Below are 115343 nucleotides of genomic sequence, written 5' to 3'. Positions count from 1 at the left end.
AATAGCGCAACTCAAAGCGCAAACCGGGCGCCTGGCACTGCAACCTGTGCATAAGGGCAGGGAAAATACAAAACGCGGTGAAGTCGGTAATGGCAATCTTCAAACACTCAGTACTACTGAAAGGTTCAAATTCAGGCTGCGGCGTCAATTCCTGATTAAGAAATTTTAGTGCCGAAGCAATGGAAGGCGCGAGCTGGGCAGCATAGACGCTGGGGCACATCCGGTGGCCTTCCCGGTAAAATAATGGATCATTGAGCGTGGCACGCAGTCGCGACAGCGCATGACTCAATGCCGATGTACTCATCGCCAGTTCATCGGCTGCTTTACGAACTGAACAGTGACGATAGATAGCGTCAAAAACAGGCAAAAGATTTAAATCAAGACGCCGCAAGGCGGGATGCATAATATTCATCGTTTAGTGATTTCATTGCACTTAATTCTTCGGACATTACCCCTTAAGCTTGGCGCTATCAATATCTGTCCATTATGAGATAACAGGAAAAGCAATGAGCTATACGATTCGTCCCGCCCGCCCGGAAGATGCAACGGCAATATTCAATATGATTTATGAGCTGGCTGTATATGAAAAAGCCCCACAGGAAGTGGTCACTACGCCAGATGAGATTCGGGAAACGCTCTTTGGTGAAGGCAGCAAAACTGAAGCGCTAATATGCGAGACGGAAGATAAAGCCGTAGGATATGCCGTTTTTTTTACCAGTTATTCCACATGGCTTGGGCGTAACGGTATTTACATGGAAGATTTATACATTTCTCCTGCGTTTCGCGGCAAAGGCGCAGGAAGGGCCCTGCTAAAAAGCATCGCTCAATGCGCCGTAAAAAGGCGGTGCGGTCGTCTTGAATGGAGCGTGCTGGACTGGAACCAGCCTGCCATCGATTTTTATCTGAGCATTGGTGCGGTGCCACAGTCTGAATGGATACGCTATCGTCTTGACGGTGAAGCGCTGTTGACGTTTGCCGGGTAAAAGCGCCTGGCGTCGCTTTTTCGCTATACCCGGTGCTTATCGACCATGCCGGAGATGCGCTTATGGTCATCCTGGCATGGATAGCTTTATCCATTTTATTAGTGTTACCATAGCTATAGACGCAAAGCATAAAGTCATACGGAAAAAGCTTTACGTACCAAAGTGTGTACCAATTTGGCGAGTGTTGGTCAGATGGCTACATCACTTAATGAATCAAATACTTTTTAAATCATATGTGATCTTGCGTGTGGGTCACCACTGTGAATAAGGATTTATAATGCCTGTTATTACGCTTCCTGATGGCAGCCAACGCCATTACGACCATGCTGTAAGCCCCATGGATGTTGCCCTGGATATCGGTCCGGGTCTCGCAAAAGCCTGTATTGCCGGCCGCGTGAACGGCGAGCTGGTCGACGCTAACGATATTATCGAACAGGACGCTCAGCTCGCGATCATTACCGCGAAAGATGAGGACGGTCTCGAAATCATTCGTCACTCCTGCGCGCACCTGCTGGGCCATGCTATCAAGCAACTGTGGCCGCATACCAAAATGGCGATTGGTCCGGTTATCGACAACGGCTTCTATTACGATGTCGATCTTGACCATACCCTGACTCAGGAAGATATCGACGCCCTCGAAAAGCGTATGCACGAGCTGGCGGAGACCAATTACGACGTCATTAAGAAAAAAGTGAGCTGGCAGGAAGCGCGCGAAACGTTTGTGAGCCGCGGTGAAAACTACAAAGTCGCTATTCTTGATGAAAATATTTCCCGGGACGATAAGCCGGGCCTTTATCATCACGAAGAATACGTGGATATGTGCCGCGGCCCGCACGTGCCGAACATGCGCTTCTGCCATCATTTCAAGCTGATGAAAACCGCAGGCGCTTACTGGCGCGGCGACAGCAGCAACAAAATGCTGCAGCGCATCTACGGTACGGCCTGGGCGGATAAAAAAGCGCTGAACGCCTACCTGCAGCGTCTGGAAGAGGCTGCGAAACGCGACCACCGTAAAATCGGCAAGCAGCTCGACCTGTATCATATGCAGGAAGAAGCGCCGGGTATGGTGTTCTGGCATAACGACGGCTGGACCATTTTCCGCGAGCTGGAAACGTTTGTTCGCTCCAAGCTGAAAGAGTACCAGTACCAGGAGGTCAAAGGTCCGTTCATGATGGACCGCGTGCTGTGGGAAAAAACCGGTCACTGGGATAATTACAAAGACGCGATGTTCACCACGTCTTCCGAGAACCGTGAGTACTGCATCAAGCCGATGAACTGCCCGGGCCACGTGCAAATCTTCAATCAGGGTCTAAAATCATACCGCGACCTGCCATTGCGTATGGCGGAGTTCGGTAGCTGCCACCGTAACGAGCCTTCGGGCGCGCTGCATGGCCTGATGCGCGTACGCGGCTTCACGCAGGATGACGCCCACATCTTCTGTACTGAAGAGCAGGTGCGCGACGAAGTGAACAGCTGTATTCGCATGGTTTATGACATGTACAGCACCTTCGGCTTTGAAAAAATCGTGGTGAAACTCTCCACTCGCCCGGAAAAACGCATCGGTACGGACGACATGTGGGACCGCGCGGAAGCCGACCTGGCGGTTGCGCTGGAAGAGAACAATATCCCGTTTGAGTATCAGCCGGGTGAGGGCGCGTTTTACGGCCCGAAAATTGAGTTTACGCTCTATGACTGCCTCGATCGCGCCTGGCAGTGTGGTACCGTTCAGCTCGATTTCTCCCTGCCGTCGCGCCTGAGCGCGTCTTACGTAGGGGAAAACAACGAGCGCCAGGTGCCGGTGATGATTCACCGCGCGATTCTGGGCTCGATGGAACGTTTTATCGGTATCCTGACCGAAGAGTTCGCCGGGTTCTTCCCGACATGGCTCGCACCGGTTCAGGTCGTGGTGATGAATATCACCGATTCGCAGTCTGAATACGTTAACGAATTGACCCGTAAACTACAAAATGCTGGCATTCGTGTAAAAGCAGACTTGAGAAACGAGAAGATTGGCTTTAAAATCCGCGAGCATACTTTACGTCGTGTCCCATACATGTTGGTTTGTGGCGACAAAGAGGTCGAAGCAGGCAAAGTGGCCGTTCGTACCCGCCGTGGTAAAGACCTCGGTAGCCTGGATGTCAACGACGTAATAGAAAAGCTGCAGCAAGAGATTCGCAGCCGCAGTCTTCAACAACTGGAGGAATAAGGTATTAAAGGCGGAAAACGAGTTCAAACGGCACGTCCGAATCGTATCAATGGCGAGATTCGCGCCCAGGAAGTTCGCTTAACAGGTCTGGAAGGTGAGCAACTGGGGATTGTGAGTCTGAGAGAAGCTATCGAAAAGGCTGAAGAAGCTGGAGTAGATTTAGTTGAAATCAGCCCTAACGCCGAGCCGCCAGTTTGTCGTATTATGGACTACGGCAAGTTCCTTTATGAAAAGAGTAAGTCTTCTAAGGAACAGAAGAAGAAGCAAAAAGTTATCCAGGTGAAGGAAATTAAATTCCGTCCTGGTACAGATGAAGGCGACTATCAGGTAAAACTCCGCAGCCTGATTCGCTTTCTCGAAGAAGGCGATAAGGCCAAGATCACGCTCCGCTTCCGCGGTCGTGAGATGGCCCACCAGCAAATCGGTATGGAAGTGCTTAACCGCGTGAAAGAAGATTTGCAAGAACTGGCAGTGGTCGAATCCTTCCCAACGAAGATCGAAGGCCGCCAGATGATCATGGTGCTCGCTCCTAAGAAGAAACAGTAAGGCCTTCAAGTAGCATTGTCTGTGGAGCCTTTGGGCTTCACAGATTTTGTTCGCCTACGTTTCGTTTAATTAACAATGCGAAGTGGATGTAATTAAGATGCCAAAAATTAAGACCGTACGCGGTGCTGCTAAGCGCTTCAAAAAAACCGGTAAAGGTGGTTTTAAGCACAAGCACGCTAACCTGCGTCATATTCTGACCAAAAAAGCGACCAAGCGTAAACGTCACCTGCGCCCGAAAGCCATGGTTTCCAAAGGCGATCTGGGTCTGGTAATCGCGTGCCTGCCGTACGCATAAGCCGTTTAACTTTTAACTTTTTTACAGAATAGAAACAGGAGAGCACTATGGCTCGCGTAAAACGTGGTGTGATTGCACGTGCACGTCATAAGAAAATTTTGAAACAAGCTAAAGGCTACTACGGTGCGCGTTCACGCGTATACCGCGTTGCCTTCCAGGCTGTTATCAAAGCAGGTCAGTACGCTTACCGTGACCGTCGTCAACGTAAGCGTCAGTTCCGTCAGCTGTGGATTGCACGTATCAACGCAGCAGCACGTCAGAACGGTATTTCTTACAGCAAATTCATCAACGGCCTGAAAAAAGCCTCTGTTGAAATCGACCGTAAGATCCTGGCTGACATCGCGGTATTCGACAAAGTGGCATTCACTGCCCTGGTTGAAAAAGCGAAAGCAGCTCTGGCGTAAGCCAGTTGAAAGAGGGAGCTTGTCTCCCTCTTTTAATTTCTGCCATATCAATCTGTTGACATTTTTACTGGTGGGCTTTTCAATAGTGAAATTCGCCATTAAGCCTCAGGGTAACGCAAGCATGAACGCTGCCATTTTCCGCTTCTTTTTTTACTTTAGCGCCTGAATCAGAGGGGCTTTGCGCGTAAGAAAAGAAACGGAAAATCGACGCCAGAAGCCTCCATCAGGAGGCTTTTTTTATATCTGCCGTTTATGGGTCTGTTTCAAGTGGCAGGCGACACAGCGCCCGGCCGGCTCCGGTAAGCGCCATGCGTGTCACCTGAAACAGAAGAATAACAAGACAGAGTTCAACAAACCGGCGCAAGCGCCGAATAACGAGGAAAACCATGCCACATCTCGCAGATCTGGTTGCCAGTGCAAAGGCGGCCATAACCAGCGCCCAGGATGTTGCCGCGTTAGATAACGTACGCGTCGAATATTTAGGGAAAAAAGGGCATCTGACCCTTCAGATGACCACCCTGCGCGAGCTGCCGCCAGAAGAGCGTCCGGCCGCGGGCGCCGTTATCAACGAAGCCAAAGAGCAGGTGCAGCAGGCACTGAACGCGCGTAAAAACGAACTCGAAAGCGCGGCGCTGAACGCCCGTCTGGCCGCGGAAACCATCGACGTTTCGCTCCCAGGCCGTCGCGTTGAGAATGGTGGTCTGCACCCGGTCACCCGCACCATCGACCGTATCGAAAACTTTTTCGGCGAGCTCGGTTTTACCGTGGCGACTGGCCCGGAAATCGAAGATGACTACCACAACTTCGACGCGCTGAATATTCCAGGTCATCACCCGGCGCGTGCCGACCATGACACCTTCTGGTTTGACGCGACGCGCCTGCTGCGCACCCAGACCTCCGGCGTGCAGATCCGCACCATGAAAAACCAGCAGCCGCCGATCCGCATCATCGCGCCGGGCCGTGTATATCGTAACGACTACGATCAGACCCACACCCCGATGTTCCACCAGATGGAAGGGCTGATTGTTGATAAAAACATCAGCTTCACCAATCTCAAAGGCACCCTGCACGACTTCCTGCGCAACTTCTTTGAAGAAGATCTGCAGATTCGTTTCCGTCCGTCTTACTTCCCCTTCACCGAGCCTTCCGCGGAAGTGGACGTGATGGGTAAAAACGGCAAATGGCTGGAAGTGCTGGGCTGTGGCATGGTGCATCCGAACGTCCTGCGTAACGTCGGCATCGACCCGGAAGTTTACTCCGGTTTCGCCTTCGGTATGGGCATGGAGCGTCTCACCATGCTGCGCTATGGCGTGACCGATCTGCGCGCTTTCTTCGAAAACGATCTGCGTTTCCTCAAACAGTTTAAATAAGGGCAGGACAAAACAATGAAATTTAGCGAACTGTGGTTACGCGAGTGGGTTAACCCGGCCCTTGACAGCGATGCGCTGGCGAATCAAATCACCATGGCGGGTCTTGAGGTTGACGGCGTTGAGCCGGTCGCAGGCGCGTTTCACGGTGTGGTTGTGGGCGAAGTCGTGGAGTGCGGTCAGCATCCGAACGCCGACAAACTGCGCGTCACCAAAGTGAACGTCGGCGGCGAGCGTCTCCTGGATATCGTCTGTGGCGCGCCGAACTGCCGCCAGGGCCTGAAAGTGGCGGTGGCGACCATTGGCGCGGTGCTGCCGGGCGATTTTAAAATCAAAGCGGCGAAACTGCGCGGCGAGCCGTCTGAAGGCATGCTGTGCTCCTTCTCCGAGCTCGGGATTTCCGACGATCATAACGGCATCATCGAACTGCCGGCAGATGCGCCGATCGGCACCGATATCCGCGAATATCTGAAGCTTGACGATAACACCATCGAAATCAGCGTTACTCCGAACCGCGCCGACTGCCTCGGCATTATCGGCGTGGCGCGCGATGTCGCGGTGCTGAATGCGCAGGCCCTGAGTGCGCCGGAAATCGCGCCAGTCGCCGCGACCATCAACGACACGCTGCCGATTCAGGTTGACGCCCCCGACGCCTGCCCGCGCTATCTGGGCCGCGTCGTGAAAGGCATTGACGTGACCGCGCCGACCCCGCTGTGGATGCGTGAAAAACTGCGTCGCTGCGGTATCCGCTCTATCGACGCCGTGGTTGACGTTACTAACTACGTACTGCTTGAGCTGGGTCAGCCGATGCACGCCTTTGATCTCGACCGTATAGATGGCGGCATCGTGGTGCGCATGGCGAAAGAGGGCGAGACGCTGACCCTGCTCGATGGCAACAACGCGACCCTGAACGCCGATACGCTGGTCATCGCGGACCATAACAAAGCGCTCGCGATGGGCGGTATTTTCGGCGGCGAACACTCTGGTGTGAACAGCGAAACCCGCAACGTGCTGCTGGAATGCGCGTTCTTCGCGCCGCTCGCCATCACTGGTCGCGCGCGCCGTCACGGCCTGCATACCGATGCCTCTCACCGCTACGAGCGCGGCGTTGACCCGCAACTGCAATTCCAGGCGATGGAACGCGCGACGCGTCTGCTGCTGGACATCTGCGGCGGCGAAGCCGGCCCGGTTATCGATGTGACCAGCGAGACGAATCTGCCGACGCGCGCCACCATCACGCTGCGTCGCAGCAAGCTTGATCGCCTGATCGGCCATCACATTGCGGATGCGCAGGTGACGGATATTCTGACGCGTCTGGGTTGCCAGGTGACCGAAGGGCAGGGCGAATGGCAGGCTGTCGCGCCATCATGGCGTTTTGACATCGCCATTGAAGAAGATCTGGTAGAAGAAGTCGCCCGCGTCTATGGCTACGACAACATCCCGAACGAGCCGGTACAGGCGTCGCTGGTGATGGGCGACCATCGCGAAGCGGATCTCTCGCTCAAGCGCGTGAAGACGCTGCTTAACGATCATGGCTATCAGGAAGTGATCACATACAGCTTCGTCGATCCGAAAGTCCAGCAGTTGCTGCATCCGGGCGAGGACGCGTTGATTTTGCCAAGCCCTATCTCCAGCGAAATGTCGGCGATGCGCCTCTCTCTCTGGACCGGCCTGCTCACCACGGCGGTTTATAACCAGAATCGTCAGCAGAGCCGCGTACGTATCTTTGAAGCGGGTCTGCGCTTTGTGCCTGATACGCAGGCAGACCTGGGCATCCGTCAGGATCTTATGCTGGCAGGCGCCCTGTGCGGCAACCGCTATGAAGAACACTGGGATCTGGCGAAAGGCGGCGTTGACTTCTACGATTTGAAGGGGACGCTGGAGTCGGTTCTGGAACTTACCGGTAAATTATCTGAAATTGAGTTCCGTGTGGAAGCCAATCCGGCCTTACATCCTGGTCAAAGTGCTGCCATTTATTTACAAGGCGAACGTATTGGTTTTATTGGCGTTGTCCATCCAGAGCTTGAGCGCAAGCTCGACCTGAATGGCCGCACCGTGGTGTTTGAGCTGCTCTGGAGCAAGGTTGCCGACCGTGTCGTACCGCTGGCGCAGGAGGTTTCCCGCTTCCCGGCGAACCGCCGCGACATCGCGGTTGTGGTGGCGGAAAACGTACCGGCAGCAGATATTTTGGCCGAATGTAAGAAAGTTGGCGCAAATCAGGTAGTTGGCGTAAACTTGTTTGACGTGTACCGCGGTAAGGGTGTTGCGGAGGGTTATAAGAGCCTTGCCATCAGCCTGATCCTTCAGGATACCGGCCGTACACTCGAAGAAGACGAGATTGCCGCTACTGTTGCGAAATGTGTAACGGCACTAAAAGAGCGATTCCAGGCATCATTGAGGGATTGAACCTATGGCGCTTACAAAAGCTGAAATGTCAGAATATCTGTTTGATAAGCTTGGGCTTAGCAAGCGGGATGCCAAAGAACTGGTAGAGCTGTTTTTCGAAGAGATCCGTCGCGCTCTGGAAAATGGCGAGCAGGTAAAACTCTCCGGTTTCGGTAATTTTGACCTGCGTGATAAGAACCAACGTCCCGGACGCAACCCGAAAACCGGTGAAGATATTCCCATTACGGCTCGCCGTGTGGTTACCTTCCGCCCGGGGCAGAAGTTGAAAAGTCGCGTAGAGAACGCTTCGCCGAAAGAAAGCTAATCTGACCTGACCAAAAAGGCCGCATCGCGCGGCCTTTTTTCTTTGCCCTGCGTAAAGAGAGCCGTAAAATCAAAGGCATGAAATCTCAACTGGCCTCACTTCCCCTCTGTATTCGCACCCAACGTCGCCGCGAAAAACGCGTGCTGGCGGCGCTTTCGCTTGCGCTCATGCTGGCAATCGTCGTCAGCCTCTGCGCGGGCGATCTGTGGCTCTGGCCGACCGCATGGGCTGGCGAGGCGGGAAAACTGTTCGTCTGGCAGATTCGCCTGCCGCGCACGCTCGCGGTGGTGCTGGTCGGCGCGGCGCTGGCGCTCTGCGGCGCTATGATGCAGGCGCTTTTTGAAAACCCTCTGGCAGAGCCAGGCCTGCTTGGCGTCTCAAACGGCGCGGGCGTTGGGCTGGTGGCGGCGGTAATGCTTGGCGGCGGCGCGCTGCCGGGCTGGGCGCTCGGGCTGTGCGCTATCGCAGGCGCGCTTCTTGCCACGCTGATACTACTGCATTTTGCCAGGCGTCATCTCTCCACCAGTCGATTACTGCTGGCGGGCGTCGCGCTCGGCATCGTCTGTAGCGCGCTGATGACCTGGGCGGTTTACTTTTCTACCAGTCTTGATCTGCGCCAGCTGATGTACTGGATGATGGGCGGCTTCGGTGGCGTCGACTGGCAGCAGGGCTGGCTGATGCTGGCGCTGCTGCCAGCGCTGGCGTGGGGCGGCCTGCAGGCGCATGCGCTCAACCGGCTGGCGCTCGGCGAAACCTCCGCGCGTCAGCTCGGCCTGCCGGTCTGGCTGTGGCGTAATCTGCTGGTTATCGCCACCGGCTGGCTTGCGGGCGTCAGCGTGGCGCTGGCGGGCGCTATTGGTTTTGTCGGTTTAGTGGTGCCGCATGTGCTGCGGCTGTGCGGCATCGCCGATCACCGGGCGCTGCTGCCCGCCGCGATGCTCGCAGGCGGCGGGGTGCTGCTGGTCGCCGATATTCTCGCGCGCCTGACGCTGAGCGCCGCGGAATTGCCGATAGGCGTGGTTACCGCCACCCTGGGCGCACCGGTATTTATCTGGCTATTATTAAGGGCTGGACGCTAGTTCCATAACACCATCCTTCTAAGGGGAAGCTATGCAACACGACATTCTGAATACCGAAGTGACCACCATTGACGGTGAAACCATTTCGCTTGAGCAGTACAGAGGTAAAGTGCTGCTTATCGTCAACGTGGCCTCGAAGTGCGGCCTGACGCCGCAATATGAGCAACTGGAAAATATCCACAAGGCGTGGGAGCCATCCGGTTTTCGCGTGCTTGGCTTCCCGTGCAACCAGTTCCTGGGCCAGGAGCCGGGCAGCGAAGACGAAATCAAAACCTTCTGCAGCACCACTTACGGGGTGACGTTCCCGATGTTCAGTAAAATCGACGTCAACGGCGAAAACCGTCATCCGCTGTACCAGAAGCTTATCGCCGCAGCGCCCAAAGCCGTCGCGCCGGAGCAGAGCGGTTTCTATGAGCGTATGGCGAGCAAAGGCCGCGCGCCGCTCTACCCGGACGATATTCTGTGGAATTTCGAGAAATTCCTCGTGGGTCGTGACGGGCACGTTATCCAGCGCTTCTCGCCGGATATGACGCCGGAAGATCCTATTGTGATGGAAGCGATTAAGCTGGCGCTGGCGAAATAATGCCGGCATTGCTGCAGCTGTGCGACGTCGCGGTGGGTACCCGTCTGGGGCCTGTCACCGCGACGCTTGAGGCAGGCGATATCGTCCATCTCGTCGGCCCCAACGGGGCAGGCAAAAGCACGCTACTGCATCGCATGGCGGGCCTGGCGGACGGCGGTGGCGATATTCTCTTCGACGGCAAACCGCTCGCGTCTTTCAGCGCTCCTGCGCTCGCCCGCAAGCGGGCGTATCTCGCCCAGCAGCAGACGCCGCCCTTCGCGATGCCGGTCTGGCACTACCTCACGCTGCACGGCGGTGCGCAGTGCGGCGCGGCGCTGGAAGCGGTCGCCCGGAGCCTGATGCTCGACGACAAGCTGACGCGTCCGGTCAATACGCTCTCCGGCGGCGAATGGCAGCGCGTACGCCTGGCCGCCGTGATCGTGCAAATTCACCCGCTTAATCACGCTGAGGGCAGGGTGCTTATCCTTGATGAGCCGATGAACAGTCTCGACGTTGCGCAGCAGGCGGCGTTAGACCGGCTGCTCGTTACGCTCTCCCGGGCAGGCATCGCGGTCGTGATGAGCAGTCACGATCTTAACCATACCCTGCGCCACGCACGCCGTGTCTGGCTGCTTTGCGAAGGAAAATTGCTGGCGCACGGGCCGCGTGACGAGGTCATGACGCCCGCAAGGCTCGGTGCGGCCTACGGGCTGCCGTTTCGCCGGTTACAGGTGGACGGCCACAGCCTGCTTATCGATACACTCTGAGCGCGGCCATCTTGCCAGCCGGCGCGCTGGCGGCTACATTAGCGAAAAATCATAAGGCCAGAGGATTTGCCTGAAAAATGCGGCTATGGATCTTTCTTGTTGCGACGCTGCTGCTGGCGGGATGTAGCTCCCACCGCGCGCCGCCGCCGAACGCACGACTTTCCGACTCCATCACCGTGATTGCCGAACTCAACGACCAGTTGAACCACTGGTACGGCACGCCTTACCGCTACGGCGGCATGAGCCGCGGCGGGGTAGACTGTTCCGGCTTCGTGATGATGACCTTCCGCGATCGCTTCTCGCTGATGCTACCGCGTGAAACGCGCCAGCAGGCGGAAATCGGCACAGAAATCGATAAAGACGATTTGCTGCCGGGCGATTTAGTCTTTTTCAAAACCGGATCGGGGCAGAACGGCCTGCACGTCGGGATCTACGACACTGACAACCAGTTTATCCACGCCTCCACCAGCCGCGGCGTCATGCGCTCATCGCTCGATAACGTCTACTGGCGCAAAAAATTCTGGCAGGCGCGTCGCATTTAGCGCTCACCCGCCGCGCCCGCGGCGGGTGTACCCTTCAACGCCCCGAGCGGGCTTTTTAGCCATTCTGCGAAGCCTTTCACGCCGGTCTGCACGGTTTCCCTTCTATAGTCTGTAGGCTTGAGCGCGCGCTCATAACCATGCGGGCAGAGATAACAGGGGGAAAGGCATGACCGAACGGACGATGAAAATAGCGATTATCGGCGGCGGCAGCAGCTACACGCCGGAGCTGGTGGAAGGGCTGATAGCCCGCAAAGAAACCATCGCGCTGCATGAGCTGGCGCTGGTGGATGTCGAAGCCGGGCGCGAAAAGGTGGAGATTATCGCGGGCCTGACGCGCCGGATGCTGGCGAAAAACGGATTGTCGCAGGTGTGTGTATCCGTTCATTTTACGCCGGATGAGGCGATCCGCGGCGCGAGTTTTGTGCTGACGCAGCTGCGCGTCGGTCAGTTGCCCGCCCGCGCCGCCGATGAACGCCTGGGTCTGAAATACGGACTGATTGGCCAGGAGACCACGGGCGTCGGCGGGTTCGCCAAGGCGCTGCGCACCATTCCTGTCATGCTCGATATCGCCCGTAAAGTGGAGACGCTCGCGCCGCAGGCGTGGATCATCAACTTCACCAACCCGGCGGCGATCGTCACCGAGGCGGTACAGCGCCACAGCAAGGCGAAAATTATCGGGTTGTGTAATGTGCCCGTCACCATGCATCACATGATAGCCGCCATGCTGGGCGAGCCGTCAGCCGAGGTGGCGCTGCGCTTTGCCGGGCTTAATCATATGGTGTGGGTGCATCAGGTGACGGTGCGCGGCGAAGACCGAACGCAAACGGTGCTCGATAAACTCTGTAACGGCGCGACCCTCACCATGAATAACATTCAGGAGGCGCCGTGGCCCGCGCCGCTGCTGCGCGCGCTTGGCGCTATTCCATGCCCGTATCACCGTTATTTCTACTTAAGCCGCCAGATGCTGGAAGAAGAAATCGACGCGGCGCGCGGTCGCGGCACTCGCGCGGAGCAGGTAATGGCGGTCGAGCGCGAACTGTTTGCGTGCTACCAGGATCCGCAGCTGGCGCACAAACCGGAGCAGCTCAGCTTTCGCGGCGGTGCCTTCTACTCTCAGGTGGCGCTGGAGCTTATCGATGCAATTCATAACCACTGTGGCGCGATGCTGGTCGTCAACACGGCTAACCGCGGCGCCATTCACGGCCTGCCGGATGACGCCGTGGTGGAGACCAACTGCGTGGTGGACGCGCAGGGCGCCCATCCGCTGGTGTTTGGCGCGCTGCCGCCCGCCATGCACGCCTTAACGACCCAGGTGAAAACCTATGAGCGGCTCACCATCAAGGCGGCGGTCGAAGGCGACCGCGCCAGCGGTCTGCTGGCGCTTATTACCAACCCGCTGGTGGGCGACGCGACGCTTGCGCAGGCGCTGCTGGACGAGGTGCTGGCGCTCAACCGCGACTACTTGCCGCAATTTCGGGAATAACCCCCCGGCGCGATAATCGCCACTCATGAAATGCGCAGCAAATTTGGCGCGTCAGTGACCACCGCGACTATCGCGCCGATTTTGTTCGTGCACGGTTAACCCACCTCCACTTTCCCATTAGCAAAATGCCCCGTTTTCACGCGTAAAAATTACCGGCTTGTGAGTGTCAGCCGTAAATATTAATGTCAAAAATGACGGGGCGCGATTCTGTAAAGGATCGACCCGGCACTGGTGCCAAATGAAATACCAGGATAAGCTCTTTCTGTAAGGAGTATTCTGAAATTGGCACCGAAACGGCTGGATAAATAGTTTAACAGAATCAATCAGGTTGCACGTGGTAGTAACTTAATCCAGTATAGCGGGCTCCTATTAATAACGCGCAGGGCAGACAATATGATTGTTTCGCTCGATACACGGTATCAGTCTCATCTGCTGTTCGCCCCGATCGCCCTTCCGTCAGGGGGGCTGCTGGGGATGGAAGTTATCGCCAATTTCACCAGCCTGAATGCGCAGGTGCGCTTCCCCACGGAATTCATTATCCCGCGAATTAATGCTGAAGAAAGATTAATGCTTTTTTACGAAAAAATAAGTTTGATCGAAAAATGGCGCGAGGCATTTATAAAAAACGCGCTGTTCGCGGTGGTAAAGATTGATCATAAGATAGCCAGCGCTATTTTATCCAGCCCGACATTACGGGCGCGTCTCGCGCAATTACCGTTTCTGGAATTAGGCATTAATGAGAATTTTCCTGAACTTAATAAAGGTAAAGAAAATAAAGCCATCTTTTCTTTATCTCGTTATTTTCCGTTAATGCTATGTAACTTCGGTGCCGGCGCCGCGACAGGACGTGCCATTTTCGACGGACTGTTCCGGCGCGTGGCGCTCGACAAAACCTTTGTCCAGAAACGGCGCGCAGGCGGCATGTTTGAGCCTTTTATGTACGCTATCGCCAACCAGGTCGGGCCCTGCTGCCAGACGCTGATCCTGCCCGGCGTCGATAACGACGAAGCGCTCCATGAGGCACGCAGCCTCGGCTTTAATGGCGTGCAGGGCGCGCTGTGGCCCGCTATGGATGGTGAAACGCTGGTCCTCACCCTTGCGATGACGCAATAACCTTAAACCTGCGCTGTGTTTAAGGCCTCCATAACGCACTACACTTAGTGCAGGAGGAGCCATGAGCCAAAATCCCCACTTTACCGCCACCTGGCGCGATGAACTGCCAGGTTTTTATACTGAACTCACCCCTACGCCGCTCAGTAACAGTCGCCTGCTGTGCCACAACGCACCGCTGGCGCAGGCGCTGGAACTCCCGGATACGCTGTTTGACTATGAGGGGCCGGCGGGCGTCTGGGGCGGCGAAACGCTGCTGCCCGGTATGGCGCCGCTGGCGCAGGTTTACAGCGGTCACCAGTTCGGCGTCTGGGCCGGTCAGCTCGGCGACGGTCGCGGCATCCTGCTCGGCGAGCAGCAGCTCAGCGATGGCCGCAAGGTTGACTGGCACCTGAAAGGCGCGGGGCTGACCCCGTACTCCCGCATGGGCGATGGCCGCGCGGTGCTGCGCTCCACGGTGCGCGAGTTTCTCGCCTCCGAAGCGATGCACGGGCTCGGTATTCCCACCACGCGCGCGCTCAGCATCGTCACCAGCGACACCCCGGTGCGGCGCGAAACCACCGAGCGCGGCGCGATGTTAATGCGCATTGCCGAAAGCCACGTACGCTTCGGGCATTTCGAGCATTTTTATTACCGTCGCGAGCCGGAACAGGTACGCGAACTCGCGCAATATGTTATCGCGCACCACTTTGCGCATCTGGCGCAGGAGGAAGACCGCTTCGCGCTCTGGTTTGGCGAAGTGGTGACGCGCACCGCAAAGCTGATGGCGAGCTGGCAGTGCGTCGGTTTCGCCCACGGGGTAATGAACACCGATAATATGTCGGTGCTCGGGCTGACGATGGACTACGGCCCGTACGGTTTTCTCGACGACTACAACCCGGGCTTTATCTGCAACCATACCGACTATCAGGGCCGTTACGCGTTCGACAACCAGCCGGGCGTCGGGTTGTGGAATCTGCAACGTCTGGCGCAGGCGCTCTCACCGATTATTCCGGCGGAGCGGCTTAACGCGCTGTTGGATGAATACCAGCCTGCGCTGCTGCGCGAGTGGGGCAAACAGATGCGCGCGAAACTCGGCTTCACCGTCGAGAAAGAGGGCGACAACGACTATCTGCGCGAGTTACTGACGCTGATGGCGCGCGAGGGGAGCGACTACACGCGCACCTTCAGAATGCTGAGCGTCACCGAGCAAGGGTCGACGGCCTCGCCGCTGCGCGATGAGTTTATCGATCGCGCGACGTTTGACGCCTGGTTTGCGCGTTATCGCGCGCGGTTGCAGGAAGAGGGCGTGGAAGATGACGCCCGCCAGCGGCTGATGAAATCCGTCAATCCGGCGCTGGTGCTGCGCAACTGGCTGGCTCAGCGTGCTATCGAGGCGGCGGAACGCGACGACGCGAGCGAACTCTCGCATCTGCTTGACGCGCTGCGTAACCCCTTCGCCGATCGCGACGATGACTACACGCATCGTCCGCCGGACTGGGGAAAACATCTCGAAGTGAGTTGTTCAAGCTAGGCGCATAAAAAAGGGAAACCCGTCGGTTTCCCTTTTTATTTCGCGTGGAAGGCTCCGCGCTCAGAGGCGGCTTTCAACCGCGTCGGCAAGGCGCTCCAGCAGGATTTCGCTCTCCTCCCAGCCGAGGCACGGGTCGGTAATCGACTGACCGTAAGTCAGCGGCGTGCCGGGGACAATTTTCTGGGTGCCTTCGGCGATAAAGCTCTCCACCATCACGCCCGCCACCTGTGTTGAGCCCGCGCGGATCTGCCGGCAGATATCGTCACAGACGTCGAGCTGACGCCGGTGCTGCTTCTGGCAATTACCGTGGCTGAAATCCACTACCAGCCGCTCCGGCAGGTTAAATTCGCGCAGCGCTTCGCAGGCATCGTTAATGGCCTGCGCGTCATAATTCGGCGTTTTGCCGCCGCGCATGATGATATGACCGTAGGGGTTGCCGCTGGTCTGGTAAATCGTCATCCGGCCATGTTTATCGGGTGAGAGGAACATATGGCTGGTGCGCGCCGCGCGGATGGCGTCCACCGCGATACGGGTGTTGCCGTCGGTGCCGTTTTTAAAGCCCACCGGGCAGGAGAGCGCCGAGGCCATTTCACGGTGGATCTGGCTCTCAGTCGTGCGCGCGCCGATGGCGCCCCAGCTGATGAGATCGGAAATATACTGCCCGACCACCATATCGAGAAACTCGGTAGCTGTCGGCACGCCCAGCGCGTTGACCTCCAGCAGCAGCCGGCGGGCCTGCTCAATACCGTGATTCACGCGGTAGCTGCCGTTAAGATCCGGATCGGAAATCAGCCCCTTCCAGCCGACCACCGTGCGCGGCTTTTCAAAATAGGTGCGCATGACGATTTCCAGCCGGGAATCATATTTTTCCCGCAACTGCGCCAGGCGGCCTGCGTAATCGACCGCCGCGCGGGTGTCGTGAATCGAGCAGGGCCCGATAACCACCAGCAGGCGCTGATCGTCGCCATTAAGAATTTTTTCAATACGGCGGCGGGCGTCAAGCACATGGCCTGCGACCGCCTCCGTGACGGGATAGCGCGCGGCAAGCTCAGCGGGTGTCACCAGGCTGTCGATACGTGCCGTACGAAGTTCATCGGTTTTAATCATGGGTGTCTCAGAATCTGTTGCTTCATCGGCATCAGCGCCGGAAGTGATGGGCATCACGATAAACCAATCTGCCCTGAATTCAAGGCTATTGACGGATTCATCAGGCCACGTAACGCCACCGTAACACAGATTGTTGCACCTTTGTACTAGTTTATCAGTACATGCGTCGGCTAAGACCCATGATGTCGAGAATTTTGGTCGCTATCTCTTCTACCGAATAGTTAGTGCTGTTGAGGTAGGGGATCTGGTGTTTACGATAAAGCGCTTCGACTTCAGCCACTTCCAGACGGCACTGGCGCATGGAGGCATACCGGCTGTTTTCACGCCGCTCCTCACGGATAGCCGCCAGCCGCTCAGGGTTAATCGTCAGGCCGAACAGCTTATGCTGGAAGGGGCGCAGCGCTGCGGGCAGGTTCAGGTTATCCATGTCGTCGGCAATAAAGGGGTAGTTGGCGGCCCGGATGCCGAACTGCATGGCGAGATAGAGGCTGGTGGGCGTTTTACCGCAGCGCGACACGCCAAGCAGGATCACCTGCGCCTGGTCGAGATTACGCATTGAGATGCCGTCGTCGTGGGCGAGCGTGTAATCGATCGCCGCGATGCGTGCGTCATATTTGGTGATATTGGCCGGGTTAAGGCCGTGGGTGCGGTGAGCGACCGGCGTCGGGTCGAGCCTTAACTCTTCCTGAAGCGGAGCGACCAGCGCCTGAACGATATCCTGGCAAAACCCCTGGCTTTGCAGAATGATGTCGCGCACTTGCGGCAGCACGATGGAGTAGAACACCAGCGGGCGCACGCCGGTCTGCTGGTAGATGGCGTCGATCTGCTCTTTTACCGCTCTGGCGCGGCTTTCATTTTCCACAAACGGCAGGGTAATGCTGTTGATGCTGACGGGAAATTGCGACATCACCGCATGGCCTAATACCTCAGCGGTAATCGCGGTGCCGTCGGAAATATAAAAAACCTGGCGATCAACAACACTATCCATGGTATCTGTCCTTAATTCAGGTTGAGTATCGTCTCAAGCATAAAATAATGCCCGAGCGTGAGGCATGGCATTTCTCTCATTTTTTGAAATGAAACGCTGTTTTTATTTCTGCCAGAAGACGCGTTTCATCTCATGAATATCACTGAAAATCATAGACCAAAAGAGTATCCCAGCCTAATCAATCAGTTACCAAATGCAGAATTTGTCTGAAAATTTGAAATTTTCAATTTGCTTGAACGATTCACCGTTTTTCCCGCCGCCTTTTCTATGCCAGGCTAAAACGGCTGTCAGGTGTTTCTTAATCCCGTTCATATATCATAAAAGGATTGCTTCGATGTCCAACAATGGCTCGTCATCGCTCATACTTTGGTATAACCAGCTCGGCATGAATGATGTAGACAGAGTTGGGGGCAAAAACGCCTCCCTCGGTGAAATGATTACTAACCTGTCCGGTATGGGCGTCTCTGTGCCAAACGGGTTTGCGACCACCGCCGAGGCGTTTAATCAGTTCCTCGAAAGCCGTGGCGTCAACCAGCGCATCTATGAACTGCTGGATAAAACCGATATCGACGACGTGACCGAACTGGCGAAAGCCGGCTCGCAGATCCGTCAGTGGATAGTCGACACCCCTTTCCAGCCGGAACTGGAGCAGGCTATTCGCGACGCCTACGCCCGGCTTTCCGCCGATGACGCCGAAGCCTCCTTTGCGGTGCGCTCCTCCGCCACCGCCGAAGATATGCCGGACGCCTCGTTCGCCGGTCAGCAGGAAACTTTCCTTAACGTGCAGGGTATCGACGCCGTCATGGTGGCGGTGAAGCACGTCTTCGCCTCGCTGTTTAACGACCGCGCCATCTCCTATCGCGTGCATCAGGGCTACGATCACCGCGGCGTGGCGCTCTCGGCGGGTGTGCAGCGCATGGTGCGCTCGGATCTCGCCGCCTCAGGCGTGATGTTCTCCATCGACACCGAATCGGGCTTCGATCAGGTGGTGTTTATCACCGCCGCGTATGGCCTTGGCGAAATGGTAGTGCAGGGCGCAGTCAACCCGGACGAATTCTATGTACATAAGCCGGGCCTGGCGGAAGGCCGTCCGGCGATTGTGCGCCGCACGATGGGCTCGAAAAAAATCCGCATGGTTTACGCCGACACGCAGGAGCACGGCAAACAGGTGCGCATCGAAGATGTGCCGCAGGCCGATCGGGACCAGTTCTGCATCACGCCGGACGAGGTGCAGGAGCTCGCTAAACAGGCGGTGCAGATTGAGAAACACTACGGCCGACCGATGGATATCGAGTGGGCTAAAGACGGCCATACCGGCAAACTCTTTATCGTGCAGGCGCGCCCGGAAACCGTGCGCTCGCGCGGCCAGGTGATGGAGCGCTACACGCTGCATTCGCAGGGCAAAGTGGTGGCCGAGGGTCGCGCTATCGGGCATCGCATCGGCGCGGGCACCGTGAAGGTTATCCACGACATCAGCGAAATGAACCGCATTCAGCCGGGTGATGTGCTGGTCACCGATATGACCGACCCGGACTGGGAACCTATTATGAAAAAAGCGGCGGCTATCGTGACTAACCGCGGCGGGCGCACCTGTCATGCGGCGATTATCGCCCGTGAACTGGGCATTCCGGCGGTTGTTGGTTGCGGCGACGCCACCGAGCGCATTAAAGACGACGAGAAAGTCACCGTCTCCTGCGCCGAAGGGGACACTGGCTACGTCTACGCCGATCTGCTGGATTTCAGCGTGAAAAGCTCAAGCGTAGACACCATGCCGGATCTGCCGCTGAAGGTGATGATGAACGTCGGCAACCCGGATCGCGCGTTTGACTTCGCCTGCCTGCCCAACGAGGGTGTCGGCCTGGCGCGTCTCGAATTTATCATTAACCGCATGATTGGCGTGCATCCGCGCGCGCTGCTGGAGTTCGACCAGCAGGAGCCGGCGCTACAAAACCAGATCCGCGAGATGATGAAAGGCTTCGACAACCCGGTTGAGTTTTATGTCGGGCGTCTCACCGAAGGCATCGCGACGCTCGGCGCGGCGTTCTGGCCAAAGCGCGTTATTGTGCGTCTGTCTGACTTTAAATCCAACGAATACGCAAATCTGGTGGGCGGCGAGCGTTATGAGCCGCATGAAGAGAACCCGATGCTGGGTTTCCGCGGTGCGGGGCGTTACGTGGCCGACAGCTTCCGCGACTGCTTCGCGCTGGAGTGCGAGGCGGTGAAACGCGTGCGTAACGACATGGGCCTCACTAACGTTGAAATCATGATCCCGTTCGTGCGCACCGTGGATCAGGCGAAAGCGGTGGTGGACGAGCTGGCGCGACAGGGCCTTAAGCGCGGTGAAAACGGGCTGAAAGTGATTATGATGTGCGAAATCCCGTCCAACGCGCTCCTGGCCGACCAGTTCCTTGAGCACTTTGACGGCTTCTCGATTGGCTCCAACGACATGACACAGCTGGCGCTCGGTCTCGACCGCGATTCTGGCGTCGTCTCGGAACTGTTCGACGAGCGCAACGAGGCCGTGAAAGCGCTGCTCTCCATGGCGATTCGCGCCGCGAAAAAGCAGGGCAAATATGTCGGCATCTGCGGTCAGGGGCCGTCAGATCACGAGGACTTCGCCGCCTGGTTAATGGAAGAAGGGATTGATTCGCTCTCGCTCAACCCGGATACCGTGGTGCAAACCTGGCTCAGCCTGGCTGAGCTTAAAAAATAAGTGCGATATATTTAAAAACCCGCCGGAAGGCGGGTTTTTTATTTTCAGCGGGTAATTTGCACCCCATCACAAATACGGGAAAAAGCAAAAAATCATAAACTGGCTGTGGATTTCTGCAATTGTTGGGGGGCGACGCGTTCACAATACTTAGGCCTGATATCGCACCCGTGGTTTGCGTGCGAGACAACACGCTTTCTAACGTTGATAAGGCCAATAATAATGAACCTCACCTCTGCTCTTACGACAAAAGATAAAATAGGATACGGCTTAGGCGATATGGCGAGCGCGCTGGTCTGGCAAACCGCGACGCTATTTCTCGCCTATTTTTATACGGATGTTTTCGGTCTGCCCGCAGCGATTATGGGCACCATGTTTTTACTGGTCAGGGCGGTGGACGCGTTTGTCGATCCCTGCATCGGCGCGCTGGTGGACCGCACCCGTACTCGCTATGGCCGTTTCCGCCCCTGGCTGCTCTGGTTCGCCATTCCTTTCGGCGTGAGCTGTCTTATTACTTTCTATGTGCCACAGGCTGGCGAAACCACGAAAATCGTTTACGCCTGCGTCACTTACAGCATCCTGAGCCTCGTTTACTCTGCCATTAACGTGCCCTATTGCGCCATGCCCGGCTCGCTGACCATGGACCCGCGCGAGCGCCATTCGCTGCAATCCTGGCGCTTCGGGCTCTCTTTTATCGGCGGGCTTATTGTTACCGTGATTGCGCTGCCGATGGTCGACTGGCTCGGCAGCGGCAACGCGCAGAAAGGCTATTTCTACGCAATGGGCCTGATGGGCGCGCTCGGCGTGGTACTTTTCTTTTGCTGCTTTTTTATGACCCGCGAGCGTTATCTGCCGGTGAATGACGCCAGCAGCTCCATGCTGAAAGATTTAAAACTGCTGGCGGCTAACAGCCAGTGGCGCATCATTTTCCTGTTTAATATTTTACTATTAACCGCTGTGGTCACGCGCGGCTCCGCGACAATGTATTACGTGAAGTATGTGCTGCTGCGCCCGGATCTGGTGTTTTTATTTATTGTCGCCGGCATGGTGGCGAATCTGACCGGCGCGTTATTATCAGAACGTCTGCTCGGAAAATATGACCGCGTGCGTTCTTATCAGTGGACCATTATTAGCTTTGTGGCGCTCGCGGCGCTGATCTTCTTTATTCCCCCAACCGCCGTCTGGTTAATTTTCGCTATCAATATTGTCTTCAGCTTTATTCAGAACCTCACCACACCGCTGCAATGGACCATGTTTTCCGACGTGGTGGACTATGAAGAACACCGCAGCGGACGCCGCCTCGACGGGCTGGTGTTCTCAACCGCGCTCTTCGCCATCAAGCTCGGCCTGGCGCTCGGCGGCGCGGTGGTGGGCTGGATCCTCGGCATGGTCGATTACCTGCCAAACCAGGCCACGCAAAGCGCCAGCGTGCTGACCACCATTAACGCGCTGTTCACGCTTATCCCCTGCGCGCTGTTCTTACTGATGGCGCTGCTGCTCTGCTTCTATCAGCTCAGCAGCCGTCGCGTGGCCGCTATCGCCGCGGAGCTGGTGCAAAAGCGCCAGGTGCGCGAAGACACCGCCTCTCTCAAGCCTGCAATTCAGGAGTAACCGATGACTATCTATAAGGACCCAACCCGTCCGGTGGCTGAACGCGTCGCCGATTTGCTCGCCCGCATGACGCCGGAGGAGAAATTCGCCCAGATGCACGCTTACTGGCTGGTGCTGTCGCCGGAGGGCGACCACCGGGAGCGCACCGATTTGAGCGATGAGTTTTCCGGCGCGACCCAGCAGGCGGCGCTGACCGAACGTCTGAAACGCGGCGCGGGGCAGATAACCCGCCCGCTCGGCACCCATATCGTCGCGCCGCAGGAGGGCGTGCGCGCCGCCAACCGGTTGCAGAAAATGCTGGTGGAAGAGACGCGGCTCGGCATTCCCGCCATGTTTCATGAAGAGTGCCTGGTGGGGCTGTTATGCAAAGACGCGACGCTGTTCCCGTCGTCGCTTAACTACGGCTCGACCTGGGATCCGCAGCTGGTGGAGCAGGCGGCGCAGGCGATAGGGCGCGAAGCGCGCGCCGTTGGCTGTCATCAGGGCCTCGCGCCGGTGCTCGATGTGTCGCGCGATGTGCGCTGGGGCCGCACCGAAGAGACCTTCGGCGAAGATCCGTGGCTGGTGGGCGTGATGGCGACGCACTACGTAAAAGGACTTCAGGGGCCGCAGCGGGATCTGCTGGCGACGCTCAAACATTATGTGGGGCACTCTTTCAGCGAAGGGGCGCGCAACCATGCGCCGGTTCACCTCGGCTTTTGCGAACTTAACGACACCTTCCTGCTGCCGTTCGAAATGGCGATTAAGCTGGCGCAAGCGGGCTCCGTAATGCCCGCTTATCACGATATCGATAATGTGCCGACCCACGCCGATGATTTTTTGCTTACGCAGGTGCTGCGCGAGCAGTGGGGCTTCGACGGCATTATCGTTGCCGACTACGGCGGCGTGAGCCTGCTGCATCAGCATCACGGCGTGGCGCAGGACGCGGCGCACTCGGCGGCGCTCGCCTTTAACGCGGGGCTTGATATCGAACTGCCGAAGGATGACTGCGCGCGCCATCTGGCGGACGCGCTGGCGCGTGGGCTTATCACGATGGAAAAAGTCGATGAGATTGTGGCGCGCGTCTTAACCGAGAAATTCCGTCTCGGGCTGTTTGAACATCCGTACGCCGATGAAAACAGCATTACGCTGCAGAGCGACGAGACGCGGCGCACCGCCCGCGAGGTGGCGGCGCGTTCGCTGACGCTGCTTGAAAATAACGGCGTGCTGCCGCTTCAGGGCGCGCCGCGCGTGGCGGTGGTTGGGCCGACCGCGGACGATCCGCTGGCGCTGCTGAGCGGCTACAGTTTCCCGGTGCATCTCATCATCAGCGATATGCTGGAGCAGACAAGCCAGGTGACGACGCCGCTTGCCGCACTGCGCGAACAACTCGGCAGCGCGCTCACGGGCTATGCCAAAGGCTGTCATATTATTGAGAAACGTATGGCAGGCGCGCCGGTGTTCCCTGGCGACAGCGGCGAAAAACCGATGCAACAATCGCCGGTCTCAGACGACGTGTCGCTCATCCCCGAGGCAGCGGCGCTCGCTGCGGAAAGCGACGTGGTGCTGGCGTTTGTGGGCGATCTTTCCGGGTTGTTCCAGAGCGGCACTGTAGGTGAAGGTTCCGACACCGACAGCCTGCAACTGCCGGGCGTGCAGCAACAGCTACTGGAGGCGCTGGTGGAGACCGGCAAACCGGTGGTCGTGGTGATGACTGGCGGGCGGCCCTATCATCTTGGCGGGCTGGAGCCGCGTGTGGCCGCCTGGGTAATGGCCTGGGCGCCAGGCCAGGAGGGCGGACATGCCATTGCCGATCTGCTTACCGGCAAGGCAGAGCCGCAGGGTCGGTTAGTGGTATCGGTAGCGAAAAGCGCAGGCGCGATGCCTTACTACTACAACCATAAGCTGAAAAGCGGCGGCACGCCGTATGCGTTTCACTTCGGCTCGCGTTACCCGTTCGGCTACGGCAAAACCTGGACCGAATTCCGCTACGGCGCGCTGCAGATAGCCCGGTCGCGGGTGCCGATGACAGGCGAAATTGACGTCTCGGTCACTGTAACCAACAGCGGTGCTCAGGCGGGCAGTGAGGTGGTGCAACTGTATGTACGCGATAAAGTGGCGTCACTGGTGCGTCCCGTACAGGAGCTGAAGGCCTTTGGGCGTGTCTCGCTGGCGCCTGGCGCCACTGCACGGATGACGTTCCGCGTGCCGGTCGATATGCTCAATTTTACCCGTCGCGATGGCGCGCGTATCGTCGAGCCTGGCGAGTTTGAAATACGCGTTGGGGCTAATAGCGGCGATATTCGCAGCCGCGGCACCATTATCGTTGAAGGCGAAACTCAGGTGCTTGGAAATAGCTGGCGGATGCTGAGTGAGTGCGTTATTGAACAATAATTAGCCAGTTAAAGAATAAAAAAAAGCCCATCGTGGGAGATGGGCAAAGACTACACACAGCAATTCGTTGTTTCACTCAGGGGATTTCCATGTTTATAAATCAAGGCGTTGATTTATAACCGTGGATTAATAGTAGGCTTATCCATTTTTTGCGTCGATCAGATTCGTCTCAATAGTTCAACGTTAATGAATTATTAACGCGTCAAAGGACGGAATTTACGATAAATCACGGGTCTGACCAGTAGGTATGTGAAATAATTAATAAGTAATACTTAAGTAAAAGGCGGGTTTCCCCGCCTCCATTTATTTTTTTACTTTCTCTTTCTCACTTTCTTCCAGCGCCTCGATCACAATTTCCGAATTATTCTCCGGGAGCGGGGCTTCACGCACCCACACCGAGAACAAGCGCCAGGAAACCGCCAGCAGCACCGGGCCGATAAACAGGCCAATCATTCCGAACGCGATAAGCCCGCCGATAACGCCCGACAGGATCAGCACCATCGGCAGATCCGCACCCATGCGGATAAGCACCGGACGAATAACGTTGTCGAGCGTGCCGACGACAGCGCTCCAGACCAGCAGCACGGTGCCCCAGGTGGCATCGCCGCTCCAGTAAAGCCAGATAATCGCCGGCACCAGCACCGGCAGCGGGCCAAGCTGCACCAGACAGCTTAAGATCATCACGACGGTCAGGAGCGTGGCGTAAGGGATGCCAGAAATCGCAAGCCCGATACCGCCAAGCACGCCCTGCACCAGCGCCGTGACCACCACGCCGAGCGCCACGGCGCGGATCGCCTGGCCTGCCAGCACCACTGCCGCGTCGCCGCGTTTTGAGGCCAGGCGGATAGCGAAGTGGCGAATGCCAAAGGCCACCTGCTCGCCGCGCCAGTAGAGGAGGGCGCTGAACAGCAGCATCAGGCCGCAATGCATCAGCAGTCTGCCGATATGCGCGGCCTGGCCGATAAACCAGCCGGTCGTCGTGCCCAGATAAGGCCGCACTTTCGCCATGATGGCCGAGCCGCCGCTCTCCACCAGGTTGTGCCAGCCGAGATACAATTTATCGCCCACATACGGGATGCTGTTGAGCCACGCCAGTTCCGGAATGGTCATCTGGCCGGAGGTCAGCCAGTGAATAAACGGCGCGCTGTTATCCACGAGGCTGTTAACCAGCAACGCTACCGGAATCACAAACAGCATAATGAGCATCAGAACCATCACCACTACGGCCAGTGAGCGTCTGCCCCACAGCATCTTCTGCAGCCGCAGCAGCAGCGGCCAGGTGGCGATGACCACCGTGCCTGCCCACGCAAACCCCAGAATAAAGGGCTGCACAATCCACAGGCAGGCGATGATCATGACCGAAAGAAACAACACGGACAGCAGAATTTGCGGCACGTCCATGGGCTGTCGAAGTTTTACCATAAACCACATTCACCTTTTGTCATACGCGTTACGCCCAAAGCGGCGTTCCCGCCCCGGTCGGGGCGCTCATATGATGAGTGATTTCCGGGCGTTTGGATAGCCGCTGCCCCGGCGCATTTCTGGCGGGCGTGACATATAAAAATGTGATACAACCTTGAATGCGCAACGCAAACGATAACTTCCAACATCTAAATGTCAGGCAGGGTCAAGATCCATGATCCCACAAATTTCTCAGGCGCCAGGGCTGGTACAGGTGGTGCTGAACTTTTTGCAGGCACTGGAGCAACAAGGTTTTACCGGCGATACCGCCACGAATTACGCCGATCGCCTCACGATGGCGACCGACAACAGTATCTATCAGCTCCTTCCCGATGCGGTGATTTTCCCCCGCTCAACCGCTGACGTGGCGCTGATGGCGCGCCTCGCTGCCGAACCCCGTTTTACATCGCTCATTTTCACTCCGCGCGGCGGCGGCACTGGCACCAACGGCCAGTCCCTGAACCAGGGGATCGTCGTTGATATGTCGCGCTATATGAATCGCATCATCGAAATCAACCCGGAGCAGGGCTGGGTGCGGGTCGAAGCTGGCGTCATTAAAGATCAGCTCAATGAATACCTGAAGCCCTATGGCTACTTTTTTTCGCCGGAGCTCTCCACGAGCAACCGCGCCACGCTTGGCGGGATGATCAACACCGACGCCTCCGGGCAAGGCTCGCTGGTTTACGGCAAAACGTCCGATCATGTTCTCGGCGTGCGGGCGGTGCTGCTGGGCGGCGATATCCTCGACACCCAGGCGATGCCGACCGCCCTTGCCGAAGAGCTGGGCCGCGCGCAGACCACGCTCGGGCGTGTCTACCACACCGTGCTGGAGCGCTGCCGCGAGCAGCGCGCGCTGATCCTTGAGAAATTTCCAAAGCTCAACCGCTTTCTCACCGGCTACGATCTGCGCCACGTTTTTAATGACTCACTTTCAGAATTCGACCTGACCCGTATTCTGTGCGGATCGGAAGGTACGCTGGCGTTTATCACCGAAGCGCGGCTCGACATCACACCGCTGCCGAAAGTGCGCCGTCTGGTGAACGTGAAATATGATTCGTTTGACTCGGCGCTGCGCAGCGCGCCGTTTATGGTCGAGGCGCAGGCGCTCTCTGTCGAGACCGTCGATTCGCGCGTGCTGAACCTGGCGCGCGAAGATATCGTCTGGCATTCGGTGCGCGAGCTGATTACCGACGTGCCGGATAAAGAGATGCTCGGGCTCAACATCGTCGAGTTCGCCGGGGATGACGAAGCGCTTATCGACGGGCGCGTTGCGGCGCTCTGCGCGCGTCTGGATGAACAGATGGCCGGCGGGCAGAGCGGCATTATCGGCTGGCAGGTTTGCCAGGAACTCGCGGGCGTCGAGCGCATTTACGCCATGCGTAAAAAGGCGGTCGGTCTGCTGGGCAATGCCAAAGGGCTCGCCAAGCCGATTCCTTTTGCCGAGGATACCTGCGTGCCGCCGGAGCATCTGGCTGATTACATCGCCGAGTTCCGCGCGCTGCTGGATAGCCACGGCCTGAGCTATGGCATGTTCGGCCACGTTGACGCGGGCGTGCTGCACGTACGCCCGGCGCTGGATATGTGCGATCCGCAGCAGGAGATGCTCATGAAGCGCATCTCCGATGACGTCGTCGCGCTCACTGCCCGCTATGGTGGGCTACTGTGGGGCGAACACGGCAAAGGTTTTCGCGCCGAATACAGCCCGGCGTTTTTTGGCGACACGTTGTATGACGAGCTGCGGCGCATCAAGGCGGCATTCGATCCGGATAACCGGCTGAACCCCGGTAAAATCTGCGCGCCGTATGGCCTGGACGCGCCGATGATGAAAGTGGACGCGGTGAAGCGCGGCACGTTCGACCGGCAGATCCCGCTTGCGGTACGCACTTCCTGGCGCGGCGCGATGGAGTGCAACGGCAACGGCCTGTGCTTTAACTTCGACGTGAAAAGCCCGATGTGTCCGTCGATGAAAATCACCAGTAACCGTATTCATTCGCCGAAAGGGCGCGCTACGCTTGTGCGCGAATGGCTGCGGCTGCTCTCGGATCGCGGCGTCGACCCGCTACAGCTTGAGAAAGCGCTGCCGCAAAAGCGCGCGAGCCTGCGCTCACTGATTGAGCGCACCCGCAACAGCTGGCACGCGGGGCGGGGCGAGTACGATTTTTCGCACGAGGTCAAAGAGGCGATGAGCGGCTGCCTCGCCTGTAAAGCCTGCTCCACCCAGTGCCCGATCAAAATCGACGTGCCGGAATTCCGCTCGCGCTTTTTGCAGCTCTACCACACGCGTTACCTGCGTCCGATGCGCGATCATCTGATAGCGACCGTCGAGAGCTACGCGCCGCTGATGGCCCGCGCGCCGAAAACGTTTAACTTCTTCATGAGCCAGCCGTGGGTGCGCACGCTTTCCGAGCGCCATATCGGCATGGTCGATTTGCCGTTGCTCTCGACGCCAACGCTCCAGCAGCAGCTGGTGGGGCATCGCAGCGCCGGGATGACGCTTGAAGAGCTGGAGCGGCTGCCGGAGGCGGACAAAGCCCGCACGGTGCTGGTGGTGCAGGATCCGTTCACCAGCTATTACGACGCGCAGGTGGTGGCTGATTTTGTGCGATTGTGCGAAAAGCTCGGCTTCCAGCCGGTCGTGCTGCCGTTTTCACCTAACGGCAAAGCGCAGCACATCAAAGGTTTTCTCCAGCGCTTCGCGAAAACCGCGCGTAAAACGGCCGATTTCTTAAACCGCGTGGCGGCGCTCGGAATGCCGCTGGTGGGCGTCGACCCGGCGCTGGTGCTCTGTTATCGCGATGAATATAAGCAGACGCTTGGCGCGGAGCGCGGCGATTTTCACGTGCAGCTGGTGCATGAGTGGCTCACCACGGCGCTGGCGGCGCGTCCGGCTGCGCCGGTTGCCGGCGAGCCGTGGTATCTCTTCGGCCACTGCACCGAAGTGACCGCGTTGCCAGCCACTGCCGGACAGTGGGCGGCGATTTTCGCGAAGTTCGGTGCGAAACTTGAAGGCGTGAACGTCGGCTGCTGCGGGATGGCGGGCACTTACGGGCATGAGGTGAACAACCATAAGAATTCGCTCGGCATCTATGAGCTCTCCTGGCATCAGGCGATGCAGCGGCTGCCGCGCGCCCGCTGCCTTGCGACCGGCTATTCGTGCCGCAGCCAGGTAAAACGTATCGAGGGCAGCGGCGTGCGCCACCCGCTCCAGGCGCTGCTGGGGATGATTGTATGATCTGGCGGCGCACCGCCACGCTTGAGGCGCTGAACGCCATGGGCGCCAATAACATGGTCGGGCTGCTGGATATCCGCTTCACCCGGCTTGATGACGCGGAGCTTGAAGCCAGCATGCCGGTGGACAGCCGTACCCACCAGCCATTCGGCCTGCTGCACGGCGGTGCGTCAGTGGTGCTGGCGGAAACGCTCGGTTCGGTAGCGGGCTACCTCTGCTGCGAGGGCGAGCAAAACGTTGTCGGGCTTGAGGTCAACGCTAACCACCTGCGCAGCGTGCGTAGCGGCCGCGTGCGCGGCGTCTGCCGCGCGGTGCATGTCGGGCGTCGTCATCAGGTGTGGCAGATAGAAATCTTCGACGAGCAGAACCGGCTCTGCTGTTCATCACGGCTCACCACGGCAGTGGTGTAACTGACTACCTGACCCGGCGCTCGCCGGGTTTTCTTTCTCCTTATGACCCGCCATAACCGCCCTTTACGCAAACCGCCTCTTCACAGGGGCGCTATTATATAAATAGGTATAAACGATACATCTTTTGTTGCGGCGCTATCGTCACGTGTTAATTTCTGCGTTTCGTTTAATAAGTAATTGATAAAAAACATTTTTCAGGCGTCATTTTTGCCTGCTGCAGGCTCTCAGGGAGGGTCTATGCTTAATAAAAGTGTTCAAAAAGTGCCTTTAACGGGAATACCCCTGATCCGCAGAGGTTGAAGTGATAATTATTATCACTAACATAGCGTTATCGCCTGACAGGCAATCACTCCAGGAGGCAGACCTATGGAATCACAAGCAGGTACGTTCAACCCCGCAGAGTTCAGCTGGCAGGGCCTGACGATGACGCCAGACGCGGCGAAACATATTCGCGACTTAATGGCGCAGAAAACGGGTCTGCTGGGGGTGCGTCTTAGCGTGAAACAGAGCGGCTGCGCCGGGTTTGGCTATGTGCTGGACACGGTCAGCGATCCTAAAGACGACGATCTTGTTTTTGAGGCGGAAGGCGCGCGCCTGTACGTTCCGCTTCAGGCGATGCCGTTTATCGACGGCACCGAAGTGGATTACGTGCGCGAAGGCTTAAACCAGATTTTTAAATTCAATAACCCTAAAGCGCAGCACGCGTGCGGCTGCGGTGAAAGTTTTGGGGTCCAGGCGGAGTAATTATGTCCCGTAACAGTGAAGCAACTGACGATGTCAACACCTGGAGCGGCCCCCTGAACTATAAAGAGGGCTTTTTTACCCGGCTTCAGACCGATGAACTGGCGCACGGCATCAACGAAGAGGTAGTGCGCGCCATTTCCGCTAAACGCAACGAGCCTGAGTGGATGCTTGAGTTTCGCCTGAACGCGTACCGCGCCTGGCTTGAGATGGAAGAGCCCCACTGGCTGCATGCGCATTACGACAAGCTCAATTATCAGGATTACAGCTACTACTCCGCGCCGTCCTGCGGTCATTGCGACGATGCCTGCGCGTCCCAGCCGGGCGCCGTTCAGCAGCCGGGCGGCAACAGCAACAGCTACCTGACGCAGGAAGTGGAAGAGGCGTTTAACCAGCTCGGCGTACCGGTACGCGAAGGCCGAGAAGTGGCGGTGGACGCAATTTTTGACTCCGTTTCCGTTGCCACAACTTACCGCGACAAGCTGGCGGAGCAGGGGATTATCTTCTGTTCCTTCGGCGAGGCTATCCACGATCATCCGGAGCTGGTGAAAAAATACATCGGCACCGTCGTGCCCTCGAACGATAACTTCTTCGCCGCGCTGAATGCTGCGGTCGCCTCCGACGGCACCTTTATCTATGTGCCGAAGGGCGTGCGCTGCCCGATGGAGCTTTCCACCTATTTCCGCATCAACGCGGAAAAAACCGGCCAGTTCGAGCGCACCATCCTGGTGGCGGACGAAGGCAGCTACGTAAGCTATATCGAAGGCTGCTCGGCGCCGGTGCGCGACAGCTACCAGCTGCACGCGGCGGTGGTGGAAGTCATCATCCATAAAGACGCTGAAGTGAAATACTCCACGGTGCAGAACTGGTTCCCTGGCGATAACAATACCGGCGGCATCCTTAACTTCGTCACCAAGCGCGCGCTGTGCGAAGGCGAAAACAGCAAGATGTCCTGGACTCAGTCGGAAACCGGCTCGGCGATCACCTGGAAATACCCGAGCGTCATCCTGCGCGGCGACAACTCCATCGGCGAGTTCTACTCGGTGGCGCTGACCAGCGGCCATCAGCAGGCCGATACCGGCACCAAGATGATCCACATCGGCAAAAACACGAAATCGACGATTATCTCGAAGGGCATCTCGGCCGGTCAGAGCCAGAACAGCTATCGCGGGCTTGTGAAAATCATGCCGACCGCCACTAACGCCCGTAACTTTACGCAGTGCGACTCAATGCTGATAGGCCCGGACTGCGGCGCGCATACATTCCCGTATGTCGAGTGCCGCAACAACAGCGCCCAGCTTGAACATGAGGCGACGACCTCGCGCATCGGTGAAGATCAACTGTTCTACTGCTTACAGCGCGGGATCAGCGAAGAAGACGCTATCTCTATGATTGTTAACGGCTTCTGTAAGGATGTCTTCTCAGAGCTGCCGCTGGAATTCGCGGTCGAAGCGCAAAAATTATTAGCCATTAGCCTTGAGCACAGCGTCGGCTAAGGCGAGAAAAAGGATAAGACATGTTAAGCATTAAAGATTTACAGGTCAGCGTGGAAGAGAAGGCTATCCTGCGCGGTTTAAACCTTGAAGTTAAACCAGGGGAAGTGCACGCCATTATGGGGCCGAACGGCTCCGGGAAAAGTACGCTCTCCGCGACGCTCGCCGGGCGTGAGGATTATGAAATCACCGGCGGCGAAGTGCAGTTTAAAGGTAAAGATCTGCTGGCGCTGTCGCCGGAAGAGCGCGCGGGCGAAGGCATCTTTATGGCGTTCCAGTATCCGGTGGAGATCCCGGGCGTCAGCAACCAGTTCTTTCTGCAAACCGCGCTGAACGCCGTGCGCGAATACCGTGGCCAGGAGGAGCTTGACCGCTTCGACTTCCAGGATCTGATGGAAGAGAAAATTAAGCTGCTGCAAATGCCTGAAGATCTGCTGACCCGTTCGGTCAACGTCGGCTTCTCCGGCGGTGAGAAAAAGCGTAACGACATCCTGCAAATGGCGGTGCTGGAGCCGGATCTGTGCATTCTTGACGAAACCGACTCCGGGCTTGATATCGACGCCCTGAAAATCGTCTCCGAAGGGGTGAACGCGCTCCGCGATGGCAAACGTGCGTTTATCATCGTCACCCACTACCAGCGCATTCTGGACTACATCAAGCCCGATGTCGTCCATGTGCTGTATCAGGGGCGGATCGTGAAGTCTGGCGACTTCTCTCTGGTCAAACAGCTGGAGGAGCAGGGCTATGGCTGGCTTACCGAACAGCAGTAACGCGCTGCAACAGTGGCATCGCCTGTTTGAAGCGCAGGGCGGCGAGCGCTCCGAAGAGGCGCGCGAGCATCTGCAACAGCTACTGCGCCTCGGCCTGCCCACCCGCAAGCATGAGAACTGGAAATACACGCCGCTCGACGGTTTGCTGAAGCATGATTTCGTGACGCCTGCGCCGCAGTCGCTTGACCGCGCCGCGTTCGACGCGCTGGCGCTGCCAGTCGACGCGCTGCGGATGGTGTTTATCGATGGCCGCTTCGCGCAAGAATTCAGCGATACGCTTGATGAGAGTGGTTTTGAGATTAGCGTCAACGACAGCCGCGGCGGGTTGCCCGCGCCGGTACAGCCGGAGGCGTTTTTGCACCTCACCGAGAGCCTCGCGCAGAGCGTGACGCACATTCGCGTGGCGCGTAACCAGCAGCCGTCCAAAGCGCTGCTGCTGATGCATATCAGCGCGGGTCGCGCGGGCGATGAGATGAACACCGTGCACTATCGTCATCATCTGGAACTGGCGGAAGGCGCGCAGGCTACGGTTATCGAGCATTATGTCAGCCGCGACGCGCAGCCGCATTTTACCGGCGCGCGTCTGACCATGCAGGTGGGCGCCAACGCGCAGCTAAACCACTATAAGCTGGCGTTTGAGAACCCGCAGAGCTGGCATTTCGCGCATAACGATATGTTGGTCGCACAGGATGCGCAGGCCGCCAGCAGCAGTTATCTGCTTGGCGCGGGCGTCTTGCGCCACAACACCAGCACCCAGCTTAACGGCGAAAACATTACGCTGCGGGTCAACAGCCTGGCGCTGCCGGTAAATAACGAAGTGTGCGATACCCGCACCTGGCTTGAGCACAACAAGGGTTACTGCAACAGCCGTCAGTTGCACAAAACCATCGTGCGCGACAAAGGCCGCGCGGTGTTTAACGGGCTGATCAAAGTCGCGCAGCACGCCATTAAAACTGACGGGCAGATGACCAACAACAACCTGCTGCTGGGCCGGCTTGCGGAAGTCGATACCAAACCGCAGCTGGAAATTTACGCCGATGACGTGAAATGCAGCCACGGCGCGACCGTAGGCCGCATCGACGATGAGCAGATGTTCTACCTGCGTTCGCGCGGCATCAGTGAACAGGCGGCGCAGCAGATGATTATCTACGCGTTCGCCGCGGAGCTTACTGAAAGCATCCACGACGAGGCGCTCAAACAGCAGGTGCTGGCGCGTATCGGCCAGCGCTTCGCAGGGGGAGAGGCATGAGTTTTTCTCTACAGCAGGTGCGCAGTGACTTCCCGGTGCTGGCGCGCGAGGTGAACGGCCAGCCGCTGGCCTATCTCGACAGCGCCGCCAGCGCGCAGAAGCCGACGGCAGTAATTGAGGCCGAGGCGGAATTCTACCGCCACGGCTACGCGGCCGTGCATCGCGGCATTCACACGCTGAGCGCAGAAGCGACTCAGCGCATGGAAGCCGTACGCACCCGGGCGGCGCAGTTTGTTAACGCGCGCCTGCCGGAAGAGATCGTTTTCGTACGCGGTACTACCGAGGGGATCAACCTCGTGGCGAACAGCTGGGGCAACAGCCAGCTGCGCGCAGGCGATAACCTGATCATCACCGCGATGGAGCATCATGCCAATATTGTGCCCTGGCAGATGCTCTGCGCGCGTACCGGCGCGCAGTTGCGCGTGCTGCCGATTAATCAGGACGGCACGCTGCAGCTCGACATTCTGCCGTCGCTTATCGACGAGCGCACCCGTCTGGTGGCGGTGACGCACGTTTCCAACGTGCTCGGCACCGAAAACCCGATCGCGGAGATAATCGCGACGGCGCATCAGGCGGGCGTGAAAGTGCTGGTAGACGGCGCGCAGGCGGTGATGCATCACAAGATTGACGTCCAGGCGCTGGACTGCGATTTCTACCTCTTCTCCGGCCACAAGCTCTATGGGCCTACCGGCATCGGCATTCTGTACGTCAAAGAAGATATCCTCCAGGCGATGCCGCCGTGGGAAGGAGGCGGTGCGATGATCGCCACTGTCAGCCTGACGGAAGGCACCACCTGGGCGGCGGCGCCGTGGCGCTTTGAAGCCGGCACGCCCAATACCGGCGGGATCATCGGGCTTGGCGCGGCGATGGATTATGTCGATGCTATTGGTCTTGAGAATATTCACGACTATGAGCGTACGCTGATGACTTACGCGCTGCGCGAGTTGCAGGCGGTGCCGGAATTAGAGATTTACGGCCCGGCGGAGCGGCTCGGCGTTATCGCCTTTAACCTCGGCAAACACCACGCCTATGACGTGGGCAGTTTTCTGGATAACTATGGCGTCGCGGTGCGCACCGGCCATCATTGCGCGATGCCGCTGATGGAGTTTTACGGCGTGCCTGCGATGTGCCGCGCGTCCCTCGCGATGTACAATACCGAAGATGAAGTGGACCGGCTGGTGGCCGGGCTTATCCGCATTCATCGTTTGTTAGGCTGAAAGGAGCGTCAATGGCTGGTTTGCCGGAAAAAGAGAAACTGCTGCGTAACTTTAACCGCTGCGCCAACTGGGAAGAAAAATACCTCTATATCATCGAGCTCGGCCAGCGGCTGGCCCCGCTCAATGATGCGGAGCGCGCGCCGCAATACCGTATTCAGGGCTGCCAGAGCCAGGTCTGGATCGTCATGGCACCGCGCGAAGACGGCGTGATTGAGATGCGCGGCGACAGCGACGCGGCTATCGTCAAAGGGCTTATCGCCGTGGTGTTCGCGCTCTATCAGCAGATGACCGCGCAGGACATCTTGAATTTCGACGTACGCCCCTGGTTTGAAGAGATGTCGCTGACGCAGCATCTCACCCCGTCCCGCTCGCAGGGCTTAGAGGCGATGATCCGCGCCATTCGCGCGAAAGCCGCCGACCTGAGCTAATCTTTAAGCACGGCTTTTCCCTGTCACGCGCGGCCCTTGCGGGCTGCGCGGATGTTCAGCATTCCGGCTCCTGCCGGTGAAAACAGGTCGTGCTTATGAAACGCAACTGCTCCTTCCCGATGTTCGCGCTGCTGATGATGGGCGCAATGCAGGCCTGTGCCGTCGATTATCCACTGCCGCCGCCCGGCAGTCGCCTCATTGGCCAGAACCAGACCTATGTCGTGCCCGCCGTGAGTAAAAACCTGGAGAAAGTCGCGGAAGAATTTCAGACCGGCGTGCTGTTGCTGCTGGAGGCCAATAACACGGTCGATCCGTTTCTGCCGATGCCGGGGAGCGAGCTGACTATCCCGACGCAGATGCTGCTGCCGGACACGCCGCGCGAAGGCATCATTGTCAATCTGGCCGAGTTGCGGCTCTATTACTATCCGCCCGGCGAAAACCGCGTAGAAGTGTATCCCATCGGCATCGGCCTGAACGGGCGTGAAACGCCGGTGATGTCGACGCGCATTATCCAGAAAATCCCCAATCCGACCTGGACGCCGACGGCCGCCATGCGCGCCCGCTCGCAGGCGCAGGGCGTGACGCTGCCTGCCGTGGTGCCCGCCGGGGCGAATAACCCGCTGGGGCGCTTTGCGCTGCGTTTACAGCAGGGCGGGGGCGAATATCTTATACATGGCACCAATGCCCGTAGCAGTATCGGTCTGCGGGCCAGCTCCGGCTGTATCCGCATGCGCGCGGCGGATATCAAAGCGCTGTTTAATCAGGTGGCCTGGGGCACGCGCGTGCAGATAATCAACGAGCCGGTGAAATATTCCAGCGAGCCAGACGGTAAGCGTTATGTGGAAGTGCATCAGCCGCTCTCGCGCAGCGATGCGGATAACCCACAAACCATGCCAGTCGCCATTACTGCCGCTTTCGGGCAGTTTATTGATGACGCGGGCACTGACGCGCAGGCAGTTGATAATGCGCTGACGCGCCGTGCGGGCTATCCGGTGACGGTAAGCGCGCCGGACGCGCTGTCAGCGCCGGTAACGACGCTTCAGAGCGTCAGGACGACGGTTGCGCCGCCTGCGAGCGCGCCGCTCTCAGCGGCTGCGGTACACGTTACGGTGCAGTAAAAATCAGGCAGGATGCGCAGACGAGAGGGCGAAGTAAATCGTTCTGCAAACCAGTAATCAGTGAAACGAACGGGGAAGGCGGTGAAAGCGGGAAGGCGGGGCGGAGAAAAGGCAAAAAAAATGGCGCACAATGTGCGCCATTTTTCTTTCACACGGTACTATTACTTACGGTATTTAGTAGCCATGTTGTCCAGACGCTGGTTAGCGCGAGCTGCGTCGTCTTTAGCAGCCTGAACGTCGGAACGCATTGCGTTCACGTCGTTGCTCAGCTGGTCAACTTTAGCGTTCAGAGTCTGAACGTCAGAAGACAGCTGATCGATTTTAGCGTTGCTGGAGCAACCAGCCAGCAGAGTAGAACCCAGGATTACCGCGCCCAGTACCAGTTTAGTACGATTCATTATTAATACCCTCTAGATTGAGTTAATCTCCATGTAGCGTTACAAGTATTACACAAAGTTTTTTAGGTTGAGAATATTTTTTTGATGGGAATACGCTTAATTTTGATCGTTCGCTCAAAGAAGCATCGACATTTCGCGGATCATTAAAAAAAATGAAGGAAAACAGCAGACTTTCATCGGATTCATCTTAGAAAAAAACAGCGTTAAATAGTGAAATCCGATTTGCTTTTTTATTCACAGCGTCTATTTAAGCCAAATTAAAAGGCGCCTTTCGGCGCCTTTTTAATCGACCTTAAAAAAGATGGATATTATTACAGGACGTGTACAGAAGCGGTGTTGGTCGTTCCGCTCGGCACCAGCGCGCCGGAAACCATGACGACCACATCGCCCTTTTTCGCAAGACCGCTTTCCAGCGCCGCTTCTTTGCCCAGACGATAGAAATCGTCCGTAGAGGAGATCTCTTTCACCAGCTGCGGCACAACGCCTTTGCTCAGTACCAGCTGACGCGCGGTCAGTTCATTGGTGGTCAGCGCGAGGATAGTGGCGTCCGGGAAGTATTTACGCACGGACTTGGCAGATTTACCGCCTTCGGTCGCGACGACAATCAGCGGCGCTTCCAGTTTCTCGGCAGTTTCTACCGCGCCGCGGCATACGGCCTCGGTGATGCGCAGTTTACGGCTGTCGTTGTTGAACTCCAGACGGCTGGTCATCACGCGGTCGGTACGCTCGCAGATGGTCGCCATAATAGTAACGGCTTCCAGCGGGTATTTGCCCTTAGCGGATTCGCCAGAGAGCATCACGGCGTCGGTGCCGTCCAGAATGGCGTTCGCCACGTCGCCGGCTTCCGCACGGGTCGGACGCGGGTTTTTAATCATGGAGTCCAGCATCTGGGTCGCGGTGATAACCACTTTGCGCGCGCGGATGCATTTTTCGATCATCATCTTCTGCGCGAAAATAACTTCTTCTACCGGGATTTCTACACCCAGGTCGCCACGCGCAACCATGATGCCATCAGACGCTTCGAGGATTTCGTCGAAGTTGTTCAGGCCTTCCTGGTTTTCGATTTTGGAGATGATCTGGATATGTTCGCCGCCGTGCGCCTTCAGGTGCTGGCGAATTTCTTCTACGTCGGAACGTTTACGAATAAAGGAAGCCGCCACAAAGTCGACGCCCTGCTCGCAGCCAAAGATGAGGTCTTTCTTGTCTTTTTCCGCCAGCGCCGGCAGTGCGATAGAGACGCCCGGCAGGTTAACGCCTTTGTTCTCGCCCAGATCGCCGTTGTTCAGCACTTTACAGATGACTTTGTTGCCTTCGATGGCGGTGACTTCCATGCCGATCAGGCCGTCGTCCACCAGCACGGTGTTGCCGACAGACAGATCTTTGGTGAAGCCTTCATAGGTCACTGCTACGGTTTCGCTGTTACCGACGACAGATTTGTCGGTAGTGAAGGTAAAGGTCTGGCCCGCTTTCAGAGAGACGTCGTTGCCGCCTTCCAGTTTGATGGTGCGGATTTCCGGGCCTTTCGTGTCCAGCAGGATAGCGGCTTGCTTGCCGGTTTTCGCCAGAACGTTGCGCAGGTTTTTGATGCGCTGACCGTGTTCTTCGTAGTCGCCGTGGGAGAAGTTAAGGCGCATCACGTTCATGCCCGCGTCGAGCATTTTGGTCAGCATTTCTTCGGATTCGGTTTTCGGGCCGATGGTGCAAACAATTTTCGTCTTTTTCATGACAGTCTTAATCTTTAGTTGAAGGATATGGAAATCATGCCCTGCGGCGTACTCTGCCGGTCGGGTAAACTTGTGTTGCGAAAGTTGTGATGCCACAGCCTAAGGATAGGTGACATCAAAAAGCGTGCAGGAGAAAGTGTGCTTGTGGTTCAGCCAGATGGCGGGAGAGCGATTGTTCGACGGTAAAGGCGATATCCAATGTGCTGAAACCATTCAAGTTAGAATGGCCGCATTATAGCTTCCGTCCGCGCAGAAAGGAATTAAAAACGCTGTTTCATAATGGAAAAGCGCTCACCGCTTCGTTTCTGTTGCTTATCCGTTAAGGAAGCATGACAAAACGTTATCACTCCGCTTTTATTGTACAGGTTACTTGTGAAGCGTGTCGCAATAATCCAGGCAATCGTCCAGATTATATTCACCCGGCCAAAACGTTTCGGAATATCAATTAAAGTGTATTTGTGAGTCCGGGAATAGCGTTATTTATCGGCGAAATTAACTCCGCAGCGTTTAATTTTTATTCGCTAATAAAATTGGATATCAGAAAATCCCTACTAATATTTGTCTGAAGCGTGACGGAAAGCCTGCCGCTTTTCCTATTGAAAATTAACAAAGAGTATGTTTTCAGCGTCTGGCTTGTGGCGCCAGAATATATTCTTCCCGCCCCGAAATAGCCTGATCTGCGTATTGCAAGGTGAGGATAATCCTAAAGTGCTGTCTCTATAGGAGAGCTAAATGCTTGTAAAGTTTAGCTTTAGTGAAAAGTCACTTACAGTGACATTTGTCCAAGTTGCTGATTTTAAAGTAAATTTATATTTGGTAAAAATTTGCAATAAGTAACGATGTAGCTACACTAAAACCATCATTTTGACGGCTCAATGGATGGGCAATATGTCGGATAAATAACTGCCTCGGACATCGCTTGTTCGAGTGTTGACGCGTGTCTGAAACGCGTCGGGTTAATTATTTAATAGCAGCATAACCCTGATACTGATAATTAAGGTAGGTATGGCGATGACGGTGACTTCATCTGCCAGTAATGGCTACGCCTTTATTTTACCCCCGGAAAAACCCACACAGCAGGGGCCGGAAGGCATTTTGTACGATTTCAACGACGGCGCGCGGCTGCTTTTACCCGCAGGCGACTGGCGCGTTGAAATAAGCGACAACGAAACAGGAAATATACTTTTCGCGAGCGACATCGCGGAAGGCTGGGTGATTAGCACCAAAAAGTATTATGTGCCTTTTCGCCTGCAAGTCTGGAAGAAAGGGCACAGCGAGCCGCTGCTCGATCACGCGCTGGATATGCGTGACAAACCCGTATTAATCTCCTTTCCGACCGGCACGCTGGGCGACCTGGTCGGATGGGTGCCTTACGCAGAGCGCTTTCGCCAGACCTTCGGCTGCCAGGTGGAATGCACCATGGCGCAGCCGATTATCGATCTTTTCGCGCCAGTCTACCCGCAACTGCAGTTTTACGCGCCGGACCGCTGGGCAAGCGAGCGCACTCATCATGAGCTGCCTTACGCCACCTGGCGCGTCGGGCTTTTCTTTCAGGGCGATCTCGACAAACAGCCGTTTGATTTTCGCACCGTCGGCCTGCACCGCACCGCCGGGCATATTCTCGGCGTCGACCCGAGTGAAATCGTCCCCGATCTGCGCCTGAACGCCCCGCGCCAGATAGCCGAACCCTACGTCTGCATCGCCACGCAATCCACAAGCCAGGCCAAATTCTGGAATAACGGCACCGGCTGGCATGAGGTTATCGAATTTCTCAAAGCGCAGGGCTATCGCGTCCTGTGTATCGACAAAGAGCGCGTCGTCGGACGCGGCTACGTCTGGAACAAAATCCCGCACGGCGCGGAAGATTTCACCGGCAATCTGCCGCTGCGCGACCGCGTGGCGCTGCTTGAGCATGCAGAATTTTTTATCGGCCTCGGCAGCGGTCTCTCCTGGCTTGCCTGGGGCTGCCGCATCCCGGTGGTGCTGATTAGCGGCTTCAGCCTGCCCGGCAGCGAGTTTTATACCCCCTGGCGCGTCATCAACACCCACGTCTGCAATGGCTGCTGGGATGACGTGCGCCTGAATTTTGATCATCAGGACTATTTCTGGTGTCCGCGCCACAAAGGCACGGACCGGCAGTACGAGTGCACGCGTTTTATCACGGGTAAACAGGTGATAGGCCACTTACGGCGGCTTATCTCCCTGAAAAGCAACCCATTCGACATCAAAACAACAGCATTGGCTAACCCAAATCAACATGCCGCGTGACGGTTTGTGAGCGGGTTTCGAGGACATTAACATGAAGAAAAGTCTTAACTGCAGTTACCGGCTGGTGTGGAGCGAAGTCCAGCGCGCGTTTATCGTGGTCTCTGAGCTCACGCGAGCGAAGGGCAAGCGCGCCAGCGGTGCGGTGTTGTTGACGGCGGCGGTAGGGAGTTCGCTCGCCAGCGGCGGGGCGTTCGCATTCACGCCCGATGTCACCTCGTCGGTGCAGGATGAGCGGGTGCAAAACGGCACTCAGCAGGTTCTGGTCGGCGGGACTACCACCAATCATATTATCGGCACGCTGGGCAACCAGATTGTTGCAGGCGGCCTGGCGCAGAAAACCACGCTGAACGACGGCGGCGTGCAGATAGTCCGCCAGCAGGGCGTGGCGACCGGCACGACTATCAACGACGGCCTGCAAGTGGTTGAGCAGGATGGCCAGGCGCAGCGCACCGTTATTCTCAACGGCGGCGTGCAGGGTGTCGGCGGTTCGGCGGTACATACCGTCGTCGGCAACGGCGGCGAGCAACATGTGCTGGCGAGCGGCACCGCGACCACCACACTTATCAACAACGGCGGCACCCAGTCCGTTGACGGCACGGCCATTTCCGCCGTGGTCAACGACGGCGGCCATCAGATCGTTGAGCGCGGCGGTTTCGCCCGCGACACCACCGTCAATAACGGCGGCATCCAGTACATCAGCGCGGGCGGTTCATCGTCCGACGGCGTTATCTTCGGCGGCGGCATTCAGCAGGTGTCCGGCACGGCGTCCGGCACCAGCATTAACGACGGCGGCACCCAGCAGGTGCAGGTCACGGGCCAGGCCCGCGATACGCAAATCAACTACCGCGGCACCCAGGCCGTTGACGGCACGGCGATCTCCGCCATCGTCAAAGACGGCGGCACCCAGATGGTCAACAGCGGCGGCCTTGCGAAAAACACCCAGGTCAATAGCGGCGGTCTGCAACACGTGGCGCTCGGCGGCGCGTCGGCAGATGCCCATCTCTTCGGCGGCACCCAGCAACTGGCGGGCACGGCCTCCAACACCCAGATTGACGCAGGCGCGCAGCAGCATATCGAAGCGACCGGTAAATCGGTCAGCGCCACGGTCAACAGCGGCGGCTTACAGAATGTCGACGGCACCGCGAATTTCGCCACCGTGAAAGCGGGCGGCACCCAGCTTATCCAGACAGGCGGCCACGCCAACAGCACCGTGGTGCGTAAAGACGGCGTGCAGGATGTGAAACTCGGCGGCTCGGCGTCCGGCTCCATTCTGCTTGGCGGCACGCAGGAGCTGGCGGGCACGGCGGGCGATACCGTGATCGGCGACGGCGGCGTACAGCATGTTCAGGTCGGCGCGAACGCTTCCGGCTCGCTGATTAACGCAGGCGGCCTGCAGCGCGTCGATGGCACGGCAAAAACCACCACCATCAACGACAAAGGCATTCAGCTGGTTAACCGCGGCGGCAAAGCGAACAGCACCGCTATCAACGACGGTGGCCTGCAATATGTAGCAGAAGGCGGCTCAGCGTCCGACAGCGTGATTTTCGGCGGCGGCATCCAGCAGGTGTCCGGCACCGCGTCCGGCACCAGCGTTAACGCTGGCGGCTCTCAGCAGGTACAGGTCAGCGGAAACGCGACCGGTACGCAGATTGGCAGCGGCGGCACCCAGGCGGTTGATGGCACCGCGATCGCGGCAGTCGTGAAAGACGGCGGCGTTCAGCAGGTGAACAAAGGCGGTCTGGCGAAAGACACCCAGGTTAACAGCGGCGGTCTGCAACACGTGGCGCTCGGCGGCGCATCGGCCGACGCGCACCTTTTCGGCGGCACCCAGCAGCTGGCGGGCACGGCCTCTAACACCCAGATTGACGCGGGCGCGGAGCAGCATATCGAAGCGACTGGCCTGTCTGTCAGCGCCACGGTCAACAGCGGCGGCTTACAGAATGTTGACGGTACGGCGAACTACGCGACCATCAACGACGGCGGCGTCCAGCTGGTGCAGACTGGCGGCCACGTCAACAGCACGGTCGTGCGTGACGGCGGCATCCAGGATGTGGCGTTCGGCGGCTCGGCGTCCGGCTCCATTCTGCTTGGCGGTACGCAGCAGCTCGCCGGCAATGCAGGCGAAACGGTGATCGGCGATGGCGGCGTGCAGCACGTAAAAGTGGGCGGTTCCGCGTCCGGTTCGCTGATTAACGCAGGCGGCCTGCAGAATGTTGACGGCACCGCGAAAAACACCACCATCAACGACAAAGGCATCCAGCTGGTTAACAGCGGCGGCCTTGCGGATAACACCGCTATCCACAGCGGCGGCCTGCAATACATTGCTCAGGGCGGCGCGGCATCTGAAGGCGTCGTTTTCGGCGGCGGCATCCAGCAGGTGTCCGGCACCGCGTCCGGCACCAGCATCAATGACGGCGGCTCACAGCAGGTGCAGGCCACGGGTAAAGCCATCGGCACCCAGATCAACTACCGCGGCACTCAGTCTGTCGACGGCACGGCGATTTCCGCCGTCGTGAAAGACGGCGGCACCCAGATGGTGAACAGCGGGGGGCTCGCGAAAGACACCCAGGTTAACAGCGGCGGTCTGCAACACGTGGCGCTCGGCGGCGCATCGGCCGACGCGCATCTTTACGGCGGCGTGCAGCAGCTGGCGGGCACCGCCTCCAACACCCAGATCGATTCCGGCGCGGAGCAGCATATCGAAGCGACCGGCCTGTCTGTCAGCGCCACGGTCAACAGCGGCGGCTTACAGAATGTTGACGGCACCGCGAACTACGCGACCATCAACGACGGCGGCACACAGCTGGTGCAGACCGGCGGCCACGCTAACAGCACTATCGTGCGCAGCGGCGGCGTCCAGGATGTGAAGCTGGGCGGCGCGGCTTCCGGCTCTCAACTGCTGGGCGGTACCCAGGAGCTGGCGGGCACGGCGGGCGATACCATTATCGGCGAGGGCGGCGTGCAGCATGTTCAGGTCGGCGCGAACGCCTCCGGAACGCTGATTAACGCAGGCGGCCTGCAGCGCGTTGACGGCACGGCAAAAACCACCACCATCAACGACAAAGGCATCCAGCTGGTTAACCGTGGCGGCCTTGCGGATAACACCGCTATTCACAGCGGCGGTCTGCAATATGTCGCTGAAGGCGGCGCGGCTTCAGAAAGCGTGATTTTCGGCGGCGGCATCCAGCAGGTGTCCGGCACCGCGTCCGGCACCAGCGTTAACGACGGCGGCTCGCAGCAGGTGCAGGTCACCGGTAAAGCTATCGGCACCCAGATCAACAACCGCGGCACTCAGGCCGTCGACGGCACGGCGATTTCCGCCGTCGTGAAAGATGGCGGTACGCAACTGGTGAACAGCGGGGGGCTTGCGAAAGACACCCAGGTTAACAGCGGCGGCCTGCAACACGTGGCGCTCGGCGGCGCATCGGCCGACGCGCATCTTTACGGCGGCGTGCAGCAACTGGCGGGCACCGCCTCCAACACCCAGATCGATTCCGGCGCGGAGCAGCATATCGAAGCGACCGGTCTGTCTGTCAGCGCCTCGGTGAACAGCGGCGGCTTACAGAATGTTGACGGCACGGCGAACTTCGCCACCATCAACGACGGTGGCGTCCAGCTGGTGCAGAACGGCGGCCACGCGAACAAAACGGTCGTGCGTGACGGCGGCGTCCAGGATGTGAAATTCGGCGGCGCGGCTTCTGACTCCATTCTGATCGGCGGCATTCAGTCCGTTTCCGGTACGGCGGGCAGAACGGTGATTGGCGATGACGCCATTCAGCATGTGAAAACCGGTGGCCTGGCCTTTGGTTCGCTGGTTAACGCGGGCGGCTTGCAGAATGTCGACGGTACGGCGACCTCTACGGTCGTGAATGACGACGGTATCCAGCTGGTGAACAGCGGCGGCCTGGCGCGCGCCACCACCGTTAACAGCGGCGGTCTGCAGCATATCAACCTCGGCGGCGCCTCCTCTGACGGCGTTATTTTCGGCGGCGGCGTGCAGGTGGTCGCGGGCATGGCGTCCGGCACCAGCATCAGCGATGGCGGTTTGCAACTCGTCACCAAAACCGGTACGGCGAACGACACCCACGTTAACCGCGGCGGCGTCCAGAGCGTCGACGGCACCGTGACGTCCGCTATCGTGAAAGACGGCGGTACGCAGATTGTCAATAACGGCGGTCTGGCGCGCGGCTCTGTCGTCACCAACGGCGGTCTGCAACACATCAATAAAGGCGGCGCGTCGTCCACTGCGAAAATCTTCGCCGGCGGCACGCAGGTCGTGGCAGGTACGGCCTCCGGCACCAGCATCGGCGACCGCGGCACCCAGCTTGTGCAGGAAACCGGTAAAGCGATTGACGCGCAGATCAACAGCGGCGGCACCCAGTCCGTTGACGGCTCGGCGATTTCGGCGGTCATCAACGACGGCGGTCTGCAAATCGTTAACGTTGGCGGTCTGGCGGCAGGCTCTATCGTGCACAGCGGTGGCGTACAGCATGTGAAACTCGGCGGCGCGGCGTCTGACGGCACCGTGTTTGGCGGCGGTACGCAACTGGTGGAAGGCACCGCGTCCGGCACCAGCATCAGCGAAGGCGGCGTACAGCTCATCGCGGCAAGCGGCCAGGCGAAAGGCACGCTGGTCAATAACGGCGGCGTACAGCGCGTCGATGGCCAGTCCTTTGACGCGGTCATCAACACCGGCGGCCAGCAGATTGTCGACCCGTACGGTCGCGCGGCGGGCACCGTGATTAACGCAGGCGGCACCCAGCACCTGAGCAACGCGTCGCTGGCTATCGCAACCGTCATGAACGGCGGCGAACAGCACGTCAACAGCGGGGCGAAAGCGCTGGATACGCGCCTGCTCGGCGGCAGCCAGAACATCGGCAGCGGCGGCTACGCCCAGGGAACGCGTCTGGAAGGCGGCGTGCAGAACATCAACGCGGGCGGCAGCGCGGTGAAAACCACCGTTAACAGCGGCGGCATCCAGAACGTGGAGAGCGGCGGTAAATCGTTCGAAAACGCGGTGCTGAACGGCGGCGTGCAGAATATCGCCTCCGGCGGTTATGACACCAACGGCACGGTGGCGTTTGGCGGCCTGCAGAATATCAGCGCGGGCGGCGTCACGGACTTCACTATCGTTGAAGGCAAGCAGATCCTGAGCGGTCGTTCTGTCGTCACCATTTTGCAAAACGGCGGCTACCAGCGCGTGAATCAGGGCGCCACGGCTGACGTCACCATGATCAATGATAACGGCGTTCAGGATGTTTACGGCACCACGACCGGCACCGAAATCTATGACAATGGTGAGCAGCGTGTTTACCAGGGCGCGAACGTCAACTCCACCTGGCTGAATGACGATGCGAAACAGACGGTCTATAACGGCGCGGTAGTGTACGGCACGCGCAACCGCGGCGCTGAGCAGAATCTGCTGAGCGGCGGGCGTGCGGTGAGCACCATTATGGATACCGCCGCCGTGCAGAACATCGGCGCGGGCGCGACGGCAGAAAGCACGGTGCTTATCAACGAGTCGGTGCAGAACGTGCGCGGTACCGCTGACGGCTCCGAACTCGCGGCCAACGCGGTACAGAACGTTTATGAGGGCGGCGTGGCGAAAAACACCAGCCTTTATGAGCGCAGCGTGCAGAACATCTATAACGGCGGCCAGACGTTCAACACCAATATCGCTAACGGCGGTGTGCAGAACGTCCTGACTGGCGGTACGGCGACCAGCACGAACATCAATCTGGGCGGTACGCAAAACGTCAACAGCGGCGGTACGGTTATCTCGACCATCATCCAGGCGGGCGGGGTGCAGAACGTCAATGACGGCGCGATTGTTATCGACAACACCGTGGTCGGCGATCAGGTGGTGAACCAGGGCGGTACGGTGGCCTCGTCAACCGTCAGCGAAAATGGCAGCCAGAGCGTGACGCTCGGCGGCACCGCTATCGCGACCACGGTGACCAAAGGCGGCGTGCAGTATATCCGTAAAGGCGGCGTGGCCGACCAGACCATCATTCACCAGGGCGGTATGCTGGCCGTGGCGGATGAGGCCGAGGCGACCAATATCGACCTGAACAGCGGCGCGGGCATTATCGCCGGCACCGACACCACGGTTGACGGCACGAACGCGCTGGGTCAGTTCTCTATCGCCAATAAGCTCGCAAACAACCTGCTGCTGGAAAGCGGCGGTCTGCTCACCGTGGCGGCGGACGGCATCGCCAACAACACCGTGGTGCAGAACGGCGGTAAGCTCAGCGTGGCGGATGGCGGTATTCTGACCGGCACCACCGCGCTGAACGACGGTTCGACCATTTCCGGCAACGTGACCAACACCGGCAAACTGAGCGTAACCACCGATGAGAGCGACAACACCATCGCGGCCAACATCAGCGGCACCGGTAGCCTGTATAAAGAAGGCGACGGCACGCTGACCGTAAGCGGCGTACTTAACCAGACCGGCGGCACCTGGCTGCAAAGCGGCACCCTGGTATTCAGTGGCCTGGAGGCGGTCACGGATATCATCGCGCAGCTCGGCACATCGTTGCAGTTGACCAACGGCACCACCCTGACCGGTATGATTGACCCGACCGACCTGACCGTTGACGCAGGCTCGACCTGGCTGATGACGGATGACTCCCTGCTCAATAACCTGACGCTGGGCGGTTCTGTCGATTACCAGGCGCCGACCGGCGCGTTTGTACCGAAAACCCTGACGGTCACTAATCTGACGGGCAACGGCGGCACCATCACCCTGAACACCCTGTTCCAGGGCGGGACGGCCACCACCGACAGCCTGATCCTCGACGGCGGCACCGCCACCGGCAACACCCGCATCGCCATTCGTAATCAGGGCGGTCTGGGCGCGCGCACAACCGGCGACGGTATCCAGGTGGTAAACGCTATCAACGGCGCGACCACCACCGATGACGCGTTCAGCCTTGCGGGTAATCTGCAGGCGGGGGCGTATAACTACAGCCTGCGTCAGGGCGCTGGCAGCGAAAGCTGGTATCTGACCACGGCAGCCGGCAACGGCGACGAGAATGGCCCGCAGAACTACCGTTCGGCCATGTACCTCTACAGCTCGCTCTATGCGCAGGCGATGGACTACGACAGCGCGCTGCTCGGTTCACTCGACAGCCGTCGTTATGCCGCGCGTACTCCGACGGAGGATGGCAGCAACCTGTGGGCTCGCTTCCAGGCCGGTCAGCTGAGCCACGATCACGGCGCGTCTGACCTGCGTAACGGCAACACGCCGGAAAGCAAAGGCGGCTACACCTTCCTGCAGATCGGTAGCGACCTGTGGAGAGCGACAGCATCCTCCATGGAATGGGGCGTGGGCATCTACGGTGCGGCGGGCCTCTCAGCCGTAGACGTACAGCGCAGCGAGAAATCGAAAGCGGGTACGGTGCGTGATGACGCTTACAGCGCCGGTCTGTATGTGAACGGCGTACATGAAAGCGGCTGGTGGGTTGACGTGGTGGCGCAGGGTACGCGTCATAACTTTGACACCGACCCGCGTGACGGCGACGGCCTGAAAACCCACGGCTGGGGCTATGTCGGCTCCTTCGAAACGGGTCTGCCGTTTGATATCGGCAGCGGCCTGGTGCTTGAACCGCAGGTGCAATACCAGTACCGCGGCGTGAACCTGAAAGATGGCGATGACGATGCCGCCGACGTGCAGTTCGGCGACGGTCACAGCCAGCAGGTGCGTGCCGGTCTGCGCTTTGGCAACAACGCGACGCTGAAGACGACAGGCAACCCGCCGCCGGTTAGCTGGTGGGTCCGTCCGTCCTTTATTCAGACGTTCGACTCCAAAGGCGATGTGAACGTGAGCGCGCCGGGTGTGGCAGGCAGTGAAGTGTCCTTCAATCCGGATCAGGACGGCACCGCCGCCGCGCTGGATGTGGGCATTGACGGCCAGATCCGCGACAACGTGACGCTTGGCGTTCGCGCCGGTTACACCAAAACCATCGATGACGCCGGTACCGGCGGCTACGGCGGTCAGGTGACGCTGAAAGTCAGCTTCTGATAACAGGCAATGAGAACAGCCGCCCCACACGGGGCGGCTTTTTTTTGCGTGTAATAAAGGGTGGGGGAGATGGCGGGGTGCGATAGCGGGGAATGGTAGGGTGGGTAAGCGCAGCGCACCCACCATTTGCGTTTTGGGAAAATACCGGGGAAGAGAAATATATCAGGTTGGGGAATACGTTCCGTTCGCCATAACGCCGCGTTTATGTGTGCGTCTTCCTCACGCGAACGTGCAAAGGGGGCTCGCCGCCGCCCCCTTTGCAATCCCGGCTCCCGGCAGAAAATCGCCCCTGCGGGGAAGCCGCGCCTTATTCCCTCCGGCCACGGGTCGGGCATGACAATACGTCCCTGTATTGTCATGCCCTCGCACCGCTTACTCGGCTCATCCCTGAGCCTCGCCCCTTCGGGGCCAACGCTTCGCGTTGTTCAAAAATGCTCCCGGCATTTTTGTCCTTCCGGTGCGTCCCGGCCTGCGGCGAAACGGCGCGGCCGATTTTTTAAGCCGGAGCAAAACCATCGCCTTAGCGTCCCATATCTCAAACGGCGGGTGCGCTGCGCTTACCCGCCCTACGATATTGGGCCTCACGTTTGATGTAGGGTGGGTAAGCGAAGCGCACCCACCATGACACTCACACGCCCAGCCGATCCCGCAGGCTGTAATACGCGGCACCCATCGCGGTAAACGGGATCTGGAACGAGCGCCCGCCGGGGAACGGGTAATGGGGGAGGGTGGCGAACGCGTCGAACCGCTCGGCGTCGCCGCGCAGCGCCTCGGAGATGAGCTTCCCGGCAAGATGGGTACAGGTCACCCCGTGGCCGCTGTCGCCCTGCATATAATAAATGTTGTTCTCAAGCCGTCCGAACTGCGGCATGCGTGACAGCGTCAGCAGGAAATTCCCGGTCCAGCGGTAATCGATTTTCACGCCTTTCAACTGTGGGAAGGTCTTCAGCAGCTTCGGCATAATCAGCCGGTCGATATCATCCGGGTCGCGCGCGCCGTAGACCACGCCGCCGCCGTAAAGCAGACGGTTGTCGGCGGTGAGGCGGTAATAGTCGAGCAGATAATTGCAGTCCTCGACGCAATAATTATTCGGCAGCAGCGACGCGGCCACCTCGGGGGCCAGCGGCTCGGTCGTCACCACCTGGGTGCCGCACGGCATACTGCGCCGCGCGAGCGCCGGCTCCAGCCGGGTGCCAAGATAGGCGTTGCCCGCCACAATCACATAGCGCGCCGTTACCTGGCCTTTGTCGGTTTTCACCACGGCAGGCTGACCGTGGGTGATGCTTACCGCCGCCGACTGCTCGAAAATTTTCCCGCCCTGCTGGCGAATCGCCTCGGCTTCGCCCAGCGCCAGATTCAGCGGATGAATATGGCCGCCGTTGCGGTCGAGCAGCGCGCCGGTGTAACGCTGGCTTGCGATCTCGCCACGTACCGCATCGGCGTCCAGCAGTTCCAGGCCGTTATTGCCGTAGCGCTCCCAGTTCGCCTTCTGCTCCATCAGGCCCAGATACTGCTTGCGGTTAAGCGCCACAAACAGCCCGCCGGGGCGATAGTCACACTGGATATCGTAACGCGCAATGCGCTCGCGGATGATCTCGCCGCCTTCAAACATCATGCTGCCGAGCATCCGCGCGGTGTCGGTGCCGTAGCGCGCTTCGATAACGTCGATATCGCGGCTGTAGGAGTTCACCACCTGGCCGCCGTTGCGCCCGCTCGCGCCGTAGCCGATGCGCGCCGATTCCAGCAGTACCACGTCATAGCCTTGCTCCACCAGATGCAGCGCTGAAGAAAGCCCGGTATAGCCGCCGCCGATAATACAGACATCGCACTGCACTGACTCCGTCAGCGTCGGGAAGGGCGCGTGTGGGTTAGCGCTTGCGGCATAGTAGCTGTTTACATGTTCAGTCATGGTTCTGCTCCAGGCTCATCCAGATGGTTTTCAGTTCAGTGAATTTTTCCAGCGCGTGCAGCGACTTGTCGCGCCCGTTGCCGCTCTGCTTATAGCCGCCGAACGGTACGGTCATATCGCCGTCGTTGTAGTTGTTGATAAACACCGAGCCGGCTTTCAGGCGGCGCGCCATGCGGTGCGCGCGGGAGAGCGACCGCGTCCAGACCGCCGCGCCCAACCCGTAGTCGCTGTCGTTGGCGAGCCGCAGCGCCTCCTGCTCGCGGGTGAATGTCGTTACCGCCAGTACCGGGCCGAAGATCTCTTCACGGGCGATGCGCATCTGGCCATCGACGTTGGTAAAAATCGTCGGGCCGACGCTCGCGCTATGCGGCTGGGTGCGGCCATCGAGCCACAGCGTCGCGCCCTGTTCCTGCCCAAGCTCGATATAACGGCGCACGCAGGCGGCGTGTTCGTCGTCAATCAGCGTGCCCATGACGGTGTCAGGGTCGAGCGGATCGCCGGGCGTATAGCTTTGGGCATGGGCTTTAAGCCGCGCCAGAAACGCGTCTTTAACCGACGCCTCCACCAGCAGACGGGTGCCCGCGATACAGACCTGGCCCTGGTTATAGAAGATCCCGGCAGCGGTTGCGGCGGCGGCCTGGTCGAGGTCCGGACAGTCGGCGAAAACGATATTGGCGCTCTTGCCGCCCGCTTCGAGCCAGACGCGCTTCATGTTGGAATCCCCCGCGTCTTTCAGCAGCTGTTTTCCGGTGCGGGTCGAGCCGGTAAAGGTCATCACGTCCACATCCGGGTGGAGGGAGAGCGCCTGGCCTGCCTCATGGCCGAAGCCGGGGATCACATTCAGCACGCCGTCCGGCAGCCCCGCCTCCTGAGCGAGCCCGGCGAGACGCAGCGCGGTCAGCGGCGATTTCTCCGAGGGCTTTAGCACCACGCTGTTTCCGGCGGCGAGTGCCGGACCAAGCTTCCAGCAGGCGAGCAGCAGCGGGAAATTCCACGGCACCACCGCCGCCACAACCCCGACAGGCTCACGCACGATCATCGCCAGCGCCTCCGGGCCGGTTGGGGCTACCTCGCCATAGCATTTATCGACCGCTTCGGCGTACCAGCGCAGGGCGCGGGCGGCACCCGGAATATCATCACGCAGGCTATGGCGAATCGGTTTGCCAGTGTCGAGCGACTCCAGCAGCGCCAGCTCCTCGTGATGCTGCTCCATCAGGCTCGCCAGGCGCAGCAGCACCGCTTTACGGGTGCCGGGCGACGCCTGCGACCAGTCGCCGCGCTCAAACACTGCGCGAGCGCTGGCGACCGCGTTATCGACATCGGTTTGCGCGCCGCGCGCCACGTTCGCCAGCGCCTGACCGGTCGCCGGGTTAAAGACCGTGAATGTGTCGCCGCTGGCCGCCGGGCGATACGCGCCCTGATAAAACAACCGGCCTTCGATGGACAGACGCTCTGCGTTCTCCTGCCAGTAACGTAAATGATGAAATTCCATAGCCTCTCCAGTGATAACAAAGGGTTAGCGCGTAATGAACGGGGCGTTTCGCCCAAATTTGCGACGCACAAGCCCGCAGGCGAATCGCCCGTGAAGCTCAGGTCAGATGCGGCCCGTGTCAGGCGCGCCCGGCGTCTTCTGCTAACCGAACGCGCTGAACGGTTGTCAGAAGGTGGTGGGCGTATGCGCGCTGATAATGCGGCAGATCCCGGCCGAGGTATTGCTGAAGCTGTGAGGTATGCCGGTGTTGATGGCATAGCTCTGGCCTGCGGTCAGGAGGAACGTCTGGCCGTTGACGGTCAGCACGATTTCCCCTTCCAGCAGGGTGCCAATCTCTTCACCCTGATGTTTGATCCTCTCCCCGGTCGTGGTGCCGGGCTGGTAGGTTTCAAAAAGCATCGCCAGCGTGCGATGGGGGTTCCCGTTATGAATCAGCTTCATCGAAACGCCCTGACTGCCAATCTCAATCAAATCGTCCTGATTGATGACGACCTGGGGTTCGTCCGGTTTTTCTGGTTCGGCGAAAAATTCCGACAGCGAAAGCCCGTAAACCTTCAGCAGCTTTTGCAGGGTGCTGATGGCCGGACTGACTTTGTCCTGTTCAATGGTGCTGATAGCGCTATGCGTTAGCCCGGAAAGCTCAGCGACGCGGCGCTGCGACAAACCCAGTTGCTGGCGGATCTGCGCTAAACGCTTCCCCGGCGCCAGGGTGACATCGCTCATAGATTTTCTTCCTTTATAGTAACGTCAGGCGGGTCGGGGCTTTTCTTCCCGATACCCCCGACAGGCGGTAATAAAACCCTCAAACAACAGCCGCGAGAGTGCGTATTCGCTGCTGTTCCATTCCGGGTGCCACTGCACCCCAAGTGCAAACGGATGTTCGACGACGCTTGCGGCTTCCACCAGGCCATCCGGCGAGCGCGCCTCGACGCGCAGCTGCGCGCCCAGCGTGCGGGCGCCCTGACCATGCAGTGAATTTACCCAAAACGTATTGCAGCCCGGTATCAGTTTGCTGATAAGTCCGCCCGGCACGACCTGCACTTCGTGGGATGGGGCGTATTGCTGCTCCAGCGGAAGCTCGGGATCTTCCCGGTGCTCCAGCAGCTCCGGTTGATCGAACAGCCGACGATACAGCGTCCCTCCTGTCGCGACAACCAGTTCCTGAAGCCCGCGACAGATGGCGAAAAGGGGGATGCGCCTTTCCAGCGCGCGCTCTATCAGCGCGATGCTCAGAGTGTCCCGCCCGGGGTCGGCGGCAGGCTCATCGCCGTTTTCACCATACAGGTGCGGCTGGACATTGCTGGGGCTGCCGGGGAGCACTATCCCGTCGATTTCGGCCAGCAGCTGATCGAGAAGAACAGGCTCAGCGACGATATGAGGCAGGGGCACCGGCAAGCCGCCGGCGTTAAGCACGGCGTTAATGTACTTCTCTTGCAACGTCTGACTCGGGTGCCCCTTAATACTGTTTCTGCACATCACTACGCCAATCAACGGCCTGTTAAATATAATGCCCATACTTTCCTCTCGCGCTGGACTAAATTATGTACAAATTACGCCTTTGTACCGCCTTGCTGTTCAATATTTTCTCAATCTAGCAGCGCTGTAACCAAAATTCAAACCACATTTAACATTTGAAAAACATTTCTGTTGCATCTAGATTCTAAAAGTGGAAATTATATCGAACGGTCTGACTGCGCAGACCGGCATCTGCAACAACGGCGGTGAATCATGGAAACCAATATCGTGGAAGTAGAGAATTTTGTGCATCACAGTGAAGAGAGGCGAACCAGTGCGTTTGCCCGCGAAGTTAATGCCTACCTGGAGCGTTACCCGTTGACGGAGTATGTCGACGTGATGCTCACCGATCTTAACGGCGCTTTTCGCGGCAAACGCATCCCGGTGGCAGGTCTGCTGAAAGTCGAGAAGGGCTGTTACTTCCCGGCCTCGGTTTTTGCGATGGATATCCTGGGTAATGTGGTGGAAGAGGCGGGGCTGGGACAGGATCTCGGCGAGCCGGACCGCCGTTGCGTACCCGTGGCGGGCAGCCTTGTGCCGTCGGCGACTGACCCGGAATATCTCGGGCAGCTCCTGCTGACCATGCAGGATGAAGATGGTACTCCCTTTGACGTTGAGCCGCGCAATGTGCTTAACCGGCTCTGGCAGCAGCTGCGCCAGCGCGGTCTGCACCCGGTGGTAGCGGTAGAGCTGGAGTTCTATCTCATTGACCGCCAGCGCGACGCGGAAGGCTATCTCCAGCCGCCGTGCGCGCCCGGCACGCAGGATCGCAACACCCAAAGCCAGGTCTACTCGGTGGACAATCTCGACCGCTTCGCCGACGTATTAAGCGATATCGACGAGCTGGCGCGGATGCAGAGAATCCCGGCCGACGGCGCCGTGGCGGAAGCCTCGCCGGGCCAGTTTGAAATCAACCTCCACCATACCGACAATGTGTTACAGGCCTGCGATCACGCGCTGGCGCTCAAGCGGCTGGTGCGCCTGGTGGCTGAAAAGCATGGCATGCAGGCCACCTTTATGGCCAAACCCTATGAAGAACACGCCGGCAGCGGCATGCATATTCATATCAGCATCGTCGATGACAACGGCCAGAACGTGCTGGCGCTGCCCGACGGCGACGACTCCGCGCTGCTGAAGCAGGCGCTCGCCGGGATGATCGATATGCTGCCCGCCTCCATGGCGTTACTGGCGCCGAACGTCAACTCCTACCGCCGTTTCCAGCCAGGCATGTATGTGCCGACCCAGGCCTCATGGGGCCACAACAACCGCACCGTGGCGCTGCGCATTCCCTGCGGCGATCGCGACAGCCACCGCGTGGAATATCGCGTGGCGGGTGCCGATGCGAACCCTTATCTCGTGATGTCTGCGGTGCTTGCAGGTATAGTGCACGGCCTGGAAAACGACTTGCCGCTGCCCGAGGCTGTGGAAGGCAACGGTCTGGAGCAGGAAGGAACGCCGTTTCCTATCCGTCAGAGCGATGCCCTGTACGAATTCCAGGTTCATCCGGCGATGCGCGAGCGGCTGGGCACGCGTTTTTGCGAGGTGTTTCACGCCTGTAAAAACGACGAGCTTATCCAGTTCGAACGGCTCATCACCGAAACGGAAATTGAGTGGATGCTGAAAAACGCCTGACGGCCAGACGGAAACCTTCCCCGCTTTTATGGCAGGCGGGCGTTATCCAGGCTACAGGTAGTTGATACCCGCAGCGGTTCAGCACGCACCGCGCCGCGCCACAGAAGGCTGCGGCGAAAGCTCGCCGGGCCTGTCGCGCCGGCTTTCCGGTGTCGCGCGAAGGAAAGGGCGCGACAGCGGTTTACAGACGACGTTCAGGATACGTTACGAGGATAATGAGATGGTGCCACTTTATGTCTGTCCGCTGCGCGCGGGCGTCCGCCTGAGCCGCAGCCATTACGGGCCAGCGCCAGCAGTGTGTGTTAACCCGCTGACTCAGCGCGCGCTACGACGACCCCCTCCGGCCTCTGTTTCGCAATGCCTCACAGAGACGAAAGGGGGAACGCGCGATGGCGATTAACGTCGATCTCAATGTGGCCGCGGCGCGTCCGCAGCTGCGCAAATCGCTTAAACTCTGGCAGGTGGTGATGATGGGCCTCGCCTATCTGACCCCGATGACCGTGTTCGACACCTTCGGCATTGTCTCCGGCATCAGCAACGGCCACGTCCCGGCCTCCTATTTGCTGGCGCTCGCAGGCGTACTCTTTACCGCCATCAGCTACGGCAAGCTGGTGAAGCGCTTCCCGACGGCGGGCTCCGCCTACACTTACGCCCAGCAGGCGATTAACCCCCACGTCGGTTTTCTGGTGGGCTGGTCGTCGCTTCTCGATTATCTGTTCCTGCCGATGATCAATGTTCTGCTGGCGAAGCTCTATCTCTCCGCGATGTTCCCGGATGTGCCCCAGTGGATCTGGGTAGTGCTCTATGTCGGGATCATGACCATCGCCAACCTTAAAAGCGTCAACCTGGTGGCGAACTTCAATACCCTGTTTGTGACGGTACAGGTGGCTATCATCGCGGTGTTTATCTTTCTGGTGATCCACGGACTGCATCGGGGCGAAGGGGCGGGCACCGTCTGGTCGGTACAGCCCTTTATCAGCGAAAATGCGCAGCTGCTGCCGATTATTACCGGCGCGACCATCGTCTGTTTCTCGTTCCTCGGCTTTGACGCCGTAACGACGCTCTCTGAAGAGACGCCGGACGCCGGGAAAACCATTCCGCGCGCGATTTTTCTCACCGCGTTATATGGCGGCGTGATTTTCATCGCCGCCTCATTCTTTATTCAGCTCTTTTTCCCGACGATGGGACGCTTTAAAGAGCCGGACGCGGCGCTGCCTGAAATAGCGCTGTACGTGGGCGGCAAGCTGTTCCAGTCGGTGTTCCTGTGCTGTACGTTTGTGAACACGCTGGCGTCGGGGCTGGCGTCGCACGCGAGCGTGTCGCGCCTGCTGTATGTGATGGGGCGCGACAATGTCTTTCCGGAAAAAGTGTTCGGCTATGTGCACCCGAAATGGCGCACGCCGGCGCTGAACGTGATTCTGGTGGGCGTGGTGGCGCTAAGCGCGCTGTCGTTCGACCTCGTGACGGCGACGGCGTTGATTAACTTCGGCGCGCTGGTGGCCTTTACGTTTGTGAACCTGTCGGTGGTGAACCATTTCTTCCTGCGCGAAGGGCGTAACAAGGGCTGGAAGGACCGGGTGAACTATCTGATCCTGCCGCTGGTCGGCGCGCTGACGGTGGCGGTACTCTGGCTGAATCTGGAGAAAAGCTCGCTGACGATGGGGCTCATCTGGGCGGCGCTCGGGCTCGCGTACCTGACATGGCTTACGCGCCGCTTCCGCCAGCCGCCGCCGATGTTTAAAGGCGAGTGAGCCAGGCGGGTAGCATAAGGCGGGCATGGCGGGTAAGCGCAGCGCACCCGCCAAAAATCACTCTCCAAAACCCCAAACGCTTACAACGCGTCCTTATCGATCCCCAGCCGCTTCATGCGGGAAAGCAGCGTGGTGCGCTTCACGCCAAGACGCGCGGCGGCGCCTTTTGGCCCGGCGATGACGCCGTTGGTTTCTTTTAATACCCGGATAATCCGCGCCACCTCGTCTTCGCCGTCGCGCACATCAACGGGCGGTGCGGCCGGTTTTTTCGCCGGGCGCAGCGTCAGCTCCGGCAACGAGAGCTGCAACACATTGCCGCGCGTCAGCAGCACGGCGCGCTCAATCACGTTCTCCAGCTCGCGCACGTTACCCTGCCACTCCATCTGGCTTAACGTGTGCAGCGTTTCGGCGGGAATACTGTCGATGCTGCGCCCCAGGCGACGGGCGATTTTAAAGGTGAACGCCTTCACCAGCAGCGGGATATCCTCCGGGCGTTCGCGCAGCGGCGGCAGTTGAATGGGGAATACGTTCAGGCGGTAGTAGAGATCGCTGCGAAACTCGCGGTCAGCCACCATCTGGCGCAAGTCACGGTTAGTGGCGGCGATAAGCCGCACGTCGGTCTGGATAACTTTATTGCTGCCGAGCCGCTCGAACTCCTGCTCCTGCAAGACGCGCAGCAGCTTCGGCTGTAGCTCCAGCGGCATATCGCCCACTTCATCGAGAAACAGACTGCTCTTGTCGGCAAGCTCAAAACGACCAATGCGCTGGGCGCTCGCGCCGGTAAAGGCGCCGCGCTCGTGGCCGAACAGATCGCTCTCCAGCAGGCCTGCGGGCATCGCTGCGCAGTTGAGTTTCACCATCCGCCGTCCGTTACGGTCGCTCAGGTTATGGATAGCGCGCGCGATAAGCTCTTTCCCGGTGCCGGTTTCACCGAGGATCAGCACCGTACTGTCGCTTTTCGCCACCATCTCTACCTGTTTCATCACGGCCATCATGGCGTCCGAACGGCCGATGATTTCACCGAAATCCGCCGGTACGTTGTTGATTTGCTCGGTCAGCGCCAGGTTTTCATCCACCAGACGCTCTTTCAGGCGATGGATCTCCTGATACGCCAGCGCGTTATCCACGGCGATGGCGATACGCTCGGCGATCTGGCGCAGCAGTTTTAAATTGGCGGCGGTGAAAATGTGCTCCTCGCACTGCGCGAGCTTCAGCACGCCGAGCATTTTCTCGCCAAACATCAGGGGCAGCAGGCAGATGGTCTGGATCTGGTCGTTCCACATCTCAAACAGCATCTGCTCGTAAGGCGCGAGCTCATCGCGCTGGTGCAGTTTCACCAGCAGCATTTCGCGCGTGCTGAATACTCTGGCGGAGAGCGTGCCTTTCTCCTGTACCTCACTGTGATCGTGCAGCGGCGCGGCTTCGTCAACGTAGTGCGTGGAATAGACCGTCAGTTTGCCCTTACGCGCAGACGGCAGCACGATGCTTATCGAGTCGATATTGAAATAGCGGTGGATCTCGTGCGAGATCTCGGTCACCAGTTCGTCGAGATGCAGCTTGGAGAGCACCGCATTGGTAATGGCGACAAGGATGCGAAAGTCGTCGCGCTCGCGACACAGCAGCGCGTAATCCTGGCTGTTGCCAAGACGCGTCTGGATCTGCTCCGCCGCCACGCTCACTATCTGCGTCAGCGTCTGTAGCCGGGAGAACTCCTTTTCGCTGAAGCTTTCGCGCGCGTCGCGGATAAACTCGCAGCCGCCGAAAATATGCCCTTCGGCGGCGAGCGGCACCAGGCAGTAGTGGCCAAACGGCGGGTAGAGCGGCAGGGCGGCGAGCTGCGGCCAGGTCTCAGCGAACTCCTCATACCGGCAGTGCAGTACCTCCGGGCGCGACAGCAGCCGCCGCACCGGGCCGTGGGAAAGCACCGTTTCGTCTTCATATGTCACTGCATTGCCGACGCCGTCGACGCTGTAAAAGCAGGTGCGCTGATGCCTGGGGTGATAAAGCAGAATGTTGACCCGATCCGCCATGCCTGAGGCGGTAAGCAGCGATTGCAACGCCTCCGCCAGCGCGCACAGATCGGGCTGGCGCATCAGAGTACGAGTGATATCGAACAACCCTTGCTGGCCGAGATCGCTCATGGGTGTGTATGACATTAGGCTCATCCAGAATGATTTCGCAACGGGCGAAAACGTAAATCAATATTGTATCCGCAGCCTGTTTATCAGGTTCTTGCGCAGGAACAGGGTTTAGCAAATCCGGGGTAAAGGTTCGCTGTGCGGCAGATCAAGCGTGCGCTTCACGCCATACAGCCCGGCGAGGCGCACCCCTTTCTGCGCCACCACCTCGCCAATAACCGCCGCCTCGCGCCCCAGCGGGTGCGCGTGCAGCGCCGAAAGCGCCGTCGCTACGGACTCTCGCGCCACGCCGATGACCAGTTTGCCCTCATTGGCGAAGTTCAGCGCATCAAGGCCGAGCAGTTCGCAGACGCCGCGCACGGCAGGCTTCAGCGGCAGCGCGCTCTCCTGGAGTTCTATTCCGCAGCCCGCGCTTGCCGCAAACTCATGCGCTACGGCATTGACGCCGCCGCGGGTGGCGTCGCGCAGCGCCTTCACGCCCGGCACGTCGCGCAGGCGCTGAATGAGCGGCGAAAGCAGGGCGCAGTCGCTCGCGAGCTCGCCCTCAAGTCCCAGGTTTTCACGCAGGTTGAGGATAGTCGCGCCGTGGTCGCCAAGCGTGCCGGAGACCAGCAGCACATCGCCGGGCGCAAGCTGCCGCGCGCCCCAGTGCAGGCCGGCAGGGATAGCGCCCAGCCCGGCGGTGTTAATGAAAATTTTATCTGCCGCGCCGCGCGGCACCACTTTGGTGTCGCCGGTGACAATCTGGATGCCCGCCGCGCGCGCGGTGGCCGCCATGCTCTGCGCCACCTGCTCAAGCGTCGCCATCGGCAAACCTTCTTCTATGATAAACCCGCAGGAGAGCCAGCGCGGCAGCGCGCCGCTGACCGCCACGTCATTGGCGGTGCCGCAGATGGCGAGCTTGCCGATATCGCCACCGGGGAAAAACAGCGGGTCAATCACGTAACTGTCCGTGGAGAAGGCGATCCGATCGCCGCTCGCGGCCAGCTCGGTGACCGGCAGACGCGCCTGATCTTCCTGCTCGGCGAGCCACGGGTTGTCGAACGCCTGCATAAACAAGCGGTTGATCAGCTGCTGCATCGCCAGTCCGCCGCTGCCGTGGGCGAGGGTAATCGTGTTCATGCTTCGCATTCCTCTGAACGATATTGATACCACGCCGCGCAGGCGCCCTCAGAAGAGACCATCAGCGCGCCGAAGGCGTTTTGCGGGTTGCAGCGCGTGCCGAACAGCGGGCACCCGGCAGGTTTGCAGCGCCCGGTTAACACATCGCCGCAGCGGGCGAGCGGCGAATCATTGACCTGCTGCGGCGCAGGCGCGAAATGCGCCTCGGCGTCAAAAGCGCGGTATGGCGCGCGTAGCCGCACACCAGAGTGGGGGATAACACCGAGGCCGCGCCATTCGCTGTCGCCTTCGACGCAAAACACCGCGTCGATCGCCTGCTGCGCTGCCGGGTTGCCCGCATCCGGCACCACGCGGCGGTACTGGTTCTCCACAAGGCTTTTCCCGGCGATGCGCTGCTCCACCAGCATCAGTACGCCCTGCAGCAGATCCAGCGGCTCGAAACCGGCGACCACCAGCGGGCGGGCGAAACGTCCGGCGATAAAATCGTACGGCCCGGTGCCGATCACCATGCTGACATGCCCCGGCGCCAGAAAGGCGTCGGTCTGGTTATCGGGCTGCTCCAGCAGGCTTTGCAGGGTCGGGATCAGCGTGATGTGCTGGCAGAAAAAGTAAAAGTTCCCGACGCCGCGCGCTTTCGCCTGCATCAACGTCAGCGCGGTGGCGGGCATGGTGGTTTCAAAGCCTAAACCAAAGAACACGACCTCACGCTGCGGATGCTGTTCGGCGATGCGTAGCGCATCCATCGGCGAGTAGACGATACGCACATCCGCGCCCTGCGCGTTGGCCTGTAACAGCGAGCCGTTTTTACCGGGTACGCGCATCGCGTCGCCGAAGGTGCAGAAGATAACGCCGGGGCGGCGGGCAATTTCGGTGGCGTTATCGATGCGTCCCATCGGCAGCACGCAGACCGGACAGCCCGGCCCGTGTATGAATTCGATGTTCTCCGGCAGCAGGCGGTCGAGGCCGAATTTAAAAATGGCGTGCGTATGGCCGCCGCACACCTCCATGATGTGCAGCGGATGCTGCGCGGTAGTGGAGAGCAGGGCCGCGCGCTCGCGCAGCCTGTCAACTAAGCGCAGCACCTGGTCGGGGTTGCGGTATTCATCAACAAAGCGCATCAGCGGTTCTCCTCGCCATACAGCAGCGCGCCGACATCCGGCTCCACCTCAAACATGTTTTGCAGCGCCTCTAACGTCTCGCGCGCGTCGCGCTCGTTAATCAGGCTCATGGCGAAGCCGACATGCACCAGCACCCACTGACCAAGACGCGGCGCGCCCGCGTCGTCATGCGTGCCCACCAGGGTCAGATCCACTTCGCGCGTGACGCCGCACACCTCGACGCGGGCGAGATTGTCCGTAAGCAGTTCGCAGACCTGCCCCGGAATGCCTATGCACATCGCTGTTCCTCCAGCCAGGAAAGCCAGGCGCTCATGCCGTCGCCGCGAGTGGCGGAGACCAGCAAGATAGTGATATCCGGATTGACCTCGCGCGCGTACGCCATGCATTTTTCGACGTCGAAATTCAGGTACGGCAGGAGATCCACTTTATTGAGCAGCATCAGCGAGGCGGCGGCGAACATATGCGGGTATTTAAGCGGCTTGTCTTCGCCCTCCGTCACTGAGAGCACCGCCACTTTGTGGCGCTCGCCGAGATCGAATCCGGCCGGGCAGACAAGGTTGCCGACATTTTCGATAAACAGCACGCCGCCCTGCTCAAGCGGCAGGCGCGCCATCGCGTCCTGCACCATCTGCGCGTCGAGATGACACCCTTTGCCGGTATTGACCTGGATAGCTGGCGTGCCGGTGGCGCGAATGCGCTCGGCGTCGTTCACCGTCTGCTGGTCGCCTTCAATCACCGCGCAGGCGGTGGCGCCCCGCAGGCGTCTGAGCGTTTCGGTCAGCAGCGTGGTCTTGCCCGAGCCGGGGCTTGAGACAAGATTCAGCGCCAGTTGCCCGCGCGCGGCGAGGCGCTGGCGATTGCGCTGCGCTATCTGGTTGTTCTTATCCAGCACATTGATTTCTATCTCGACCATTTTGCGCTGGCTCAAGCCGGGCGCGTGGGTGCCCGCTTCGCCGTGACCATAATCCAGGCAGCCCTGCGGCGCGACGGCGGGCGTAAACGCGGTAAGGTCAACCGTGGTGATGGGGGCCGCAATGCGTCGGGCGGCGGCGAAGGGGGCTTTGCGAAATGGCGAGTGCGGGTCGCGCTCGTCGCCTTCTATATAAAGGTTGCCGTGCTGGCAACCGCAGGTCGTACACATTTTCTACTCCTGTTCTATTTCCAGACGCTTGATTTGCACGCTGTCATCGGCGTCGATACGCAGATCCGCGCGGTGACAATGCGGGCAGCGGCGAACCAGCGAGGTCAGTAGTCGAACGTCGCGCTGGCAGTGGGGGCACCAGCATTGCGCCTCCTGCTGGCTGAGATGAAGCTGGCAGCCTTCGGCGCGCGTGTCGCGACACGCCAGTTCAAAACAAAATTCCAGCGCGCCGCGCTCGACGCAGGAGAACGCGCCGATTTCCAGCCACACGCCGGTCACCTTGCGCGCGTTAAGCTGCTGCGCCTGCTGTTCGATAATTTCAACTGCCCGCTGGCAGAGTGTGAGTTCATGCATAACGCCTCCGATACGATGCGCTCAACAATGCAATAACGGTGCCAGTACAGATAAAGGCGGGCGGCGGGCTGTCGCGGCGGGTGTCGAGCCTGTCGAAATGACATGTCGTGACAGAACAGGCGGCATGACGATTTTTAATAAAACCTTAAAATACAATCAGATAAAAAGTGGCATGGTTCCTGCTAAACAGCGCTATCTCTGTTAAATGAGCGAGTAACCATGATCCTCTCCGAATTAAGCCAGAAGGCGGAAGTTATCGCCGACCGTCACCGCTGTTTACAGGCGCACTGGCATACCTACTGCAACACGCTGGTCCAGGCGATCACGCTGTCACGCCAGAAACTGCACCATTCTCTCGGCTGCGAACCGCAGAACGGGCTGTGCTTTTTTTTGTTCGAACATTTCGCTGTCCGCGTGGAGCAGGCCGAAGGCTTTCACTCTCGCACTATTCATTATGTGATAGCCCGCCGCGACGGGCGCGAAGAGACGCTGCTCGCCACGGCGCACCTTGACGCGCAGGGCCTGCTGGACGGCACGGTCGATATCCGCGACCGCGAGCAGGTGCTGGCGCACTACCTCGATAACATCGGGGCGCTCTATGACGCGCTTTACGACGCGGTACAGCATGACGCGCCGCTGCGCATCAGCGAGATCCTGGCGGCCCGCGATGCGTCGTCACATTAACAGGACGACATGTCGGGACTGTCGAAATTGCCCGCCATCGTCACTTTTCGTCAAAAATGACTATCACCGGAGGAACCGCTGGTGAACCGTTTTATCATTGCCGACTCCACGCTCTGTATCGGCTGCCACACCTGCGAGGCCGCCTGTTCCGAGACGCACCGCCTGCATGGTCTGCAATCCAGGCCGCGTTTGACGGTTATGCGTAATCAGCAAGACTCCGCGCCGCAGCTCTGCCATCACTGTGAAGACGCGCCCTGCGCGCAGGTCTGCCCGGTGAACGCCATCACCCGCGAGGCGGGGGCTATCCAGCTTAACGAGAGCCTGTGCGTCAGTTGCAAGCTCTGCGGCATCGCCTGTCCGTTTGGCGCCATTGAATTTTCCGGCAGCCGACCGCTGCATATTCCGGCCAACGTCAACAGCCCGAAGGCGCCGCCTGCGCCACCGGCCCCTGCGCGCGTCGGCGCGTTTCTTGACTGGACGCCCGGCGTGCGCGCCGTGGCGGTGAAATGCGATCTCTGCCAGTTTGACGACGAAGGCCCGGCCTGCGTGCGCACCTGTCCAACCCGCGCGCTGAAGCTTGTCGATAACCATGACATCGCCCGCGCCAGCCGCCGCAAACGCGAACTGACCATTAACGCCGAACCCGGCGACCTCTCGCTGCTGATGTCGCCGCGCGGAGGAGAACAATGAACGCGATTTCCTTTTATCAGGGGGCGCTGGCGGCTTTTGGCGCCGGGCTGCTCCTCGCGCTGCTGACGGCCTGGCATAAGCCGCTCAGCGCACGGCTTGCCGGGCTTGGCGGCGCGCTGGGGTGCCTGTGTGCGGCTGCGGCGGGCGGCCTGCTGCTCGTTCACAGCAGCCTCGGGCCGCTTGCCACGCAGGTCGGCAATCTTGATGTGCGCCTGACTGCGTTCAACGCTATCTGGCTTGCCACCCTCGGCCTGCCCGGGTTCTTTATCTGCCTCTTCACGCTGGTGACGCCACGCGACGGCGAGACGCGCGCCAGCGGCGCGCTGATGAATTTGCTGCTGGGCGCGGCGATGCTGGCCGTTACCGTACAGAGCCTCGGCGCGCTGGTGGTTATCGTGGAGATCATGGCGCTCGCCGCCGTATTCCTGACCCCCGACAGCGCGAGCGGCAAGCTCTGGTTCGCCCTCGGACGGCTCGGCACGCTGCTGCTCACATTGGCGTGCTGGCTGCTGTGGCGGCAATACGGCACCCTCGATATCCTGGCGTTAAGCTCGCTTACGGCCGGACAGCCGTTCGGCGCGGGCGTCTGGCTGCTGGGTCTTGTCGGGTTCGGGCTGCTCGCGGGCATCGTGCCGCTGCATGGCGGCGTGGTACAGGCGCATGCGCAGGCCACCGCGCCCGCCGCCGCGCTCTTTTCCGCCGTGGTGCTGAAAGTGGGGCTTTACGGCATTGTGATTTTCTCGCTGATGAACGCCGCGCTGCCGCTCTGGTGCGCCGTGCTGGTACTGCTGCTTGGCATGCTCACCGCTTTTATGGGCGGGCTCTACGCGCTGATGGAGCACAACATCAATCGCCTGCTGGCGTATCACACGCTTGAGAATATCGGGATTATCCTGCTGGGGCTCGGCGCGGGGCTTGCGGGGATTTCGCTTGGCGAGCCTGCGCTCGTGGCGCTGGGGCTGGTCGGCGGGCTTTATCATCTTTTCAACCACAGCCTTTTCAAAACCACGCTGTTTCTCGGCGCGGGCGCGGTGTTTCATCGCACAGGGCTTCGCGATATCGAAAAGCTTGGCGGTATCGGTAAAACCATGCCGCTGGTGTCGCTCTCGATGCTGGTGGGCCTGATGGCGATGGCCGCGCTGCCGCCGCTGAACGGCTTTGCCGGCGAGTGGGTGATTTACCAGGCTTTCTTTCACCTCGGCGCGCAGCCGCTGTTTGTCGCGCGTCTGCTCGGCCCGCTGCTGGCGGTAGGGCTTGCCATTACCGGCGCGCTGGCGGTGATGTGTATGGCGAAAGTCTATGGCGTGACGTTCCTCGGCGCGGCGCGTACGCCTGCCGCGAAAAACGCCGTCGACGCGCCCTGGCTGATGCGCGGGTGCGTGGCGGGGCTTGCGCTCTGCTGCCTTGCAGGCGGCATCGCCGCGCCGTGGCTGCTGCCGCTGGTGGGCCGCGCCGTTCCGCTGGCGCTCGTGACTCCGGGCACGACCGTCTCGCAACCGGTGATGACGCTGCTGCTGGTAGGCTCGCTGCTGCTGCCGTTCCTGCTGATGACGCTCTTTAAAGGTGAACGGCTGGCGTCGCGCGCGCGCGGTGCCGCGTGGGTCTGCGGCTATGACCATGAACAGGCGATGGTCATCACCGCCCACGGTTTCGCCCGGCCCGTCAAGGCCGCGTTCGCGCCGCTGATAGCGCTTCGCAACACCTTTAACCCGGCGCGCTGGGTGCCCGGCTGGCAGAGCGCCTGCCTGCCCGCGCTCTGTCGCCGTCTGGCGCTGGTCGAGCTGGCCGTGCTGCTGGTGGTCGTGATTTCACGGGGAGTCTGACATGCAAAATATTCTTTTCGCTCTCATTCAGGCGCTGGCGCTGTTCACCTGCGCGCCGCTGCTGTCGGGCGTCACCCGCGTGGCGCGCGCGCGGATGCATAACCGGCGCGGGCCGGGCGTGCTTCAGGAGTATCACGACCTGTTCAAGCTGCTGGGCCGCCAGAGCGTGGCCCCTGCGGCCGCCGGCTGGGTGTTTCGCTTCACGCCGTTCGCCATGCTGGCGGTCATGCTGACCATCGCCGCCGCGCTGCCTGTGGTGACGGTCAGCTCGCCGCTGCCGGAGGCTGGCGATTTGATAACGCTGGTCTATCTCTTCGCCATCGCGCGTTTCTTTTTCGCCATCGCCGGGCTCGATACCGGCAGCCCGTTTACGGCGATTGGCGCGAGCCGCGAGGCGATGCTTGGCGTGCTGGTGGAGCCGATTCTGCTGCTCGGCCTGTGGGTCGCCGCGACGGTGGCGGGCTCGACGCATATCAGCCATATCGCCGCGACGGTTTACCACTGGCCTGTCGCGCACAGCCTGCCGCTGCTGCTGGCGCTCGCCGCCTGCGCCTTCGCCACGTTTATCGAGATGGGCAAGCTGCCGTTCGACCTCGCCGAAGCCGAGCAGGAGTTACAGGAAGGGCCGCTCTCCGAGTACAGCGGCGCGGGCTTTGCGCTCCTGAAATGGGGCATCAGCCTGAAGCAACTGGTGGTGTTGCAGATGTTTGTCGGCGTGTTCCTGCCCTGGGGGCAGATGACGATCGTAACCGTGAGCGGCGGCCTGCTGGCGCTCGCGCTTGCGGTAATAAAACTGCTGGTGGGCGTGCTGGTGATGGCGCTGTTTGAAAACAGCATGGCGCGCCTGCGTTTTAACGCCGTCTCGCGCGTCACCTGGACCGGTTTCGGTCTGGCCTTTTTAGCTTTCGTCTCCTTGCTGGCGGCGTGATAAGAGAACTGAATGATGTCTGAAGAAAAAACAGGGCAACACTATCTGCGCGCGCTGCACGAGGCGTTTCCCGGCGTGGTGCTTGATGAAGCCTGGCAAACCCGCGACCAGCTTACGGTCACGGTGAAAATCAATGACCTGCCGGAAGTGGTGGCGTTTCTTTACTACCAGCAGGGCGGCTGGCTGTCGGTGCTGTTCGGCAATGACGAACGTAAGCTCTGCGGCAGTTACGCAGTCTACTACGTGCTCTCGATGGAGCAGGGCGTGAAGTGCTGGATAACCGTGCGGGTGGAGGTGGATGCCAGTAAACCGGAGTTTCCGTCCGTGACGCCGCGCGTGCCTGCCGCCGTCTGGGGCGAGCGCGAAGTGCGTGATATGTACGGGCTTATCCCGGTCGGCCTGCCTGACGAGCGCCGCCTGGTGCTGCCGGACGACTGGCCGGACTCGCTCTATCCCCTGCGTAAAGACAGCATGGATTACCGTCAGCGCCCGGCGCCGACCAGCGATAAAGAGACCTACGAGTTTATTAACGAGCTGGGCGATGCCAAAAACAATGTGGTGCCGATTGGCCCGCTCCATGTCACCTCCGACGAGCCGGGCCACTTCCGGCTGTTTGTCGATGGCGAAAATATTATCGATGCCGACTACCGGCTCTTTTACGTGCATCGCGGCATGGAGAAACTCGCCGAAACCCGTATGGGCTACAACGAAGTGACGTTTCTCTCCGACCGCGTCTGCGGCATCTGCGGCTTTGCCCACAGCACGGCGTACACCACGTCGGTGGAGAACGCGATGGGCATTCAGGTGCCGGAACGCGCGCAGATGATCCGCGCCATTCTGCTGGAGGTGGAGCGTCTGCACAGTCATCTGCTCAACCTCGGCCTGGCGTGCCACTTCGTTGGGTTCGACTCCGGGTTTATGCAGTTTTTCCGGGTGCGTGAAACCTCCATGAAGATGGCGGAGATCCTCACCGGCGCGCGTAAAACCTACGGGATGAACCTGATTGGCGGCATACGCCGCGACCTGCTGAAAGACGACATGATCCAGACCCGTCAGCTGGCCCAGCAGATGCGCCGCGAGGTGCAGGATCTGGTGAGCATTTTACTCAGCACGCCGAATATTGAGCAGCGCACCGCGGGCGTCGGCCGTCTCGACCCGCAGATCGCCCGCGATTTCAGCAACGTCGGGCCGATGGTGCGCGCCAGCGGACATGCCCGCGATACCCGCGCCGATCACCCGTTTGTCGGTTACGGCCTGTTGCCGATGGAGGTGCACATCGAGCAGGGCTGTGACGTGATTTCGCGCCTTAAAGTGCGCATCAACGAGGTGTTCACCGCGCTCAATATGATCGATTTCGGGCTCGATAACCTGCCCGGCGGCCCGCTGCTGATAGAAGGGTTTACCTATATCCCGAACCGTTTTGCGCTCGGATTTTCCGAGGCGCCGCGCGGCGATGATATTCACTGGAGCATGACCGGCGACAACCAGAAGCTTTACCGCTGGCGCTGCCGCGCCGCGACCTACGCCAACTGGCCGACGCTGCGTTATATGCTGCGCGGCAACACGGTCTCCGACGCGCCGCTGATTATCGGCAGCCTCGACCCGTGCTACTCCTGCACTGACCGCATGACGGTGGTGGATGTGCGCAAGAAGAAGAGCCAGGTGGTGCCGTATAAAGAGCTTGAGCGTTACAGCATTGAACGTAAAAACTCGCCGCTGAAATAGTGCCGTTCGCCACTGGGGGCGCTGAGCTGACCGCCCTGCGAGAGATGTCTCGCATATTGATGCAGGGCGGGTAAGCGCCAGCGCGCCCGCCGCGTAAAAGCGTCGCGCACGCGACAGGAGTCAACATGTTTACCTTTATCAAAAAAGCCTTAAAAACCGGCGTCGCAACCCATCGCTATCCGCTGGAGCCGATGCCGGTCGACAAAAATTTCCGCGGTAAGCCGCAGCATGATCCGCAGCAGTGCATCGGCTGTGCGGCATGCATTAACGCCTGTCCGTCAAACGCCTTGACGGTCGCGACTGACCTCGAACACGACCGTCTCGACTGGCAATTCAACCTCGGGCGCTGCATTTTTTGCGGCCGCTGCGAAGAGGTCTGCCCGACGGCGGCGATCCGCCTTACGCCGGAATATGAACTTGCCGTCTGGCGCAAAGAGGATTTTCTCCAGCAGGCGAGCTTCGCGCTCTGCCGCTGTCGCGCCTGTCAGCAGCCGTTCGCGGTGCAAAAAGAGGTGGACTACGCGATAGCGTTGCTCGCGCACAACGGCGATGCGCGCGCCGAGCGTCACCGCGCCAGTTTTGAAACCTGCCCGGACTGCAAACGCCAGCAGGGACTGGCGCCCTCTGCGCTTATCGATCTGACCCGCGAAATGAAGGAGGCGGTGTGATGAACCTGCTCGGCCCACGCGACAGCAACAATATTCCCATTCCGGTGACGGTAGACGAATCCATCGCGCGCATGAAAACGTCGCTTTTGAAAAATATCAAACGGTCGGCGTACGTCTATCGCGTTGACTGCGGCGGGTGCAACGGCTGCGAAATAGAAATTTTCGCCACGCTCTCGCCGCTGTTCGATGCGGAACGCTTCGGCATTAAAGTCGTACCGTCGCCGCGCCATGCCGACATTCTGCTGTTTACCGGCGCAGTGACGCGCGCCATGCGCTCGCCCGCGCTGCGTGCCTGGGAATCGGCCCCTGACCCGAAGATCTGTATCTCTTACGGCGCCTGCGGCAACAGCGGCGGCATCTTTCACGATCTCTACTGCGTCTGGGGCGGCACCGATAAAATCGTGCCGGTGGATGTTTACATTCCCGGCTGCCCGCCGACGCCAGCCGCGACGCTCTACGGCTTTGCGATGGCGCTCGGGCTGCTGGAGCAGAAAATCCATGCCCGCCTGCCGGATGAGAAAGACAACCAGGCGGCGGAGATCCTCCACCCGGAGATGGTCCAGCCGCTACGCGTGCGCGTTGACCGCGCGGCTCGCCGTCTGGCGGGGTATCGCTATGGCCGCCAGATAGCCGACGACTATTTGCGTCACCTGACGGCGGGCGAGCAGAACGTCGCCGGATGGCTGTCACAGGAGAACGACCCGCGGCTGAGCGAAATCGTCGCGCAGCTTGAGGCCATCGTGGCGCAGGAGCGTGTCGGATGAGCGAAACCGTGGTGTTCAGCCGGCTGTCGCGCAAGTTCGTCGATGAAAACGATGCGACGCCGCCGCAGGCGCAGCAGGTTATCTACTACAGCCTGGCGATTGGCCACCATCTGGGCGTGATTGACTGCCTGAAGGCGTCGCTGGTCTGCCCGTTTGAGGCCTACCAGGCATGGATAGCGACACTCGCGCCCGGCGAGGCGCAGCGAAAAATGCAGGGCGTGCCGCGTTATGGCGAAATCGTTATCGACCAGAATCACGTCACGCTGCTGGCGCGCGCCTTTGACGAGGCGATGGCGCGCCAGAATGAACAGCAACAGGGCTGGAGCCGCGAGCTGCTCGGGCTGTTGCAGGCTATTCAGCAGGAACCGGCAGTGTATGTAATGGTGAGGAGGGATCGTGACTGATGTTTTATTGTGTGTCGGCAACAGCATGATGGGCGATGACGGCGCAGGGCCGCTGCTCGCCGAGAAATTTCGCGCCGCGCCGCAGGGTGAGTGGGTGCTGGTGGATGGCGGCACCGCGCCGGAGAACGACATCGGCGCTATCCGCGAACGGCGCCCGCAGCGGCTGTTGCTGGTGGATGCGACCGAGATGGGGCTCAGCCCTGGCGAAATTCGCATTATCGACCCGGACGATATTTCTGAGATGTTTATGATGACGACCCACAATATGCCGCTCAGTTATCTGGTGGATCAGCTGCGCGACGACGTGGGCGAGGTGATTTTCCTCGGCATCCAGCCTGATATCGTGGGGTTTTATTACCCGATGACCGACGCGGTGAAAAGTGCGGTCGATACCGTTTATGGCCGTCTGGCCGACTGGGAAGGCAACGGCGGGTTCGCGGCGCTGGCGGTGGAAGAGGGCGTCTAGTGTAGATGGCGGGTGCGCGTCCTAAAGATGTGCGGACGGTAAGTCAGATGGTTTTGCTCCGGCTTAAAAAAATCGGCCGGGCTGTTTCGCCGCAGGCCGGGGCGCACCGGAGGGACAAAAATGCCGGGAGCATTTTTGAACAACGCGAAGCGTTGGCCCCGAAGGGGCGAGGCTCAGGGATGGGCCGAGTAAGCGGTGCGAGGGCATGACAATACAGGGACGTATTGTCTTGCCCGACCCGTGGCCGGAGGGAATAAGGCGCGGCTTCCCCGCAGGGGCGATTTTCCGCCGGGAGCCGGGATTGCAAAGGGGGCGGCGGCGAGCCCCCTTTGCACGTTCGCGTGAGAAAGGCGCACATATAAACGCGACGTGATGGCGAACGGAACGATGTCACCGCCGTTGCATAGTCCCCGTTAATCCGGTGGTGGGTGCGCATTCGCTTACCCACCCTACAACCCGGCCCGCAACCCGGTGGTGGGTGCGCTGCGCTTACCCACCCTACAACGGCATCGAGCCTTCGATGATCCAGAGCGGGTAAACAACGTGCACCCGCCGCCCCGCCCGTATTTCCCCCCGCCAGATATCTCCGAAACCGGCCTCTGGGTGCCAGGAATACTCTGAATAAAAAAAGCGCTGTCCAGCATCGTATACAGTTGATGGAGTGGAGGGAGAAACTGATGAACAGACAAGACATTTATTCGTTCAAAAACTTCGATTTTCTGGCGAGCAGTTTTGCCCGTATGAACGGAGAAGGACGCCGTATCGATATCGACGCCATCACCGGCAATATGAGCGAGGCGCAATCCGCCTGGTTTCGTGAGCGCTATCACTACTACCGTAAGCAAGGGCTGCAACAGATTATCAGCACAGCCCGCAGTGAAACGGAGCTGTGCGCGTAAGAGCGTTAAAACGTACGACCGACGAAGCGGGTTATCAGACCCGCTTTTTTGTTGCCTTAATTCCGTCATTTTTCATCGTCATAAGTGTCGATGACACCGCAATAAAACACGCCCCTTAAATAATCTTCATTAAAATCAATGTAATAAAACCTGGCACGGATCGTGTATTGGCCTGTGGGTTCAACCTACAGCCGGAGACCATGATGAACCGCTTCATCATTGCTGATTCAAGTAAATGTATTGGATGCCGCACCTGCGAGGTGGCGTGCGTGGTGTCGCATCAGGAAAACCAGGACTGCGCCGCGCTCACGCCGCAAACCTTTCTGCCCCGCATTCATGTTGTTAAAGGCGTGAATGTCTCCACCGCGACCATGTGCCGCCAGTGTGAAGACGCGCCGTGCGCGAGCGTCTGCCCAAACGGCGCTATCAGCCGCGACGACGATTTCGTCCATGTCCATCAGGAGCGCTGCATCGGCTGCAAAACCTGCGTGGTCGCGTGCCCTTACGGCGCGATGGAAGTCGTCGTGCGCCCCGTGGTGCGCAACAGCGGCGCCGGGCTTAACGTGCTGGCCGAAAAAGCCGAAGCCAATAAATGCGATCTCTGCCATCACCGCGCAGAAGGCCCGGCCTGCATCGACGCGTGCCCGACCAACGCCATTGTCTGCATCGATCGCAACCGTCTGGAAGCGCTCAGCGCCGAGCGTCGCCGCCGCGCCGCGCTCGATGGCCTCTCATCCCTGGCTTTTTAAGCCATCGATTTCACTTTTAACAGGTCTGTTACTGATGAAAAAAATCACCAGCGTCTGTCCGTACTGCGGTGCGGGCTGCAAACTCAAGCTCGTCGTGGATAACAACAAAATCATTCGCGCCGAGGCGGCCGAAGGCGTCACCAACCAGAACCAGCTCTGCCTGAAAGGCTACTACGGCTGGGATTTCCTTAATGATACCCAGCTTCTGACGCCGCGCCTCACCCAGCCTATGATCCGCTACGAAAAAGGCGGCGCGTTGAAGGCCGTCTCCTGGGAAGAGGCCATTCGCTACACCGCAGAGCGTCTGTCGGCCATCAAAGAGCAGTACGGCCCACGCGCCATCATGACCACCGGCTCCTCGCGCGGCACGGGCAACGAAACCAACTATGTAATGCAGAAATTCGCCCGCGCGGTCATCAACACCAATAACGTTGACTGCTGCGCCCGCGTCTGCCACGGGCCGTCGGTCGCAGGCCTTCAGCAGACGCTCGGCAACGGCGCGATGAGCAACTCCATCGGCGATATCGAACACTCCAGATGTCTGCTGGTTTTCGGTTATAACTGCGCCGATTCGCACCCGATCGTGGCGCGCCGCGTACTGAAAGCCAAAGAAAACGGCGCGAAAATTATCGTCTGCGACCCGCGTAAAATCGAGACCGCGCGTATCGCCGATCAGCATCTGCAACTCAACAACGGTTGCAACATGGCGCTGGTGAACGCTTTCGGCTATGTGCTGCTGGAAGAGGGGCTGTATGACAAAGAGTACGTGGCGCGCTATACCGAGGGGCTGGAGGCCTACCGCGAGACCGTGCAAAATTACGCGCCGGAAGCGGTCGAGCACCTGACCGGCGTCAGCGCGCAGCAAATTCGCCAGGCGATGCGCACATTTGCCGCCGCGCCGTCCGCCACCATTATGTGGGGCATGGGCGTCACGCAGTTCGGCCAGGCGGTGGACGTGGTGAAAGGGCTTTCAAGCCTTGCGCTGCTCACCGGCAATCTGGGGCGCGAGCATGTGGGCGTCGGCCCGGTACGTGGGCAGAATAACGTGCAGGGCGCGTGCGACATGGGCGTGCTGCCGAATCAGTTCCCCGGTTATCAGGATGTCGAAGATGCGGCGGTGCGCGAAAAATTCGCCCGCGCCTGGGGCATCGACCCGGCGGTGATGGACGACAAAATCGGCGTGCGCATCACCGAGGTGCCGCACCTGGCGCTTGAGGGCAAAGTCAAAGCCTATTACATCATGGGGGAGGATCCGCTCCAGACCGAAGCCGACCTGGGCCTGGTGCGTCAGGGTTTCGGGGCGCTTGATTTGGTGGTGGTGCAGGACATCTTTATGACCAAAACCGCCGAAGTGGCGGACGTGCTGCTGCCCGCTACTTCCTGGGGTGAGCACGGCGGCGTTTTCACCTGCGCTGACCGCGGCTTCCAGCGTTTTGAAGCGGCGGTAGCGCCGAAATATAACGTCAAACGCGACTGGGAAATCATCAGCCTTATCGCCACCGCCATGGGCTACCCGATGCATTACGACAACAACCAGCAGATCTGGGACGAAATGCGCGAGCTCTGCCCGCTGTTCTACGGCGTGACGTATCAGAAAATGGGCGACATGGGCCATGTGCAGTGGCCGTGTCCGACGCTTGATCACCCGGGCACCCCGTACCTCTACGCCGGCAATCGTTTCGACACGCCGAGCGGCAAAGGCCAGCTCTTTGCCGCGCCCTGGCGCGCGCCGGCGGAACAGCCGGACGCCGATTATCCGCTGGTGCTCTGCACCGTGCGCGAAGTGGGGCACTACTCCTGCCGTTCAATGACCGGCAACTGCGCGGCGTTGCAGACGCTCGCCGACGAGCCGGGCCGCGTGCAGATGCACCCGCAGGACGCTGCGCGGCTTAACGTGCGCGACGGCCAGCTGGTGTGGGTTAACTCTCGCCGTGGCCGCGTCATCAGCCGTGCCGATGTTAACGAGCGCATCAATCCCGGCGCGGTTTACATGACCTACCAGTGGTGGATAGGCGCCTGTAACGAACTCACCCAGGACAATCTCGACCCGGTCTCCAGAACCCCGGAAACCAAATATTGTGCGGTGAATGTAGAGGCGATTGCCGATCAGCGCGACGCCGAAACCTATGTCCAGACCACCTATACCCGCATGAAAACGCGCCTGCGCGACGCCGCGATGGTATAGCTCAACCGGCGCGGGCGCAGGCTCGCGCTTTCTGATACGACCATGAACCTGAACGGTACGATTTTACGCATCCAGGGCCGGGTGCAGGGGGTAGGATTTCGCCCCTTCGTCTGGCAACTGGCGCAGCAGTTAACGCTCGCGGGCGACGTCTGTAACGACGGCGCGGGCGTGGAAGTGCGCCTTACGCGCGGCGAAGGGGCGTTTATCGCCGCGCTCTGGCAGCACTGTCCACCGCTTGCGCGGATAGACAGCGTCAGCGCCGCGCCGTTTCGCTGGCCCGCGCTGCCGCAGACGTTTTCAATTCGGGAAAGCGGCGGCGGGGCGATGCGCACGCAAATTTCCCCGGACGCCGCGACCTGTCCGCAATGCCTGCGCGAACTCAACAATCCGGCGGACAGTCGCTGGCGCTATCCGTTTATCAACTGCACCCACTGCGGCCCGCGCTTCACCATTATTCACGCGATGCCCTATGACCGGCCCAATACGGCGATGGCGGGCTTTCCGCTCTGCGCGCGCTGTGCCGCGCAATACCGCGACCCGGCCGACCGACGTTTTCACGCGCAGCCCGTGGCATGCCCGGAATGCGGCCCGCAGCTTAGCTGGATAAGCGGTGATCAACACGCTGAAAAAGAGGCCGCCCTCCAGGCCGCGATTGCCGCGCTAAAGGCCGGGCAGATAGTGGCCATTAAAGGCCTTGGCGGGTTTCATCTCGCCTGCGACGCGCAAAACCCGCAGGCGGTGGCGCGCCTGCGCGCGCGCAAACAGCGTCCTGCCAAACCGCTGGCGGTCATGCTGCCGGTAGAGACCCGTCTTGCGGATAACGTCCGCGCGCGGCTTGCGACGCCCGCCGCGCCGATTGTGCTGGTGGATAATGCCCGTCTGCCGCCGCTGTGCGATCTTATCGCGCCGGGGCTTAACGAAACGGGCGTCATGCTGCCCGCGAACCCGCTGCAACACCTGCTGATACAGGGCGTCGACCGCCCTCTGGTGATGACCTCCGGCAACCGCAGCGGCGAGCCGCCTGCGCTCACCAACGCGCAGGCGCTCGCGCAGCTCGGAGAAATCGCCGACGGCTTTTTGCTGCATAACCGCGATATTTTGCAGCGCATGGATGATTCCGTGATGCGTCCTGGCGGCGAGATGCTGCGCCGGGCGCGGGGTTTCGTGCCGGATGCCCTCCCGCTGCCGACGGGTTGGCGCGATATGCCCGCCACGCTCTGTCTGGGGGCCGACCTGAAAAACACCTTTTGCCTGGCGCGGGGCGGCGAAGCGGTGTTGAGCCAGCATCTGGGCACTCTCAGCGACACGCAAACCGAAGCGCAATGGCGTCAGGCGCTGGCGCTGTTTTGCGAGATTTATGACTTTCACCCGCAGCAGGTCGTGGTGGACGCGCATCCTGGCTACCGCACGACCGCGCTCGGCGAGGCGATGGGGCTGCCGGTGCTTCGTGTGCTGCATCACCACGCGCATATCGCCGCGTGTCTGGCGGAGCACCGCTGGCCGCGCGACGGCGGGCCGGTGATTGCGCTGGCGCTCGACGGCATCGGCATGGGCGAGCAGGGGGCGTTGTGGGGCGGCGAATGCCTGCTGGTGGATTACCGTCGCTGCGAGCGGCTCGGCGGGCTGCCAGCCGTGGCGCTGCCAGGCGGCGACCTGGCGGCGCGACAGCCGTGGCGTAACTGGCTGGCGCAGTGGCAGGCGTTCGTGCCCGACTGGCAGACGCGTCCTGAGGCCGCAGGGCTTCTTGATAAGCCCTGGCAGCCGCTCGTGCGCGCAGTAGAGCGGGGCATCAATGCGCCGCGGGCGTCTTCCGCAGGCCGTCTTTTCGACGCGGTCGCCGCCATGCTCGGCGTGGCGCCGGACAGACAAAGCTACGAAGGCGAGGCGGCCTGCCGTCTTGAAGCGCTGGCGCGCCGTCATGGCCCGGTCGCTCATTCTGTGACGTTGTCACTTAAGGCGGGCGAATTTGATATGGCCGCCTTCTGGGCGAGCCTGCTGGCGTGTGATGCCCCGCCCGCGGCGCGCGCCTGGGCTTTTCACGACGCGCTCGCCTGCGGGCTGGCGGCGCTGGCGCGCCTGCACGGCCACGCGCGCGGCATCGGCACCATCGCCTGCGGCGGCGGGGTGCTGCATAACCGGCTGCTGCGCGAACGGCTGGCGTTTTACCTTCACGATTTCCGGCTGCTGCTGCCGCGGTCGTTGCCCGCAGGCGATGGCGCGGTGGCGTTCGGCCAGGCGGCAGTCGCCGCCGCGACGTTTTCATCACTTACAGGAATGTTGTCATGCTGACTCAATTGCTTCGTCTTCCCCCGCGCGCGCGGGCTCTGGTGGCCGCGCTTGGCCTCGCTAACCTGGCCGCCTGGTTCTGGGCGTTTTACGCTTTCCACAAGAGCCCCGCGCTGATGGCCGCGTGCCTGCTCGCCTGGGGCTACGGGCTGCGACACGCGGTCGACGCCGACCATATCGCCGCTATCGACACCGTCACGCGCAAAATGATGCAGCAGGGCAAGCGCCCGTTCGGCGTCGGCGCGTGGTTTTCGCTCGGCCATTCCAGCATCGTGGTGCTGGCGTCCGTCGCCATTGCCGCCACGGCGGCGGCGATCAAAGACGATATGGCCTGGTTTCACGAAGTGGGGGGTGTTATCGGCACTACCGTGTCGGCGGTGTTCCTGCTGGCGATGGCGCTGGTGAATCTGGTTATCCTGCGCGGCATCTGGCAGAGCTTCAACAGGCTCAAACGCGGCGAGCCGGTCACTGAGAATGCCGACGCGTTCACCGCTGGCGGCCCGATGAGCTGGCTGTTTCGCGCGACGTTCCGGCTGGTGGGCAAGAGCTGGCATATGTACCTGGTCGGCTTTCTCTTTGGGCTTGGGTTTGATACCGCAACAGAAATTGGCGTGCTGGGGATCTCGGCGGCGGGTGCGTCAAACGGCATGTCGGTCTGGTCGATTCTGGTGTTCCCGGCGCTCTTCACCAGCGGAATGGCGCTTATCGACACGCTCGATAACATGGTGATGGTCGGCGCTTACGGCTGGGCCTTCAGTAAGCCGCAGCGTAAGCTCTACTACAACATGACCATTACCGGCACGTCGGTGGTGGTGGCGCTGGTGATAGGCGGGCTGGAAGCGCTGGGGCTGCTGATGGATAAACTGGGCCTCGCCGGCGGCATCTGGGATCTGGTCGCCGGGGTTAACGATAATCTTGGCAACGCCGGGTTTATCGTGGTTGGCCTGTTTATCGCCTGCTGGGGGCTTTCGCTTTTAAACTATCGCCGCAAAGGCTACGACGCGCTGCCCGCGCGTTAAGCCGCGCCGCGCCTTTCGTCACGACACTTCTGACGAAAGGCGCTCCCCTCGACACCGTTATCACACTTCCCCGCCAAACATTCCCTTTTCTGTCAGCATGTTAGCTCCTGGCACGGTTTCTGCATTATTAGCGCCACTATTTACGCAGTTCAACCGGGAGCAACACCGATGAAAAAAGTCGTCACGGTATGCCCCTATTGCGCGTCGGGTTGCAAAATCAACCTGGTCGTCGATAACGGCAAAGTCGTTAAGGCGGAAGCGGCAATGGGCAAAACCAATCAGGGGGACTTATGCCTGAAAGGCTATTACGGCTGGGATTTTATTAATGATACCCAGATCCTCACGCCGCGCCTGAAAACGCCGATGATCCGTCGCGAACGGGGCGGCAGGCTGGAGGCGGTCTCGTGGGACGAGGCGCTCGATTATGTGGCGCAGCGCCTTGGCGCGATAAAAGCGAGCTATGGCCCGGACGCGATCATGACGACAGGCTCGTCACGCGGCACCGGCAATGAAACCAACTACGTGATGCAAAAATTTGCCCGCGCGGTTATCGGCACCAATAACGTCGATTGCTGCGCGCGCGTCTGACACGGCCCCTCGGTTGCAGGTCTGCACCAGTCGGTCGGTAATGGCGCCATGAGCAATTCCATCACGGGCATTGAAAATACCGATTTAGTCTTTGTCTTCGGGTATAACCCGGCGGATTCACATCCGATCGTCGCCAATCGGATCATTAAAGCGAAGAAAAACGGCGCGAAAATTATCGTCTGCGATCCGCGTAAAATCGAAACCGCGCGCATTGCGGATATGCATCTGGCGCTGAAAAACGGCTCTAACATCGCGCTTCTGAACGCGATGGGCCACGTCATTATCGAGGAAGATCTCTGGGACCACGCTTTTGTCAGCGCCCGTACCGAAGGCTTCAAGGAGTACCGCAAGATAGTCGAAGGCTATACGCCGGAGTCGGTGGAGGCGATAACTGGCGTCAGCGCGGCGGAGATCCGCCAGGCGGCGCGGCTCTACGCGCAGGCGAAAAGCGCGGCGATCCTCTGGGGCATGGGGGTCACCCAGTTTTACCAGGGGGTGGAGACCGTGCGTTCGCTCACGAGCCTGGCGTTGCTGACCGGCAACCTCGGCAAACCGAGCGCGGGCGTCAACCCGGTACGCGGGCAGAACAACGTGCAGGGCGCGTGCGATATGGGCGCGCTGCCGGACACCTACCCGGGCTATCAGTATGTGAACAACCCCGCGCACCGCGAAAAATTCGCCCGCGCCTGGGGCGTTGAGTCGCTGCCCGCGCATACCGGCTATCGCATCAGCGAGCTGCCGCACCGCGTGGCGCATGGCGAGGTGCGCGCCGCCTACATTATGGGCGAAGATCCGCTGCAGACCGATGCCGAGCTGTCGGCGGTGCGTCAGGCGTTTGCGAGCCTGGAGCTGGTTATCGTGCAGGATATCTTCATGACCAAAACCGCGGCGGCGGCGGATGTGATTTTACCGTCCACCTCGTGGGGCGAACATGAAGGGGTGTATACGGCGGCAGACCGCGGCTTCCAGCGCTTCTTCAAAGCGGTGGAGCCGAAGTGGGATCTGAAAACCGACTGGCAAATCATCAGCGACATCGCCACCCGCATGGGCTACCCGATGCATTACGACAACACGCAACAGATCTGGGATGAGCTGCGCGCGCTGTGCCCGGATTTTTACGGGGCTACCTATGAAAAAATGGGTGAGCTCGGCTACATCCAGTGGCCGTGTCGTGATGAATCGCAGGCCGATCAGGGCACCGATTATCTGTTTGAAAGCGAATTTTCCACGCCGAACGGGCTTGGGCAGTTCTTTACCTGCGACTGGGCGCCGCCGCTGGATCGGGTGAATGACGACTATCCGCTGGTGCTCTCCACCGTGCGTGAAGTCGGGCATTACTCGTGCCGCTCGATGACCGGCAACTGCGCGGCGCTCGCCGCCCTTGCCGACGAACCAGGCTACGCGCAGATCAACACCGCTGACGCGAAGCGGCTCGGGATTGACGACGAGGCGCTGGTGTGGGTGGTGTCACGCAAGGGGAAAGTCATCACCCGCGCGCAGGTCAGCGACAGGCCGAACCCGGGCGCGGTTTATATGACGTACCAGTGGTGGATCGGCGCGTGTAACGAGCTGGTGGCGGAAAATTTAAGCCCCATCACCAAAACGCCGGAGTACAAATACTGCGCCGTGCGCGTCGAGCCGATTCGCGATCAGCGGGCCGCCGAGCAGTATGTGATTGATGAGTACAACGCGCTGAAAGCCCGGCTGCGGGAATCCGCAAAGGGGTAACCGTGCCGTAAATCCATCCGCGCCATCAATCCCCCGCAAGGGGGATTTTTTTCGCCGCTCTTAGCCCTCTGGCATCAGCGCGCGGCATTCGCCGAGCACAAACTGGCGCAGCCAGCGGTGCGCCGGGTCGGCCTCTGAGCGCGGGTGCCACATCTGCGATACCGTAATGGGGCGGGTCGCCACCGGCAGTTCAAACCACGCGATACCGGGTGCGGGCGGCAGGTTTATCAGAAACGACGCGGGCACCAGCGCCACCAGATCGCTTGCGCGCGCGACCGCCAGCGCCGCCGGAAAGCCCGGCACCACGGCGGCGACCGTGCGCGTAAGGCCGAGCGCCGCCAGCCCCTCATCCACCGGCCCGGTGAGCAGGCCGCGCCGCGAGGCCACCACATGCGGCCAGGCGACATACTCCTGCGGCGTCACGCCAGCGCGCGCCGCCAGCGGGTGGCCGTCTATTACCACGCCCACAAAACGGTCCTGGAACAGCCGTTGCAGCCTGATTTCCGGCCCCATCTCGCCCGGCACGCCGATTTCCAGATCCGCTTCACCTTCGCGCAGTGGCCGGTCGGTTTTAACGGGCTTCGGCGCAAAACGCAGGCGCACGCCGGGCGCAGCGCTGGCGGCGCGGGCGATAAGGCGCGGACCGAACGCCTCCACAAACCCGTCGTTGGCGCGAAGCGTAAATGTCTGCTGATGGGTGGCGATATCGAATGCCTGCGGCGCGGGGCGTAGCACGGCGCGGGCGGCAAATACTGCGCTCTGCGTACGCTCGCGGATAGCGTGCGCGTAAGGCGTAAGCACCATCTGGCGGCCGGCGCGCACCAGCAGCGGATCGCCAGTGGCCTCACGCAGACGGCCCAGCGTACGGCTCATCGCCGAGGCGCTTAATCCGAGCCGCCGCGCGGCCGCCGCTACGCTTTTCTCGGCCAGTAATACATCCAGCGCGAACAACAGGTTCAGATCCGGCTCATTCATTATTCAGGCTCCGGGGAACGCCATGAGATAAGGCGTTTCATGCAGGTTTACAGTGCAATCGTTGCGTCTTCCGCCTTGTATCGCCTGAAAGTAGAGTTAACGCAAGCACACTTTTTCCTGAGGTTATGATGACACTGTTTTCCAGCCTGCCCGGCGATGAAGGGCTGCCGGGGCGCGAGCGGGCGCTCGCGATGATCGCGGTGATGACCAGCACGACGATGGCCGTGTTTGACGGCGCGATGGTAAATATCGCGCTGCCGGATATTGCCCGTGAATTACAGGTGAGCGCGGCGGATGCCGTCTGGGTGGCGAACGGCTATCTGCTGGCCGCCGCCATGACGCTCGCGATTTTCGCGGCGCTGGCAGGAAGGCTTGGCTTTCGCACGCTATTTGCCGCAGGCGTGGGGCTTTTTACACTGGCGTCGCTCGGCTGCGCGCTGGCCGATTCGCTCTCATGGCTGGTGGCGATGCGGTTTTTACAGGGCATTGGCGGAGCGGCGACGCTCAGCATCGCGCCGGCTATCCTGCGTACCGTTTTTCCCAACCGGCTGCTGGGGCGCATTCTCGGGATGAACGCGCTGCTTATCGCCACCAGCACGGCGGTGGCGCCGGTTCTCGGTGGCGCGCTGCTGGCCTGGCTCGGCTGGCCGTGGCTGTTTGCGATTAATCTCGCGCCAGGGGCGCTCGCGCTGTGGCTGACGCTGCGCACTCTTCCGCAGGCGCGTCGCCCGGCTCACGGGCCGTTTGACGTTCCGGGCGCGCTGCTCTCGGCGCTGATGCTGGGGGCGGTGGTGATGGCGCCGGACGCCGTATCGTTGCATGCCATGTTTGGCTTCGGCGCGCTGGCGGCGCTGTCGGGCGCCGCGCTGGTCTGGCGTCTCAGACGCGCGCCGGAGCCGCTTCTGCCGCCGCAGCTCTTTGCCAGCCCCCGTTTTACCCTGGCCGCGCTTACTTCGCTGGCGTCGTTTATCAGCCAGGGAATGACCTTTGTGGCGCTGCCGTTTCTGTTTCAGAGCGTGTATGGCTACAGCGCGCTGAACGCGGCGCTGCTTTTCACCGCCTGGCCGGTGGGCATTATGCTGGTCGCCCCCTGTGCCGGACGCCTTGCCGACCGCCACGCGCCGGCGCTTATCGCAACCGCCGGGCTTGCAGTGTTCGTGGCGGGCCTCGTGGCGCTGGCGCTGTTGCCCGCGCAGGCGAGCGCAGGGGATATCAGCCTGCGCGGATTGCTGTGCGGCCTGGGCTTTGGCGTTTTTCAAAGCCCGAATAACCGCGAAATGCTGGCGAATGCCTCGCGCGAGCACAGCGGCTATGCCTCCGGCGTGCTGGCGATTATGCGCACGTTCGGTCAGTGCGTAGGGGCGGCGTTGGTCGGGGTTATCCTGGCGCTCGGCGCGCCATCTGAGGAGAGCCTGGCGCAGGCGTCTGGTGTGAGGCTCGCGCTGTGGGTCGCTGCCGCCGCGTCGCTGCTCGCACTCGGCGTCAGCCTCAGCCGGCTGCGACGCGGCTGACCCGCCAATACCCGCGCCTGGCGGCGGGTTATAAAAACAGGCGCGCCGCTCTGGCGTGTGTTAAGGTCGTTTTCTAATCACTACAGAGGGCTAACGTATGCCAAAAAACGTCGTGGCAATTCTACCTGGCGGACAGGTTGAGCATGTTGCTGTTGCCGATGAGTTAGAAGTAATGCGCATTAGCGGTGAGAAGGGCGCCACGCTTGAGCTGCCGATTGAGAGCTATAAGCTGGATGGCGAAACGTATCTGGTGGCGCGGTTTTCCAGTCTGGTAAGCGAACAGGAGACCGAAAGCGCTATCCGTCAGTTTTATTAATTCCTCGCTACGGGGGCCTTGCCCCTGTAGCGGTTTATTCTCGCGTCAGAATCGTTTCTCGCTGGTGAGTGAGGATGAGAGTTTACGCAAGGCCTCGACATCCAGTTCCGGCTTCTCTTTATCCAGCACGCAGGCAATAGAAAGCAGTTCATTAAACTGTGTGAGTAATATTTCGGTATCCGATTTTAACGGATTATCTTCCGCATCCAGCGCCGCATTGATGGCTTTTTTAACGCCTTCAACCATCTCTTCCATACCGCCGTTTTTCCCGATAGTCATGAGCATGGCGCTTAACAGTAACGCCTGCGCTTCCACCTGGGCCGTCAGAATTTTCGCTTCCGCATCCATTTTCGAGATTTTGGCAATCATGCTGTAAATCACATTATTCATGAGACTTCCTCCTTTGCCCGACCAGCATATCAGTGGGGCAAATATGGACAATGTTGTGTAGTCTTAAATGAGCGCAGCGCGCCTGTAAAAGCCTGACGACGGCACTGGCCTGCGCGCGGCCGCGCGGCGAACAGCGGCTGGCCACGCGCAGGTAACAATATTTGTTATAAAATCGGCTACATAATATATACACGATAACCGTTCCCGGTGCCCGGGCCTGCACCGTTAAAACAGCGGGCTAAATCGCATAATTAACATTAAATGGCGCTGTGGGACGCAAGCGCAGACACATTCAAAATAATTATCCCGGCGAGGAGAGACAGGTAATGAATAAAATGAATGGCCAGTGCCATTGCGGCGCGGTGAAATTTACCGTGGAGTTAACGGACGGGCTGAATACCGCCCGGCGTTGCAATTGCTCTTATTGTCGAATGCGCGGCGCGGTAGTGGTTTCCGCGCCGCTCACCGGTATTACGGTGCTGGAGGGTAAGGAAAAACTGACGGAGTATCGCTTTAATACCCGCCAGGCGGCACACTATTTCTGCTCGGTTTGCGGCATATATACTTTCCATCAGCGGCGCTCCAACCCGGACCAGTATGGCGTGAATGTCGCGTGCCTCGAAGGTATATCCCCCTTTGACTTTCCTGAAATCACCGTGACCGAAGGCATCCACCATCCGAATGATGGCGGTGGCGGCGTAGCGGGCTATTTACGCTATACGCGCGCGAAACCGGGCGAGTAACAAACCTGGCGTCGCGTCAATCATTCAGCCTTCGGGATAGTCAATGCGGTAGCCGTCGTCTGACTCACGCACCCAGGCAAAGCCCTGGCGGCCAAGATGCATACCCGCCACCAGTAATTGCTCGCGGGCGGCCTGCGCCAGAAGGCGCTTGCGGGTGGCGGCGGCCTGCGCCGGATCGTGGTCAAAGACGATAGACACGCCCGGTCGCGCGGACTGGATATGCGGGAAATGCACGATATCGCCCCAGATAAGCAGGCGTTCTCCTTTTGAATCAATGCGAAACCCGGTATGGCCCGGCGTGTGTCCTGGCAGCCAGACCGGGCGAATACCGTCGGTGATGGCGGTATCGCCGGAGATAAAGCGCAGACGCGGCGCATAACCATCCAGCGTGCGGCGGGCGAGCAGAATAGCGCGCTGTACTCGTTCGCTTGCGCCCTCAAGCCGCGCGTCGTCGCGCCAGAACGCCGCTTCCAGAGGATGCAGCCAGAGCGCGGCGCGCGGGTAGACCGGCGCGCCCTGGCTATCCAGCAGGCCGCCGAGATGATCGGGATGGCCGTGGGTCAGTAATATCGTATCCACCTCCTGCGGCGTCACGCCGAGTGTTCGCAGGGCAGCGAGCAGCTCCCCGCCCGCCTGGTTCAGCCCGCCGGTACCGGCATCCACCAGCATCACGTGCCCCTGACCGCGGATCAGATAACCATTGATATGAATCTCGCCGGGCGCGGCGACCCCGGCGGTGCGCTGAAGCGCATCGGCCCCGGCGGTGGGGATGCCTGTTAACAGATCGAGACTCGCGTCCATCTTGCCGTCGCTTATCGCGGTGACCTGGAAATCGCCAACCTGGCGTGAAGGAAAAGCGGGATGGTCCATAAAGCCCTCCTGGACGTGGTGCATATTGACATTTCGTCACGCTAAAGGCTGCCATCGCCCCGGCAAAGCGATACTATGGCACGCCTTAATGAGCTTTTGTCACTGACGGGCGCAAGCCCGTCCGCAGGAGGAGCCACGATGCGCAGAAAAATCCCCGGCAGCGCGTCGCTGCAGGCGTTCGAGGCGGCCGCGCGGCACGGTAATTTCGCCCGTGCCGCGCAGGAGCTTTCGCTGACGGAAGGCGCCATCAGCCGCCAGATAGCGAAGCTGGAAGCGCTGCTCGGCTGTCAGTTGTTCGACCGCGCCGGCAGCCGCGTCAGGCTGAATCCGGCCGGCGCGCGCTACGCCCACCGCGTGCGCGAAACGCTGGAGCGACTCGATCGCGACACGCAATACCTGATGGGGTTGCCGGAGGGCGGCAGGAGCCTGGACATCGCCGCGCTGCCCACCTTCACCAGCCGCTGGCTTATTCCGCGGCTCGGGCGTTTTTACGCCCGACATCCTGACATCACGCTGAATATCGCCGCCCGAACCGAGCCGTTTATCCTGAACGGCAGCGGTTTTGACGCGGCCCTGCATTATGACAGCCCCGCCTGGGCCGGAATGCGCGTCACGAGGCTTTTTGAAGAGCGGCTGGTGCCGGTGTGCCACCCGGCGCTGCTGAGCGCAGGGGAGGGGGAGCCGCTGAACCGACTGCCGCGCATCCACCGCCGCCAGAACCCTGACGCCTGGCTGCGATGGGCGCAGGAGACCGGTATGCATCTGGATAACCCGGCGCAGGGCGCGCGCTACGATCTGCATGAAATGGCGATTGCCGCTGCGCTTGCCGGTCAGGGTGTGGCGCTGGTACCGCGCGGGTATGTCGAAGATGAACTGGCGCGTGGCGCGCTGGTAGCGCCCTGGCCGGGGGCATCGACGCTCAGCAAAACGTTCTGTCTGGTAAAACCCGTGGAGAGCGGCGTTAACGATGCGGCGCTGGCTGCGTTTGAGGTATGGTTACAGGACGACATTCAGACGGAATAAGCATCAACAGGGCGGCCTGCAAGGCCGCGGAGAGAAACGCCGCCGGTACGTTGCGCTCACCGGCGGCGGTCAGGCGTTACGCGCGCAGCGGCTCGCCGCGCACCGGACGATCGCCTGCGACGAAATAGCTCGCCGTGCTGCGCGGCAGCGGCGCGCGACCGCGAATGTTATCCGCAATCTTCTCGCCAATCATGATGGTGGTCGCGTTCAGGTTGCCGGTGATAATCAGCGGCATAATGGACGCATCCACCACCCGCAGCCCTTCGAGCCCGTGTACGCGACCTTCGCCATCCACCACGGCCATCTCATCGCTGCCCATTTTGCAGGTGCCGCAGGGGTGATAGGCGGTTTCCGCGTGGTTACGCACAAACTCATCAAGCTGTTCATCGGTCTGACAGTCGATGCCCGGACTGATCTCACGGCCACGGAATTTATCCAGCGCCGGCTGGTTGATTATCTGGCGCGTGATGCGAATTGCGTCGCGGAACTCCTGCCAGTCCTGCTCGTGCGACATGTAGTTGAACAGGATAGCCGGATGCTGGCGCGGATCGCGCGATTTAATGCGCACATGGCCGCGGCTCGGCGAGCGCATGGAGCCGACGTGGCACTGGAAACCGTGCGCTTCCACCGCATTGGAGCCGTTATAGTTTATCGCCACCGGCAGGAAGTGGTACTGAATATTCGGCCAGGCGAACTCCTCGCGGCTGCGGATAAAGCCGCCGCCCTCGAAGTGGTTGCTGGCCCCGATGCCGGTGCCGTTAAAGAGCCACTCCGCGCCGATTTTCGGCTGGTTCCACCATTTTAGCGCCGGGTAGAGCGACACCGGTTCTTTACATTCGTATTGCAGATACATCTCCAGGTGATCCTGAAGGTTCTCGCCGACGCCCGGCAGATCGTGGACCACAGGAATATCAAACTGCTTCAGGAACGCGGCGTTGCCGACGCCCGAGCGCTGAAGGATTTGCGGCGAGGCGATGGCACCCGCGCAGAGCAGCACTTCACGGTGCGCGGTCGCTTTATGCGGCGCGTTGCTGGCCCCGTGGAGATACTCCACGCCCACGGCGCGTTTGTTGTCGAACAGAATGCGATCGGTTATGGCGTGGGTGATGATTTTCAGGTTCGGACGCGGCTTCGCGGTGTCGAGATAGCCGCGCGCGGTGCTGGAGCGGCGGCCTTTCGGCGTCACGAAACGGTCCATCGGGCCAAACCCTTCCTGCTGATAGCCGTTCAGATCGTCGGTACGCGGATACCCCGCCTGCACGCCTGCTTCAATCATCGCCGCGAACAGCGGATTGTTGCCGGGTTTGCAGGTGGTGATGCTCACCGGGCCGTCGCCGCCGTGGTAATCGTTAGCGCCGATATCGCGCGTTTCCGATTTCCGGTAGTAGGGCAGGCAGTCGAGATAAGTCCAGCGCTCAAGACCGGGCTGCTGCGCCCAGTTGTCGAGATCCATCGCGTTGCCGCGCACATAACACATGCCGTTAATCAGCGACGATCCGCCAAGCCCTTTACCGCGTCCGCACTCCATGCGGCGGTTATTCATGTATGGCTCAGGCTCAGTCTCATACGCCCAGTTGTAGCGTTTTCCCTGTAGCGGGTAAGCCAGCGCCGCCGGCATCTGGGTGCGGAAGTCAAAGCGGTAATCCGGGCCGCCCGCTTCCAGCAGTAATACGGTGACGTCACTGTCTTCGGTCAGTCTTGTTGCCAAAACATTCCCTGCGGATCCGGCTCCGATAATGATGTAATCAAATTCCATTAGTCGTTCCTCAGGTTAAAAATAAATCAAAATACGGACTGAAAGCGGGTCATCTCGACCTGCACGGATTTCACCTGCGTATAGCTTTGCAGGGTCATCAGCCCGTTCTCGCGGCCAATGCCGGAGTGCTTATAGCCGCCGACCGGCATCTCGGCGGCGGATTCGCCCCAGGTGTTGATCCAGCAGATGCCCGCTTCAATCTGGTGAATGACGCGGTGCGCGCGGTTGAGATCCTGCGTAACGACGCCCGCCGCCAGGCCGTAATCGGTGGCGTTGGCGCGTTTCACCGCTTCTTCTTCGCTCTCATAAGTGAGAATCGACATGACCGGCCCGAAGATCTCCTCGCGCACGATGGTCATCTCATCGCGACAGTCAGTGAAGACGGTCGGCTCGACCCATGCGCCGTTATCAAATCCCTCGCCGGTCATGCGTTTGCCGCCGCACAGCAGGCGCGCGCCTTCACGGATACCGGTCTCGATGTAGCGCATCACGTTGTCGCGGTGCGCGAAGCTGACCATCGGCCCGAAATTCGTCGCCGGATCGTTGAGATCGCCCGCTTTAATGCGCGCCACGCGCTCGGCGATTTTCGCCTCGAAGGGCGCCTTAAGTTTCGCCGGGATAAAGACGCGCGTACCGTTGGTGCAGACCTGGCCTGAACTGTAGAAGTTGGCCATCATGGCGATGTCGGCGGCGAGACTCAGATCCGCGTCGTCAAAAATGATGAGCGGCGATTTTCCGCCAAGCTCCATGGTGACCTCTTTCAGCGTCGAGCCCGCCGCGTTCGCCATCACTTTTTTGCCGCTGGCGACGCCGCCGGTAAACGAGACTTTGTCGATGCCGGGGTGTTCCGTCAGCAACTGGCCGGTGACCGCGCCACGGCCGTTCAGCACGCTGAAGACGCCGTCCGGCAGGCCCGCTTCGGTGTAGATTTCCGCGAGTTTCAGTGCGGTGAGCGGCGTGACTTCGCTTGGCTTGAAGATCATGGCGTTGCCCGCAGCCAGCGCCGGGGCAGATTTCCACAGCGCAATCTGGATGGGGTAGTTCCAGGCGCCAATCCCCGCCACCACGCCAAGCGGTTCGCGGCGGGTATACACAAAAGCGGTATCGCGCAGCGGGATCTGCTGGCCTTCCAGCGCGGGGATAAGCCCGGCGTAATATTCCAGCACGTCGGCGCCGGTGACGATATCGACCGCCTGGGTTTCGCTCAGCGGTTTGCCGGTGTCGAGGGTTTCAAGCGCGGCCAGCTCGTCATTGCGATCGCGCAGAATATCCACGGCGCGGCGCAGAATGCGCGAGCGTTCCATCGCGGTCATCGCCGCCCAGATTTTCTGGCCTTTGCGCGCGGCTTCGACGGCGCGATCCACGTCGGCCTGACCGGCTTCATGAACCTCGGCGAGCACGTCGCCGTTCGCCGGGTTGATGGTCTGGAAGGTATTGCCCGCCGCTGCCGGGACATATTTGCCATCAATATAAAGCTGCTGTTCTGCGAATCGGGACATGATTCCTCCTTCTTAAGGGTGCTCTGCGCCAGCCAGCTGCTGACGGATGAATTGAGTGGTGAGCGTTCTGGCGGTATCCAGATTAAACGGCTTGCCGCTCAGCGCCGCGCGCAGCCACAGGCCATCAATCAGCGAGGCCAGGCCGTGCGCCGCCAGTCGCGCCTGTTCGCGCGGCAGTTCGCGGCGAAACTCGGCGGCGAGCGTCGAAAACAGTCGACGGCTGCTGACGCGCTCCAGACGCCCGAGCTGCGGCTGATGCATGCTGCTTGCCCAGAAATCGAGCCAGGCTTTCATCGCCGCGCTGTGTACCTGGGTGTCGTCGAAGTTGCCTTCGACAATCGCCAGCAGACGCGCCTCGGTGCTGGCCTGGCCCAGCGGTTTGAGCCGGGCGGCGACGGCGTCGCGTAGCTGGCGGGTGATGTCACGCATGGTGGCTTCCAGCAGGCCGTTTTTATCTTTGAAATAGTGGCTGATGATCCCCGCCGAGACGCCCGCCCGGCGCGCAATCTGCGCGATGGTGGCGTCGTTTATCCCGACGTCATTAATGGTGCTCAGCGTTGCATCAATTAACTGCCTGCGCCGTATCGGCTGCATTCCCACTTTTGGCATGACCCCGGACTCCCGCTCACCACGATGTTAAGACTATTAGAACTTTTTTTGATTGGACGTTCAATATAAAAAAAGAAATTGTTAAGATGTTGTGATTGAATTGTCGCAAAAGCGGAGCGGTGCGCTACGCTATCTGGCAATTAATCACCGTTATGAACGATCGGGGGGCGCAGAGAAGGGCCTGGCGAGGCCGGTAAATGACCACGCACTTTTTAAAGGATGACAGGACATTAACCAGAGGTAACCGATGACGAATCCACCTGCCAGTGAAAAAAACAGAATTAACGCCGTAGTGTTCTACACGTCAGCCGCGCTGATTCTGACTTTTTCACTGGTCACCATTTTATTCAGCAAGCAGTCCGCAGACTGGATCCAGCTGGCGGTAAACTGGGTCTCAGCGACGTTCGGCTGGTATTACATGCTGGCTGCCACGCTCTATATCGTGTTCGTGATTTTCATGGCCTGTTCACGCTATGGCGATATCAAACTAGGACCGGAGCAGTCGAAACCGGAGTTCAGCCTGCCGAGCTGGTCAGCTATGCTGTTCGCCGCCGGTATCGGCATCGACCTGATGTTTTTCTCGGTCGCCGAACCGGTGACGCAATATATGCAGCCGCCGACGGGGACGGGGCAGACGATAGAAGCCGCGCGTCAGGCGATGGTCTGGACGCTGTTCCACTACGGGCTGACGGGCTGGTCGATGTACGCGCTGATGGGCATCGCGCTGGGCTACTTTAGCTATCGCTACAACCTGCCGCTGACCATTCGCTCCGCGCTGTACCCTATTTTCGGCAAGCGCATTAACGGGCCGATAGGCCATACCGTGGATATCGCGGCGGTGATAGGCACCATTTTCGGTATCGCCACGACGCTCGGCATTGGCGTGGTGCAGCTCAATTACGGCCTGAAAGTACTGTTCGATATTCCCGAAGGGCTGACGGCGCAAATGGCGCTGATTGTGCTGTCGGTTGTCATCGCCACCATTTCAGTCACCTCGGGCGTCGATAAAGGCATTCGTTTTCTTTCTGAGCTCAACGTTATCCTGGCGCTGGGGCTTATCCTGTTTGTGCTTTTTATGGGCAAAACCGATTTTCTGCTAAACGCGCTGGTGCTGAATATCGGGGATTACATCCATCGCTTTATGGGGATGACGCTCGACACGTTCGCCTTTGATATGCCGCGCCAGTGGATGAACAGCTGGACGCTCTTCTTCTGGGCCTGGTGGGTGGCGTGGTCGCCGTTTGTCGGGCTGTTCCTGGCGCGTATTTCACGCGGGCGCACTATTCGCCAGTTCGTGCTGGGCACGTTGATTATTCCGTTTACCTTTACGCTGCTGTGGCTGTCGGTGTTTGGCAACGCCGCGCTGTATGAAATTATCCACGGCGACGCCGGGTTTGCACAGGAGGTTATCGCCCATGCGGAGCGCGGCTTCTACAGCCTGCTTGCGGAATATCCGGCCTTTAAGCTGAGCGCCTCGGTCGCCACCATTACCGGGATGCTGTTCTACGTGACCTCCGCCGATTCCGGCTCGCTGGTACTGGCGAACTTCACCTCGAAGCTCAAAGACATCAACAGCGACGCCGCCAACTGGCTGCGTATTTTCTGGTCGGTCGCGATTGGCGTGCTGACGATGGGCATGCTGATGACCAACGGCATTTCGGCGCTGCAAAACACGACGGTGATTATGGGGCTGCCGTTCAGCTTCGTGATTTTCTTTGTTATGGCCGGGCTGTATAAATCGCTGAAGGTGGAAGATCACCGCCGCGCCAGCGCCAGCCGCGATACCGCGCCCTATATTCCGTCTGGCAATGACCGTCTGAGCTGGAAAAAGCGGCTGTCGCGCCTGATGAACTACCCGGGCGCGCGCTATACCCAGCAGATGATGGAAACGGTGATTTTCCCGGCGATGCAGGATGTCGCGAAGGAGCTGGAATTGCGCGGCGGGCGCGTCTCGCTGCGTAAAGTCGACGCCGACGAAGCGCCGCCGCTGGGTTATCTTGATCTGCGCGTGCATCTTGGCGAGGAGCAGGATTTTGTTTATCAGGTCTGGCCGCAGCAATATTCGGTGCCAGGCTTTACCTACCGCGCCCGCAGCGGGAAATCGCACTATTTCCGTCTGGAAACCTTTCTGCTGGAGGGCAGTCAGGGTAATGACCTGATGGATTACAACAAGGAACAGGTGATTATCGATATTCTCGACCAGTACGAGCGTCATCTGAACTTTATCCACCTCCACCGCGAGGCGCCAGGCAATAACCTGGTCTTCCCGGAGCTGTAAAAGAAAAAGGCCACGTGAGTGGCCTTTTTTGTTAACGTTGCCGCCTTACCCAAAGGAGACGCCACTATGCAACGCTGGACGATCCACTGGCTGGAAGCGCAGGGCGATTTAAGCGATTACCGCGCCCGGATCCATGACGAGACCGCCGCCGCGTACGAAACGCTGGCCGCGATAATGATGCCGCCGCGACTCGACATTCTGGTGCATCGCGCGCCGGGGCAGGTTATCCCGGAGATTGGCCTTGCGGGCCGCGCGTATCACGGCGCGCTTTTCAGTATGGGCATTGACCCGGATAACCTTCATCTCACGTCATCCCTGACGGACGGCACGCTGCGCAGGCAGATTCTGCATGAAGTACATCACTGTATGCGAATGGCAGGGCCTGGCTATGGCTGGACGCCTGGCGAAGCGCTGGTGAGCGAAGGGCTTGCAGGCCAGTTTGTGACCTGGCTGATGGGCAGCGCGCCGGAGCCCTGGGAGCGCGCGCTGGAAAGCGCTGCCTTAACCGCCGCGCCAGTGAGTGTCGCCGCGCTGGGTGACACCCGATATGACCATGCCGCCTGGTTTTTCGGCACCGGCGCGCTGCCCCGCTGGTACGGTTATACGCTTGGCTATGAAATGGTGGGCGCATGGCTTGGAGACATTGGCGAACCTGACCCTGAGCGCCGGGTGGCGGTGTCGGCGCAGGAAGTGATTGCGGCGGCGCGTCGCCACGGGCTGGCAGGCGAATAGCGGGACGCTTATCGTCCCGCACAATAGATTAGCGTGTTCACGTCGGCTTCTGCTCATGGTGTAGCCGACGCGCCCGGCAGATGTGAGCATGATTTTCATCCGCCCATTGCACGAGTTTTTTCATGGGCTCAAGAAAGGAATTACCGAGCGCGGTCAGCCGGTATTCGACTCTCGGCGGCACTTCAGGGTAGACCGTCCGGCTGATATAGCCGTCCATTTCAAGCCGTTTAAGCGTGCGCGAAAGCATCTGACGTGAGATATCGCCAATTTCCCGGTTCAGCTCGTTAAACCGCACCGTGCGCCCCGCCAGCGCCTCAAGGATCAGCAGACTCCACTGATCGCCAATCTGATTCAGTACGTCGCGTATCGGGCATGGCTGCCCGTATTGGGCGATGTCGTCACGTTCGTTTTTCGTCATGATGGTGAGCTAACCCCCCGTTAATAGTCACTTTTATGTGACTGAGTCAGAAAATTATGACCTCTTGTTGAGGCCGCGGGCGCACTGTACCATCCGTGCCCGTTACGGTCTATTTTCGTGACCAGGTATGAAATGACAACTGCGCACCAAAGAAGGAGAGAAAAGATGAAAAAAGCGATCGCGGGCGTTTTGATGGCGGCGAGCCTGCTTATTGCGAATGATGCCCTGGCGCACGCGCCTGCGCGTCAGGGCGCGGTCGAAGAGGCCAATCGTCAGTTGGTGCTTGATTTCTACGACCGGTTCTTTAATCGCCATGAAACCGCAGCGGCGGATGTGGTGGTGGATGATTACCGCCAGCACAATCCGGAGGTGCCGGACGGCAAAGCGCCGTTCGTTAACTATTTCAGCGGGTACTTTCGCGATAACCCGCAGTCACGCGCGAAGGTGATCCGCAGCGCGGCCGATGGCGACCTGGTCTGGTTGCAGGTGCATTCGACGAACGGTAGCCACGATCGCGGGCAGGCCGTTCTGGATATCTTCCGGGTGAAAAACGGCAAAATTGTCGAGCACTGGGACATTATCCAGGCGGTGCCGGAGAAGGCCGCGAACGACAATACGATGTTCTGAGACGCAGGCGCCGCGCGCTGACGCGGTGCCTGAATAATGCTGCGCTGCGCGAGTTGGTCAGGGTTGCCCCTGCATATCCCAGCGCGCCGAACCCATATCGTTATAAACACGATCATGGGTAAAAGGCGGGAATGTGGCACGCCCGGCGGCCTCTTTGAGCGCCTGACAATATGCTTGATCGCCATCCTTAATAATAAAATTCACCAGCCGCCCATCTTTTTCGAAATCAAGATGAACGGTACAGGTTTTTCCATTCCAGGCGTGAGGATCGGCGAGTGCCGCATCCAGCGCGGTTTTAATACCTGCGGCCTGCTTACCATAAATATCTTTATCAGAAACGCGTCCAGAATTTTTATAAATGCATGGGTCCAGCGCACGCGTTTTTTTACAACCGTCTGGCGCAAGCGGCGCGCAGCCTGCAACGCCCGCAACCATCAACATAACCAGCAGGAATTTTTTCATAGTAAGTCCATTTCCAGAGATAAAGACAAAGGCATATAAAGTATTGCCGCATTATGCCATGTGTATTATCGCCTGCGTGAGCAGCATCGGCTGTACCCCTTATTACCAGGAGGCATACGGACGTTATTCTGCATGGATAAGCAATGGCCTGGCGACAGCGGTAAAATGACATCTTATCGTTTACGCGTAAGCGTTCTCAGAATGTTACGGTGAGGGTTTCGTCGCATGAGTTTTTTCTGAAACAGCAGTAAAGCCGCATCGTTAAAACATTTTGCGGTACAGGTCCGGGCAGAAATCAAAGAGGCAGGAGATACTGAGAGTCTTTTTAAAATATCCGTTAGCGGAACAGCCCGCCGACCGATAACAGATGAGGGACATCTGATGCTGAAACCCAGCGATTATGCCAAAGCCGAAGGTTATAACGAGCTGACTCACGCCATTGGCACCGGGCCTGCCAGCCAGCTTATCGCGCATACCGTACGCGCGCTGGACGTCCAGGATAAAGAGATGCTTGGCGTCTTACTGAAAGTGGAATGTAAAAAACTGGCCCGTCTTGCGGCCCACTTCGAGCGGTTGAGTCCGGCCCATCCGGGCACCGCCGCCGCCCCGCAGTCGGAAGAAGAGACGATACAGGAAGCGGCGCGCTGGATTGCCGGCGCCTCGAATTCGGCCGCGGTATCTGCGCCGCTTATCACCAGTTATCTTTCGCACTACCTTAACTTTGGATTTTCCATCTCTTCTATCGCCGATGTCGATGAACTGCACCGCAGGGTCGCGCCCAATGCCAGTACCACGCCGCGCGGTATCGTGCCGAATGACACGCCGGTGCCTTCCTCTTTCTCCGGGCGTGCGCTGTTCAGCCAGCAGCTCGCGAAAAGCGCGGTGTCCGAACATTCGCCGCTCTACCCGCAGTGTCTTTTCGCCTGGATAACCGGCTGGCACCCGTTTCCGGACGGCAATGGCCGAACCGCGCGCGCGGCATATGCGATAACCGCCATCCGCAACGGAAGCTGGCGTCCGCTGACCAAACAGGACGAAGACCGCCTGAGTGGTCTGTAACCGGTAAAAACGTCGCATCTCATCAGGCGTTATCGCCCGTTTGTCGAGCGGTAGCGCTTTGCTTTACCTGTTGCGCAGGACCGCGAAATGTCCTGCGCCACTCTGTCGGACTTACGTTAAATTTCGCTTTAAAGCTCTGTCTGAAGGAGACAGGTGACTGATAACCCGCCAGCGCCGCCACGGTGCCGATATTGTGGTCGGTCGTTTCGAGCAGTTCCTGGCTGCGTTGAAGACGTTCCGCGCTTAGCCATTCCCCTACAGACATGCCGGTTGCTTTGGCGAAATGACGCGTAAATGTTCGGCGGCTCATGTTTGCGCGGCTCGCCAGCGTATCAACATCGTGGCGTATATTGAGGTTGCGACGCAGATAATCCATCAGCGCATTGATTTTACTGTCACGCGTAGTCACCGGCACTGCATGCTCAATAAATTGCGCCTGACCCCCTTCGCGATAAGGCGGCGTCACCATTCGACGCGCCACGCGGTTGGCCACCGCCGTGCCGCAACGTTCACGCACAATATTCAGACAACAATCAATACCGGCTGCTGTACCTGCGGACGTTATCAGGCGTTCATCGCGGGTATAGAGCGCGTTCCTGTCGAGTTTGACTGTCGGAAAGCGCGCAGCAAAATCATGCTCCACTTCCCAGTGTGTGGAGGCCCGACGGTTATCAAGCAGCCCACTATACGCAAGCACATAGGCCCCGAGGCATAACCCCACGACTTCGGCGCCTCGCGCCCAGGCGCGTGCCAGAGCGGTCAGCAGCGTCTGCGCCGGGCGCTCATCCGGATGGCTCCAGAAGGGAACTATCACAATATCCGCCGTTTCCAGAAGCTCCAGACCATGCTGAACGTTAATCGAAATGCCGATATCTGACACCACCACACCCGGCTCCAGCGCGCAAATCTCCACGTTGAACAGTCCCGCATCTGGCATGGCTTTGTCGAATACCATCGATGGAACCGATAGATGGAAAGGGCTGAATTCGCGTGTGGCGATAACAGCAATGGAGAGTGCAGACATGCAGTAGCTTCCTCTGATAAATCGTTCTAAGCATTGCGCAGGGGAACGGTAACGTGGAGACGACGTCTCCCCTGCGACATAACGCATCAGAAACTCAGCGTTTCACCATCTTCAGGAATACAGACCGATGCCTGAATTCCTTTTTCCGCCACGTACTGTCTGAGCATGTCGCGGCTTAACAGACAGTGGTTTACGGCTTCCATATGCGAGGCCACAATCGTGGCGGAAGGCAAATGTTCATGGGTACGCAGGACATCTTCCTGACCCATAATGATAGCGCCGATACCATCAACCTGAGCAAAGCCAGCGTTCAGCACCACCACATCAGGCCTGAATGTCATCAGGCTTTTTACATAGGGTTTTACCCAAATAGTATCGCCTGCAATATAGAGCGTTTTTTCACTCGTATGACGAAGCACGAGGCCGCAGGCGTCGCCTAAAAACCCGGCAAGAGCAGGGATCGCGTAAGCTTCATTACTGCCATGCTGACCATCGGTTTTGATCACGCTAACGCCGTTAATCAGCGTTTCATCGGACAACGGCTGCACACAGGTAAACCCCTGCGAGCGCAGCAGCGCTGCGTCCTGTTCATTCTGGGTATAAATGCGTTTATCTTTCGGAATAAGGTTCTGTGCCGCCTCGTCCCAGTGATCCTGATGGGTGTGAGTAACGATAATGACATCCACGTCTAACAGTGACGCTACGGAGACGGGCAGCGAGACCAGCGGGTTACGCAGATGTGAGCGCGCGGTGCCTGCAAAACCCGGCCATGCGGCTTTTTCCGCAAGCATTGGGTCGATAAGAAAGCGTGTGCCGGCATACTCCAGTTTTAATGTGGCGTTGCGAATCTGAGTCAGTTTCATCTTTACTCCTGCGTTTTGTTTAAGTGTCCGGCTTATCGGAACGGATGCAGGGATTATAAAAACTGGCCCGGTGCGCAGTGAGCAGGCCCACGGTCATTATTAGATGGAATCGGGTCAAGATGAATATAAGAAAAGCGCAAGGTCAGGCATCAACGGAAAGTACAGCATGCTGTGAAAAGCGCTGGCACCGCGGGTTACTGCACGGATGAGATGCGTCGCGTATGCTTAAAAGCGACAGGTATGACAGCGGCTACATACCGCAGGCTGATGGCGGTGGTAGCGCGCCCTGGTTAACCGTGACTAACAGGAGTCCGTGATGAAGAAAATTCCGTCGCTTATGGTGTTCACAGGCGTCCTTTTCAGCATGCAGACGCAGGCATCCAGCGATGACAGCTGGCAGACACTCTTTTCTGAGGTGAACAAGGCCTGCGTGGCTGCGGCGGGCATTACCCATGTGCAGATCTCAAAACCCGTGCTATTCCCTGATGAGGCCGGCATGGTGGGGCTGGTGCTGAAAGGCAGGACGGCGAAGGTGAAAAACGCCCTCAGCCTGATGTGTCTTTACGATAAAACGAAGAAAGATGACGTCCACCAGATTGGTGCACTGGCAGCTACAATAGCATCTGCATAATGCGAAACGGGGTGAATACGTAGCCCGAAACACTGACTCAGATGAATTACTTCAGAGGCTTAAGACGGACAGAAAGAAGAAACCAGAATACTACTGAATGGTGCGTCCGAGTGGACTCGAACCACCGACCCCCACCATGTCAAGGTGGTGCTCTAACCAACTGAGCTACGGACGCACATTAGGATGGTGCGTTCAATTGGACTCGAACCAACGACCCCCACCATGTCAAGGTGGTGCTCTAACCAACTGAGCTATGAACGCATTGCTGTGTGACAGCGGGGACGAATATTAACGGCAGCCCCGGCACCTGGCAAGGGGTAAACGTCAATTTTCTTTCATATTTCACGCGATTGCCGCGTATTTGCGCAGAATGCTGACAAAGTGATCGGCGTCAGGGGCGGTGTGCGTGTTCATGCAAATCATTCGGCTAAAAAAAGCCGCCCATCGGGGCGGCGTTGAGCTTAGCGCGCGGCGCGCGCCAGGATCCGTTCCGACGGCTGGCGTTGCAGATAGCGCATACGCCACATCATCAGAATAGCGGCTGAGGTGAGACCAATAATAAAGCCGAACCAGAAGCCCGCCGGGCCCATCGGCTCCACTACCCAGTCGGTCAACGCCAGAATATAGCCACTCGGTAACCCCAGCACCCAGTAGGCAACAAAGGTGATAAAGAAAATCGAGCGCGTGTCTTTATAACCGCGCAGCACGCCGCTGCCGATCACCTGGATGGAGTCGGAGATTTGATAAATCGCCGCCAGCAGCATCAGGTGCGAGGCGAGGGTGACGACTTCCGGGTTGTCGTTATAGAGCAGGGCGATAGGCTCGCGGAAAACGACGGTAAAGAGCGCCGTCAGTACGGCAAGACAAATCCCTACCGCGATGCCGGTACGCGCGGAGGTCTGCGCCTCCAGCGTTGAGCCCTGGCCGAGACGGAAGCCAACGCGAATGGTCACAGCAGCGCTCATCGACATCGGCAGCACGAACATCAGCGAGCTGAAGTTCAGCGCTATCTGATGACCCGCCACGTCAACAATCCCGAGCGGCGACACCAGTAGCGCCACCACGGCGAACAGCGTCACCTCGAAAAACAGCGCCAGCGCCACCGGCAGGCCGAGTTGAGCCAGACGGCGGATCACCGGCCAGTCAAAACGGCTGGCGCCCGACTGCGGGCGGATGTCGCGCATCGATCCCGCGCGACGGACCCAGAAGTACATGCAGATGAACATCACCCAGTAAACCGAGGCCGTCGCCACGCCGCAACCGACGCCGCCGAGCTCCGGCATGCCAAAATGACCATAGATAAAAATGTAGTTCACCGGGATATTCACCAGCAGGCCGATAAAGCCCATCGCCATGCCCGGCGTGGTTTTTGCGAGCCCTTCGCACTGGTTGCGCATGACCTGGAAGAAAAGATAGCCGGGCGTGCCCCACAGCAGCGCACGCAGGTAATTGACCGCCTTATCGGCGAGCTCAGGGTCGATGTTATGCATCGCGCGGATAATATGTCCGGCGTTCCATAGCACCACCATAATCAATACGGACACCATGCCTGCCAGCACAAAGCCCTGCTGCACCTGATGCGCGATGCGGTCGCGACGGCCGGAGCCGTTCAGTTGGGCGATGACCGGAGTGAGAGCCAGCAGCAGACCGTGACCGAAGAGAATGGCCGGCAGCCAGATAGACGTGCCGATAGCGACGGCCGCCATATCGGTGGCGCTGTAGCCGCCTGCCATTACGGTATCGACAAACCCCATCGAGGTCTGGGCGATTTGCGCGAAAATCACCGGGATTGCCAGAGCTAATAACTGACGCGCTTCGATAAAATACTTCTGCACGTGAACACCTGTATATTGTTGTTATTTGAAAGACAAAAAATGCCGCCGCAACGGGCAGCGAGAAGAAAATGCAGGGGAATGAGTCAGACTATTGTAGCGAGAGTTCACTATTAAGCCAGTGAAATAATGCGCTTAAGACCGCTCAGGCTGGCAAGGGGATATTCCACCTGTTATTGTTCTGGTTATGAAACTTGCGGCTGTGCGCCGCCATTTTAGCGAATCCAGGAGTGGCAAATATGTTTACCGGTATTGTTCAGGGCACGGCGAAAGTGGTGGCCATCGATGAAAAACCGAATTTCCGCACCCATGTGGTGGAGTTGCCGGACGCGCTGCTGCCGGGGCTGGAGACGGGCGCGTCGGTGGCGCACAACGGCTGCTGCCTGACGGTGACGGAAATTAACGGCAACCGCGTCAGCTTCGATTTAATGAAAGAGACGCTGCGTATTACCAATCTCGGGGATTTACAGCCAGGCGACGTGGTGAACATTGAGCGTGCGGCGAAATTCAGCGATGAAATTGGCGGTCATTTAATGTCCGGGCATATTATGACCACGGCGGAGGTTGCGAAGATCCTGACCTCAGAAAATAACCGGCAGATCTGGTTTAAAATTCAGGATCCGACGCTGATGAAGTATATCCTGCACAAAGGTTATATCGGTATCGATGGTATCAGCCTGACGGTAGGTGAAGTAACCGCGACACGCTTTTGCGTATTCCTGATCCCGGAAACGCTACAGCGCACCACGCTCGGGACCAAAAAACTGGGCCAGCGGGTGAATATCGAAATCGATCCGCAGACCCAGGCCGTGGTGGATACCGTCGAGCGCGTACTGGCCTCGCGTGAAGCCGCCGCTGCGATTGCTTCGCAACTCAACCCCGCGGAATAAGCACGTCGCTGGTGGGCTCAGGCGCTCACCAGCGTTCCCCGCACCCGTTCGCCCGGCGCGTCACCGGCCAGCAGCGCCACCGCCTGCCGGGCGATGCTCTCCAGAGAATAGGTAATAGCCGGCACGCCCTCAAGCCCGGCGCCGCGCCCTGAACTCTCAAGACTAAATACCAGAACCTGCTCCGGCACCGCGAAGCGGTATTCGCGCAGCATCGCCACGGCATCGCGCGCCTGGCTGTCGTCGGTCACGAGCAGCGCGTTGAATTTAACGCCGCTGTTAATGAGCTTTTGCAGCGCGATGCGCAGCACCGGCTCGTCTTCAATAATGCGCTGGCGATGAAAAGGCACCAGATGATTTTCCGCCGCCTGGCGGTAACCCTGGAGAATTTCGGCTGCCGCGTCGCCCGCCGGAAAGTTAATCAGGGCGATATCGCGGCGCTGGTGGCTGCATAAATATTGCACCGCGGTCTGGGCGGCGAAGAGCCAGTCAAACTGGATGCCCTGAGCGGTGGCGGCGCTGAGGCAATCCACCAGGATAACGTCATCATCAAGCGGTGGCAGGGGGAAACGGGCGCCGACTATCATCAGCGCGTCGCACAGGCCCGAATCCAGCTCGGCGCGCGCGCGCGTGACCTCCTGCGCGGAGCTGGCAAAACGCAGCAGCAGATGTTTGCCCCGCTGGCTGAGCTGCTTTTCCAGCGCCTGCAGCCAGCAGGTGGCCTGCTGAATGTGTTCGCTGGCGCAAATCACGCCAATGCAGTGGGTAGTCTGACTGGAGAGCGACTGCGCGATCGCGTTCGGCTGGTAGTTGAGCATTTCGGCGGCGCGCAGCACCGCCAGACGGCTCTCTTCTTTCACGCCGCGATTGCCGCTCAGCACCCGGGATACGGTAGCTTTGGAGACGCGCGCCAGGCGCGCGACATCATTGATGGTGGACATCATCTTTTCCTGCAAAGCGTGGCGGCGCGAAGGCCGCCACTCGGTTACTCATCAAACCCGTTCTTTGCCGCCACCTGGCGGTACCATTCACCGCTCTTTTTAATCGTGCGTTTCTGGCTTTCCAGATCGAGCGACACAAAGCCGTAGCGATTCTTATAGGCATTGCACCAGGACCAGTTATCGATAAAAGTCCACATGTGGTAGCCCAGACAACGGCTGCCTTCGCTGAGGCCCTTATGCAGCCACTTCAGGTGATCGCGCACGAACTCGATGCGGTAATCATCCTGAATCTGCCCCTCATGCTCGAAGCGCTGTTCGTTTTCCACACCCATGCCGTTTTCTGAGATATAGCAGCGCGGGTTGCCATACTCTACACGCAGGCGGGTGAGAATGTCGTAGATGCCTTTCTCATAAATTTCCCAGCCGCGGTAGGGGTTCATTTTACGCCCTGGCATTTCATAAGCGCTGAAGAACCACTCAGGCATAAACGGGCTGTCCGGATTGACCTGCGAATCCCGGCACTGAATGCGGCGCGGCTGATAGTAATTGATGCCGAGCAGATCCACCACACCCGCCGCCAGCAGTTCTTTGTCGCCAGGCTGGCAGTCGGGCAGTTGATCGTACTGAGCCAGCAGCGCCACCAGATCTTCCGGGTAGGTGCCGCGCAGCGCCGGGTCGAGGAAACTGCGGTTGAACATCAGATCGGCAATATGCGCCGCTTTGACATCCGCCGGATTCTGCGAGCGCGGGTAAGACGGCGTCAGGTTCAGGATAATGCCGATTTCACCGCCATCGTTACGCTCGTGGTAGGCCTTTACCGCGCGGGCATGCGCCAGCATGGTGTGATACGCAACGGTCGCCGCGCGGCGGAAATCCACCACGTTCGGGTAGTGGAAATCGTACAGATAGCCGCCTTCCACCGGCACGATCGGCTCATTAAAGGTAAACCAGTGGGTCACGCGGTCGCCAAAGAGTTCAAAGCAGGTGCGCGCGTAGGCTTCAAAGGCGTCAATCACCCTGCGGTTCTCAAAGCCGCCCTGTTCCTGGAGCGACAGCGGCATATCAAAGTGGAAGAGATTAATAAATGGCGTGATGCCCTGGCGCAGCAGTTCATCGATAACCTGATTGTAGAAGGCGACCGCCTCTTGATTGACCGCGCCGGTGCCGTCCGGGATCAGGCGCGCCCAGGAAATGGATGTCCGAAAGGTATTGTGATTGAGCGCCTTCAGCAGCGCGATGTCTTCTTTCCAGTGCTGATAAAAAGTCGAGGTCTGCGCCGGGCCGACACCGTGGTGAAAGCGCTCCGGTTGCAGGCGGAACCAGTGGTCCCAGGTGGTGGGCGTTTTGCCATGGCTCAGGCTTTCGCCTTCGGTTTGCGGCGCCGAGCTGGCGCTGCCCCACCAGAATCCTTCAGGAAATGAGTAGTGCATATCCATCCTCATAGCTCAGTCAGACGCCTGCCGGTACGGCAGGCGGGGTAAAAATCAGGCATTATTCGTGACGGTGTCACTTTCAGGCGTGCCCTGTGCGGTCTCCTGCTTTTGCAGGGTGCGCTCATAGGCTTTAACAAACGGGTAGTACATCAGCGCCGACATCACCATACAGATAAGGCACATGATGACCGGGCTGAAGGCCCAGTTGGCGGCCCATGACGCGCCGACCGGCGCGGGCGTGGTCCACGGCGTCAGCGAGACGACCTGCGCCAGCCAGCCCAGTTTCGTCGCGGTCCATGCCAGCACGGCGTTCACCATCGGCACCAGAATAAACGGCAGGAAGAAGACCGGGTTCATGATGACCGGCGCACCAAACAGAATTGGTTCGTTGATGTTAAAGAGGCTCGGTACAACGCCCATTTTACCGATGGTGCGCAGGTGGATCGCGCGACTGCGCAGCAGCAGGAACGCCAGCGGCAGTGTCGACCCCACGCCGCCAATCAGCAGGTAGTGGTCCCAGAAACCCTGCAGATAGATATGCGGCAGCGCCTGGCCCGCAGCGAGCGCGGCCTGGTTGGCGGAAAGATTCGCCATCCAGAACGGGTTCATAATACCGGTGACGATAAGCGCCCCATGAATACCGGCAAACCACAAAATCTGGCAAATCAGCACGGAAATCAGGATCGCCGGCAGGGAATCAGAGGCAGCCACCAGCGGCGAGAGCAGGTGCATAATCGCCTCCGGCAGGATCATGCCGGTGGTGGATTCAATCAGCAGGTTGAGCGGGTGAAGCGTAAAGACAATCACGACCACCGGGATCAAAATCTCAAATGAACGCGCGACGCCGGTCGGCACCTCTTTTGGCAGGCGAATAGTAATGTTGTGACGTTTCAGAAAGGCATACATTTCGCTCGCGTAAATCGCCGTGATTAGCGCCGTAAAGATGCCCTGGCCGGAGAAATATTGCGTGGAGATAGCGCCGTCTTTATAGGGCGCGGCTACCAGCAGAAAGGCCATAAACGCCAGCAGGCCGGTCATGATCGGGTCAAGCTGATAGTGCTTGCCGAGGCTTGCGCCAATGCCAACGGAGATAAAAAACGTCATTACGCCCATGCTGAGGTTAAACGGCAACATCAGCTGTTCGCGGTATTTCAGCGAGAGATCGAGCCAGGCGCGGCAAAAGCCGTTCTGCGTATCCGGCGAGAAGGGCGGAAAGATAAACACCAGCAGAAACGAACCAATGATCATAAACGGCAGGGCGGCAAGAAAGCCGTCCCTGATGGCCACCACGTGACGCTGCGAACCCATTGCGCCCGCCAGCGGCGTAATTTTGTTTTCAATAACATGGACCATACTCTGGTACAGACTCATGAGGCATTTCCTTTCTCAGGCAGGGGGAATGGCGCTCAGTGTGAAACAAAATGGAAACCGGTTTCCATGCGTCTGTCACCTGATTGTCGCCGGGATCACTTTTATTGAAGGAAACGTCGTGAAAGCGTGAGAAATATCACAAAGCAGGCAAGAGAGAGTGGCAAAAAACCCCCGGCATGCGCCGGGGTGAGCGTTTAGCGGGCGACGCGCAGGCCGTTTTCCACGCCGCGGCTGAAGACGACCTGCCAGAGCTGGATATCGCGCGCGCGAAACGCGCCCGCGCAGGCGTTCAGGTAATAGGTGAACATCCGTTTAAACCGCTCTGAGTAGTTATCGGCGATGTCCGGCCAGGCGGTGAGAAAACGCGCGTACCAGGCCATCAGGGTTTTATCGTAATCCGCGCCGAAGTTATGCCAGTCCTCCATCACGAAGTGTGGCTCGCTGGCGGCGGCAATCTGGCGGGCCGAGGGCAGACAGCCGTTCGGAAAGATATATTTATCAATCCACGGATCGACATTGTTATCGGTTTTGCGCGAGCCGATGGTGTGCAGCAGGAACAGCCCGTCAGGCTTCAGGTTACGGTCGGCGACATTGAAATAGGTGGCGTAGTTTTTCGGGCCGACATGCTCGAACATGCCCACCGAGACGATGCGGTCGAACTGAGCATTGAGATCGCGGTAATCCTGCAAAAGGATCGTCACATCAAGGCCGTCACAGCGCGCCTGCGCCATCTTCTGTTGCTCGGCAGAGATAGTCACGCCGGTGACCGACACGCCATAATGTCGCGCGGCGAACGCGGCGAGACCGCCCCAGCCGCAGCCGATATCCAGCAGCGTCATACCAGGCTTGAGTTCAAGCTTTTCGCAGATCAGCCGCAGCTTAGCCTGCTGGGCGTCCTCCAGGTTATCCGCCTCTTTCCAGTAACCGCAGGAGTATTGCATATACGGGTCGAGCATCCGGCTGAAGAGATCGTTGCCGAGATCGTAATGCTCTTTACCGACAATCCAGGCGCGCTTTTTCGATTGCAGATTAAACAGACGGGCGCCGAGGATGCGCAGCGTATCTTTGAAATGGTGAGGGAGCTGGTCTTCAAGCCCCGCACGGAGCACCCTGGTGAAGAACAGATCGAGGCGTTCGCACTCCCACCATCCGTCCATATAGCTTTCGCCAAGGCCGAGAGAGCCTTCCTGTAAAACACGTTTAAAAAAATCCGGGTTTTTTACCTGAATATCGGAGGGAGCGGGGCCGTTAACGGTTATCCCGGCCCGGCTGAGCAGTTCAGCTGCAATGCGATACCAGTGGTTATCCGGTATGTTGACTTCTTCCAGACACGATGAACTCATAGCTTCTCCATCACTGATGTGACCAGAACCTTAAAACAGCGTAGTCGCAATTTTCGGTATGTGAGAAATATCACGGAAAGGTCCGCGAGCCTGATATCCGACGTAGAACAGAGGAAGGGAGATGCCCCTTGCCAGAATAGTCATTCCAGAAAAAACGGGAGCCAGCGGCTCCCGTTACTACATAATATTTATGGTATTTATCGTAGAGCCGCGAATCAGTATAGGCCTCGCATTACGATGATTCAACCATTGACAGTTAGCACGCTAATAACAATAAGTCATATTATCGCCCACCTGATTACCGCACGCTGACCTGACGCCCGCGAAGCCGCCAGCCAAGACCCGCCAGCAAGACTGTCGCCAGCATCACGCTGGTGGTGGAAAGCAGCGGTGTTGCGACCAGCCACGAAACCACCAGACTCGCCACAAAGCACAGCCCCAGTTGCAAAGTATTCTGCAGCGCGGCGGCGCGTCCGGTCGCCTGCGGGAAGGGCAGCAGCGCGGCGGCCACGACAATCGGGTAAATCGCGCCGTTCGCCATCGCCATCAGGCAGAAGGGAATAAGCAGCGTCGTCAGCGTCACCGCATCGCTTAAGCCTACAAGCCAGGTGGCAAGCACACTCAGCGCATAACCGACAAGCAGCCACGGCAGCAGCTTCTCGCCGTGCCATTTTTGCAGCGCGCTGCGACAGCCGTAGCCGCCGATAAGAAAGGCGATAGTCTGCGGTACATAGCTTAAGCCTATCACCGCCGGGCTGTAGCCCATCGCGTGCAGGATAAACGGCGAACCGGTCAGCCAGGCGAAAAAGCTGGCGGAGCAGGCGGCGTAGATCAGCACATTGCCGCTATAGGCGGGCGAGCGCAGCAGCATGGCGAAGCTCAGCGGCTCGCCGTCGTGGTTGCCTTGCGGCGCGCCTGCGGGCAGACGCAGCGCCGGGATCATCAGCAGCAGCGTAATGGCGAACAGCACCACGAAAATCGCCTGCCAGTCGAAATGGTTCAGGATCCAGCTGCCAAGCAGCGGCGCCAGTGCCGGGGAGAGCCCCACCAGCGGCATAATGGTGGCGAAAATACGCCGCGCCTGCTGGGCCGGGTAGCGGTCCGTCACCAACGCCTGCCAGCTTACCGCAGCCGCACAAACGCCGACTGCCTGAATAAAGCGCAGCGCCAGCAGCGCGCCTGCGCTCTCCACCCAGACGGTGCCAAGACAGCCTGTCGCGAAAATCCCGAGCCCCGCCAGCAAGACCGGGCGACGGCCGAAACGGTCAGAGAGCGGCCCCCAGGCTAGCTGCGCGAGCGCAAAGCCCGCGAGGAACAGACTCAGGGAGGCGCTGATAGCGGACGGCGCGGTATGGAGATCCGCTTCAATTGCCGCGAACGCCGGCAGATACATATCGGTGGCGAGAAACCCGAGCACGCTCAGCCCGGCCAGCCAGCAAAGAAAGCCTTTTGTAGGTCGCATAATGTTTGCTCACTTCGTAATACGCGAAAGAGCCAGGAGTGTACGGAGTGCAAACCGGCTTGTGAAACGTTAATATTTGCCGTTTCCATTCAAAATTTTTGCAGGCAGAAAATGTGGTCTGAATATTCACTCGAAGTGGTAGACGCGGTGGCGCGCAACGGCAGCTTCAGCGCGGCGGCGGCGGAACTCCATCGCGTGCCTTCTGCCGTCAGCTATACCGTGCGCCAGCTTGAAGAGTGGCTGGCGGTCTCTTTGTTTGAACGTCGCCATCGTGACGTGGTGCTGACGCCCGCTGGCGCCTGGTTTCTGCGGGAAGGGCGTTCTGTTATCAAAAAAATGATGATCACCCGTCAGCAGTGCCAGCAGATTGCTAACGGCTGGCGCGGGCAGCTCTCCATCGCGGTCGATAATATCGTGCGCCCCGAACGCACGCGTCGGCTGGTGCTTGATTTCTACCGCCACTTTTCCGATGTCGAATTGCTGGTGTCGCAGGAGGTGTTTAACGGCGTCTGGGACGCGCTGGCGGACGGACGCGTGGAAGTCGCCATCGGCGCCACCCAGGCGGTGCCGGTGGGCGGCGGGCGCTTCGCGTTTCGTGATATGGGCATGTTGAGCTGGCGCTGCGTGGTGGCGAGCCATCATCCGCTGGCGCAGCACGCGGGCGCGCTCAGCGATGACAGTCTGCGCGATTACCCGTCGCTGGTGCTGGAAGACACCTCGCGCTCGCTGCCCAAACGCATCACCTGGCTGCTTGATAACCAGCATCGCGTGGTGGTGCCGGACTGGCACTGCGCCGCCGACGCGCTGAGCGAGGGACTGTGTATCGGCATGGTGCCGACGCATTTCGCAAAGCCATGGCTGGACCGCGGCCAGTGGCGGGCGTTGACGCTGGAAAACCCGTTCCCGGACGCCGCCTGCTGCCTGACGTGGCGGCAAAGTGACGCCTCGCCCGCGCTGCGCTGGCTGCTGGATTACCTGGGGGACAGTGAAACGCTGAACAAGGAGTGGCTGCGGGAGCCAGACTGAGCGGGCTCCCGGCAGGGATTAACGGCGATAGTCGCGGAACGGACCGTCCGCCACCGAGCGGCGTTCGATAAGGCGCGGGTGCACCTCGATAGTCTGGGACTCTTCGCGTTTATTAATGATGCGATCAAGCAGCATATTAAACGCGGTCTGACCCAGCGTTTCCTTCGGTTGATGGATGGTGGTCAGCGCCGGGCTGAAGAAGCGGGCGTTGCGCACGTTATCGTAGCCGATGATGGAAATATCCTGCGGCACGCGCAGGCCCATCTCGTCGGCGGCGCAAATCGCGCCCATCGCCATGATATCGCCGCCGCAGAACACAGCGGTAGGACGCTGCGGCTGGGAGAGGATCTGCTGCATCGCGCGATAGCCCGATTCCGGCTCGAAATCGCCCTGCACAATCCAGTTTTCCGGCACTTTAATCATCGCTTCTTCCAGCGCCTTCATAAAGCCGGAGAAACGCCCGACGCCGGTGTTGCGCTCAAGCTGGCCGGGAATCACCCCGATATCGCGATGACCGCGCTCAATGAGATAGCGCCCCGCGAGGTATCCGCCCTGGAAGGCGTTATCGATAACCGAGTCGGTGAAATCCGCTCTGGCTTCGCCCCAGTCCATCACCACCATCGGGATATGACGGTACTCCTCGAGCGTGGCGAGCAGCGGCTCCGGGTATTCCGAGCACATCACAAGCAGGCCATCGACGCGCTTTTGCGCCATCATCGACAGATAAGCGCGCTGCTTTTCCAGATTGTTGTGGGCGTTGCCGAGGATCAGCGTATAGCCTTTCGCGAAGCAGCTGTTTTCAACGGCTTCGATGATTTCCGCAAAATAGGGCGCTTCGCTGCTGGTGGAGAGCAGGCCGATAGATTTGGTGTGGTTCACCTTCAGGCTGCGCGCCACGGCGCTCGGCGAATAATGTAATTCTTTGATTGCCGCCCACACCGCGTTGCGCGTCTCTTCCGCCACAAAACGGGTTTTGTTAATTACATGTGAGACTGTTGTAGTAGAAACGTTTGCTCGCTTCGCGACGTCTTTAATTGTTGCCATTAATCATCACTCCAGACCCCTCGCTGAGCCCTGTAAAATCACGGGTTAATCGTTTGCCTGTACACACCCCTGTGTGCCACGAGGGGACGTGCGGCATGCCGGGAAACGCGACATTTATCGTGAGGAGGGGTCGATGGCCGGTACCGAATAAAGTAGCGACGAATTTTGGCTTATCTTTATCGAAAGGGGAAGAGGGAAAACGCATATCTGGTTAAATGTCGCAGGATTTTTCGGCGCGTTTATGCAAAAATGCGCTCTACCTGTTTTTTATGGGGTCTTTAAGGAGAAAACCATGAGTACCGATCTGAAATTTTCGCTGGTCACCACTTTTATTGTACTGGGTTTAATTGTGGCGGGCGCGTTTACCGCCATTCTGCATTAAGGGTGTCGCGGGGGAGCGCGCCTGTTCTCCCGTCTTCTTTTTACAATTCCTGCGCTTAACCCGTTTTCTTTCGTTACCGCCTTTCTTTTTCACCTTATTCCCTTATGATTCGCTGATAACACTATTTGCGAGTTCATTAACACCTTCGCAATAATATTTTGCTGTTTTTGTTACTTATCTTTTCGGCCTGAAAATGCCATTCTTCCTGCATCCTGCTGTAACGCCGTGAATTCCCGGCGCTGTTGTACAATTTCTGGAGCAATTAATGAAAGTCAATTTCCCTTTACTGGCACTGGCCATTGGTGCTTTTGGCATTGGCACGACCGAATTTTCCCCGATGGGGCTGCTGCCGGTGATCGCCCACGGCGTTAACGTCTCGATCCCCGCAGCCGGTATGCTGATTAGCGCCTACGCGGTTGGGGTCATGGTTGGCGCGCCGCTGATGACGCTACTGCTGTCGCATCGCGCCCGGCGCAGCGCCCTGATTTTCCTGATGGCGATTTTCACGGCAGGCAATGTGCTGTCGGCGCTGGCGCCGGATTACATGACGCTGATGGCCTCGCGTATTCTCACCAGCCTCAACCACGGCGCGTTCTTTGGGCTTGGCTCCGTGGTGGCCGCAAGCGTGGTGCCTAAGCATAAGCAGGCGAGCGCCGTCGCGACGATGTTTATGGGGCTTACCATCGCCAATATCGGCGGGGTGCCTGCGGCGACCTGGCTTGGCGAAACCATCGGCTGGCGCATGTCGTTCCTCGCCACGGCAGGGCTGGGTCTGATAGCGATGGCGAGCCTCTGGTTCTCACTGCCGAAAGGCGGCAGCGGCGAGCGCCCGGATGTGAAAAGCGAACTGGCGGTGCTGATGCGCCCGCAGGTGGTGAGCGCGTTGCTGACCACAGTGCTCGGCGCGGGCGCGATGTTCACGCTCTATACCTATATCGCCCCGGTGCTGCATCATATTACTGACGCCACTCCGGCGTTTGTCACCGCGATGCTGGTACTGATTGGCGTTGGTTTTTCCATTGGCAACTATCTCGGCGGCCGTCTGGCGGACCGCTCGGTAAGCGCCACGCTGAAGGGCTTTCTGCTGCTGCTTATCGTCATCATGGCGGCTATTCCGTGGCTGGCAAAAACCGAGATCGGCGCGGCGGTCAGCATGGTGGTGTGGGGCGCGGCGACGTTCGCAGTGGTGCCGCCGCTGCAGATGCGCGTGATGCGCGTCGCCAGCGAAGCGCCTGGCCTGTCGTCATCGGTGAATATCGGCGCGTTTAACCTCGGCAACGCGCTTGGCGCGGCGGCGGGCGGCGCGGTTATCCATGCGGGCTTCGGCTACAGCGTGGTGCCGGTGATGGGCGCGCTGATTGCCGCTCTCGGCCTGCTGCTGGTGCTGCTCTCCGGGCGGCGAGAAACGCAAACGGCCTGTCGCGCGGAATAAAGTGTGTAACGAAAAAAACGGAGAAGGGCGACCTTCTCCGTTTTTTTGATAGCGAGCGCCGATTTAACGGATCGTGCGCGGTGTCATGACCCGGCGCGCGCCGACATAGTGGCGCTGCCAGTAATCTTCGCTGAGCGAGGTTATCTGAATTTCCTGTCCGCTACGCGGCGACTGGATAAACTTGCCGTTGCCGACATAGACGCCGACGTGATCGGCGGTGCCGCGACCCTGGGTGCGGAAGAACACCAGATCGCCGCTTTCCAGCTCGCCACGATTTACTGGTGCGGCATCGCGCAGGTGATACATTTCATTGGCGGTGCGCGGAATGCGGAATTTCACCAAATCCTTATACGCATACCAGACCAGGCCGCTGCAGTCGAAACCGGTACGCGGCGAAGTGCCGCCCCAGTGATACGGTTTGCCGATCTGGTTCATCAGCTTGTTCATGGCGGTGGTCTGGGCTTTTTTCACGCGCGCTTTATGGGCGTCCGCGATAGTCAGCGGCCCGTTAACGCATTGGGTTTTGCGGTTTTTACGGGTTTTTGAACAGGTTTGCGCGGTCAGACGGTGGCTGGCCTGTTTAACGGAATTACCGGAAGCGCGACGGGAAGCGGTTTTACTGACAGTGGATGAGGTCTTGCTGGTGCGTTTGGCGGAGGTGGTTCGCTTCTCGCTGGCAGTTTTCGCCGTTTTAGTTTTGGTTGCGTTTTTGCTTTTACTGGCGGTCTGACGGGTTTTTGTGCTGGTTTTCTTTTTCACCGTACTGGCGTGCGCTTTTTGCACCTTCGAGGCGCGCGTCTGCTCCGACGCCTGCGCGAAAGGCGCAAAAGCCAGTGATGAAGTCATTAACAAAGCACAGAGCGTGAGAGCAATTTTTGTTTTGCGCGCCACTGAGCATTCCCCTGCATAAAGCCGGCAATCGTGCCAACGGATGAAATTTAAGAGCTTGCTGATTCTAATCTAAAAAAATGTCCAAAGTTAAGCAGCAAATTCTCTTCGACATGCAGTTTCGTTAACCGGCGCAATATTTTCGCCGCTTGCCGCTGCGTCGGCGCGCATTTTAGCGCGCCGCCTCAGAGGAGAATATCGGCAGCGGTAAGAAAAGTGTTATTATTTGCGTCTCTTTCACCACGGCACGGCGCCGGGCTTAAGCGCAAGATTATGCATTTTCGAGACGCTCCGGAGCCGCTACAATGTAAAGCTAACGCCGTAATGACGCTTGAGGAAGTAAGACAATGAGCACTACGCTTGAAAAAATTCAACGCCAGATCGCTGAAAACCCCATTCTGCTGTACATGAAAGGCTCTCCGAAGCTGCCAAGCTGCGGCTTTTCCGCGCAAGCGGTTCAGGCGCTGTCCGCCTGTGGCGAGCGTTTTGCGTATGTCGATATTCTGCAAAACCCGGATATCCGCGCTGAGTTGCCGAAATACGCTAACTGGCCGACCTTCCCGCAACTGTGGGTAGATGGCGAACTGGTCGGCGGTTGTGACATCGTGATTGAAATGTATCAGCGCGGCGAACTGCAGCAGCTGATTAAAGAAACCGCGGCGAAGCACAATCCGCAAGCCCCGGCTGCCGAATAACGACATCACACCATGTACAATAAAAAAGCGGCCTTCGGGGCCGCTTTTTTTTACGTTGCGTGAAGCTTATTCGCCGTCGGCAGGCGGCATGTTATCAGCGTCCGCCACAGGCAGCGGCCAGCCGCCGAGGCGTTTCCAGCGGTTCACGATTTCGCAAAACAGCAGGGCGGTCTGCTCGGTATCGTAGAGCGCGGAGTGCGCCTGGGTGCTGTCAAACGCCATGCCTGCCGCGATGCAGGCCTTGGCGAGCACGGTCTGACCCAGCGCCAGACCGCTTAACGCTGCGGTGTCGAAGGTGACGAACGGGTGGAACGGGTTGCGTTTGAGCGACGCGCGCTCCGCCGCCGCCATCATAAAGCCGTGATCGAACGTGGCGTTATGGGCCACCATAATCGCCCGGTTACAGTTGCTCTCTTTCATGCCCTTGCGCACCATTTTGAAGATGGCGTGTAGCGCGTCATATTCGCTGACGGCGCCGCGCAGCGGGTTATGCGGATCGATACCGTTAAATGCCAGCGCTTCCGGTTGGAGAATCGCGCCTTCGAAGGGCTCAACGTGAAAGTGCAGCGTCTCATCGGGGGTAAGCCAGCCATCGGCATCCATTTTCAGGGTGATGGCGGCAATTTCCAGCAGCGCATCGGTTTTCGCGTTAAAACCGGCGGTTTCCACATCGATGACAACAGGGTAAAAGCCACGAAAACGGTCGGCCAGACCGGTCAGTTGAGCGTTATCGGACATCAGCGTCTCTTAAGTTTGGGGGATCAAAGCAGCGCGCATTATGGCAAATTTCACGACGGGATGCAGCAAGGCGGGCAGAACGCCCGCCGGAGGGATCAGTTGCCGAGGCCGCGGCCCGCGTCTTTCTCTTCGATAAGCTCGATTTTGTAACCGTCCGGATCTTCAACAAAAGCGATAACGGTGCTGCCGCCTTTGACCGGGCCCGCTTCACGGGTGACGTTGCCGCCGTTGTTACGGATACGCTCGCAGGCTTCTGCGGCGTTGTCCACGCTGATGGCGATGTGGCCATAGGCGGTGCCGAGCTCATAGCTCTCCACGCCCCAGTTGTAGGTCAGTTCAATGACGGCCTCTTCGCTCTCCGGGCCGTAACCGACGAAGGCCAGAGAATATTTATATTCCGGGTTTTCACTGGTGCGCAGCAGTTTCATGCCGAGAACGTTGGTGTAGAAATCGATGGAGCGTTGCAGGTCGCCAACGCGCAGCATGGTATGAAGTAAGCGCATAAGATCCTCTTAAATAAACGGACTGTGATGAAGCGTCTGTATAAAACAGTATTTTAGTATAGCGGCGGGAGGCCGCCGCTATCAATTTGGATCACAGGGTGGGGTAGTCGATATAACCTTCCGCGCCGCCGCCGTAGAAGGATTCCGGGCGTTGCGGGTTGAGTTCGGCTTTTTTACGCAGGCGTTCGACCAGATCCGGGTTGGCGATATAGTCGCGACCAAACGCCACCGCGTCAATCAGGCCTTTGGCAATCAGCGCCTCGGCTTTCTCACGCGTGTAAGCGCCCGCGCCGATGATGGCACCGTCAAAGCGCTCGCGTACTTTCTGACGGAATTCGTCGGTGTAGGGCACGCCGCCCGCCCAGTCCGGCTCGGACATATGCAGGTACGCGATACCGCGCTTGTTCAGCTCTTCAATCAGGTAGAGCGCGTCGGCTTCTTCGTTCGGGCCGTTATCAACGTTCTGGAAGGTGCCAATCGGCGACACGCGAATGCCGATGCGGTCGGCGCTCCACTCTTTGCTGACGGCGTCGACCACTTCCAGCACAAGACGGGCGCGGTTTTCAACGCTGCCGCCATACTGGTCGGTGCGCTGGTTAGAGGACGGCGACAGGAACTGATGCAGCAGATAACCGTGCGCGGAGTGCAGCTCGACCATATCGAAACCGGCGTCGCGCGCATTGCCGACGGCGTGGCGGAAATCGTCAATGATACCCGGGATTTCGTGAGTTTCCAGCGCGCGCGGCGTGGTGGTGTCGACGCGGATAGCCTTGCCGTTTTCATCACGCAGCGAGGTGCGGGTGCCAGAGTGGATGGCGGATGGCGCAACCGGCGCGGCGCCACCAGGCTGGAGGCTGCTGTGTGAGATGCGGCCCGTGTGCCAGAGTTGTACGGCGATACGGCCATCAGCCTCG

Annotated in this window: 98 protein-coding genes, 2 tRNA genes, 1 other RNA gene and 1 other annotated feature (2 of these 102 only partly in view); of the genes, 61 read left to right on the top strand and 40 right to left on the bottom strand. The window is 59.4% G+C overall.

Annotation, left to right across the window (positions count from 1 at the left end; all coding sequences use genetic code 11):
- A protein-coding gene (locus tag BJP61_RS13070) for a LysR family transcriptional regulator (protein WP_038863350.1) crosses the window boundary here: on the bottom strand, positions 1–412 show its 5' end (the start). Its footprint begins 530 nt before the window's first position; 412 of the gene's 942 nt are visible here — the first part of the coding sequence; its start codon is at positions 410–412; its stop codon lies off the left edge, out of view.
- A 94-nt stretch (positions 413–506) separates the two neighbouring features.
- On the opposite strand from BJP61_RS13070, the gene BJP61_RS13065 reads away from it, so the two are divergent.
- The 16 genes from BJP61_RS13065 (at position 507) to selO (ending at position 15567) form a co-directional block, all read left to right on the top strand.
- Positions 507–983, top strand: a complete 477-nt coding sequence (locus BJP61_RS13065; RefSeq protein ID WP_171998513.1) for a GNAT family N-acetyltransferase — start codon at positions 507–509, stop codon at positions 981–983.
- 277 nt (positions 984–1260) lie between these two features.
- A complete protein-coding gene (gene thrS / locus BJP61_RS13060) occupies positions 1261–3189 on the top strand; it encodes a threonine--tRNA ligase (protein ID WP_038863346.1) in 1929 nt (642 codons plus the stop codon).
- Between the two features lie 3 nt (positions 3190–3192).
- Positions 3193–3735 carry a translation initiation factor IF-3 gene (gene infC, locus BJP61_RS13055; protein ID WP_015741001.1) on the top strand — a complete coding sequence of 181 codons (543 nt, stop codon included), beginning with the start codon at positions 3193–3195 and terminating at the stop codon, positions 3733–3735.
- Positions 3736–3832: 97 nt separating this feature from the next.
- Positions 3833–4030, top strand: coding sequence for a 50S ribosomal protein L35 (gene rpmI / locus BJP61_RS13050; RefSeq protein WP_001124225.1), 198 nt, complete (start codon positions 3833–3835; stop codon positions 4028–4030).
- 47 nt (positions 4031–4077) lie between these two features.
- Positions 4078–4434: a 50S ribosomal protein L20 gene (gene rplT / locus BJP61_RS13045; RefSeq protein ID WP_000124850.1), complete on the top strand. Its 357-nt coding sequence runs from the start codon at positions 4078–4080 to the stop codon at positions 4432–4434.
- A gap of 116 nt (positions 4435–4550) precedes the next feature.
- Positions 4551–4675 (top strand) — a sequence feature (Phe leader region).
- On the top strand, positions 4556–4600 hold the full coding sequence (gene pheM / locus BJP61_RS21590; RefSeq protein WP_106120997.1) for a pheST operon leader peptide PheM: 45 nt from the start codon (positions 4556–4558) through the stop codon (positions 4598–4600). It overlaps the preceding feature by 45 nt.
- A 145-nt stretch (positions 4676–4820) precedes the next feature.
- Positions 4821–5804: a phenylalanine--tRNA ligase subunit alpha gene (pheS, locus tag BJP61_RS13035; RefSeq protein ID WP_007747462.1), complete on the top strand. Its 984-nt coding sequence runs from the start codon at positions 4821–4823 to the stop codon at positions 5802–5804.
- Between the two features lie 15 nt (positions 5805–5819).
- On the top strand, positions 5820–8207 hold the full coding sequence (gene pheT, locus BJP61_RS13030) for a phenylalanine--tRNA ligase subunit beta (RefSeq protein ID WP_161581325.1): 2388 nt from the start codon (positions 5820–5822) through the stop codon (positions 8205–8207).
- Positions 8208–8211: 4 nt separating this feature from the next.
- The gene (gene ihfA / locus BJP61_RS13025) at positions 8212–8511 is read left to right on the top strand and encodes an integration host factor subunit alpha (RefSeq protein ID WP_007676383.1); all 300 of its coding nucleotides are present in this window, start codon (positions 8212–8214) and stop codon (positions 8509–8511) included.
- A 77-nt stretch (positions 8512–8588) separates the two neighbouring features.
- Positions 8589–9590 (top strand): vitamin B12 ABC transporter permease BtuC, encoded by a 1002-nt coding sequence (gene btuC / locus BJP61_RS13020; protein WP_161581326.1) that lies wholly within the window; start codon positions 8589–8591, stop codon positions 9588–9590.
- 31 nt (positions 9591–9621) lie between these two features.
- A complete protein-coding gene (locus BJP61_RS13015; protein WP_038863338.1) occupies positions 9622–10173 on the top strand; it encodes a glutathione peroxidase in 552 nt (183 codons plus the stop codon).
- Positions 10173–10919 carry a vitamin B12 ABC transporter ATP-binding protein BtuD gene (gene btuD, locus BJP61_RS13010; protein WP_171998512.1) on the top strand — a complete coding sequence of 249 codons (747 nt, stop codon included), beginning with the start codon at positions 10173–10175 and terminating at the stop codon, positions 10917–10919. The genes BJP61_RS13015 and btuD overlap by 1 nt, the downstream gene beginning before the upstream one ends.
- A 77-nt stretch (positions 10920–10996) precedes the next feature.
- The gene (locus tag BJP61_RS13005) at positions 10997–11461 is read left to right on the top strand and encodes an NlpC/P60 family protein (protein WP_038863335.1); all 465 of its coding nucleotides are present in this window, start codon (positions 10997–10999) and stop codon (positions 11459–11461) included.
- A gap of 166 nt (positions 11462–11627) precedes the next feature.
- Positions 11628–12944, top strand: coding sequence for a 6-phospho-beta-glucosidase (locus BJP61_RS13000; protein ID WP_171998511.1), 1317 nt, complete (start codon positions 11628–11630; stop codon positions 12942–12944).
- A 393-nt stretch (positions 12945–13337) separates the two neighbouring features.
- Positions 13338–14057, top strand: coding sequence for an EAL domain-containing protein (locus tag BJP61_RS12995; protein WP_161581330.1), 720 nt, complete (start codon positions 13338–13340; stop codon positions 14055–14057).
- Positions 14058–14118: 61 nt separating this feature from the next.
- Complete coding sequence (gene selO / locus BJP61_RS12990; protein ID WP_171998510.1) at positions 14119–15567, top strand: protein adenylyltransferase SelO; 1449 nt, start codon at positions 14119–14121, stop codon at positions 15565–15567.
- A 60-nt stretch (positions 15568–15627) separates the two neighbouring features.
- Here the strand turns inward: selO and BJP61_RS12985 are convergent, their stop codons facing one another.
- Positions 15628–16674 carry a 3-deoxy-7-phosphoheptulonate synthase gene (locus tag BJP61_RS12985; protein WP_038863323.1) on the bottom strand — a complete coding sequence of 349 codons (1047 nt, stop codon included), beginning with the start codon at positions 16672–16674 and terminating at the stop codon, positions 15628–15630.
- Positions 16675–16828: 154 nt separating this feature from the next.
- Positions 16829–17662: a pyruvate, water dikinase regulatory protein gene (locus tag BJP61_RS12980; RefSeq protein WP_038863322.1), complete on the bottom strand. Its 834-nt coding sequence runs from the start codon at positions 17660–17662 to the stop codon at positions 16829–16831.
- Positions 17663–17996: 334 nt separating this feature from the next.
- Between BJP61_RS12980 and ppsA the strand changes: the two genes are divergently transcribed.
- From ppsA to BJP61_RS12965, 3 genes are all read left to right on the top strand, one after another.
- Complete coding sequence (ppsA, locus tag BJP61_RS12975) at positions 17997–20375, top strand: phosphoenolpyruvate synthase (RefSeq protein WP_171998509.1); 2379 nt, start codon at positions 17997–17999, stop codon at positions 20373–20375.
- A 219-nt stretch (positions 20376–20594) separates the two neighbouring features.
- Complete coding sequence (locus BJP61_RS12970; protein ID WP_038863319.1) at positions 20595–21983, top strand: MFS transporter; 1389 nt, start codon at positions 20595–20597, stop codon at positions 21981–21983.
- A 3-nt stretch (positions 21984–21986) separates the two neighbouring features.
- The gene (locus BJP61_RS12965; protein WP_171998508.1) at positions 21987–24356 is read left to right on the top strand and encodes a glycoside hydrolase family 3 N-terminal domain-containing protein; all 2370 of its coding nucleotides are present in this window, start codon (positions 21987–21989) and stop codon (positions 24354–24356) included.
- A gap of 15 nt (positions 24357–24371) precedes the next feature.
- Here the strand turns inward: BJP61_RS12965 and rprA are convergent.
- Positions 24372–24479: antisense sRNA RprA (gene rprA / locus BJP61_RS12960), an RNA gene on the bottom strand.
- Positions 24480–24659: 180 nt separating this feature from the next.
- Complete coding sequence (gene ydiK / locus BJP61_RS12955) at positions 24660–25778, bottom strand: AI-2E family transporter YdiK (RefSeq protein ID WP_161579367.1); 1119 nt, start codon at positions 25776–25778, stop codon at positions 24660–24662.
- Between the two features lie 214 nt (positions 25779–25992).
- Between ydiK and BJP61_RS12950 the strand changes: the two genes are divergently transcribed.
- From BJP61_RS12950 to BJP61_RS12910, 9 genes are all read left to right on the top strand, one after another.
- A complete protein-coding gene (locus BJP61_RS12950; RefSeq protein ID WP_161579366.1) occupies positions 25993–29049 on the top strand; it encodes an FAD-binding and (Fe-S)-binding domain-containing protein in 3057 nt (1018 codons plus the stop codon).
- Positions 29046–29456 (top strand): 1,4-dihydroxy-2-naphthoyl-CoA hydrolase, encoded by a 411-nt coding sequence (gene menI / locus BJP61_RS12945; protein WP_161579365.1) that lies wholly within the window; start codon positions 29046–29048, stop codon positions 29454–29456. Before BJP61_RS12950 ends, menI begins: the two co-directional genes overlap by 4 nt.
- 366 nt (positions 29457–29822) lie before the next feature.
- Positions 29823–30200, top strand: a complete 378-nt coding sequence (gene sufA, locus BJP61_RS12940; RefSeq protein ID WP_171998507.1) for a Fe-S cluster assembly scaffold SufA — start codon at positions 29823–29825, stop codon at positions 30198–30200.
- A gap of 2 nt (positions 30201–30202) precedes the next feature.
- The gene (sufB, locus tag BJP61_RS12935; protein WP_038863312.1) at positions 30203–31693 is read left to right on the top strand and encodes a Fe-S cluster assembly protein SufB; all 1491 of its coding nucleotides are present in this window, start codon (positions 30203–30205) and stop codon (positions 31691–31693) included.
- Between the two features lie 20 nt (positions 31694–31713).
- Positions 31714–32460, top strand: coding sequence for a Fe-S cluster assembly ATPase SufC (gene sufC, locus BJP61_RS12930; protein ID WP_171998506.1), 747 nt, complete (start codon positions 31714–31716; stop codon positions 32458–32460).
- Positions 32435–33709 (top strand): Fe-S cluster assembly protein SufD, encoded by a 1275-nt coding sequence (gene sufD / locus BJP61_RS12925; protein WP_161579364.1) that lies wholly within the window; start codon positions 32435–32437, stop codon positions 33707–33709. The genes sufC and sufD overlap by 26 nt, the downstream gene beginning before the upstream one ends.
- Positions 33706–34926 (top strand): cysteine desulfurase SufS, encoded by a 1221-nt coding sequence (gene sufS / locus BJP61_RS12920; protein ID WP_171998505.1) that lies wholly within the window; start codon positions 33706–33708, stop codon positions 34924–34926. Before sufD ends, sufS begins: the two co-directional genes overlap by 4 nt.
- An 11-nt stretch (positions 34927–34937) precedes the next feature.
- A complete protein-coding gene (gene sufE / locus BJP61_RS12915; RefSeq protein WP_171998504.1) occupies positions 34938–35354 on the top strand; it encodes a cysteine desulfuration protein SufE in 417 nt (138 codons plus the stop codon).
- Between the two features lie 95 nt (positions 35355–35449).
- On the top strand, positions 35450–36472 hold the full coding sequence (locus tag BJP61_RS12910; protein WP_171998503.1) for a L,D-transpeptidase family protein: 1023 nt from the start codon (positions 35450–35452) through the stop codon (positions 36470–36472).
- Between the two features lie 161 nt (positions 36473–36633).
- Here BJP61_RS12910 and lpp read toward each other — a convergent pair whose 3' ends face one another.
- Together lpp and pykF are read right to left on the bottom strand one after the other, a co-directional pair.
- Positions 36634–36870, bottom strand: a complete 237-nt coding sequence (lpp, locus tag BJP61_RS12905; protein WP_002443218.1) for a murein lipoprotein Lpp — start codon at positions 36868–36870, stop codon at positions 36634–36636.
- Between the two features lie 311 nt (positions 36871–37181).
- Positions 37182–38594 carry a pyruvate kinase PykF gene (gene pykF / locus BJP61_RS12900; protein ID WP_038863303.1) on the bottom strand — a complete coding sequence of 471 codons (1413 nt, stop codon included), beginning with the start codon at positions 38592–38594 and terminating at the stop codon, positions 37182–37184.
- A 1005-nt stretch (positions 38595–39599) separates the two neighbouring features.
- Here pykF and BJP61_RS12895 point away from each other — a divergent pair.
- Complete coding sequence (locus BJP61_RS12895; RefSeq protein ID WP_038863300.1) at positions 39600–40862, top strand: autotransporter strand-loop-strand O-heptosyltransferase; 1263 nt, start codon at positions 39600–39602, stop codon at positions 40860–40862.
- Between the two features lie 31 nt (positions 40863–40893).
- Positions 40894–48888, top strand: a complete 7995-nt coding sequence (locus BJP61_RS12890; RefSeq protein ID WP_171998502.1) for an AIDA repeat-containing protein — start codon at positions 40894–40896, stop codon at positions 48886–48888.
- A gap of 628 nt (positions 48889–49516) precedes the next feature.
- On the opposite strand, the gene BJP61_RS12885 is transcribed toward BJP61_RS12890, so the two are convergent.
- From BJP61_RS12885 to puuD, 4 genes are all read right to left on the bottom strand, one after another.
- Complete coding sequence (locus BJP61_RS12885; RefSeq protein ID WP_038861156.1) at positions 49517–50797, bottom strand: FAD-binding oxidoreductase; 1281 nt, start codon at positions 50795–50797, stop codon at positions 49517–49519.
- Entirely contained in the window at positions 50790–52289 is a 1500-nt protein-coding gene (gene puuC, locus BJP61_RS12880) for an aldehyde dehydrogenase PuuC (protein ID WP_171998501.1), read from the bottom strand. The genes BJP61_RS12885 and puuC overlap by 8 nt, the downstream gene beginning before the upstream one ends.
- 165 nt (positions 52290–52454) lie before the next feature.
- Positions 52455–53012, bottom strand: a complete 558-nt coding sequence (gene puuR, locus BJP61_RS12875; protein WP_171998500.1) for an HTH-type transcriptional regulator PuuR — start codon at positions 53010–53012, stop codon at positions 52455–52457.
- A gap of 24 nt (positions 53013–53036) precedes the next feature.
- The gene (puuD, locus tag BJP61_RS12870) at positions 53037–53804 is read right to left on the bottom strand and encodes a gamma-glutamyl-gamma-aminobutyrate hydrolase (RefSeq protein WP_171998499.1); all 768 of its coding nucleotides are present in this window, start codon (positions 53802–53804) and stop codon (positions 53037–53039) included.
- 213 nt (positions 53805–54017) lie between these two features.
- Between puuD and BJP61_RS12865 the strand changes: the two genes are divergently transcribed.
- Together BJP61_RS12865 and BJP61_RS12860 are read left to right on the top strand one after the other, a co-directional pair.
- Positions 54018–55436 (top strand): glutamine synthetase family protein, encoded by a 1419-nt coding sequence (locus tag BJP61_RS12865; RefSeq protein WP_038863290.1) that lies wholly within the window; start codon positions 54018–54020, stop codon positions 55434–55436.
- 389 nt (positions 55437–55825) lie between these two features.
- The gene (locus tag BJP61_RS12860) at positions 55826–57187 is read left to right on the top strand and encodes an APC family permease (RefSeq protein ID WP_171998498.1); all 1362 of its coding nucleotides are present in this window, start codon (positions 55826–55828) and stop codon (positions 57185–57187) included.
- Between the two features lie 80 nt (positions 57188–57267).
- Here the strand turns inward: BJP61_RS12860 and flhA are convergent, their stop codons facing one another.
- The 6 genes from flhA to hypA all read right to left on the bottom strand — a co-directional run bounded on the left by flhA (position 57268) and on the right by hypA (position 63060).
- Complete coding sequence (flhA, locus tag BJP61_RS12855; protein ID WP_161581614.1) at positions 57268–59343, bottom strand: formate hydrogenlyase transcriptional activator FlhA; 2076 nt, start codon at positions 59341–59343, stop codon at positions 57268–57270.
- A 93-nt stretch (positions 59344–59436) separates the two neighbouring features.
- Entirely contained in the window at positions 59437–60447 is a 1011-nt protein-coding gene (gene hypE / locus BJP61_RS12850; RefSeq protein WP_171998497.1) for a hydrogenase expression/formation protein HypE, read from the bottom strand.
- On the bottom strand, positions 60444–61565 hold the full coding sequence (gene hypD / locus BJP61_RS12845; RefSeq protein ID WP_161578833.1) for a hydrogenase formation protein HypD: 1122 nt from the start codon (positions 61563–61565) through the stop codon (positions 60444–60446). The genes hypE and hypD overlap by 4 nt, the downstream gene beginning before the upstream one ends.
- Positions 61565–61843 (bottom strand): HypC/HybG/HupF family hydrogenase formation chaperone, encoded by a 279-nt coding sequence (locus tag BJP61_RS12840; RefSeq protein WP_171998496.1) that lies wholly within the window; start codon positions 61841–61843, stop codon positions 61565–61567. Before BJP61_RS12840 ends, hypD begins: the two co-directional genes overlap by 1 nt.
- Positions 61834–62706, bottom strand: a complete 873-nt coding sequence (gene hypB / locus BJP61_RS12835) for a hydrogenase nickel incorporation protein HypB (protein WP_038863282.1) — start codon at positions 62704–62706, stop codon at positions 61834–61836. Before hypB ends, BJP61_RS12840 begins: the two co-directional genes overlap by 10 nt.
- A 3-nt stretch (positions 62707–62709) precedes the next feature.
- The gene (hypA, locus tag BJP61_RS12830; RefSeq protein WP_171998495.1) at positions 62710–63060 is read right to left on the bottom strand and encodes a hydrogenase maturation nickel metallochaperone HypA; all 351 of its coding nucleotides are present in this window, start codon (positions 63058–63060) and stop codon (positions 62710–62712) included.
- A 219-nt stretch (positions 63061–63279) separates the two neighbouring features.
- On the opposite strand from hypA, the gene hycA reads away from it, so the two are divergent.
- The 15 genes from hycA to fdhF (BJP61_RS12755) all read left to right on the top strand — a co-directional run bounded on the left by hycA (position 63280) and on the right by fdhF (BJP61_RS12755) (position 80666).
- Positions 63280–63744, top strand: a complete 465-nt coding sequence (hycA, locus tag BJP61_RS12825) for a formate hydrogenlyase regulator HycA (protein ID WP_171998494.1) — start codon at positions 63280–63282, stop codon at positions 63742–63744.
- Between the two features lie 81 nt (positions 63745–63825).
- Entirely contained in the window at positions 63826–64434 is a 609-nt protein-coding gene (locus tag BJP61_RS12820) for a 4Fe-4S dicluster domain-containing protein (protein WP_171998493.1), read from the top strand.
- Complete coding sequence (gene hycC / locus BJP61_RS12815; RefSeq protein WP_171998492.1) at positions 64431–66257, top strand: formate hydrogenlyase subunit 3; 1827 nt, start codon at positions 64431–64433, stop codon at positions 66255–66257. Before BJP61_RS12820 ends, hycC begins: the two co-directional genes overlap by 4 nt.
- A 1-nt stretch (position 66258) precedes the next feature.
- Positions 66259–67185: a respiratory chain complex I subunit 1 family protein gene (locus tag BJP61_RS12810; protein ID WP_161581619.1), complete on the top strand. Its 927-nt coding sequence runs from the start codon at positions 66259–66261 to the stop codon at positions 67183–67185.
- A gap of 15 nt (positions 67186–67200) precedes the next feature.
- On the top strand, positions 67201–68910 hold the full coding sequence (locus BJP61_RS12805; RefSeq protein ID WP_171999327.1) for a hydrogenase large subunit: 1710 nt from the start codon (positions 67201–67203) through the stop codon (positions 68908–68910).
- 125 nt (positions 68911–69035) lie between these two features.
- A complete protein-coding gene (locus tag BJP61_RS12800) occupies positions 69036–69578 on the top strand; it encodes a formate hydrogenlyase complex iron-sulfur subunit (RefSeq protein WP_038863270.1) in 543 nt (180 codons plus the stop codon).
- Positions 69575–70342 carry an NADH-quinone oxidoreductase subunit B family protein gene (locus BJP61_RS12795; RefSeq protein ID WP_171998491.1) on the top strand — a complete coding sequence of 256 codons (768 nt, stop codon included), beginning with the start codon at positions 69575–69577 and terminating at the stop codon, positions 70340–70342. The genes BJP61_RS12800 and BJP61_RS12795 overlap by 4 nt, the downstream gene beginning before the upstream one ends.
- Positions 70339–70746: a formate hydrogenlyase maturation HycH family protein gene (locus tag BJP61_RS12790; RefSeq protein WP_038863262.1), complete on the top strand. Its 408-nt coding sequence runs from the start codon at positions 70339–70341 to the stop codon at positions 70744–70746. Before BJP61_RS12795 ends, BJP61_RS12790 begins: the two co-directional genes overlap by 4 nt.
- Entirely contained in the window at positions 70739–71212 is a 474-nt protein-coding gene (gene hycI / locus BJP61_RS12785; RefSeq protein ID WP_171998490.1) for a hydrogenase maturation peptidase HycI, read from the top strand. Before BJP61_RS12790 ends, hycI begins: the two co-directional genes overlap by 8 nt.
- Before the next feature lie 677 nt (positions 71213–71889).
- Positions 71890–72111, top strand: coding sequence for a cell surface composition regulator GlgS (glgS, locus tag BJP61_RS12780; RefSeq protein WP_075192128.1), 222 nt, complete (start codon positions 71890–71892; stop codon positions 72109–72111).
- A gap of 203 nt (positions 72112–72314) precedes the next feature.
- Positions 72315–72860 carry an electron transport protein HydN gene (hydN, locus tag BJP61_RS12775; protein ID WP_038863236.1) on the top strand — a complete coding sequence of 182 codons (546 nt, stop codon included), beginning with the start codon at positions 72315–72317 and terminating at the stop codon, positions 72858–72860.
- Between the two features lie 34 nt (positions 72861–72894).
- Positions 72895–75045 (top strand): formate dehydrogenase subunit alpha, encoded by a 2151-nt coding sequence (gene fdhF, locus BJP61_RS12770; RefSeq protein ID WP_171998489.1) that lies wholly within the window; start codon positions 72895–72897, stop codon positions 75043–75045.
- 48 nt (positions 75046–75093) lie between these two features.
- On the top strand, positions 75094–77334 hold the full coding sequence (hypF, locus tag BJP61_RS12765) for a carbamoyltransferase HypF (RefSeq protein WP_255485534.1): 2241 nt from the start codon (positions 75094–75096) through the stop codon (positions 77332–77334).
- Positions 77328–78350 carry a HoxN/HupN/NixA family nickel/cobalt transporter gene (locus tag BJP61_RS12760; RefSeq protein ID WP_038863231.1) on the top strand — a complete coding sequence of 341 codons (1023 nt, stop codon included), beginning with the start codon at positions 77328–77330 and terminating at the stop codon, positions 78348–78350. Before hypF ends, BJP61_RS12760 begins: the two co-directional genes overlap by 7 nt.
- Positions 78351–78518: 168 nt before the next feature.
- A complete protein-coding gene (gene fdhF, locus BJP61_RS12755) occupies positions 78519–80666 on the top strand; it encodes a formate dehydrogenase subunit alpha (RefSeq protein ID WP_171998487.1) in 2148 nt (715 codons plus the stop codon).
- A gap of 60 nt (positions 80667–80726) precedes the next feature.
- Here the strand turns inward: fdhF (BJP61_RS12755) and BJP61_RS12750 are convergent, their stop codons facing one another.
- The gene (locus tag BJP61_RS12750; protein WP_171998486.1) at positions 80727–81641 is read right to left on the bottom strand and encodes a LysR family transcriptional regulator; all 915 of its coding nucleotides are present in this window, start codon (positions 81639–81641) and stop codon (positions 80727–80729) included.
- Between the two features lie 128 nt (positions 81642–81769).
- On the opposite strand from BJP61_RS12750, the gene BJP61_RS12745 reads away from it, so the two are divergent.
- Together BJP61_RS12745 and BJP61_RS12740 are read left to right on the top strand one after the other, a co-directional pair.
- Positions 81770–83152: an MFS transporter gene (locus BJP61_RS12745; protein ID WP_171999325.1), complete on the top strand. Its 1383-nt coding sequence runs from the start codon at positions 81770–81772 to the stop codon at positions 83150–83152.
- A 97-nt stretch (positions 83153–83249) separates the two neighbouring features.
- Entirely contained in the window at positions 83250–83468 is a 219-nt protein-coding gene (locus BJP61_RS12740; RefSeq protein ID WP_038863227.1) for a hypothetical protein, read from the top strand.
- 45 nt (positions 83469–83513) lie between these two features.
- Here the strand turns inward: BJP61_RS12740 and iraP are convergent, their stop codons facing one another.
- Positions 83514–83858 carry an anti-adapter protein IraP gene (gene iraP / locus BJP61_RS12735; protein WP_038863226.1) on the bottom strand — a complete coding sequence of 115 codons (345 nt, stop codon included), beginning with the start codon at positions 83856–83858 and terminating at the stop codon, positions 83514–83516.
- 326 nt (positions 83859–84184) lie between these two features.
- Between iraP and BJP61_RS12730 the strand changes: the two genes are divergently transcribed.
- Positions 84185–84601, top strand: coding sequence for a GFA family protein (locus BJP61_RS12730; protein ID WP_161581625.1), 417 nt, complete (start codon positions 84185–84187; stop codon positions 84599–84601).
- 24 nt (positions 84602–84625) lie between these two features.
- Here BJP61_RS12730 and BJP61_RS12725 read toward each other — a convergent pair whose 3' ends face one another.
- Positions 84626–85471 (bottom strand): MBL fold metallo-hydrolase, encoded by an 846-nt coding sequence (locus BJP61_RS12725; RefSeq protein WP_171998485.1) that lies wholly within the window; start codon positions 85469–85471, stop codon positions 84626–84628.
- Positions 85472–85609: 138 nt separating this feature from the next.
- On the opposite strand from BJP61_RS12725, the gene BJP61_RS12720 reads away from it, so the two are divergent.
- Positions 85610–86494, top strand: coding sequence for a LysR substrate-binding domain-containing protein (locus BJP61_RS12720; protein WP_171998484.1), 885 nt, complete (start codon positions 85610–85612; stop codon positions 86492–86494).
- 76 nt (positions 86495–86570) lie between these two features.
- Here the strand turns inward: BJP61_RS12720 and betA are convergent, their stop codons facing one another.
- Genes betA through betI form a run of 3 tightly spaced genes read right to left on the bottom strand, consistent with a single transcriptional unit; the run spans position 86571 to position 90358 of the window.
- Positions 86571–88250 carry a choline dehydrogenase gene (gene betA, locus BJP61_RS12715; protein ID WP_171998483.1) on the bottom strand — a complete coding sequence of 560 codons (1680 nt, stop codon included), beginning with the start codon at positions 88248–88250 and terminating at the stop codon, positions 86571–86573.
- Positions 88251–88276: 26 nt separating this feature from the next.
- On the bottom strand, positions 88277–89749 hold the full coding sequence (gene betB / locus BJP61_RS12710; protein ID WP_038863219.1) for a betaine-aldehyde dehydrogenase: 1473 nt from the start codon (positions 89747–89749) through the stop codon (positions 88277–88279).
- Between the two features lie 12 nt (positions 89750–89761).
- A complete protein-coding gene (gene betI / locus BJP61_RS12705; protein WP_038863217.1) occupies positions 89762–90358 on the bottom strand; it encodes a transcriptional regulator BetI in 597 nt (198 codons plus the stop codon).
- A gap of 247 nt (positions 90359–90605) precedes the next feature.
- On the opposite strand from betI, the gene BJP61_RS12700 reads away from it, so the two are divergent.
- Together BJP61_RS12700 and BJP61_RS12695 are read left to right on the top strand one after the other, a co-directional pair.
- The gene (locus tag BJP61_RS12700) at positions 90606–92636 is read left to right on the top strand and encodes a choline transporter (protein ID WP_171998482.1); all 2031 of its coding nucleotides are present in this window, start codon (positions 90606–90608) and stop codon (positions 92634–92636) included.
- 66 nt (positions 92637–92702) lie between these two features.
- The gene (locus tag BJP61_RS12695; protein ID WP_171998481.1) at positions 92703–93368 is read left to right on the top strand and encodes a DUF2268 domain-containing putative Zn-dependent protease; all 666 of its coding nucleotides are present in this window, start codon (positions 92703–92705) and stop codon (positions 93366–93368) included.
- 37 nt (positions 93369–93405) lie between these two features.
- On the opposite strand, the gene BJP61_RS12690 is transcribed toward BJP61_RS12695, so the two are convergent.
- Entirely contained in the window at positions 93406–93786 is a 381-nt protein-coding gene (locus BJP61_RS12690) for a helix-turn-helix domain-containing protein (protein WP_038863210.1), read from the bottom strand.
- 165 nt (positions 93787–93951) lie between these two features.
- Between BJP61_RS12690 and BJP61_RS12685 the strand changes: the two genes are divergently transcribed.
- Positions 93952–94413: a nuclear transport factor 2 family protein gene (locus BJP61_RS12685; protein ID WP_038863208.1), complete on the top strand. Its 462-nt coding sequence runs from the start codon at positions 93952–93954 to the stop codon at positions 94411–94413.
- A 57-nt stretch (positions 94414–94470) separates the two neighbouring features.
- On the opposite strand, the gene BJP61_RS12680 is transcribed toward BJP61_RS12685, so the two are convergent.
- A complete protein-coding gene (locus tag BJP61_RS12680) occupies positions 94471–94875 on the bottom strand; it encodes a cell envelope integrity TolA C-terminal domain-containing protein (protein WP_171998480.1) in 405 nt (134 codons plus the stop codon).
- A 381-nt stretch (positions 94876–95256) separates the two neighbouring features.
- On the opposite strand from BJP61_RS12680, the gene BJP61_RS12675 reads away from it, so the two are divergent.
- Positions 95257–95934 (top strand): Fic family protein, encoded by a 678-nt coding sequence (locus tag BJP61_RS12675; protein WP_038863207.1) that lies wholly within the window; start codon positions 95257–95259, stop codon positions 95932–95934.
- Between the two features lie 22 nt (positions 95935–95956).
- Here BJP61_RS12675 and BJP61_RS12670 read toward each other — a convergent pair whose 3' ends face one another.
- The gene (locus tag BJP61_RS12670; RefSeq protein WP_050568146.1) at positions 95957–96958 is read right to left on the bottom strand and encodes a helix-turn-helix domain-containing protein; all 1002 of its coding nucleotides are present in this window, start codon (positions 96956–96958) and stop codon (positions 95957–95959) included.
- A gap of 86 nt (positions 96959–97044) precedes the next feature.
- On the bottom strand, positions 97045–97821 hold the full coding sequence (locus BJP61_RS12665) for an MBL fold metallo-hydrolase (RefSeq protein ID WP_161578951.1): 777 nt from the start codon (positions 97819–97821) through the stop codon (positions 97045–97047).
- Between the two features lie 316 nt (positions 97822–98137).
- On the opposite strand from BJP61_RS12665, the gene BJP61_RS12660 reads away from it, so the two are divergent.
- On the top strand, positions 98138–98452 hold the full coding sequence (locus BJP61_RS12660; protein WP_171998479.1) for a hypothetical protein: 315 nt from the start codon (positions 98138–98140) through the stop codon (positions 98450–98452).
- 98 nt (positions 98453–98550) lie between these two features.
- Here the strand turns inward: BJP61_RS12660 and BJP61_RS12655 are convergent.
- The 3 genes from BJP61_RS12655 to mdtK form a co-directional block, all read right to left on the bottom strand.
- Positions 98551–98627 (bottom strand) — tRNA-Val (locus BJP61_RS12655).
- A 9-nt stretch (positions 98628–98636) separates the two neighbouring features.
- Positions 98637–98713 (bottom strand) — tRNA-Val (locus BJP61_RS12650).
- 200 nt (positions 98714–98913) lie between these two features.
- The gene (mdtK, locus tag BJP61_RS12645; protein WP_171998478.1) at positions 98914–100287 is read right to left on the bottom strand and encodes an MdtK family multidrug efflux MATE transporter; all 1374 of its coding nucleotides are present in this window, start codon (positions 100285–100287) and stop codon (positions 98914–98916) included.
- 236 nt (positions 100288–100523) lie between these two features.
- On the opposite strand from mdtK, the gene BJP61_RS12640 reads away from it, so the two are divergent.
- Positions 100524–101174, top strand: a complete 651-nt coding sequence (locus BJP61_RS12640) for a riboflavin synthase (RefSeq protein ID WP_038863199.1) — start codon at positions 100524–100526, stop codon at positions 101172–101174.
- Between the two features lie 17 nt (positions 101175–101191).
- Here BJP61_RS12640 and BJP61_RS12635 read toward each other — a convergent pair whose 3' ends face one another.
- From BJP61_RS12635 to punC, 5 genes are all read right to left on the bottom strand, one after another.
- A complete protein-coding gene (locus BJP61_RS12635; RefSeq protein WP_038863198.1) occupies positions 101192–102112 on the bottom strand; it encodes a LacI family DNA-binding transcriptional regulator in 921 nt (306 codons plus the stop codon).
- Between the two features lie 44 nt (positions 102113–102156).
- A complete protein-coding gene (locus BJP61_RS12630) occupies positions 102157–103542 on the bottom strand; it encodes a glycoside hydrolase family 1 protein (RefSeq protein WP_171998477.1) in 1386 nt (461 codons plus the stop codon).
- A 54-nt stretch (positions 103543–103596) separates the two neighbouring features.
- The gene (locus tag BJP61_RS12625; protein ID WP_038863196.1) at positions 103597–104916 is read right to left on the bottom strand and encodes a PTS sugar transporter subunit IIC; all 1320 of its coding nucleotides are present in this window, start codon (positions 104914–104916) and stop codon (positions 103597–103599) included.
- A gap of 194 nt (positions 104917–105110) precedes the next feature.
- Positions 105111–106259: a cyclopropane fatty acyl phospholipid synthase gene (cfa, locus tag BJP61_RS12620; protein WP_171998476.1), complete on the bottom strand. Its 1149-nt coding sequence runs from the start codon at positions 106257–106259 to the stop codon at positions 105111–105113.
- Positions 106260–106557: 298 nt separating this feature from the next.
- Positions 106558–107721 (bottom strand): purine nucleoside transporter PunC, encoded by a 1164-nt coding sequence (gene punC, locus BJP61_RS12615; RefSeq protein ID WP_075192106.1) that lies wholly within the window; start codon positions 107719–107721, stop codon positions 106558–106560.
- Positions 107722–107832: 111 nt separating this feature from the next.
- On the opposite strand from punC, the gene punR reads away from it, so the two are divergent.
- Entirely contained in the window at positions 107833–108747 is a 915-nt protein-coding gene (punR, locus tag BJP61_RS12610) for a DNA-binding transcriptional activator PunR (RefSeq protein ID WP_038863191.1), read from the top strand.
- A gap of 18 nt (positions 108748–108765) precedes the next feature.
- On the opposite strand, the gene purR is transcribed toward punR, so the two are convergent.
- Positions 108766–109791, bottom strand: a complete 1026-nt coding sequence (purR, locus tag BJP61_RS12605) for an HTH-type transcriptional repressor PurR (protein ID WP_007718682.1) — start codon at positions 109789–109791, stop codon at positions 108766–108768.
- Between the two features lie 292 nt (positions 109792–110083).
- Here purR and BJP61_RS12600 point away from each other — a divergent pair, with 292 nt between their 5' ends.
- Positions 110084–110173, top strand: coding sequence for a YnhF family membrane protein (locus tag BJP61_RS12600; protein WP_038863190.1), 90 nt, complete (start codon positions 110084–110086; stop codon positions 110171–110173).
- A gap of 265 nt (positions 110174–110438) precedes the next feature.
- Positions 110439–111605 carry an MFS transporter gene (locus BJP61_RS12595; protein ID WP_161581634.1) on the top strand — a complete coding sequence of 389 codons (1167 nt, stop codon included), beginning with the start codon at positions 110439–110441 and terminating at the stop codon, positions 111603–111605.
- Between the two features lie 63 nt (positions 111606–111668).
- Here the strand turns inward: BJP61_RS12595 and BJP61_RS12590 are convergent, their stop codons facing one another.
- Entirely contained in the window at positions 111669–112496 is an 828-nt protein-coding gene (locus BJP61_RS12590) for a C40 family peptidase (RefSeq protein ID WP_038863187.1), read from the bottom strand.
- A 344-nt stretch (positions 112497–112840) separates the two neighbouring features.
- Here BJP61_RS12590 and BJP61_RS12585 point away from each other — a divergent pair, with 344 nt between their 5' ends.
- Positions 112841–113188: a Grx4 family monothiol glutaredoxin gene (locus BJP61_RS12585; RefSeq protein WP_038863186.1), complete on the top strand. Its 348-nt coding sequence runs from the start codon at positions 112841–112843 to the stop codon at positions 113186–113188.
- A 66-nt stretch (positions 113189–113254) separates the two neighbouring features.
- On the opposite strand, the gene rnt is transcribed toward BJP61_RS12585, so the two are convergent.
- From rnt to BJP61_RS12570, 3 genes are all read right to left on the bottom strand, one after another.
- Entirely contained in the window at positions 113255–113926 is a 672-nt protein-coding gene (rnt, locus tag BJP61_RS12580; protein ID WP_075192104.1) for a ribonuclease T, read from the bottom strand.
- A 95-nt stretch (positions 113927–114021) separates the two neighbouring features.
- Positions 114022–114429 carry a lactoylglutathione lyase gene (gloA, locus tag BJP61_RS12575; RefSeq protein WP_038863184.1) on the bottom strand — a complete coding sequence of 136 codons (408 nt, stop codon included), beginning with the start codon at positions 114427–114429 and terminating at the stop codon, positions 114022–114024.
- 91 nt (positions 114430–114520) lie between these two features.
- Positions 114521–115343, bottom strand: the 3' portion of a protein-coding gene (locus BJP61_RS12570) for an alkene reductase (RefSeq protein ID WP_171998475.1). The gene runs 275 nt beyond the window's last position; 823 of the gene's 1098 nt are visible here — the last part of the coding sequence; its start codon lies beyond the right edge, outside the window — the gene reads right to left on this strand; its stop codon occupies positions 114521–114523.

This window comes from Cronobacter sp. JZ38, from assembly GCF_008932145.1.
In the GTDB taxonomy this organism is placed as follows: Bacteria; Pseudomonadota; Gammaproteobacteria; order Enterobacterales; family Enterobacteriaceae; genus Cronobacter; species Cronobacter muytjensii.
Note: the sequence above shows the minus strand (reverse complement) of the source record. Positions and strands in the feature narration are given on the sequence as shown.

Excerpts from the sequence above, each read along its gene's own strand:
- pheS (WP_007747462.1), top strand. The coding sequence starts at position 4,821 with ATGCCACATCTCGCAGATCTGGTTGCCAGTGCAAAGGCGGCCATAACC.
- BJP61_RS12985 (WP_038863323.1), bottom strand. The coding sequence starts at position 16,674 with ATGATTAAAACCGATGAACTTCGTACGGCACGTATCGACAGCCTGGTG.
- rplT (WP_000124850.1), top strand. The coding sequence starts at position 4,078 with ATGGCTCGCGTAAAACGTGGTGTGATTGCACGTGCACGTCATAAGAAA.
- BJP61_RS13015 (WP_038863338.1), top strand. The coding sequence starts at position 9,622 with ATGCAACACGACATTCTGAATACCGAAGTGACCACCATTGACGGTGAA.
- BJP61_RS12890 (WP_171998502.1), top strand. The coding sequence starts at position 40,894 with ATGAAGAAAAGTCTTAACTGCAGTTACCGGCTGGTGTGGAGCGAAGTC.
- BJP61_RS12690 (WP_038863210.1), bottom strand. The coding sequence starts at position 93,786 with ATGACGAAAAACGAACGTGACGACATCGCCCAATACGGGCAGCCATGC.
- BJP61_RS12810 (WP_161581619.1), top strand. The coding sequence starts at position 66,259 with ATGCAAAATATTCTTTTCGCTCTCATTCAGGCGCTGGCGCTGTTCACC.
- puuC (WP_171998501.1), bottom strand. The coding sequence starts at position 52,289 with ATGGAATTTCATCATTTACGTTACTGGCAGGAGAACGCAGAGCGTCTG.
- ihfA (WP_007676383.1), top strand. The coding sequence starts at position 8,212 with ATGGCGCTTACAAAAGCTGAAATGTCAGAATATCTGTTTGATAAGCTT.
- hypB (WP_038863282.1), bottom strand. The coding sequence starts at position 62,706 with ATGTGTACGACCTGCGGTTGCCAGCACGGCAACCTTTATATAGAAGGC.
- BJP61_RS13000 (WP_171998511.1), top strand. The coding sequence starts at position 11,628 with ATGACCGAACGGACGATGAAAATAGCGATTATCGGCGGCGGCAGCAGC.
- BJP61_RS12750 (WP_171998486.1), bottom strand. The coding sequence starts at position 81,641 with ATGAATGAGCCGGATCTGAACCTGTTGTTCGCGCTGGATGTATTACTG.
- BJP61_RS12950 (WP_161579366.1), top strand. The coding sequence starts at position 25,993 with ATGATCCCACAAATTTCTCAGGCGCCAGGGCTGGTACAGGTGGTGCTG.
- BJP61_RS12625 (WP_038863196.1), bottom strand. The coding sequence starts at position 104,916 with ATGAGTCTGTACCAGAGTATGGTCCATGTTATTGAAAACAAAATTACG.
- BJP61_RS12800 (WP_038863270.1), top strand. The coding sequence starts at position 69,036 with ATGTTTACCTTTATCAAAAAAGCCTTAAAAACCGGCGTCGCAACCCAT.
- hydN (WP_038863236.1), top strand. The coding sequence starts at position 72,315 with ATGAACCGCTTCATCATTGCTGATTCAAGTAAATGTATTGGATGCCGC.
- BJP61_RS12840 (WP_171998496.1), bottom strand. The coding sequence starts at position 61,843 with ATGTGCATAGGCATTCCGGGGCAGGTCTGCGAACTGCTTACGGACAAT.
- puuR (WP_171998500.1), bottom strand. The coding sequence starts at position 53,012 with ATGAGCGATGTCACCCTGGCGCCGGGGAAGCGTTTAGCGCAGATCCGC.
- menI (WP_161579365.1), top strand. The coding sequence starts at position 29,046 with ATGATCTGGCGGCGCACCGCCACGCTTGAGGCGCTGAACGCCATGGGC.
- btuD (WP_171998512.1), top strand. The coding sequence starts at position 10,173 with ATGCCGGCATTGCTGCAGCTGTGCGACGTCGCGGTGGGTACCCGTCTG.
- BJP61_RS12910 (WP_171998503.1), top strand. The coding sequence starts at position 35,450 with ATGAAACGCAACTGCTCCTTCCCGATGTTCGCGCTGCTGATGATGGGC.
- hypA (WP_171998495.1), bottom strand. The coding sequence starts at position 63,060 with ATGCATGAACTCACACTCTGCCAGCGGGCAGTTGAAATTATCGAACAG.
- BJP61_RS12665 (WP_161578951.1), bottom strand. The coding sequence starts at position 97,821 with ATGAAACTGACTCAGATTCGCAACGCCACATTAAAACTGGAGTATGCC.
- fdhF (WP_171998489.1), top strand. The coding sequence starts at position 72,895 with ATGAAAAAAATCACCAGCGTCTGTCCGTACTGCGGTGCGGGCTGCAAA.
- sufB (WP_038863312.1), top strand. The coding sequence starts at position 30,203 with ATGTCCCGTAACAGTGAAGCAACTGACGATGTCAACACCTGGAGCGGC.
- punR (WP_038863191.1), top strand. The coding sequence starts at position 107,833 with ATGTGGTCTGAATATTCACTCGAAGTGGTAGACGCGGTGGCGCGCAAC.
- hycC (WP_171998492.1), top strand. The coding sequence starts at position 64,431 with ATGAACGCGATTTCCTTTTATCAGGGGGCGCTGGCGGCTTTTGGCGCC.
- purR (WP_007718682.1), bottom strand. The coding sequence starts at position 109,791 with ATGGCAACAATTAAAGACGTCGCGAAGCGAGCAAACGTTTCTACTACA.
- BJP61_RS12670 (WP_050568146.1), bottom strand. The coding sequence starts at position 96,958 with ATGTCTGCACTCTCCATTGCTGTTATCGCCACACGCGAATTCAGCCCT.
- BJP61_RS12600 (WP_038863190.1), top strand. The coding sequence starts at position 110,084 with ATGAGTACCGATCTGAAATTTTCGCTGGTCACCACTTTTATTGTACTG.
- btuC (WP_161581326.1), top strand. The coding sequence starts at position 8,589 with ATGAAATCTCAACTGGCCTCACTTCCCCTCTGTATTCGCACCCAACGT.
- lpp (WP_002443218.1), bottom strand. The coding sequence starts at position 36,870 with ATGAATCGTACTAAACTGGTACTGGGCGCGGTAATCCTGGGTTCTACT.
- gloA (WP_038863184.1), bottom strand. The coding sequence starts at position 114,429 with ATGCGCTTACTTCATACCATGCTGCGCGTTGGCGACCTGCAACGCTCC.
- flhA (WP_161581614.1), bottom strand. The coding sequence starts at position 59,343 with ATGTCATACACACCCATGAGCGATCTCGGCCAGCAAGGGTTGTTCGAT.
- BJP61_RS12680 (WP_171998480.1), bottom strand. The coding sequence starts at position 94,875 with ATGAAAAAATTCCTGCTGGTTATGTTGATGGTTGCGGGCGTTGCAGGC.
- BJP61_RS12965 (WP_171998508.1), top strand. The coding sequence starts at position 21,987 with ATGACTATCTATAAGGACCCAACCCGTCCGGTGGCTGAACGCGTCGCC.
- glgS (WP_075192128.1), top strand. The coding sequence starts at position 71,890 with ATGAACAGACAAGACATTTATTCGTTCAAAAACTTCGATTTTCTGGCG.
- BJP61_RS12630 (WP_171998477.1), bottom strand. The coding sequence starts at position 103,542 with ATGCACTACTCATTTCCTGAAGGATTCTGGTGGGGCAGCGCCAGCTCG.
- BJP61_RS12805 (WP_171999327.1), top strand. The coding sequence starts at position 67,201 with ATGTCTGAAGAAAAAACAGGGCAACACTATCTGCGCGCGCTGCACGAG.
- BJP61_RS12760 (WP_038863231.1), top strand. The coding sequence starts at position 77,328 with ATGCTGACTCAATTGCTTCGTCTTCCCCCGCGCGCGCGGGCTCTGGTG.
- pheT (WP_161581325.1), top strand. The coding sequence starts at position 5,820 with ATGAAATTTAGCGAACTGTGGTTACGCGAGTGGGTTAACCCGGCCCTT.
- cfa (WP_171998476.1), bottom strand. The coding sequence starts at position 106,259 with ATGAGTTCATCGTGTCTGGAAGAAGTCAACATACCGGATAACCACTGG.
- BJP61_RS12790 (WP_038863262.1), top strand. The coding sequence starts at position 70,339 with ATGAGCGAAACCGTGGTGTTCAGCCGGCTGTCGCGCAAGTTCGTCGAT.
- rnt (WP_075192104.1), bottom strand. The coding sequence starts at position 113,926 with ATGTCCGATAACGCTCAACTGACCGGTCTGGCCGACCGTTTTCGTGGC.
- sufD (WP_161579364.1), top strand. The coding sequence starts at position 32,435 with ATGGCTGGCTTACCGAACAGCAGTAACGCGCTGCAACAGTGGCATCGC.
- BJP61_RS12970 (WP_038863319.1), top strand. The coding sequence starts at position 20,595 with ATGAACCTCACCTCTGCTCTTACGACAAAAGATAAAATAGGATACGGC.
- thrS (WP_038863346.1), top strand. The coding sequence starts at position 1,261 with ATGCCTGTTATTACGCTTCCTGATGGCAGCCAACGCCATTACGACCAT.
- sufE (WP_171998504.1), top strand. The coding sequence starts at position 34,938 with ATGGCTGGTTTGCCGGAAAAAGAGAAACTGCTGCGTAACTTTAACCGC.
- hycA (WP_171998494.1), top strand. The coding sequence starts at position 63,280 with ATGATCCTCTCCGAATTAAGCCAGAAGGCGGAAGTTATCGCCGACCGT.
- BJP61_RS12725 (WP_171998485.1), bottom strand. The coding sequence starts at position 85,471 with ATGGACCATCCCGCTTTTCCTTCACGCCAGGTTGGCGATTTCCAGGTC.
- hypD (WP_161578833.1), bottom strand. The coding sequence starts at position 61,565 with ATGCGCTTTGTTGATGAATACCGCAACCCCGACCAGGTGCTGCGCTTA.
- betA (WP_171998483.1), bottom strand. The coding sequence starts at position 88,250 with ATGGAATTTGATTACATCATTATCGGAGCCGGATCCGCAGGGAATGTT.
- BJP61_RS12660 (WP_171998479.1), top strand. The coding sequence starts at position 98,138 with ATGAAGAAAATTCCGTCGCTTATGGTGTTCACAGGCGTCCTTTTCAGC.
- rpmI (WP_001124225.1), top strand. The coding sequence starts at position 3,833 with ATGCCAAAAATTAAGACCGTACGCGGTGCTGCTAAGCGCTTCAAAAAA.
- punC (WP_075192106.1), bottom strand. The coding sequence starts at position 107,721 with ATGCGACCTACAAAAGGCTTTCTTTGCTGGCTGGCCGGGCTGAGCGTG.
- ydiK (WP_161579367.1), bottom strand. The coding sequence starts at position 25,778 with ATGGTAAAACTTCGACAGCCCATGGACGTGCCGCAAATTCTGCTGTCC.
- BJP61_RS12885 (WP_038861156.1), bottom strand. The coding sequence starts at position 50,797 with ATGACTGAACATGTAAACAGCTACTATGCCGCAAGCGCTAACCCACAC.
- BJP61_RS12895 (WP_038863300.1), top strand. The coding sequence starts at position 39,600 with ATGGCGATGACGGTGACTTCATCTGCCAGTAATGGCTACGCCTTTATT.
- BJP61_RS12865 (WP_038863290.1), top strand. The coding sequence starts at position 54,018 with ATGGAAACCAATATCGTGGAAGTAGAGAATTTTGTGCATCACAGTGAA.
- BJP61_RS12740 (WP_038863227.1), top strand. The coding sequence starts at position 83,250 with ATGCCAAAAAACGTCGTGGCAATTCTACCTGGCGGACAGGTTGAGCAT.
- BJP61_RS12640 (WP_038863199.1), top strand. The coding sequence starts at position 100,524 with ATGTTTACCGGTATTGTTCAGGGCACGGCGAAAGTGGTGGCCATCGAT.
- sufS (WP_171998505.1), top strand. The coding sequence starts at position 33,706 with ATGAGTTTTTCTCTACAGCAGGTGCGCAGTGACTTCCCGGTGCTGGCG.
- sufC (WP_171998506.1), top strand. The coding sequence starts at position 31,714 with ATGTTAAGCATTAAAGATTTACAGGTCAGCGTGGAAGAGAAGGCTATC.
- BJP61_RS12685 (WP_038863208.1), top strand. The coding sequence starts at position 93,952 with ATGAAAAAAGCGATCGCGGGCGTTTTGATGGCGGCGAGCCTGCTTATT.
- BJP61_RS13005 (WP_038863335.1), top strand. The coding sequence starts at position 10,997 with ATGCGGCTATGGATCTTTCTTGTTGCGACGCTGCTGCTGGCGGGATGT.
- BJP61_RS12700 (WP_171998482.1), top strand. The coding sequence starts at position 90,606 with ATGACGAATCCACCTGCCAGTGAAAAAAACAGAATTAACGCCGTAGTG.
- selO (WP_171998510.1), top strand. The coding sequence starts at position 14,119 with ATGAGCCAAAATCCCCACTTTACCGCCACCTGGCGCGATGAACTGCCA.
- sufA (WP_171998507.1), top strand. The coding sequence starts at position 29,823 with ATGGAATCACAAGCAGGTACGTTCAACCCCGCAGAGTTCAGCTGGCAG.
- puuD (WP_171998499.1), bottom strand. The coding sequence starts at position 53,804 with ATGGGCATTATATTTAACAGGCCGTTGATTGGCGTAGTGATGTGCAGA.
- BJP61_RS12635 (WP_038863198.1), bottom strand. The coding sequence starts at position 102,112 with ATGTCCACCATCAATGATGTCGCGCGCCTGGCGCGCGTCTCCAAAGCT.
- BJP61_RS12585 (WP_038863186.1), top strand. The coding sequence starts at position 112,841 with ATGAGCACTACGCTTGAAAAAATTCAACGCCAGATCGCTGAAAACCCC.
- BJP61_RS12745 (WP_171999325.1), top strand. The coding sequence starts at position 81,770 with ATGACACTGTTTTCCAGCCTGCCCGGCGATGAAGGGCTGCCGGGGCGC.
- BJP61_RS12995 (WP_161581330.1), top strand. The coding sequence starts at position 13,338 with ATGATTGTTTCGCTCGATACACGGTATCAGTCTCATCTGCTGTTCGCC.
- BJP61_RS12730 (WP_161581625.1), top strand. The coding sequence starts at position 84,185 with ATGAATAAAATGAATGGCCAGTGCCATTGCGGCGCGGTGAAATTTACC.
- BJP61_RS12860 (WP_171998498.1), top strand. The coding sequence starts at position 55,826 with ATGGCGATTAACGTCGATCTCAATGTGGCCGCGGCGCGTCCGCAGCTG.
- BJP61_RS12675 (WP_038863207.1), top strand. The coding sequence starts at position 95,257 with ATGCTGAAACCCAGCGATTATGCCAAAGCCGAAGGTTATAACGAGCTG.
- hypE (WP_171998497.1), bottom strand. The coding sequence starts at position 60,447 with ATGAACACGATTACCCTCGCCCACGGCAGCGGCGGACTGGCGATGCAG.
- pykF (WP_038863303.1), bottom strand. The coding sequence starts at position 38,594 with ATGAAAAAGACGAAAATTGTTTGCACCATCGGCCCGAAAACCGAATCC.
- BJP61_RS13065 (WP_171998513.1), top strand. The coding sequence starts at position 507 with ATGAGCTATACGATTCGTCCCGCCCGCCCGGAAGATGCAACGGCAATA.
- betI (WP_038863217.1), bottom strand. The coding sequence starts at position 90,358 with ATGCCAAAAGTGGGAATGCAGCCGATACGGCGCAGGCAGTTAATTGAT.
- BJP61_RS12695 (WP_171998481.1), top strand. The coding sequence starts at position 92,703 with ATGCAACGCTGGACGATCCACTGGCTGGAAGCGCAGGGCGATTTAAGC.
- betB (WP_038863219.1), bottom strand. The coding sequence starts at position 89,749 with ATGTCCCGATTCGCAGAACAGCAGCTTTATATTGATGGCAAATATGTC.
- BJP61_RS12595 (WP_161581634.1), top strand. The coding sequence starts at position 110,439 with ATGAAAGTCAATTTCCCTTTACTGGCACTGGCCATTGGTGCTTTTGGC.
- BJP61_RS12720 (WP_171998484.1), top strand. The coding sequence starts at position 85,610 with ATGCGCAGAAAAATCCCCGGCAGCGCGTCGCTGCAGGCGTTCGAGGCG.
- iraP (WP_038863226.1), bottom strand. The coding sequence starts at position 83,858 with ATGAATAATGTGATTTACAGCATGATTGCCAAAATCTCGAAAATGGAT.
- ppsA (WP_171998509.1), top strand. The coding sequence starts at position 17,997 with ATGTCCAACAATGGCTCGTCATCGCTCATACTTTGGTATAACCAGCTC.
- BJP61_RS12980 (WP_038863322.1), bottom strand. The coding sequence starts at position 17,662 with ATGGATAGTGTTGTTGATCGCCAGGTTTTTTATATTTCCGACGGCACC.